Source organism: Legionella saoudiensis, from assembly GCF_001465875.1.
In the GTDB taxonomy this organism is placed as follows: domain Bacteria; phylum Pseudomonadota; class Gammaproteobacteria; order Legionellales; family Legionellaceae; genus Legionella; species Legionella saoudiensis.
On the sequence record NZ_LN901324.1, the window covers coordinates 173014 to 288356 of the forward strand.

A 115343-nucleotide genomic window follows, 5' to 3' on the forward strand; every position below is an offset into this window, starting at 1 on the left:
ATGAACGGACTAAAGCTATTCCAGTGATTATTCTTTCCGCATCCCCTAACATTAAGGAATTAGCGTTAGAATTTGGGGCTAATGATGTAATAGAAAAGCCCTTTAATATCCAGCACTTAAAGGAAAAGGTTTGTGCTGCGTTAAGTTTAAGACTAACCCATTAATTTTGCAAAAGTATGTCATCCTAAAGAGTATACGGCGAAGATTTCTTGAGGCTATACGTAGCTGCTTCCAAGCCTCTCAATAACATATCTACTTGCGCATTATTTGCCACATTTAAGCAAGTGACAGACTCATTCATCAGTTAACATTTTGCGGTAAAAAACTCAACAGCTATATTAATGCCTTTGGCCGCCAAGCCGATTAAATAATATTTAATAGGTGTATTTGCAATGCATTTTATAAAGGTAAATAATTAAGTTAAGAACGAAATGGGATTTTATTATGCAACTTACGCAATTTACCGACTACTCATTACGGGCATTAATCTACATCGCTCTTAAAAAAGGCTCGTGTACAATCAAAGACATTACCGATGCTTATAAAATCTCCAATAATCACATGGTGAAAATCATTCATAATTTAGGCAAGCTTGGATTAATTAAGACAATTCGTGGTAAAAATGGTGGCATCTTAATGGCTGCTCCACCGGATTCCATTAATTTAGGGCAATTAGTTGTTCAATTGGAGTCTAATTTTGATTTAGTACCTTGCTTTAATACAACAAAAGCTAATTGTTGTATCGCCCCAGCATGTAAATTAAAGAGTGTGCTGCATGAAGCTCGAGCGGCATTTATGGCAATATTAAGCAAGTATACTTTAGCAGATGTATTACATAACCCAAGTCAGTTGTCTGCTTTTTTGAATATCAAGCCCTAGAAACATTAGACTATTTTTTGTACAAAATACCAAGCATCCCAATCTGTTTCCTGATGAATTAGTAATTTTCTGCATTTGATGAGGAAGTTGGGAATGCGCTGCGGATTTAAAGATAAACGTTGGCGTAAAGTTAAGACTAAACTTATAGGATAGGTTTAAGTACAGGAGTACCCATGCCTACATCATTTACCTTACATCCTATTGCCCCATTTCGGCTGGATTATACGGCCATAGCATTACGTAGAAGAAGTAAAAATCTGGTCGATAGCTGGGATGGACACTATTACACACGCGTATTGAACCTAGAGAATCAACTCATTAGAATAAGGATTGAACAAGTTAAAAACTCTGATACTCCAGAGCTTTGTGTCACCCTCGATATATCAATTCCTGATTCGCTACAAGAAAAAATAACGCAAGTTATTAGTATGCTTTTAGGGTTAAAACGAGATGTAACAGGCTTTTACAAAATGGCCAGGCAGGATGGGAGATTGAGTTCTTTGGTAACTCAATTTATGGGGCTTAAACCACCTCGTTTTCCTTCTCTTTTTGAGGCTTTAATGAATGCGATTTCCTGTCAGCAAATATCGCTTGATGCTGGCCTCCAAATTCAAAATCGCTTAATTCAGCATATTGGCATGAGCGTGAATCATAATGACCAAGAGTTTTATGCATTTCCAGTTGCTGAGGAGGTAAGTAAGTGTTCTTTTACTGAGTTAAAAACGATTGGTTATAGCGCCCATAAGAGTGAAACGATTATCCGCCTGGCTTCTGCGCTAAAAGAGGCACCCTCTCTTTTTGCGTGTTTGGAAGATAAGCCGAGGGATGAGGTAGTTCAATTTCTTCGTCAGTTTAAAGGAATAGGGCGTTGGACCGCTGAATATGCTTTATTGCGAGGGTTAGGGCGAATTGAGGTATTTCCAGTAGATGACATTGGTGCGCAAAATAATCTCCGAAATTTGCTCCATCTAGAAGATAAGCTTGATTACAAACAAACTACAAAAATCACCGCATCTTGGTACCCTTATGCAGGATTTGTCTATTTTCATCTATTATTGCAAAAACTCTCTGAGAAAGGAGCGATTTAAAATGGCAACAATTGAAATGAAACAGATTTATGAAGCTGCAGAAAAAACAGATGGGTTAGAATTTTAATAGACAGACTATGGCCACGTGGGATTAAAAAAGCAGAAGCTGATATTGATTTATGGCTTATCGCTCACCTGATGAGAATTTCTTATGCTCCATCGATTTAATGGAGCACTATTTTTAAGAGCTAAAAGAGGATTTGTAGTCAATATTGTCTCTTAAAGCTACGCATGCTTAGGCATTCATTGCTAATGCAAAAGCCAATTCAGCTCCCAAGCGCACGTTATTTTTTATCAAAGAAATATTTGCTTTCTGGCTTAAGCCTGAGGTTGCTTTCGTTACCTCTTTTAATAGAAAGGGAGTTATCTCTTTACCAGAAATATTCAATGCCTCCGCTTTCTTAACGGCCGCGTCAATCACTGGCTCAATTATTTCCATAGGAATTGAATCGGCTTTAGGAATCGGATTCATAATCAGCAAGCCAGAGGCTAAATTGAGTTGCTGTTGTACTTCCACCAAAGTCTTTAGTGTGTTTACATTATCAGCACGCATAGTCAACTTATAAGCGGTTTTGTCGGAGTAAAATGCGGGCAGAGTGTCAGTCTTATACCCAATGACCGGTACGCTATAGGTTTCGAGAAACTCTAATGTTTTAGGCAAGTCTAAAATGGCTTTTGCCCCGGCGCAAATAACGGCAACAGGGGTCTGGGATAGTTCAATTAAATCAGCCGAAATATCCATATCTGTTCCACGATGAACACCACCAATGCCACCGGTTGCAAAAACTTTGATCCCTGCGGCATAGGCACAAAATAAAGTTGCTGCAACAGTAGTACCGGCAAAATGTTGTTCACTAAGAACAAAAGCTAAGTCACGCTTACTGGCTTTAAGAACATTTTTGCTTGCTGCTAAGCGTTCGAGTTCTTCAGAGCTTAAACCAATTTTTATTTTTCCATCCATAATCGCAATGGTTGCGGGAACTACTTGCTGGCTGCGGGCAATTTCTTCTAAAGCAAATCCTGTGTGTAGATTATCAGGGAAAGGCAGGCCATGAGTAATGACAGTGGACTCCAACGCAAGCACAGGTTTATTTGCACTAAGGGCGGTGCGGACTTCATCAGAATATTCAAGAAAATGGTGCATAATAAAAGCTCTCTATACAGTTAGTGAAAAACATTCTAAATCGGAAAAACTAAAATTACCTGCTACGGTTTTACTTGATTGCAGGGTGAAATAAGCGGCAGCAGCACCTAATTGACAGCATTCCTCAAGCGGCATTTGGCGTTGCAAGCCGGCTAGTAGCGCAGCAATAAAGGCATCACCAGCACCACTGACGTCGACAAGACGGGGTAATGGAGTAGCAGGAACATAATGAGTGCCAGACGGTCTGGCTAATAAATAACCTTCAGCACCAAGGGTAATAAGTAGATTTTTCATGCCTCGTTGCAGGAGTACCTGTGCTGCATGAACTCCCTCTGCAAGTGAATTGATGGGCATATTTGCTAAGGCACTGGCTTCCTGTCGATCAGTTTTAAGCAGATACACTCCATGTAAGTCATAAGGTAACTTGGCTGATTTACTAACGGAGACTGCATCGATACATAAATAAGGAGTTACGCCTAAGCTTATTGCGTGAGCAATGAGGTGCGCGGGAAGGTTGGTGTCGATAAAAACCAAATTATTTTTAAAATCCTCACTCCAATGCTTCACAAATAAATCTGTGGGGATGTGGTCAAAAATATGCATATCGGATAATGCTGTATACAATTCGCCATATACATCGAGCACTGCATAATAACGAGCAGTACTTTGCTGTTTGATAATCAGTGAACGCTCAGTATTAATGGCGCGAGAAGCTAAATTATTAAGTAAACTTTGACCTTCGAAGTCATCCCCTAAAACACATTGCAAATGGACGAGTTCCGGGATGGTTAAATAAGCCAGGTTACTGGCCACATTATGGGCTACTCCACCAAAAGATTGGAATGAGTCAATAGGATTTGATGAACCTAACTCAAGCGGTGCTAAGCTTTTTAATTTATAATCAACAGTCGCTCCACCGACACATATAATGCGCATCATCGTCTACGTCCTTAAATAAACTAGCGTCCTGTTTTATGCTTTAAATTTATTGATAAATCAATAATTATTTTTAATTAAGACTAAAGTACGCATAGGATAGGTTGATTAGCATAAAATATTGTTATGTACAGGAAAATCTTGTTGTGACTTACTCGGCTACAGCTAAAGCCCAACAAACTGAAAATTATCACTTTTAAAGATTCAGGCCATAGTACTAAGCATTGATTGTTTGATATTGTTTTGCTCTGCGTGTATAATGATTTATCAAGAAATGTCATTTTAATGGGTAAACATGGCTTTATTTATTCTCGATTTTGATGGAACAATCGCTTCTGGAAATACTCACAATGCCGTCGCTCATCTTACTAAAATGGATGATATGTGGGAAGTTATTAAAGAAATTCCGCCAATAGGAAGTTCAGACATTTGGCGAGACACCATTCGCTCTATTCTTGTCCAAGGTCATAGTCTTGCCATTGCATCGTTTAATGCCTATGGAAGTACAATTATTCCACGATATTTGCAAGAAGTAATCGGATTAACTGAGCAGGAAGTTCAAAATATACACATTGAATCCTGGCTGCCATTACATCCTAGCGAAGCAAATAAAAATGAGCATATTGCCTATTCTATAAAAGATATGAAGTACACGGGGTTACCCGTGAGCATAGTTTTAGTGGATGATGATGAAAAAAATATATTGGCCGCTAGTCAAAAAGGATATAAAACAATTCAGGCAACTGGTAATTACATAGAACATATTCAGCATCTCAGCGAGGACTGGAATTATTCAGCCCCTCCTAATAATTTTATCTATCAATTTTTTAAAGCGATCAGCATCAGTCAAAAAAAACCAAAAGATACGCCCACTCCAGATTCGGATTCAAATTGTATCATCATGTAAATCTCAAAAATTAATAATTTGTTAATCTTTACCCAATATAATTATCCAAAAAGCACTTGATGAGTGCGCTTAGAAATTATGTAATGTACCCCCTGGAGAGCTTAATGGCTAAGGTTAGTAATAAATTAGACCCTCATTCGAGAGAAAAAAAGAATAAGTTACCTACACAAGGAGCTATTCTGCAACTGTCACAAAAAGCTCTTCAGCAGTTTGCAGAGTCTGATTCAGTTAATATTGTTGAAGATGCTGAGCAGAAGTTAAAAATTGTAAGACTTCTTGATCAAGAGGAGAATTCTATTTATTTTCTGGTAACAGAAAAATTAGGTGCTGGTGCATTTGGAGAAGTGTCATGCGGAATTCAACTTGATATTCAAAGTGGCACAGTAATTCCTAATACAGAAGTCGCAATAAAAATCACCGATTATAGTGCTGGCGGTACGCTTGGAAAGCTCGATGTAGAAAGCGCACGCAAAGAAACTGAGCATGAATATAATATTCTTAGCCGAATTCAGCAGTCTAGGGGATTCTCTCTAGGAGAGCGTGTCAAAAATGTCAAACAAGAATTTGAAAACATTACCATAGAACGAGAAGTGAAGGTCCAAGAAGCTGTAGTTGCTATGCCTTTGCATCCTGGGAATGATATGAAGAACAAAGCCCATAATGATAAATACAGTTATGGTTCGCTTAGCTTTGTACAATTGGCATCGACCCTGTGTGCTAATTTAAAATTACTGCATGACAATAATATTATTCATTCTGATTTAAAACCTGCAAATATCATCTGGGATGCCGAAACTGCTCAGGCAAATATTGTTGATTTTAACCGCGCTAAATTAATTTCTAATAATGAAACTCATGTTTATACAAGCGCTTCTTCAGATAGGGCCTATATGGCAGCGGATTGTTTTACCGACCGTGGATATAGATTTTCTAAGGCGAGTGATGTTTATTCTTTAGGAAAAATCCTTGGTGAAAAATTCGATATAACCCTTAAAAATGGCCAAAAAGAAACATTAAATAATAAGCATTATTTAAGTTATGAGCAATTAATGACAAAACATTTTCTGGAGAAAATGACATCTGCCGATGAGTCTCAACGACCTACGATGCAAGAGTGCCTGCAGTTTTTTACCCAAATAGAAAATAAAATGCAGCTTGATTTAGAGCAACCAAACAATCGAATGCGTCTAGAATTAAGCAGAAAGATAATCAGTTTGGAGGTATACGCCAATCAACTAAAGGGGGAAATTGCAAATCAAAGTCAATTTGGCACCTTGTTGACAGCAACTGGTTTAACTGCTGATAAGCATAAGAAATATGAAGAAACAATCAAAGCCATGGAACTATTAACTCAGGCTTTATCTACGCCTCATATTGATAAAGAATTACTAAAGTCTTATCAGCAAGAATTAAAACGACTTGATGCAAACGCAAATGGCTTCTTTAGCTTTAAAGGTAGATTTAATAATATAATTGGTAGCATAGATAAATCTATAACTGATCAAAATGAGGAAGAAAGTAGTATTATTCCAGTTATGTGATACGTAGTTCATCTGCATTATCTAGAATCATAACCAGTGTAGCTTGGTTACCTGAAACCAGGCTTCATCAGTTTGAGCTTATAAAAATCGTAGCTCTTATCGTCTCCGAATAAACCCATAAACTTACTGCATACTTAATACCACTTTTTCTATTTCAGGAAGATTGCTCTCTACCTCCGTAACCTGTATCGGTTTATCCAGTAGTATTTGCAAGTTATGAGGAATAGGAATGGGGGTGTTCAGCAAGGGCTCAATAATTTGGTTAAATTTACTCGGATGGGCTGTAGCCGTAATAATCCAGGGTTTTGGGGAGAGTTGTTGCCGTACAAAATAAGCCGTAGCTGTGTGTGGGCAAATCATATATTGATATTGTTTATAAACAGATTGAATCATACGGCTAATCTCAATATCGCTAACGCTAAATGCGCTAATATTCTGCTTCATTAAATCAAAGGTATTAAATAAATAATGTAAGCGTTCAAAATTGCTAGGATTTCCTACATCCATAGCGTTAGCCAGTGTACTGATGCTGGTTCTTGGCTGGTATTCGCCGGAGTGTAAATAATCTTCGATTACTTTGTTGGCATTTGTGGCCAGCGCAATTTCTCTGATCGGAAATCCCATGAGTTTGGCAAAATATCCGGCGGTAGCATTACCCAGATTTCCTGTAGGAACAACATATCCCGGAGCTTTAGAATGGCGTTGATAAAATTGCATGCTGCTGTAAGCATAGTAAATGATTTGCGGAAGCAACCGGCCAATGTTGATGCTATTAGCACTGCTTAGCGCAAACTGTTTGTTCCAGGTGGGATTGGTAAACGCTGATTTTACCAGTTTTTGGCACTCATCAAAGGTACCATTAACGGCAAGAGCACGAATATTTTTATTGCCCCAACAGGTTATTTGCTGCTCTTGTCTTTGGGAAATCAATCCTTTGGGATATAAGATAATCACATTAACATTGGGTTTATCATAAAATGCGCTGGCTACAGCAGAACCTGTATCCCCGGACGTCGCCACCATTATCGTTGTTTTGCGTTCAGTAAAAATTTGATTAAGGCATGCTGCTAAAAAGCAGGCGCCAAAATCTTTAAACGACAAGGTAGGGCCATGAAATAATTCCAGTATGTAGGTATTTTCGTTTAATTGATTGAGAGGAGCGGGGAACGAAAAAGCATTGTGGCATATGTCTAATAAATTACGTTCAAGAATATCCCCTTTAAAAAATGCATGCAGTACTTTTTCTGCAAATAAGGGATAGGATAATTCGCCAGTAAACGAGGAGAGTTCAATTTTTGGTATTGATTGTGGAATAAATAAACCACCATCCTGAGCTAAACCACAACGTATGGCTTCTGTTAAGGAGCTTCGTAATTGCTTATTTCGGGTGCTAATAAAATCCATCATTTTCTTCTAGTTGAGTTATTTGTGCGGGATGTTTGCCGATTTGCGAAATCCAATAATCTGCAGCAATCTTTTGTTTTGCTAATTGTTCACTCATGGCACTTTTGATGCGTTCAGCATCCTGTTTTTCTCGCGCTAAGGCAAAAATGCTTGGGCCTGAACCGGAAAATGAAACTCCTAAAGCTCCAGCATTCATAGCGGCCGCTTTAATTTCATAAAAACCTGGTACGAATTGAGCACGCTGAGGCTCAATTAATACATCGCTTAGGGCTGCCTGCATCAGTGAGAAATTCTTTTCATAAAGTGCACTGATAAAGGCAGCCAAATTTGCTGATTGCTTCACATAATCTTTTAATGGAAGTTGCTCTTTCAGAATCTTTCGTGCTTGCAGGGTGGAAACATACAAATGAGGATGTACCAGCACACAACAAAGTTCAGGAACAGGTAATTGAACCACCTTAATTGGATTTAGCGAATGAATAAGCGTAAGACCGCCAAAAATACAAGGCACGACATTGTCGGCATGTTGTTGGCCGCTGGCTACTTGTTCTCCAAAAAGCGCATGATGTGCGAGCTCCTCGCGAGATAATGGGGTATTGAGAAAGGCATTAAACGCGGTAAGTGCTGCAACCGCTGAAGCTGCAGACCCACCCATTCCTGAGCTTAAGGGGATGCCTTTTTGAATATGAATGGAAAAACCAACATCTAAATCTAATTCCTGACATAATTTTTGGAGCACGGCAGAGGCTGTGTTTTCCTGAACATTTAATGGTAATGTTTCATGTGGGAGTGGATTAATCGCTTCAATAATAATTTTATTATCTTGCCGACGGGTTAAGCGAACGTAGTCTCCAACGTCTTCCAGAGCAAAGCCGAGAATATCAAATCCAATGGCGACATTTGCGCAAGTAGCTGGAGCAAATGCTGTGGCTGAGTGCATATGTGGGTTTAACACCATATCTTCTCCTTAAGATAAAAAAGATACTAAGCGCAGTAAGTCCGCAAATATACCCGCTGCAGTTACCTCAGCGCCTGCTCCGGGACCTTGTATCACCAAAGGTTGTTCTTGATATCTTTTGGTATAAAACACCAGCATGTTGTCAGAGCCTTGCAGTCGTGAAAAAGGGTGCTCCTGTGAGAATGAATCGATAGAAACATGCACCTTGCCATCATAACCAATAGAACCTACGTAGCATACCTTTTTCTTCTCAGAGATTGCTTGAGCTACCAAATGTTCCATACGAACGTCATAGGCTGGGAGTTTTTTTAGGAATTCATCGACAGAGCATGATTTTAATTCTTCGGGAACCAGATCATGAACTTTTACATCGCTAAGATTCACTGCAAAACCTGCTTCACGTGCCAGGCATACAAATTTTCGACATACGTCCATTCCTGATAAATCCTCACGAGGATCCGGTTCTGTATAGCCACGTTGTTTGGCTTCAATCACAATATCGGAAAACTTACGATTTTTAGTTAGCTCATTGAAAATATAGCTAAGTGTCCCGGATACAATACCTTCAATTCGCTCAATTTGGTCGCCTGTCTTGATTAAATCTTGGAGCGTATTAATGATGGGTAAGCCGGCGCAAACGGTTGCCTCATAAAGATAATGCAGATTTTTTTGCTGAGTTAATGTCTTTATTTCCTTGTAATAGTCCAAATCCCCGGCATTCGCATGTTTATTTGGTGTAATTACATGAATACCTTTTTTGAGGAATCGTACATACTCCTTAGCAATTTTTGCATTGGCAGTACAATCAATGATAACGGCATGCGGGATGTCATCGACAATAATATGATCCATGAATTCTTCTAGATTGGCTGATGTTTCAGAAGAAATAAGCTGTTCACGCCAATTCGATAAATTAATGGAGTTATGAGACAGCAACATTTTAGTACTGTTCATAATACCGCGAACGAGCAGATTTGCTTGGGAGCTGAGTTTTAGCTGCTCTAATGCATTATTAATTTGCCCTAATAAAGCGCTACCCACATGGCCAGGACCAATAATACCAATAGAAATTGTTTCACGAGAAAGATAAAAACCTGCATGAATTGCTTGCAGTGCTTTATTCATTTCATTGCTATTAATTACTACGGATATGTTGCGTTCAGAAGAGCCTTGAGAGATGGCTCGAATATTAATATTTGCTTTGGCAAGAGAATTAAATAATTTACCTGGCCCTTCAATATTACCAATCATATTATCGCCTACGACAGATAAAATACCGCAAGCTCTATTAAGTGAAATTTTTTGAATTTGTAAATGCTCTATTTCAAATTGCAAATTATCTTCCAAGGCTATTCTAGCATTTTCTGCATGCATGTCCGCAACCGCAAAGCAAATGGAATATTCGGAACTTGCTTGGGCAATTAAAATAACGGAAATATTTTGTTGATGGAGAATCTGAAAAACGCGAGAGGCAATTCCTGAAACTCCAATAATACCCGTCCCTTCGATATTAATCAGGGCCACGTTTTGAATCGACGTTAGCCCTTTAATGGAGTGTTGCGATTTTTCTAAAGCTTCAGTAATTAAGGTACCCTCAGCCTCTGGGTTCAAACTATTTTTTATAATTATAGGTATTTTATGCTCTAAGGCGGGTGCAATAGTCATGGGATGCAAAACCCTAGCACCAAAATATGCTAATTCTAATGCTTCATGATAAGAGATGGTGTCGATTACAAAAGCGGAGCGAACCTGATTGGGATCCGCGGTATAAATTCCATCCACATCCGTCCATATAGTGATGTCTTTCGCTTTGAATAATTTGGCAAAAATGGCCGCAGAAAAATCACTGCCATTTCGTCCTAAAGTAGTCCGTTTACCCTCTAAGCTGGAGGCAATAAAACCTGTGATCACCAATTGATCAAAAACTTGGCCTTGGAGGAACTCATCCAAAGCTGCTTGTGTCTTTACCCAATCAATACAGATCATCCCGTTTTTTTCAAATACAAATAAAACGGTTGATGCATCCAGATATAAGACTTGATTAAATTTTCCAAGATAGGCCGCTAAAATTCTGGCCGACCACAGCTCTCCATATCCAAGGATAATATTTTGTATTTCTTTCGAGTAGGAGCCTATTAATTGTATCGCATGTAAAATATCTTGTATTTCGATGAATTCTTTCGCTATAGGTTCTTTAATTTCAAGAGGATTATCTAAGGCTAAAGCATCGATAATATCTAAATGGAATTTTTCAAGCTCTTCCAACAGATGCAGATAAGGAGCTTTTACTTTGGCTGCGTCAAGCATAAATTGTAGGGAGGAGGTGGTTCCTTGAGTGGCTGAAACTACAATGAGTTCGTTCTTACCTGTAAGCAATTGCCTTAAATTTAGAAAGCGGCTTGCCTGGGCAAGACTAGTACCACCAAATTTATGTACGCAATAGTCATTATCAATATCTAGCATAAGCACGACCTTAACTGGGCCAAAGACAACTGCAACTCGATGTCCTTATGCAATGCATCGTATTTGACAAAAATCAACATTGTTTAATAATAGTACAGTGTCGCGGTTTTGCTTAGAAATGGGCTGTTTTTGGCCTGAGATAATTCATCTCATAAAGATAAGAAATAGAGAACAGTTTCATAAATAGAATTTTCTTTTATTTTTAAGGACAGGTTAATTTTCCTTAGAAAAGTGTTACTTTAGATGGGGTAAAAAATTATTACTAAGGACATTGAGTTTACCTATGGACAGGTTGTCTGGCAGAAATAAAATTAAATTAAAAAAGCGCCTCGTTCCAGTCATAGTGATGGAGTTATTCGTTTTCCAGATTTTTGCAGCCCCGGTTTCCTCAACTAACTCCATATCAAATGAGTTAAGTTCTTCTCCCGATGACGTGACACAATTGTTATCTACCTTGAAACAAGAAAATAACAGTTTAATCCCTACGACTCCATTAAGCTCGAGCTTAAAAAAGCTGGAGCAGGAAAAAAAACGACAAAAAGAAAAATATAATGTGGATTGGGGAGTGAATTATATTCCTTTATGGGAGTATTCTTCTTCGGGTTATCCTAGTGAAAATGCATCAGGAAGTACCTATCAGTTTTTTGGCACCTACAAACCGAAAGCATTTCAACAATTAAAAACTACCTTAGGGTTAAAAGTGGAAGGTAATCATCGTTATAGTGATGTTGCGCCTGGAAATTTTGCTGAGGAAATTAATTCGGCCATCTTAACTACCTCAGGTTACAGACCTTACCCTTTGGCAGTGACAGAACTATGGGTACAACAAAGCCTTATACCCAATGTTTTAGCCTATCGTTTAGGCAAAATTGATTTAACCTCAATTATGAATTCTTATGCTTTTGACAGTAGGCAATTTTATTTTTTAAGTAATGTATTTACGAAGCATCCAGCTACAGCAGTACCGTCTAAATCTCCGGGCGTGGTGCTTGGGGCGGCCTTAGGTACCCATTTTTACACTGCTTTAGGTGCTGTAGGCCTTGATGGAAAGGATACCACTTCGGGTTTTTCTTCCTTTGATCAGGGAAAGTTTTTTACGGCTTTGGAAGTAGGGTATAGGGATATTATTACTAATCCTCAGTCGGATAATTATCATATTTTTCTTTGGCATGTTCCGGATCAACCGGAAAAGCAACAATTAAGCGATCAGGGTATTTCGGTGGTTCTGCAAAAAAATCTATTTAATAAATTTATTCCTTTTGTAAAATTAGATTGGAGTCGAGGTAGGGTGGCGACGTTTAATAAATTATTTATTGCAGGCTTTGGCTTACAGCATCCTTTTTATGGTTCTATAGGCCTATGGGGTCTTGGGATGGGTTATGCGCAACTTGCTGAGGATGCAACCAATCAGACTATTTTAGAAAGTTTTTATCGCATGCAGCTTACGCGCCATTCTCAATTAACGCCTAATATTCAATTTATTAAAACATTACCAGTTAATGGGCATCAGCCAATTGCTACTGTTTGGAATTTAAGGTATAGGATTGCGGTCTGAGGGTTACAGGAGCATTATATCATTATGGTTGTAAAGCTCCCCGTTGAGCCACTGGGTTGTTTCGCTGCGCTCGCAAAAACATAACCACGAAGCAATTGATGATATGAGTTGCTTATAAATCACTTGTTATTTCCGGTTTTTTTATAATCGTGTATTATAAAAAACTTCCTTAAATTCATGTGGATGGATCCATAAATGAAAATAAAAAAATCTTCTTTACTAAGCTTATCGTTGTTGTCTGTAGCACTACAAGCTCAAGCAGAGCAAATGCCTAAAGACGCAAGTCCTGTGACTGCTCAGGCCAATAAAAATTTTATTCAGGCATTACCGGTTAATGATACACAAGATTTCACTGATGCAAGCCGGGGGCTTATTGAAACTGTCCCCAATTTAGTCATTAAAGATGCTCAAGGACATGTAGTTTGGGATATGACTTCTTATGGTTTTTTAAAAAACAAGCAAGCCCCAAATTCAGTAAATCCAAGCTTATGGCGCCAATCGCAACTGAATATGAATTATGGCTTGTTTAAGGTTATAGATAAGGTTTAGTTTTGATTTATCGAATATGACTATTATTGAAGGAAATACAGGGATTATTATTATCGATCCATTAGTGTCTCCTGAAACGGCAAAGGCGGGTTTAGATCTGTATTATAAAAACAGAGGTCAAAAACCTGTTAAATCAGTAATTTATACCCATAGTCATATTGATCACTTTGGAGGGGTAAAAGGGGTTGTTGATCCTAAAGATGTAGCTAGCGGACGGGTATCTATTTTAGCTCCAGATCATTTTCTTGAAGAGGCCGTGAGTGAAAATGTTTATGCGGGTACGGCAATGGGCCGTCGCGCGCTTTATCATACGGGAGCTATTTTAGCAAAAAATGAGCGTGGGCAAGTAGATAGTGGTTTAGGAAAAACAGCCTCCTTAGGTGCCTCTACCTTAATTCCTCCAACCGATATAATTAAACAAACAGGCGAGCAGCGCACAATCGATGGGGTCACTATGGAGTTTCAGATGGCGCCCGGCACGGAAGCTCCGGCTGAAATGTTAATTTATTTTCCTCAATTTCATTTATTAGACGCTGCAGAAGATGCAACGCATACAGTTCATAATCTTTATACTTTGCGCGGAGCTCAAGTTCGTGATGCTAAAACATGGTGGAAGGTACTCAATACAGCAATTAATCGTTATGGGGATAAAACTGATGTAGTCATTGCCCAACACCATTGGCCAATGTGGACAAAGGAACAAGTTATTCCATTTTTAGAAAATCAGCGCGACGTTTATAAATTCATCCATGACCACACCTTAAATTTAGCAAATAAGGGATTTACGCCTGTAGAAATTGCCGAACAAATGAAACTGCCGCAAAGCTTGGCGAGTAAATGGTACGATCGGGATTATTATGGTTCTATCAACCATGATTCGAAAGCAGTCTATCAACGTTACTTAGGATGGTATGATTCAAATCCTGCCCATCTTTATCCTTTACCCCCTACAGAATCTGCCAAACGCTATGTTGAATTTATGGGTGGGGCAGATGCAGTCATTAATAAGGCGAAACAATCCTTTGATAAGGGGGATTACCGCTGGGTAGCAGAAGTAATGAATCAAGTCGTTTTTGCTGAGCCAGAAAATCAAGCAGCTCGAAATTTAGAGGCGGATGCTTTAGAGCAACTAGGTTATCAAACAGAAAATGCAACTTGGCGTAACAATTTTCTCATGGGGGCGCAGGAATTAAGAAATGGGATACCTAAAATTAAAATAGCAGGTACGGCAACTCCTGACATAATCAATGCCATGTCTGCTGAAATGTTATTGGATTATTTAGGAATTCGAGTTAATAGTGAAAAATCAAAAGATAAAGAATTACTAATACGCTGGCTACAGCCTGATACGAAAGAAGCTTATCTCTTAAAATTAAAAAACTCGGTGTTGATTTATGACAAAGAAGCAAAGGCTTCTCCCATTAAACCCGATGTGGAGTTAATCGCCAATAAGGGGGATTTTGCAAACCTCAGTATGGGAATTAATTCATTAGATGATGAGTTGAAAAATGGCCGTGTGCAGGTACAGGGAGCAGAACCAAAGCTTAAAGAATTTTTCGCTATGCTTGATGAGTTTAACCTGATGTTTAATATTATTTCACCTAATGCAGTGAAACATGACCTATCCTAATTTAGGTAACCTGGTTGCGTGAAAATTTATGACACCGCTTAAGGCTCCAGCAATTGAATCTGGAGCAAAGCTGTTGGCGGTGTCTATAAATGGCTTGTTTGTGCTGCTGGGAACATCCAATTCGTTAGCATGGTATTTGATTAAAAAATACTGAAACTGTATTAGTATTGGTACCTGAAACCGAAGATTCAAACAGACCCCCTTGATTACCGGGAATATAGGTTAATGTGCAACTACCACCTGGAGCCAGGGGTAAATTACAATTATTGGTTATTGAGATTCCAGAGCCAGGGTCAATTGTTGCGGTAATACCCATAGCTGGATCACTGCCATTATTGGTAATGGTAATGTCTTGGGGGGAGCCTGCTGTATCCGCTGTGCAAATCGTGACATTTGTAAGATCTGCGCTGATGGATGTGGGAGGAATTGAACAAACAATAGCTTGCATGTCAAAATAAGTTGCCGTTGTATTTGATCCTTTAACCAAAATATTACTAATAGCAAAAGAGACAGGGCTACTAGTATTAAAAGAAATAACGCAACTATTATGTGGATATAAATTCGTAGGACACGAATTATTGGTTATGACATAGGTGTTAAAATTAACATCCTGGGAATATGGGCGAATATTTTTTGCGATAATTGCTGAGTTATTTTTAATTGTAATAGAGCCTGATTGTGGTAAGCAGGTGCTAGATGGTTGGCTAATTACAATGGAGCAATTTTGCAATAAATGATTGCATGGTTGTACTGCTATATTATTGGTGATTCCAATGGCTATATCTGCTTTTAGCGTAGAGATTTTTTCGGCGTATACGTAATTACTTGTCAATATTAATAAAATTAAATTTTTCCATAAATTATTTTTCACAATAATTAATTCCTATAAATGATAATTTCTTTTAATCTATTAGCAAGTTTATTTGGTTTTTTAAAACTTAGATAGCATTAAAAGAGATTTGAAAGCATTTCAATTGACAGGTGTGTTCTCACTTTTTATAAGGGATTAGAGTGGGTTGGCAAGATAAATTATTCGTACTTTTATTATGTGGTACTAGTTCCATTGCTGTTGGCGCTAATGATGACTCTTTAGCAAAAATTGCTCAAAATCCCTTAGCGGATGTAATTACTGTACCCTTTCAAAATAATACCAATTTTAATTATGGTTTATATGATCATGTACAGAATGTTCTTAATATTCAGCCCGTTATTCCCGTAACGATTAATCCTGAGCTAAATTTAATTACGCGTACAATTTTGCCGGTGATGCATCAACCAGAGCTGTTTCAACGATATGGTATTCACAATGGTATTGGTGATTTGAACCCTACTTTTTTATTTACGCCTTTAAAATCAAAAAAAGTAATTTGGGGGTTAGGACCTACATTTTTAATTCCTACTGCAAGTCAGCAAACATTAGGTACTGGAAAATGGGGTAGTGGTCCTGCTGGTGTGCTGGTAATCAATAGCGGTAAATGGGTAATTGGAGCAATTACGAATAACATTTGGTCATTTGCAGGACCTACTAGGCGAGCATCAGTGAACTTGTTAACCTTTCAATATTTTATAAATTATAATCTGCCCAATGGCTGGTATTTGGTTTCAGCCCCTATTATTAACGCGAATTGGCATGTTGCCTCTAATGAGCGTTGGACTATTCCATTCGGAGCAGGGGTAGGGCGTGCTTTTAAGCTGGGAAGTCAGCCGATGAATATTAATCTCCAGTATTTTTATAATGTAAAAAATCCGGAGCATATTGGTCCTGAATCAAGCTTGCGCTGTACGGTCCAATTTTTATTTACTAAAGATGCATGAGCAAGTGCTAGCAATAGGTTGCTGCATTACTGCTAGGCAGCTTAGCCTATGCAGTAAATACATTTTGTAATTTTTCTTTAATGACATCAAGCTTATATGGTTTAAGGATATACGCATTGATATGGTATTTTTTGGATTCAATCACCAAATCGGCATCGTCTTCGGCGGTCAGTAAAATAAAGGGGAGTTTTGATAAAGCGCTGTCTTTTCGTACTTGCGATAAGAGCTCCATGCCATTCATTCCCGGCATGTTATAATCACTAATAACCAAATCAAAATGCTCATTATGCAAGAGTTCCCATGCTTTTGGAGCACTTTCAGCTTCAGTGACATTAGTAAATCCCAATTTAGTTAACATGCCCATCAGTAGTTTTCTCATTGTCGCAAAATCATCAACAATTAAGATTTTTTTGTTAGTGTCCATATTTCCTCCTTGCATCTGATGGGATTACTTATTTAATTTAAATGCTGATGCTAATTCATCATAATTAAATTGTTTAAAAGTAATGTCTTCACCAAGTTTTAATTCGGTTTTATATTGTTGATGAATTTGCTCTAAGAGCCTTAGGGCTTGGTTTATTGTTTGACGCATGTCTTTCTTTTCTATACGAATTTGCTCAATTAAGTCTAAATATTGGGCTGACTCCTCTGCATGCGTTTTATTTTCCTCAAAAATGCTTTCTATTTTCTCTTTACATTCGCTAATCGTTTTTGTTATAGCTTCAGGATCTTCCAGTGTTTTTTCATCAACATCTAGGTTACATAAGTGTGCCATTTTTAAAATCATACTCTCTATTTCTTGTTCAATAGACTGATGGTGAACTGCTGATGCTGGCTGTTGTGGTTGAGTGGTTAGCGAGTGATGATGCTGTGCTGCTTCATAAAATGTATTAACGTAAGCTTGATCAAGCAGTTCTAAGGTGTTTGTTAATCGGTTCGCAATATTGGATTTACATTCCACGATTAATAAAATTAATTGGTTCAAAATAAGTTGGTTTTGTTTCTTAATGTTTTTTAAATAATGCTCACTTTGATCCCCATAAAAATTAATAAGTATCGGGGTAAGTTCCGACGCATTATTTTCTATGTATTCTTCAGCCTTAGTTTTCGCCTCAGATAATATTTTTATTTTGGCACGATGGGTTAATGTCTTATGAATAAAGAAGACGAGTAACGAAAAGGTTAATAACGTAAGGACCAGTACCGCAGGTAATAAAGTTTCAGATGTCATCATTGCCCCTTAGTTCATCTATTTTTTCTTTATACAGCCTTTGGTTTTTTTTGTAGAAATAGCCACTAATAATGGCTACTAAAATTAATACAAGTAGACCAATCATGGAAATGAGATTAACTGATAGTAGGGGGTGTCTTTTATTCATGTGCTTTGTTTTATTAACTGCTGGAGCAGGGGCACTTTGTTCTATTTTATTTAGAGCTACTGGGGCAATATAACTACTTACCTGTATTGGAGCGGCATTACAGATAATTTTTTCTTGAGGTAAGATTAATGACAATGGGCGTCCACTGGGCGATTTTGCTGTGATTTCTGCGTGTAATGATAATGTAGGTAATTTTTGCGTGTTACACAATGTTTCTATACTGGTTTGCCAAAAATCATTGCTCGGAGAAAGAGCTAATAAAATATTTCGCTCAGGGTTTACCAGTTTGATTTGTACTGAACTTCGCTCAATATGTGGATTTATTAATTCGATTTTAAATGCGTTAGCGGTCATGCTTTGTTGAAACGGTGTAGGCATTATTTTAAATAAAGATTGTTCTTCCCGCACAAAGGAATCATTTTTTGCCGTTATGATGCTTGTCGTCATTCCTGGGGGCATGTCCAAAAGAAATTCTTTTTCGTACACTTTATTTTGTGTTAACGGAATGGGGGTAGAAAATCTATCCTTTTCATTTTTTAGGCTGAGCGTTACGGTTGTATTCATGAGGAGCTGAGATAAATCTTTATTATTTTTTTCTAATTTCAACCTAGCGTTTATGGTAATTAATTCCCTATTAAAATACTCACCGTTTAACTTATTCGTTATTAATTCTAAATTAGTTAAGATAATAGCGCGTTCTTCTTGCTGTTCATCACCTTTGATTTTCCATGCGCCTGCGGCAGGATGTTTTACGTCAATGAAAATAAATTTATTGAGCTTGGGTATCTTTGACTCGTGTACATTACCGTCGGGTTGGTATAAAGCAATTGGCGTTGTTTGATCTTTTTTCTCAATAATTACGGATAATTGTTTCACATTGGCATCCACCGGGATGTTCCGTTCATTATTATTGGCTTTTTCCAGTGGAATACCTTGTGCGGGAATCGCTGAGGTAAAGGTGTTATATAAAGATTTTTCTGCATCAGCCATTGAGCTCATGAATTGATAAATTCCATTAGTTTGGCTGGCTAGGGATTTAAGTAATTCTTCATCGATATCAGAGCCTATACCTATGGTATAGAGTTTAATGTGATTTTTTTTCAATTCGGGAAGCAAAGTATTATTGATGATTTGCCTGTCTTCGCTATCTTGTTGTTTGGAGCCCCGATCGATTTTTCCATCTGTTAATAAGACGATAAATCGAGACTTGCTGTCTTTTATTGCGCTATTTGCTGCGTTTAGTGCTGCGAGTATATTGGTAAATTGGCCTGTAGAGTCAATTTGTTTTTCTTTATTGTGAAATTGTTTCACATAGTCGTCAGAGGCTTCTTTTGCAGGCAATAATAATTTGGTATGCGTAGAAAAAGTAAAAATAGTAAGCTTGGCCCTATCTTTAAGAAGGTTAATTAATAAATTCGTTGCTGGGATGCGTAAATTTTTAGGATCGTTTTGCTTCATGCTCCCGGAGTTATCAATTAAAAGAACCACTTCGGTATTTTCTTGCGCGAGTACAGGAGTTGATAAGCCGCAAGAAATACAAAAAATGAACAATAGGAAACGAATACTAGATAATTTCACCGACAAGTCCTTTGAATTTTTATTCTCTTCGCCAATAAAATATAGGTAGTATTTCGAGTTATTTCAAATTACTTAGGACAAAAGGAGCTGATTAAGCATCATGATATTATGAAGTTGTCCATTTTTTAGTGATTTTTAGTTACCTTAGATTACGGAATTATTGACAGGTAACAAAGCGCTGTATTTTTGGAAAACAAGTTTAAGAGATTAGAAAAAATTAAATTGTTCTGGGAAGGCACAAACATGTACTCTTCCCCAGTCAGTGTCTCTGTTTATGCGATCTCGGGAACAACTTCATCACATGGCTCAACAGCAAGAATATTGTGATTAACCATCGTTTGAATAAAGGTAAGTGCTTCATCTGCTGCTTTTAGCCATTCAACCGGATATTCGTGCCTTAAAAATTGAATCACCTCTTCCATTGACTTGCCTGGCTTATCGAAAAGCGGCCACAGCTTTGCCCCTACAGGGTTTAAGTTAAAATAAGATTGAGTGGTAGGTTCTAAGACTGTAATTTCATTATTTAATTCTGTATGCGTAACATTTTTCTTTTTCGAAATAAGGCACTTAGTAATTAATTGATTCATGAAAATTCCCTATTAAATTTATTCCAAAAAATACACATTATTTTGAGTATGTAGTGCACGCCATCCAGCCGTAACAAGCGATTTTCTAAATGGGGCATTGATGTGATGATTCAAGATTAATTTTAGATAATAGCCTGATTGCTTGCAACTGACGCTGCATCCTTCATCCTGCGAGGAGAGCGGGATGCGGGCAAGAATCTCTTACAACCAGGCAGCATTAATTTTGCCTAGTATTTTAATCTCTTTTCAACACGATCATTTTTTCCTGAGACATATCCCTCATTGTCCAGGGAATGCCACCGGTACTATATCCTGATTGTTTTAATCCAGCAAAGGGCATCCAATCAGTGCGAAAGGCCGTATGATCATTAATAAGAATTGCTGATGCGTTAAGGCATTCAGCAGCTCTTAAAGCTGGCGTTAGGCTTTCTGAAAAGATACTGGCTTGAAAGGCGAATGGTATTGAGTTTGCAATTTTTATCGCCTCCTCAAGATCGTCATAGGTGTAAACACAGGTTACAGGCCCAAAAATTTCCAACTGCGATACCTTAGCATCAGCAGGTGGATTCAATAATACTGCTGGAATTAATGTAGTTTCGGAAAGACGTCCTCCACCAAACAATTGGGCTCCTAGAGTTACTGCTTCATTAATCCAGGAAGTGATGCGATCTGCTTCACGTGGATGAATCAGAGGTCCTACTTCAGTTTCCTTATGCTCCGGGTCACCAACACGGAGTGATTTGACTTGTTCAACAAATTTCTCCATAAACAATTCAATAATTTCCTTGTGAACAAAAATTCGCTGTACAGAGACACAAACCTGGCCTGCATGGTAATACCCACCTTTAACTAGGGATGGAATGGTTTTTTCTAAATTAGCGCTACGATCTACAATTACAGGCGCCGCGCCTCCATGCTCCAAGGCGCAACGCGTTCCAGGGGCAAGCTTACTGCGCAAATACCAACCTACTTTAGCAGAACCAATAAAGCTTAAAAAGGCAATGCGTTCATTGGTTGCCAACTGTTCTGCTAAATTATTGTCATCCGTAATAAAAGTCTGGCACCATTGTTCAGCAAGACCTGCTTCGCGTAATAATTTCACCAGTTCTATACAGCATAAAGGAGTAGGCACTGCCGGCTTAATAATCACGGGGCATCCCACGGCAATTGCTGGAGCTACCTGATGGATAATAAGATTTAATGGATGGTTAAATGCTGAAATAGCCGCGACAACACCAATTGGTTCTTTAATCGTAAAGGCCCAACGATTATCGCTTGCGGGCGTGAGCCCCATAGGAATTTCTTTACCGGAAAAATGGCGTAATTCCTCAGCGGCATCATTTAGTCCATCAATTGCTCGAGTTACTTCAATAGCTGCATCGGTATAGGGTTTTCCTCCTTCTTGGGCGATTAATCGAGTAAATCGCTCTTGTTGGGAAGCCAATAATTGGGCGGTGCGTTTCAATATGGCCATTCGCTCGTGAGGCTTAAGCCAATTATTGCGATTATCCAAAGCAGATATTGCTGTGTTTAATTTTGCTTCCAAAGCTTCGGCCCCATCAGCAGGAATTTCCTTAATTAAGCTGCGATCAAATGCATGGACTACTTGAAGTGTTTTTTTCATGATTAGGTTCCCTTTTTAACTGGGGGAAGTCGTTGCTGTAATTCATCAACAAGAACGCGTTTATTTTCAGAATAATCAATTGGGAAAATGATAAGCTGAACACCACCAGTCGTAAACGCATCCTCCAGAATCGATTGAAAGGCTTCGATCGATTCCACCCGGGTACCACGTGCTCCATAAGCTTCAGCATATTTGACGAAGTCAGGATTGGTAAAGGTCATGCCAAAATCGGGGAACTGATCCACGGCTTGTTTCCAACGTATCATTCCAAAAGCATTATCCTCAATAATGAGTACTACCAGGTTTAATTTAAGTCGAACAGCCGTTTCTAATTCTTGGCAATTCATCATAAAACCACCGTCGCCGCAAACTGCCATTACGCGGCGATTTGGGTACAAAAGTGAAGCCATAATTGCCGAGGGCAGTCCTGCACCCATGGTGGCAAGTGCATTATCAAGTAGCAGAGTATTGGCCATTTGGGTTCGATAATTTCGTGCAAACCAAATTTTATACATGCCATTATCTAAAGCAAGAATTCCATCATGAGGCATTACTTGACGAATGTCATAAACCATTCGCTGTGGGGTGAAGCGGTCTTCTGTAGCCCGAGCAGTAATTTTACTCAAAATACCTTCGCGTAAGGGCAGTAGCGTATTTGCATGAGGGATTTTCCCTTCGATCTTATCCGCAAGCAGTTTTAAAGAAGGCCCCATATCCCCAATAACTTCTGCTTGTGGAAAATAGATTTGCTCCACAGTTGCTGACTGATATCCGACATGAATTACTTTAAGCTTTGTTCCTTCCATAATAAATGGAGGCTTTTCTACAGTACTATGACCAATAGTAATAATCAGATCTGCTTGCTCGATTGCTTCATGAACGTAATCTCGTGCGGAAAGAGCTGCGGTTCCCATGTAATACTCTGTAGCTCCAGAAACCGTCCCTTTACCCATTTGAGTCGTAAAGTAGGGAAGCTTAGTACGCAAAATAAAATCGGCAAGAGCATTAGTGGCTCTGGGTCTTGAGGCTGCAGCACCCAACATGACCAGAGGGCGTTTAGCCTGCATGATCATTTCTGCTGCGCGATTTAGAGCTTGTTCATTGGCAATAGGATATTCAATAGGATGCGGTGGGATGAGGCTAACTTTTTTACTTCGTTCCGCAGCGATGTCTTCAGGAAGTTCTAAATAAACAGGACCAGGGGTTTCTTCTTGAGCAAGATGAAATGCCTCGCGTACGAGCGTAGGTATCATCGAGGGAGAAACAATTTGCCGTGACATCTTAGTAAGTGGTTGCATTGTTGCCACAGTATTTACTATTTGAAAACGGCCCTGGTGCGAGGATAAAACGCCTTTTTGTCCTGTAATCATAATCATTGGCATCGCCCCAAGTAAGGCATAGGCTGCACCCGTAGTAAGATTCAGTGCCCCAGGTCCCAGAGTGGTAATACAAACGCCGGGTTTTCCAGTTAACCTGCCATAGGTGGCCGCCATAAATGCGGCAGCTTGTTCGTGTCGCGTTAATACCAATTTGATGGAGGAGGTACGTAATGCTTCAACTACATCAAGATTTTCTTCCCCAGGAATCCCAAAAATGTATTCAACACCTTCATTTTCCAATGCGGCCACTAAGAGCTCAGAACCTTTGATCATATTGTGTCCCTTAATATTATCTTTTACATCGATTTTTAATTACAACAGTCCGTTATCTTACATAGTATAACCAAATTCGATGCCTTGAGATTTTATTTTTTACAACAGGCTGAAAGTATTAAATTTATTTGCCTACTAAATAATCGCTATAGATAACAAAATTATTTTCTAAAGGCCAATCTAAATCCTAATATTTTAAAAGATTATAAAATAAAGCTAATATAAAAGTGGGATGTATAATTTTTAAGCTTTAAAAGGAGTTTTATTATGCACTTAATTCTACTCATTATATTAATTTTGCTCGTAGTTGGTGCGCTTCCTCATTGGCCTTATAGCAGAGATTGGGGCTATTATCCCAGTGGTGGATTGGGGCTACTTCTGCTTATTTTAATAATTTTATTGTTGGTATAATTTCTTTTATGAATTTGTAATAATAGGAGCTTATTAAAAGGGCTAAAAGCCCTTTTAATATTTCTAGTATTCTTAAGTTGAATATCTTAATCTAATATACATATAAAATTCTTAAATTTTCTAAAGATAACTTCATAATAAAATCAATAAATTTCATAATAAATAAGAATTATTAGTCTAGAAAATTCATAATTAAAATTGGATCTTTTTAATGATTTGCTCTACATTTTTAGATGAAAACAATTATGGAGAAGGAAAATGAACAAGGACATATTTGAAGGAAAGTGGGAAGAACTAAAAGGCAAAATGAAACAAACCTGGGGTAAATTAACAGATGATGACTTTAAAGTAATTGAAGGAAACCATCAGGAAATTTTTGGTAAACTTCAAAAACATTATGGTTATTCTAAAGACGAAGCTAAAAAAGCAGTTGAAGATTTTCAGGATCAAACAAGACACTAATAACTAACTATTTAATAAGGAAATATCATGAAAAAGTTAATTATAGGTTTTTTTATTTTAGGCTCATCTATTAGTTTTGCTGCAACTCAAACAAGTATGGACTCAAAATGGATTTGCACAACAAATGCGAGCAGTAGTGACAATCCCTCTGATAAATCTGCAGATGATAAAATGGCAAATACTCAAAACTCTGCAGCAAAAGCCTTCGCTTTTGCAGCTGAAAATTGCCGTGATTGCACTAAAATAACATGTGAAGTAAAAGATTAATTATCTTCTTATGAAGCTGGGGAAATTACCCCAGCTTCATAATCTAATTAAATCCCTATGTAATCTGAAAACATCATTAAAAAATGCCTTCAAAATTATCCATAACTTTTTGATAAAAATAAATTTTTATTTTTAATTTAGCTAAAACCAGTTTGCAAAACAAGGAAGCTGGGTTCTGCGTGTTTTATGCCCATATTAATAATTATTGTGCTACAATTGGTTTTTTAAAATCAGTTCAGTCCATAATACCATTAGATCTCACAAATTAACGATATAATTGGTTTTCGATGTCTTACCAGGAAGCTTATTTTATGAAATTAAAGTTCGCATGCTTAGGTTTTATATTCGCTTTTATTACAGAATGTTACGCAGTTGAACCCTTGCCAGATAATTTAATCGATATATCAAGTAAGCCTGGAATGGTGCTTTTTCGCAAAAATATAAATCAGAACTTACTAAAGCTTCTTGAGCATTTCACTACACAAAAAACAGTTACATATTGCGGAATTGCCAGTGCGGTTATGGTATTAAATTCATCAGGCCTGGCTGCACCAATTGATTTTCAGCATGCGCCTTATCATTATTTCACACAAGAAGATTTTTTTAATGAGCAAGTACGGCAAGTTATTACCCCTGAGGAAGTGCAAAAAGAAGGGATTAGTTTAAGTAGATTAAACATGGTAATTAAACGCTTTGGGTTAAATAGCGAGGTATTTTTTGCTAATGATCTCTCCAAGGACGAGTTTAGGTCCTTGTTGAAAAATGCCCTGTTAAATCAGCAATTTATTATTGTTAATTTTCTAAGATCCGCACTGCAACAGCAGGGAGATGGGCATCACTCCCCAATCGCTGCCTATGATGAAAAAACAGATCAATTCTTAATCCTTGATGTAGCACGATATAAATATCCTGCTTACTGGGTAACGGTAGACGATTTATGGAGTGCAGTAAATACCAAAGATAATGAAATATATCGAGGATTTATTATCATTAACGCCTAAGCACTTAATAACATATCATATCTTTTAGGCTCCTTTTAACCAGAATCAACTAAAGGAAAATACCGATAGTGATTCAATTGAGATCAATATACTCTCATTTTTGGATAAAAAGGAGATTTTATGATGATAAAAAAAAAGGCAACAAGGGCGTTAATTAGATTTATATGCACCCTACAGATCGGTTTGTTACTGCCAGGGTTAAGTGATGCTAAAGAGATAAATAACCTAAAAACTATATTTCTTCCTCCGCAGGTACATGTTATATCCACGATACCTGAAAATGGTGACTTAAATCCCTATGGCGTTGCTTTTGTTCCTGAAGGATTTCCGGAAGGAGCTATAAAACCAGGAGATATCTTAGTTTCTAATTTTAATGACAACCAAAATCTTCAAGGAAAAGGGAGTACCATTGTCAGTATTTCTGAAAATGATACTCGTTCATTATTTTTTCAAGGCAGTGGTTCTCCAGGGCTTACAACCGCTTTAAATGTATTAAAAAAAGGCTTTGTCTTAGTAGGGAGTTTCCCTACTTCTGATGGATCTTGTGCTACGGCAACAAATGGTTCAATAAGAGTAATCAATAATCAAGGACTTCAAGTTCAAAAAATAGAGGACCCTGAATTTATTAATGGCCCTTGGGATTCCGTGCTTGTTGATCAAGAAGATACCGGGAAACTATTTATTGCCAATGCGCTTACCGGAACGATAGTGCGCTTTGACTTCGTTGTGGGCCTAAATGGCATTACTATTTTCAGTAAAACGAAAATTGCATCAGGATACAAGCATGAGTGTGACGCTGTAACTTTTGTGAATGCTCCTACGGGCTTAGTTTATGATAGTAAAAAAGATATCTTATATGTTGCCTCCACTATGGATAACAAGATATTTGCACTATATCATGCGAGTACAGCAACGAATGATGAAGGTAAAGGAGTAGGAGTTTTTTCCAGTAAACGCTATCTTCATGGCCCACTTGCAATGACAATGGCTCCAAATGGGGACCTCATAGTCACGAATAATGATGTGATTAATCCGGACCCAAACCATTTCAGTGCATTAACTGAATTCACCCCTAGAGGTGAATTTGTTAAAGAAATTACCCTCGATGCAAATGCGGGTGCTGCATTCGGTTTAAATCTGGAAACAGTGGGTAATAAAACACGCTTTGCTGCAGTCAATGATAATGCAAATAGCTTATTTGTATGGAAGCTATTATCATGAGCTTAATTCAAATCTCTCGTAAAAGATTGATGAGAAGGTCGAGAGAGTTTGCAATAACATGTTGCTCTTGCTCAGTCAAAGCCTGAAGATTTTCATTTAATCGATTATGTAAAAGGTAAGGAGCTTCTTGCACAAACTCTTTACCTTTTGGTGTTATATTAATATAAATGCTGCGTCTGTCTTTAAGATCTCGAGTTCGGCTCACCAGGTTTTTCTCTTCTAAACGATCAATAACCCCCACTAGAGTACTCATTGAGCAATAGACCCGCTTAGAAAGCGAAGAGATGGTCATCATTCCATTCTCATAAATTTCATATAAACAAATAACTTGAGGCACTGTTAGGCCATAATGTTTATTCAATTTTCGTGAATGATAATCCATTTGCTGCATAATTTTGCGCACAGCAAGGATAATAGTTTTAGAACGTTGATCAGGCTGATTTGTAACCTTATCAACTCTTTGAGGAGTATCACTCATAAATTTGTAATTGCCTGGATGTTAAGGTCCTCCATTATATCTAAGTGGCTATGCAAACTATAGAAGCCTTAACAAAAATAGTTACTTCCAATTAGGTAAGTCAAACCCATCCAAATTTATCAAAGGTTGAAAAAAATTAACTTAGCCTTTACTATAAAAAATGGTTTGAATACGAATTATATCAACAGAAATAAAAATAAGAGTGTTATTTATAGTATTTAAGTATTCAATATCAACTATGAGAATATCCTCAAAAGTAGTAACTCAATTACTAGCACTCTCTAAAATAATAAAACAAAGGAGGGTTATCGATGGATAATCAAATTAATCACCTTTTTAACAAGAATGCTTCGCAATTGACGTACACCTCGGATCAGGAAGAAATTTATTTTAAAAGTAATGGTGTTTTAACGTTAGGAGTAGAAATAGAGCTGCAACTCATTAATGCTGAGGATTATAATTTATGCTCAAGAGCAGCTGAGGTTTTAGATGCTACAGCTCATCTTGAAAAAATTAAACCGGAGTTTTATTTAAGCACCATTGAAGTGAATACGGATAAATGTCATTCTGCGCAAGAGGTTGAAGATGATCTTTATAAAACACTTTTATCACTTCAAGATGCAACAAAAGATTTAGGAATTCTATTTTCAGCAACAGGTTCTCATCCATTTTCTAAATATGCTGATTGGGAGGTTTCTCCTACCACCCGTTATCAGGAGCTAATTGATCGTAATCAATGGCTTACACGCCGTATGAGTGTATATGGTTTACATGTACATCTGGGTATGTCTAGTGGGGAAGAATGTATTCGATTTAATAATTTCTTTATGTATTTTTTGCCTCATTTATTAGCTCTTTCTTCAAGCTCACCTTTTTGGCAAGGAATTGATACAGGGCTTGCCGCTTACAGGCCAACGACCTATGAGGCATTACCTACAGCAGGCCAGCCTTATCATGTTCGTACCTGGAACGATTTTGAAAGTTTATATCGGACATTAAAGTTATGTGGTTCAATCAACTCACTTAAAGACTTGTGGTGGGATTTAAGGCCAAGTCCTGGCTTTGGAACTTTAGAAATTCGTGTCTGCGATGGTGCGGCGACTCTCGCAGAAACACTTGCCCTCGTTGCTTTGATCCATACACTTGCTCATTGGTTTGCTGATAATGGAAGTTGGTTAGAATCAGTTGCGTATCCTCCTTATTGGCTTTCTCGCGAAAATAAGTGGAGAGCTATTCGTTATGGTTTAGATGCTGAATTATTAATGAATACAGAGGGAAAAACTAAGTTAATGCGCGAAGACATTCATGAATGGATTGACAAATTAGCTCCTTATATCAAGCGATTCAATTATCAAACATACTTTTCTACCTTGAAAATGATTATGGAGGCGGGAACTAGTTCAGAACGACAACGGAGAGTATTTGCCCATAATGGAAGTCTTAAAGATATTGTAAAACACAACATCAGTGAGTTTTTATTACAGACTCCTTTATATAGACGTGAAACGGTGTCATTAATTGAATAAAAATAAATTGAGGAAACAGGCATGAAAGAAGTAATTTATACATCAAAAAAACTGGGTAATGTTCTGGTTAAAAGTGAGTTGAATCAGCATACAATTTTTTCAAATCGGCTTGTAGCACGTTCTTTAAATCAGGAAGAAGAGTCCGATTTAATTGATAAATATACCGATCTTTTAGAAAACCCTGAAAATGTAAAGTTATTCGGCGCAGGAGAGGCATGGAAGCCTGCTGATGTAAAGAAATTCATACAAAAAGAAATAATGGAATGGAATTTGGGGAATAAGTTTTCCGTGTTTTCAATTTATGAGTCCAGTACTCAAAAATTTATGGGGTTTCTTCAAATAAGACATGCTTTTGATGATTTTACCCATATAGGCACTGGTCATACAAATGTCAGCGAAATCGCTTATATTATTGACCAAGACTTTTGGGGAAAAGGTTATGGAACTGAACTTGCCATTTTAGGGAAGAAATTTATTAAACATATTATTTCTGAAAGTAAGAACGATACTTTAGAAAAAAATATTAAAGAAATTGTTGCCACAGTTCATCCTGAAAATGAAGGATCTAAAAGAATCTTACAAAAGACCTTGAAACGTCAGGAGCAGGAAGAGTTTACAAAATTTGGTGGCCAACCTCGATTGTTATTTTTTAAGCCTTTAAAAAGTTATGTGGCTTTGCCTGATAAACCGACTGAGGTTTTAGCGGCGAAACTATAAAAAACATATTTAAGTATCAGTAATCAATGGAACTTATAAAAAATGGTAACTTAGCCTGGTTGCTTGCAATCAGGCTTTTATATTTTTCCGAAATTTTAAAAGAAGATTTTGTTATCCAAAATTGTTCTGGTTATTGATAATCCTAAGCCCTCACGCGTTTTGTCAAAATTAGATACTCTTAGCAAATCAGTCAATATAAGACTTTCTGCATTACTTTAAGAAATAATTCGGAATCTAAAAAAGAATGGAGCCAGGTTTGTAAATGTGTGTATTCGCTTTGTGCAAACCAGGCTTGATTCACCATACAAAATTGTCTAATGAAAGGGAATAGGGCCACGTCAGCTAAGCTTCGGTGTGTCGCAAGCAAATAAGGCCTGGAGATTAATAATGAATCTAATAGCTTAAGATAGCTATGGGCTTGTTGCCGGTAACTGTCGGCGACCATTGGATCAGGTGAATATTTATAACGGTCTAGAATAGGTTTAAATTGTGTATCGTTTTGCTGAATTAACTCATTCCCCGCTGTTTGTAACTCTGGATTTAACCAATTTTCGGGATCCGATTGCTTTAATGCCCACATCATAATATCAATGCTTTGGTCGATAATTTGGTTATTTTGTAAAACTAAGACCGGAACAGTACCTTTAGGCGATAACTGCAGTAATTCCAAGGGCTTATTTTTCAAATCCACTTCATACTGAGTTACGGTTATTTTCGCATAGGCAAGCGCCATCCTTGCTCTGATGGCATAGGGGCAACGCCTAAATGTATAGAGTATTGGGCGATTCATAATAGAAGCTCGTTAGACTGGTTGTTATCACATACGAGATGGATTTATAGCATAAATCGCTATATAAGCCCTAATTGTATATCTCATAGTAGGATAGTTAAGCTAAATCACTATAATCCTCATTAGAGTAAGATAACTTTTGTAAACGTTCCACCACCATCAGGGCACGCTGTTGTTCGCCATTCTCATAGCGTAATTTTGCCAAATAATTTAAATAAAGCTCAGCTTGGTCAGCGGGTATAGGATAGTTCAAACCCTGTTCTAAAATTTCCTGTGCTTCTTTAAGTTCTTGCTGAGCTACTAATAAGCGGCAAAAAGTCAGACGACTTAAACTATTATGAGGATCTTTACGCATTGCTTGGTAAAAAAAGACTTGAGCTTGCTGAGGATTATTTAGTAATAATTGCGCTAAAGCGCGCTGGGCATAAGGATGAGCATAAAAAGGGTTGATGGCCATAGCTTTGTCTATGGCTTGATTAGCCAGCTTAGTAAATTGATGGAGCTTAATTTCGCGTTTCGCATTTTGGCCTAATTGCAACAGAATATCTGCTCGCTGGCTGTAAAGCTCCGCTGTTTCTCTCAATGCTAATGCATGCTGATTTTCTTTTAAGGCAATCTGATATTCATTCTTTTGCATGGCTTCTTCTGTGCGAGCATTATAATAGCTCATAAGCACTAACTGCCCCCAATTAATACTTATAAAAAGAAAAGATAAGCCAAGTAGGCTATTGGCTATTTTTTTACTTCTGTTTGAAAAGTTAATTGGACGCGTAGTAATAAGCTGCGCTTGTTTTAGTAGGCGATGCAAGCAGCCTAAATAACATCCTAATAATAGATTCATGCTGGGAACATAAAAATTAAAATCCACCGCACTATGAAGGGTGAAACTCAGCAAAGCCGTAAAACAAACCACTAAGCGAATATGGCGCTCTGCATCTAATTGTTTTTGTTGTAAACCGTAGCGAATAAAAGGATAGTCGATGACGATTAAAATACTTAATAAAATCAAGGCTCCTGGCAGGCCTGTTTCGATTAGTAATTGTAAAAAATCATTATGAGCATATTGCAATAAAGAGCCGTCACCAGGAAGACTAAAGGCAGGATAAAAATGCATGAAATTAAATATCCCGATCCCATACCATGGACTACTCTGCCATAAAGACCAGGCGCCTTGCCAAATGATCCAGCGAGATTTTTCTCGGTGCAAAAGCACTAGACGATGTTGAATTTCCGGTTGGGCAAACAGAGCTAAAATGCCGAGCGCAAGCAACAATAAGCTGATAAAGCTTAAGAGTCGTTTTTTAATTATCAGTTTACGCAGCAGCCAGAATTGCAGCAGCAGTCCACTAACTAAACTGATTAGTACGCCGCGGCTGAAGGCTGCAAATAGAGCTACTAATAAAATAAAAATGCTGATACTTAAAAGAGAAAGGTAAAAAACATGATGTTTACTTGTTTCTTTCTTTACTGACTGAGTTAAAAATTGGCCGTTAATGGTTAATAGAGTAAGCATAAAAAATGCTGCTGCTGTATTTTTACTCATAAAAAGACCACAGGGCATTTGGTCTAAAATAAAAAATTGGAATAATGCATAACAAGCATTTATTACCCCAAGCACCCAAAGGGTATGAAAAAATACCTTCCATAGGGACGTTTTTGCTTGATCAAAAATAAAAAAAATAAAGATCCAAAAACTGCATTGAAAAATACCAAATAAACTACTGGGAGGTACCCATCCGAGTAGGGGAGGGATACAAATCCACGCGAACCATAAAATCAGTAGGATATGTACCGCAGTGATCTCGCCCTTAATTTGCTGGCGTTGTGCACCGAAATAAAGCATAACTGAGATTAAAATCAGTATATAGCTCATTCCTAAGATGAAATTGTCTTGGGTGCTTTGCCATAATACGGCAAGAACTAATAACAGACACAGCATGCCTGTTGGTAAATAAGCTTTAAGCTTTATTAAAACATCGGGCATGCTGTATAGTCCTTTAGGCTTTAGAAACCCATTTTCCTTGAATGAATGGACCATTTAAAGAAAATTCATGACTAGTTGGAGTGGTCTGAAGATTAAAAACATCACCCGGTAACTCTGTATACATATTGAAATAATGCAGTAACATCCAACCTGCCGTTAGATTGAGTTGTCCCGTATTCATATTTAATTTATAACTCGCGCCAACTTTCATATCGAGCCCCGGAACTATTCTCGTTGCATCACTAAAATTATTAATAGAATAAATCCTGGAGCTGCGAAACTCACCGGATAATTTAGTTCGTGCCTTTCCAATTAATAAAGAGGTAGCCCCCTCAGCAAATACAGATAAATTATAAGGTAATGCGCGGGTTAGCTTACCACCGATTCGTGGGCCTACACCATCATATTTAGCATTTAAGGAGGTGATTTGATATAAATATGCCGGCTCGTTATCTAATTGTTGAGAGGCTGCTACCTGACGAGTGATTTGACCATTCGCATATTGCAAACCACCATGAAGCCGGATACCTGTTTGACTTCCCAATGCAGCACTTTGTGCCATTTCTATATTAACAACATCAATTCTAGGTTTTAACCGGAACGCTTCCGTATTTGTGGATGCAGGAATGCCGTCAGAAGTGCCTGGGAAAAATGCTGTTTTGCTGGCTCGGTAGTTTTCCATGAAGCGTAGCCAGTTCACATTAATATCATTGCCGGTATTAAAATAATAACCTGCGGTCAGGGTAAACCCCCAGTCCCAAGGAGATGAAAGATTGCTATAGTGTTGACTGTCTGCGCTGATAAAACCGCTTATTATATAAGGGTTTAAGAGTGAATTTGAAAAAGGCTTAGCATACAAAGCCCCACCTCCAATCTCCCATCCTTGTTCTGCACAGGGAACGGTTACTGAATCTCTAGCACATCCCATAGTGCCAGCATAGCTGGTGCTCACTGCAAATAAAGATAATAAAAACTTTTTAAACATGATAATCCCTAATCTATTGTTTATTCACGGGTTAGTATAATGAAGCTAAGTGGAAATTAGAATACACTGGAAAAAAAGAGCTAACTTATATACGATTAGACTCTGTTATTTTCCAGTAATCAATTTTTTTGTACTTAAAAAGTTGGGGCTGGATTACAAATAAAATTTACGATTATGTATGAACGTATAATTGGGGTATTTTTATTGCTCCTATCGTTAGGTGGCTATTGGCCTATAAATTATCATTTACATTGCCAATATAGAGATAGCACCGATGCTCTAACTAATTGCCGGTTAACTGCTAGTTTTTATAGGTTTCCTTTACATACTTATCATCTTTCACGCATTACCCAGGCTGGTGTTCAAGAAGAGGATTCCCGAAGAAAAAGGTATGAGGTAATTTATCATCTCTATTTAAAAGGCAACTATGATAAGCTTTATTTTTTAAATTTGTATTCTACAAATTTAAATGAAATTAGTTTTCTGGCCTCGGAAATTAATAACTACATAACCTCCGGTACTCAGACAGATTTTGATATTCCACGATTTAAGCATTTTATTATCCTAGAAATATTAACCATAGCTCTTTTTATTTTCTCTCTTATATTGATAATTCTAGGAGATAAAATTGAACGACTCATTCGCAGAATACTTAACCTGATTGCTTGAAAGCAGGATTTTCTTGATCACCATACCTTAAAGTCCTTCAACAGAGGCAGTACAGTCCTCTTTGATTAATAAAAATTAATCAATTAGCCCTTAAATCCCTCATTATTTTTTGCCAAGGCATATACTTAATATATCAGGCGATAAAAAGAGAGGGTTGCTATGCTAGCAAGATTATTCGGAGCTGTGCGGGGACCTGAATTACCAGCTAAAAAACCAATGGCATTAATTGCTCCGTTTAATGCAGGTCGATTGCCGGCTAACGAGATGGTTCAATTTAGGGAAGCCGTCAATGCGCTAATAAATCAATACAATAAAGACATACCCGATCTTGAAAAAAAAGAAATTTTGAAGCAAATACAAGACAAGATGCAAGAGGTTGAGTATAAGTATAACCCCAGACATTTTGCCCGATCTCCTGGTTATCAAGAGATGCATGCAGCGCTTTTTAATGAAATAAAGTACCAATACGCCAGTTTAGGAACTCCTTCGTTAATTAAAGAGCCAAAGAATTCTTCTCCACTCTCAGAAGTTATTGCCAACATGGCTCCTGATAAAGCAGACAAACTGATGAGTATTTTGATAAAAGGTAAAAGTCCTTTTTTAACTGCCGAACTTAATGGTTTATACGATACGGAGGATTTTAGTACTGAGGCGATAAATTTTCGTAAGTTTTTACGTGATCATGAAGTTAGCTATTTGGGAGGCGGGAACTCTAAAAATTTTAAGGTAGTAAATCGAGATAATGGGAATGAGGCTGTATTAAAAATAGACTGCCGCCTTGATATGCCGCGAAATGTGGAAGCACATCTCCGTGAAAAAATACCTGGCAGTTTTGCGCCAATTGCTGCAGAAAGACAAGTATGTGGTTATGATGCGGAAGGTGAATTTGTATCGCGAACGATGTTGGTTACTGATTTTTGTAAAGGTGGTAGTGTTAATGAACACCGGAATACCCTGTTAACCGAACAAGAGTTACAAAAAAGTACGGGGAAAATTTTTGAGCAAATGACAAGCACGCTTCTAGATATTCAAGAGGCGAGATGTATGTTTCCTGATGCTAAAATTACAAACTGGTTAGTTGATGCCAATGGAAAAGTTCAGCTTGCGGACACTAAAAGTTTTCTTTTTACCGATGAGAAACAGCAATATAAAGAGGGTGCGTTGCCTGGAAATAAATATTGCTCAATGCTTCGAACTGGTGGTTTTATGCCTCCTGAACTTGATGATTCATCAGTGAGCGCCGATGCGGTACATGCTTATATCCTAGGTAAAAATTTATATTACTATGCCTCAGGTAGAATAGGGAAGGGGGATGATGCCGCAGATTTTCGGTTTGATGGACCTGGATTTTCAGGACCTATGGGTAAAGAATATAGAGAAATTGTTGAAGGCTTAGTAAAACCTGATCCCAGTGAACGTATGAAAGTAAGAGAGGCTCTGGATCGCCTTTTTATGGTAAATAATCCAGAGTTTAAATCAGTATTCACGGAGCTTAAAGCCTTGAAGTTCGGTGAAAATGATGAAAAAATGAACGAGTTCATTCGTAATAAACAACAGCAAATTAATAATGCCGCCCCAGAAGATCGTCCAGCGATTCTAGCAGAATTACAACAGACCGTAGCGGCATTAAAAGCAGATAAAGCAGCGCAAGGGGTAAGGAGTGCCATTGAAGATCTTAGAGACCGGGCAGGTATTTTTACTGTAGGGATGAATGCTAAAGCTGCGCGCATTGAATCTGCTATGTCGAAGTTATCTATTGAGGACCGTTGTCAATTTTTAACATCAGGCAAGTCAGAACCCGTCATGCAGGCTTTAGCATCTCATCGTCATTGGGGTAAAGGAGGACAAGTTAATTTAACCCAAGATGGCAAGGTGGACACAGAAAAAGCAGCACAAAGCTTTAAAGACTTCAAAGCCAAATTTGTAGATCAGGTTGGCGAGGCAAAAGCCCCTAAAGAGGAAGCGCCAGTCCAGGAAAAAGCACAGGGAATGAAACTTTAACGATAGGAAATAAAAAATGAATTTTAATACTTTATGTCAAGAGTTAGGTATTCATGATAATCAGCCCATAAATGAACGATTGGGATTATTAAAAACATGGTTTCAAAATACAGTATCAACTGATGTACAATTTTCAGGAGATGAGTATGAGCAATATCAACAATATGAAGAAGCAACAGAAATTTATTTAGCGCTCATTCTTCCTAAGCTTGGCTCTGATTTGGAAAAACCTAATCCCGATCTTGAGGGAGAGAACTTAATCTTTGCCTTAGTATTAATGGGTTTTGATCAAGTATTACGTTCGTTAACTCTTTCTCCCAAAATGCTCGATACTCCTAATAAAAACGGGTTAACTCCCCTGCATTGTGCAGCCAGCAATGGTTATCTAAATACGACACAAGCCTTACTTAGCTTAGGAGCAAACACATGTGTATTAAATAATCAAAAACAATACCCCATCTTCAGTGCACTATTCATGCCTATGCTTGATGATGATCTAGAAAATTTAAAATTGAATAAAGCAGCCATTTTTAAACTCTTACGCGATAAAGGAAATCAACAATTAGAACATCAAGACAGTAATGGTGAAACCGTGTTACATCGAATGGCATTAAATGGTTTTAATGACTTAATTGATGAACTATTAATTAGTAATTCACGACTTGCTTATATAAAAAATAATCACTCTCATTATCCAATACATACCGCTATTTTAAATAACCAAGAGGAGGCTGTTTCTTCTTTATTGAATGAAAACAGCGCTGATTTGGCTGATGGTAATGGTTGGAAGCCACTACACTTTGCAGCGCGTCAAGCAAATAATATGATTTTGGAAAAATGCTTGAAATACCCAGGGCATTTAAATGAAACCGATATCCAAGGCAGAACTCCATTAATGTTAGCCGCAGAACTTGGAAATCTTGACGCTGTTGCCATGCTTATCAACCATCAAGCCAAAACAGACCTAACTGATAATCAAGGGCTTACCGTCCTACACCATGCAGTGAAATCGGGTAATCCTGAGCTAGTACGATGGTTACTTGAAAATGCAAAGCTTGATGTTAATGCGAGAGATGATCACAACCATACTCCCTTATCGCTTAGTGAAACGGTCACCACGGAAACGGAGCATATGAAAGACATTTCTAACTTATTACTACAGCACGGGGCAACTCAAGCATCAATGAATTACCCCTAACTTGCCTTAAGCATGTCATCCAAAAAACCTAGAAATCACCTAAATTAGTTTAGGTGATTCTTTTCTATTTATCGCATCAGGAATAACTAGTTACATCTTATATGACATTCCACATGCTTCGAGCAGAATAGTTCAATAATAGGACTATATTCTTCTTTTTTCGAAAATAGGCGAAACTCCATATCATCATTGAGCTGCGCGAGGGTTTCCAGAGGAATATTTTCTCTGTTGATGGCATATAGTAATTGTTGGAATGTTAATTGCAAATAAGGAGGTTTCTCGTGGAAAAAGTTTATTTGAGTTGGTATTCGTTCGAGAATTTTTGTCGCTAAGAAATCGAAAATTTCAATAGCATGCTGTGCATGCATTTTTTGCATTTCGTCTGGATATGACGGCATGGTAGTAGATGGTATGTATCTGGGGGGAGCTAATATTAAATCCAGAAATTCTTTTGTTAATAAATGTATATTTTGAGACGTAACCAATGAAAGATTTTTAACAATAGATGTAAAATCATACCCTACTAGCTCTCCATAATTGATTATGTTTTGCCAGTTTTTCATAGAAAAACAGAAATTCAGTTTTTTAAAATGGACGAGAAACATAAAAAAGCTGGGGCTGTTTAAAAAGGGCTGAAATGGTTCTAAATAAGCTCGTACTGGTTGCGCTGTGGTACGCGTTAAATCAGCTCTACTTAAAAAGATGGGAACTAGTTCTTCAATAATGCTGTTAATGGTTTCTTGAGGTATTTGTTTTTTAACGGATTTACTAATAAGTGGAAGAGTTTGTTCAAGCAAGTACGCTGTTCGTATGTATTCAGGAATTGATGGTTCTTCCATATTCGGATAGCTATTTATTTTCTCTTTTATCAAGGTAATCGGTTGCTGAAAAAAAACAGGGCCGTATTGAGTAACTATATTTTTTAAAATCAATGTTAATTGACGATGACTGTGTTGAACGAGCAATAAAACCAGTTCTTCACTAACGGGGATTTGTTTACCCAATAAAAAATTAATGGCGGAAATAGATTCATGCAGCCCATCGTTAATAGAGTGTTCTGCCACTAAATTTAATAAGTCTGATAAGCTAATAACGGACTCAGGCCAAGGCTTAATGCTTAGCCGAGTCACTATTTGATTTAATAAAATATTTAGGTCTATTTGATAATGAGTTTTGATAAATACCTGTTTTGGCATAAGCGAATGAATCGCCATGACCAATAAATCAATAGTCCGATTATGTCGATAGTGTTCTTGTTCTGAATTTCCACGAGGATAGGCTATTCTACTATTGATATAAGACCATACACTTTCTTTTTCTGTACTATTGGGGGTTGTGGCAAAGTCATTTATTTTTTCAAAAAGAGCTGACAGTAGCGCGCTGCTATTAATAGCAAGTTTTTTAGTATCTGCTAAGTTTTTTAATGCAGGGCACAATTCTTTAGTGATGAAGTCCAGGCCTTGTGGCTCAAATCGGCATAAGGCCATATAGTGGTAATAGGCATCATGCATTGCGATGCTAAGTTTTGAGCCTTCTGTGTTATGTACTGATACTAAGTTACTCTTCACCCAGGTCGAATAGAGACTAATTGGATGGTAATTACATTGATGAAAATCTTTATAGAGTGTATCGATATTAATTTGACCAAAAATAGGTTCCATTATTACTTGGTGGCCAGGGTTACACTCTTGTGCTAACGCCTTGATAAAACTAATGGATGGCACTATTTGTGTATGATTAAATGGAGTTGCTGAACGCACATTGATATATCCGCCTGGTCTAATGGTACTATGAAGCAATGGATCATCGCCACGCGTAGCGGATACTTTAAAAAAAATACTATTAATACCCGTTAATGAGCCAATTATTTGCTTCAATCTATCTTTAGGGACCATAGGAAAATCTTTATGAAGCTGGTCAATATATTCTTGAAGCAGATTCTGGTTTTCAGAGAGATTCGCGTTAAAAAGTTTAATTTTTTCAGGGTAACTCTGGAAGGCTATGTGAATAAAATAACTTTGTAAAAAATCATCTTTATCAAGAAAGGGCAGGCTACTCCCATCTTGTTCCCGACTTTCTATGTTACTTAAAAATCCTGGTAAATTATCTTCCACCCCGGGGTAAGTTAATTGCTTATTCATATAGAGGTAGGAGAGATAGGCATAGGTTAAATACAGTTCATATTGATTGCATGGTTCGGTCGTGTGGTTTTCTGCTTGAAAAAACGGGTGATTCAGATCTGCTAGGTTTAACGAGTGGATCAAATCCATGATTTCATGAAGCTTAGAACCATCTAATTCATTAATTTTTTTGGTAAGGAGACTGTTTTTAATGTATCTAACTAGCATTTCACGCTCCGAATATTTCTGTATTAATGTCTGCGTTTAGGTATTAGCGTATGATATTTGGACAGTATCTACAAGAGTATTGCGTTGCTTTAGAGTATTTGGTTTTTGCTAATTGATTATCTAGGTTCAAATTTGTAGATGGTATTCGTAAATTGGCCAAGCTTATCGCAATTACCAATCGCTATGACAAAATCATCGGATAATAAAATATCCTTTTTTAAAATAGAATGTGCTTTCCCGATATAGTTAGGATCTTTAGTACTTAACAAAGTTAAATGAGGGTCGTATGGCCGAAATGATTGAACATTTACTATGGGATTCAATTTAGTATGTAATTTATTTAGCTCTTCTGTTTTTGTAGGTAATAGGGATATCCAAAAATTTATCTTATCAAATGTTATACAGCTAAAGGCCTTAAACGTTAAATTTAAAGAGAGCACATCCATTTCTATCACTGTTTCCCAAAGTTTTGCTAATTTATTTTCCGTTAATAAAAATTGAGAGATAGTGACATGAGGTAAGGAGTTTAAACCTAATTGATAGTCTTTTTCTAAGGGTATCTGTTGTGAAAGCGAAATAAATGCCTCAGTATTTCTTACAGGTAGTAAAGCTACGCAATATCGATTCATGGTATGCATAAACCTAATATCTTAGTTGGGTTACGTGAAATTAACAATGAGTAGGTAGCTGTTTGAAGAAAGGGAATTAATATTACCTTATTTGAAAAATAATTACTCATTAATCTATACTGTTTATTATCATAATTAATCAAGGAAGATATTATGAGAAGAATAATGAATATTTTCTTAATACTAGCAATTAGCTTTGTGACCTCAAGTGCGTTTGCTTGGGAGCAGCATAAACACAATTATAAGCACAAAACTCCTCCAGGTTGGCATCATGGAAAAAAGAAGGCTGGCATGGTAAATCAATGCCACCAGGGCATATTAAAAAGCATTATTAGGAAAGGCGGAATATCCTTATTAATAGGGGTTGTTGATTCGTAATCAGAAGGTCCGCAGTTCGATTCTGCGCAGCGGCATTGTAGAATCAAAGAGTTAGGTTTGTATGTTATTTTAGATTAATTTTTGTGTCGCACGTGTGTCGCAGTTTGAATATGATCTTTGAGAAAATTACTTTTTTATAAAGTTAAATTAAAATTTTAATGAGAGAGATTTATAGCGGCGGAGTAACCCTCAGAAGAATTTGATTGTATTGACTTGTAAAAGTTTTCTGTTTTCCAAATATTGAATAACTTATGTGAGTACGTGTAGATACGTATGTCTGAATCCTCGATACATCGTAGTGTTTTAAATTCTTTTGCTGCTTGCTCAGCAAAAGAATTGAGTTCGGAACTATCTTCAGCTCCAATGCCCAAATAAATTTTTTTTGCTCTTGAATTAATCACTCGTCTCCATAAATGTATATCGTTACCCAAATCGATGGAGTCATTTGTGTTATTTAGCAAATTGCAACCGTATATTATTATATCACCTGGGGTGGTTATAATTTTATCATATCCTTTTTCTAGATAGGCGTTCGCGTAAATATTCCTAATCTTATCATAGCTAGTTGCATCAAAAACTAATAAATTTTCGAATGTTGAGTAATCTTTTAACAATAAATTTCTTAACTGAAATAAATCTAAATATAAATCTTTATTTTTTCTTACAACTTTGTAAGCTTTTGCTTTATCGTGCAGAAGATGTAACGCACCGTGTAGCCAAAATAGGTTTGGCCTGTTATTGGTACCTGCATAGCCATATAAGCTATCGATAGGATGATTGTTAAAATCAATAGGCTTATATTCTTCCTTGGATGAAAATCCATCCCTAAATTTACCTTTAACTAGTTTGCCAGATTTATCGTACTCCCAAAGCAATTCTCTATTATTTAAAAGCCAATATAGTATTAAATCATAATTAATGGTGAATATTCTATTGAAGCATTCGAGATTCCTCTTGCATCTATTTAAAATACAATTATTTTCTTCATTAAATATTTCTAAATATTCAGGATGTAATTTTTTATCAGTCATAACTTCAATAACTATTTTTTTTAATAAATCGAAGTTTTGTTTAATCTTATTTTCGTAATTTGGCTTGCAATCACAATAGTTTTTTGAACAAAAAGTTAAGCATTGTGAGGAGTTTTTTAGAATGGCTAAAAGTACTTCTATATCATCGGTTTTTAAGTCTTCATTAACACCATTTTGTTCTAAAAAAACACTTAGTTCATGAGATGATTCTTTGGATTTAATTTTAACTTCATTGAGAATATCTTTGTATCCAAATTGAATATTTATAGATGAGCATTCTTTTAGAGCGAGATTAAATCCATTTCCTAAAATAATACTTGGTTCAAATGTACCCATCACATCAAATCCATTTAAAGAATAGGTATATTAATAGTAGTGCATGATGTAAAAAAATACATCAAATCTAATAATGAAAAAAATATTTAGATCAGAGCTATGCTTTTAATTTAGCAAGCGTAGGATTTAACCCTCATGTTAATAAAGAATACAATTCTTGAAGCAACTGGTTCTGTAATCGATTTACATTAGTTTAATATTCAGTGGTACAAATGGGACAAGTGGGAAACCCTTTTAATTACAGGGTTATGGAGGTTCCACCACCTAAATTAATGGTGGAACGGGTGGAACAACTATAAGTCGTCAGACCAGACTTTCTCAGTAAAAACGTAACATCTAGGAATTCCCACTCCTTTGATTCTTCGTTTTTGAGAGGCGTTACCGTCATTACCAGGAACGATCCAACCAGCATTAATAAGCACTTTGTTCACCATTTTAGGCTCAAATCCTTGACAGATCTCTTTCCTATACACTTCAGATAAAACCATAAAAATTCGAAAACCCGAGTTATCCGTGTGAAAAAAACCGGCTCTATTATATATGCGTTCGCTATTAGGATGATTTTCGCTTTCAAACCGACTCGCTCCTTCTTTCTCAAAGAATGCACGAACTTGCGATAGGATGGCTCTATCTTCTTTATTGCCATGCTCTCCAAAATTCTCTAACCAGACATTAAAACATTTTTCCGCTGCTTGACATGCTGTCCCTCGTTTCCACCCGGTTAGCTCATAATGAGTGGCTATTTCTCCAGCCATAGCGACCAAAGCAAAACGTCTAGCTACTCGTTGAATTTGACCTGAATGTTCCGGCTTAGTAACTTTTGCAACAAATTGCTGGATTTTATTTGTGAGTAGGGGGATTAAATCGGTGCGATGTTCAACAATCTTGTGAAGCCATACAATTCCAACTGCTCCGTAATATTGACTTGAAGCCTTTTTTAATGCGATAGACATCGATGCTGGGTTTATATAATCATGTAACTGTTCAAATATCCCCATCTGAGCACCAGCATCGGCTTCAATATCTGCCAGACGAATTTCTTGACCCGCATTGCATCGCTGCCCAGCTTTTGTCATTAACGAGGTTAACGATTCCTCGCCAGCGGATAAAAAGAGTAATGACCAACGCATAGATTGTTTTGCTGTACCACAACGAGAAGCGCGTGTTTTACCTTGACCATTCGCAAGGAGATAGGCGCATTCTCCTGCTTCCTTAGGATCCATCTGACTAAGCTCATCTAAGATTAGTAGCCCATCATTGTGGAGAGCAGCTAATCCCTCTAAGCCATTTGCAGTACTTCGCCATAATCGGATATAACTTTCCGGTTTACCCCAAACAGACGCAGCGACCTTTAAAGCGGTTGTTTTTCCTGAGGATGAGGCACCTCGAAAATGAAATCCTCCAGAGTCTTCGCCTGTAAGGTTTGCAAGGCTTGGTGCGAATGCAGTGGAGATTGCAAATATTAAACGAGAATTACCATTCGCTAGTCTTGCAATAGAATTTCGCCAATCTTCCACACTTCCCTCAGTTGCCAATGCTGGTTCCAAACTATTCGCATTTTGAAAAACAATTTTATCTTCAGATTGGCCGATTGCTTTATTAGCCGTAACGAATACTTCTTGATACCAACCCAACTTATCGACACAACGAGCGCGCTCTTCAACAGGAAAGACTTGAATATAGGATGCCAGGAGATCACGAGCTGTTTTACTAGGGGATATTGCCAATCCTAATCGAGCTAATTCTCTCCTTACATCACTGGAGTCACCTTGTAATAAAGCCAAGGGCATAGCCCATTGATGTTTAATACCGTCATCATCTAGCCATTCGAGCAATCTACCCCATTCGCCACTATGAGCGTCTCGTGTTTTAGCTACTACATACAAAGAAGAGCAAATCCATCGAGCTGGTAGCTCATTATTATCTTTGTCCTTACCAATAAAAATTACTCCGTCTAAGGTTAATTGAAAACATCCACCGGCGTAGGGAAAGGATTTGACGTGTTTAGACTGTTTAAAATCCACATGATATATTTGATTCGAATTCATTTCTTTATCTCCAACAACTTTACCGGAAGGTGTTGCACCACCTTCCAATTAATCAACAAGACCTAAGTTAAGAAAGTGCTAAACAGCTTCTTTAAGGACGTTATAAGTACATTGTTGCTGAAGATAATTGAGGATATCTGCTTTGCGGTATCGAACAGTACGACCAATTTTCATATAAGGCACACCCTGACCAGCCCAACGATTTCGTTCTAATAATTGAACTGAGCAATCTAAAACCGCGGCAAGTGTATTTTGATTAAATAGGGTGGATTCTGGAGCTGATTCGAATTCATTGATAAGTTGTAAGCGCGATACGTTATTTCTAGACATAGTAATACCTCGTCATTAATAGAATTTTCAATCGGCAATAAAAATGCCGCCAATGTGGCTTTTTCCGTAAATCCATCATTTGAAAATCCCAGTAGCACTGGTACTTTCTATCCAAAAGTCCATGTAGCTTTATAGCCATATTCATAAAGCTATTTCATACAACGGAGTGATTATTACGTGTTTTAAAAATTAAAGTCAACAACTGAAAACAAATTCAAAGAAATTGTAATTTGAGTGAACAGATTCGAGTAATTTGTCCCACACGTGCCATCTGCGATTTTTACGGTGGAACGCTTATAACTCAGTAATATCAGGGTGTTCCATTGGTTCCACTTGTACCACTGAAATTATTATTGCTCGCATTATGTGGATATGAAGTATAATTTAGGTATGAAAATATTATCAAATACTAATCCTGAGCTTAAGGATAAAGAAAATTCTGACAATCTAACTCTTGAGGCTATAGAAGAGCTAGAAAGTGGAGGTGGAAAGAAATATCCATCTTTTAAATCTATGATTGATGATTTGGAAGAAGAAGAGAAAATCTGATTTCATGGATCTTCTGACGAACAAAACAACTCTTAACCTTCAGTGCACGAAAGAACTCACTCGTTCTACAATATTCGATTATTTCGATTGTTTCGAATAATTCGAATCTTTGCTATACTTAGAATTAAGATAATCTCTAAGGTATTTATCATGACAAGGTTAACAACCGAAATTCGAAATCCAAGCAAGCATGATAGGGGTATTGCCAAACAATCTTTTCAGCAAATTCGCCAGCTTTCATTACCTGCTAAAAAAACAGCTTTCTTAGATTTTGAAGGTGTTCACGTGGAGTTACCTTCCTCAGCAGTTAAGTTAGTTGTTACCATTTTAAACGAAATAGCAGAGGGTAATTCCTTAACATTAATCCCACAGCATGCACATCTAACAACGCAAGAAGCCGCTGATATGCTAAACGTATCTCGACCATATTTTGTAAAATTACTGGAAGAAGGAAAAATTCCTTTTGAAAAAATTGGTAATCGCCGCCGCGTATTAGCTCGTGATGTGATGGAATTTAAGGATCAGGAACGAGTGAAGAGCGAGAAAGCATTGCAAGAACTAGTAGATCTAGCTCAGAAGTTAGATATGGGATATTAGTTCATGGTGAATTTTAAAGTTTTATATGATGCATGTGTGCTTTATCCTGCCCCGTTACGTGATTTATTAATGCAATTGGCTACATGTGACTTATACCGTGCAAAATGGTCTGAGCGAATTCATCAGGAATGGATTAGGAATGTTTTAAAGAATAGACCTGATTTAAACATCGATACTTTAGAAAAAATCCGAGTCATTATGAATAAATCGGTATTGGATTGTTTGGTTGAGAATTTTGAAGATATAGAGCAATCTCTTAAACTTCCTGATGCTAATGATAATCACGTTCTAGCCGCAGCAATTGTATCTGGATGTGATGTTATTGTTACATTTAACATTAAAGATTTTCCCAATAAAGAACTTGATAAGTATGGGATTGAAGCACAGCATCCAGATGATTTTTTAATGCATCTTACAGATCTAAATATAAATAAATTCTGTTCAGCTGTTAAAGCTGTACGTACTCGTCTTAAAAATCCGCCTAAAAGTATCGATGATTATTTATCAACCTTAGAAAAACAGGGCTTGCCTAAGACAGCTGAATTTTTAGTAAACCATTATTCACTTCTATAAAGTTATCGATAATCGGTTTGCTAAGATTCAATTTTCCCGAAGAAAAGAATTTTCCAAGGGCGCAATATACATTGCTTCGCAATGTTTGCTTTTTAACACATAAATTCGGGAAAAAGGATTAAGTACGTCATAATTTAATGATAAGCAAAAGAGGCTAAGGATTTATGATTGCTTTATAAATTTGGCACACACTGTGTACCAAATTCATTGTAAAAATTGATAGAAGACCTTCCGAACACGATAGCTGAAAACCATTAATTTGGCGGACACTGTCAGCCAAATGTGAAATATGGAACGCAATGCGTTCCGAATCTTAAAAACTTTGTTATGGATTTATTCTCAATTCGGATCGCAGTGCGATCCAAAATTAGAAAGTTCTTCTGTCTAATCTTTACTTGAATTTTGTATATTGATTATGTCCGCAGACTCAATCACTTCCATGCACTTTAAAATATAATCAGTAATGAGTTGCATTGGCTTTCTCAAGCGTTCAACATCTACAATAATGTATCCTGCAGTTACATCATTACTCATTTTATGATTCATTAAACGCTTCAACGCATAAGCAGGGATGTCCAAACTTTCCGCAATGGTGATAAAAGTTCTTCTCAAATCATGAACTGTGAATTGAACGCCGGAGTTTTTTATCACGTGTGCCATAGTCTTCCGGGGTTCAATAATATGACCTGCTGCACCCGTTCCCGGGAAAATATAGTCGTTAATTGCCTTTTCTTTTCTGACCATCAGTAAATCATAAAGAAAGTCTGAAAGGGGTAGAGTATGGGATTCATTATTTTTGGTTTTGTTGATAGTAAATGTCTTAGCCTTTAAGTCGAGATCAGACCACTTTATGGTCGCAGCTTCTTGTCTGCGTAGGCCAGTTAATAAGATTAATAGCAGATAGTCACGTAATGTTTCATTTTGACATTCCTGCAAACCTGAATACCATGCGGCTAGCTCATGCGATTTAATATAAGTCTTACGTCTTTCAATGCGATACCACGCGCGAGTTTGTGACAGACGTTTTACAGGGTTATCAATGAAAAGCGAGTGACCACTGCTGTCTTCATATTGGCCTGCTGCAAAATTGAATAATGCTCTTAGGATTCGCATGGCTAGATTAGCGTAGGCTTCTCCATGTTCATTGCCGAGCTTTTCGTGGTATTTAGCAATGCGATCTCTGGTTATTGATAACATTGGCTTGCTTTTCCAGCTGGTGAAGGCTTTATCTAAAATGTGTTTGTAATTATCTATAGTTCTTGGCTTTAGATTCTTTCTAGTTTTCAGGTAGTCTTTAAAGACTTGATTCAAAGTAATATCTCGAACCTCTGTTGCCTTCTTTTCAGCGATAGGGTCAATACCCATAGCAATTTGCCCTAAAAGGTGCAGGGCTTTGTTTTTTGCCATTTCGGCGGTTAGCTCTGGGTAATGTCCTAAAGTAATGCGACAGCGTTTTTTATTTATGAATTTTTCAACAAAAAAGGCTTTTGCTCCTCCAGAAGTCACTCGTATCCCGAAACCCTTCAAGTTGTCATCGTAATATCTTTTTTGTGCCGTTTTTCCTTCTTCGGTGATTGGCGGAAGAGGGAGGCTTTCTACGTTTGTTTTATTTATTTTCATAATTAATTTTTACGTATGCTTTTAATGTGTCGCACTTGTGTCGCACAATTGTTTAAAATCTATTAATAGAACTTATAACGTAATAATGCTGTAACATCAAGTAAATAAAGGGGTATTAAAAGAATTTAAAAAGATGTCTAATTGGCTAAAACCCATAATTAACTAATTCGTAATCAGGAGGTCGGAAGTTCGCCCTTCTCAGCGGGCTATCCTTTTGTTAGTGAAGAGCAGTTTGATAATCTTTTATTAGATATAGTTAATGACGATATTAAAGCTAAATTCACTGATTTGAAAAGATTATGTGGAGAAAATGACCTAAGTAAATTAAAGCTCATATTAGCCAAAGCAATCACATTGGACACAAAGGTAATGAGAATTAAAAGAGATAATATTTTCTTTATAATGTTTGTTGAGGTATTTGGAATTTTTAAGAAGTCGTGTTCGTTAAATAATAATTTGTACTATAAATATTAGGATTTATTAATCTTTTTTATAGTGCCGTCATTATTTAAAAGTTTTGCTAGCATTACATAGATAGTGAGACAGTTTTGAGTTAAGAATTTACCTGCCTATAAAATGACAAGAGAAATCAATATTGTCATGGCTGATTAGAAATCAAATTGCACATTCTGGAAAAGTTCCTATTGATAGGTCTTATGCTGAGCAATAGATGGCCCAATTAGTTTGGGACTCAAAAATAGAAGTGATGTAGATCTAAAATGTTATTTACATTTTTTTGATTTATTGACGCAAGTTGTTGTATTAAAAACCCTAGGTGTTGATGCAGACAATTTAATTCAAAGTAATCTTTCTTCTTTTCTCGCCAATGGAAAAATATAGGAATTTGTCCTTTCAAATATATTGCTTTAAAGAGGTGATTAATAAAGCCATATTTTATTAATCATTATTCTGCTATATTGTGATTAATAAAAAGCGAGGTTATTAATCATGAAATGGAACTGGCAGCTTAAAGGTTGGCCAAATTTTACTTGGGACTCCAATAAATTAGTTGCGGTTGAACAATCTTTTACTGAAAGTGCGGGTATTATTATTGGTTCTTCCCAACATATATCTCAAGAAGGTAAGCAAAATTTATTTATTGATTTAATGTGTACTGATGCTTTGGATAGCTCTGAAATTGAAGGGGAGCATTTAAACAGAGATAGCGTTCAATCCTCTATAAAAAAAGAGCTAGGCTTGTCTACACAAGCTCCTAGAGCTAGCCTGGCAGAGCGTGGAATTGCTAAAATGATGGTTAATTTATATCAAACGATTTCTAGCCCACTAACACATCAGGTTTTATTTGAATGGCATCAATTTTTAATGGGTAATAGCCATCGTTTAGAAAATATAGGTCAATATCGTAAACATGAAGAAGCAATGCAAATTGTTTCTGGTCCTGATTATGATCGAAAAATCCATTTTGAAGCGCCTCCCTCAACACGTGTTCCGGCCGAAATGGATCAATTTATTGATTGGTTTGAACGGAGTTCTCTCACCGGTTCAGCTTCTATACCTACATTAACCCGAGCAGGAATAGCCCATCTATGGTTTGAGAGTATCCATCCTTTTGAAGATGGGAATGGAAGAATAGGGCGAGCTATAGCAGAAAAAGCCTTATCTCAAGGATTTTCAAAACCGGTAATGACGGTATTGGCAAAAATTTTATTAAAAAAGCGAAAGGAATATTATCAACAGTTAGGTTTAGCAAGCAAAACCTTGGATATCACCTCTTGGTTGATATGGTTTGCTAATATCGCTTTAGAAGCCCAAAAAAGCACTTATTTATATATTGATTTTATTATTAAGAAATCAATTATTTTAAAGGAAGCGGAAGGCAAAATTAATCCAAGGCAAGAAAAGGTTTTATTAAGATTATTTAATGCGGGGCCTGATGGGTTTGTAGGCGGTTTAAGTGCAAAAAATTATATGAGCATAACAGGCGCACCTATCGCTACAACGACCAGAGATTTAAATGACTTGGTTAAAAAAAATATTCTTAAACGAACTGGCGGCCTTAAAGCTACTCGTTATTTTTTAAATCTCGATAGGGCTTAAATGGAGTTGTAGTATTCGCATGAAAAACTATTTAATTGAAGATTTTTACGTACTCATATGTGTTAGTTAATATTTCTTTAAAAGCACTCTTATCTATTTGATTCTTTTTGATAGCCTCATAGAAACAGTATATAATTACTAGCTTAAGAGATTGGATATTTACTATGCAGAAATCATGTTTCATTCTCTGCATATCTGCTTAAAATTTTCAGTTTGTGACTCACGAGATTTCCATATCTAGAGTTTTATGTATAAATTATAGACAAAAACATATTTTAATACTATATTGATGTGCTCGCATAGCTAGTGTTCTGCCATATTAATATGACTCCCGCCGTCAATAAATAGAATGTCACCTGTAATAAAATCAGCATCGGCCAGATACAAAACTGCTTTGGCAACATCTTCTGGTGTCCCCCAACGTTTTAACAAGGTACGTTCGGCTGATTTTTGCTGTTGTGCTATGGAATATTGTTCTGGGGGTAATACAGGACCAGGGGCAATGGCATTTACCCGAATATTAGGCCCTAACTCAACAGCCAGGTATTGCGTCATACTGGCTAAAGCCGCTTTAGAAACCCCATGAAACATCATATTTTTACGTGGATAAAAAGCAAAAAGATCAATTATATTGATAATACAACCACTTTCTTGTTCCAGCATCATTTTGGCTGCCTCATTAGCGCAATACAAGCTACCATAAACTGCAACCTCAAAAGAATCGTATAAGGGCTGAAAATCCTCACAGGGAAATGAATGGCTTTTATATAAAGATGCACTATTTACTAACAAATCAATACGCCCAAAATGCTCTTTAATTTGAGAAAACATTGCCTCTACTTCTTGCTGTGATTGGATATTGGCTTTGATGACCAAACACCGTTGCGAACTGTGTTCTACGATTTGTTTCACCTCAAGTGCTTCTTCATCAGAGGCATGATGGTTAATCACTACATCGAACCCATTTTGCGCTAATTTTTCCACAATACTGCGACCAACACGCTTGGCACCGCCAGTAACGAGCGCTACTTTAGTACTTGATTGCATAAGACTATCCCTGATTTATTATAACAATATTGATATGGTCTAAATTTTTTATCTGCATAGGATTTAGGTAGAAAATAGTAATTCAAATAAGCAACGTTTTTCGCGTTGGCGCTCATCTAAACCTAACTGCAGCTCAAATTGCTTTATATGCTTTAATGCTTGGGCTTTTGATTTTTTAACGCTTTCAATCTCTAATGCGAACAATTCGCGGTCTTGAGAAACCGCTTGGTATAAAATTACTTCCGCCTCAGGAAAAAGAAATACTTGAAGGTATTTCATAAGTTTGTACTCTTTATATTGATTAAACGCACATAAGAATTTTTCTACTGCTTGCAATTGATCTCCTTTTTCCTGAGCTAAAGGAATATCAATCTCAACACGTGCTTCCGCATCTTGCCCAGGATAATAAGATTTTAAGGTCAGGCTTTGTTTGTCTTTATCAACTTTATGACGAACAATAAAATTTTTTAATCCATCGATAAGAAAATAACGTTCCGCAACCTCAATTTTATAATCTTGCAAAGGATAAAGCTGCATTATTGCGGCTTCGGTCTTTTGAAAACTTTGTCGGTCATCGAAACAAAACTTATGCTCTACTTCAACAAACTTAACCATATTTGTCTCAACTCTTTGGCTAGTTATAACTAAGTATTAAAGGTTGGCAGCTATTTTTCAAGTTTAGCTTAAGGAAAACCAACTCCTTAAGAAACACCAATATGACAGCTTAACCCTCCATCAATGGTAAAGCTTGCCCCATTAATAAAAGCAGCTTCATCACTAATTAAATACTCTACCAATGCAGCAACTTCCAGGGGTTGTGCGATACGCTTTGCCGGTGTTAAATTAATCACTTTTTGCATGTGGTCTTTAACTGCTGCATCTTGAACTCCCATACGTGTATTTACATACCCAGGGCAAATAGCATTGCAATTAATCCCATATTCTCCCCATTCCGCGGCAATTGCCTTGGTGTAGCCAATAACCCCATGTTTGCTTGCCACATAAGTAGAGGATAAGGCTGCTCCCAATAATCCTTGAATGGACGCAATGTTCACAATTCTGCCGTAAGCCTGTTTTTTCATTTCCGGCAATAAAGTTCTGGCAAAGTAAAAAATACTTTTTAAATTAGTATTCATCACTTTATCCCATTCTTCGTCAGTTACCTCATTAAGAGGGTGAAAAGGTCCACCAAAACCAGCATTATTAATCAGAATATTAGGGGACTTTTCTTCTTCTTTTATCTGCATTAAAAGTTGCAGTACTCTGGCCCCATCGCCCACATCACACTGATAGGTTGAAACAATTGTTTGATGCTCGTGTTGTAATTTCTTCGCGAGTGCAACAATAGGTTCCAAGTGCAGGTCGAGTAAAATTAAGTGATCGGTAACTGCAACTAGTTTTTGGGCAATGGCGGCACCAATTCCGGCACCAGCACCCGTAATAAGCGCAATGCGAGAAGAGGGAGGTTGTCTCATTATAAAACTCCTTTTTCAGGCAATATCTCAATCTCATTGACGGCAATCTCTAAAGGCAGTAATGCCAAATAAGATAAATACTGAGCAACCATATTAGGATCTAACATATCCTCTTTAGCAAAACCGGGGCGATTTTTCCAAATTTCGGTATAAGTGGCACCTAAAGTGACGTGGCTAACCCGAATATGGTGAATTTTTCCCTCCTCACCCAAATTGGTAGATAAGCCTTTTAATCCCCATTTTGACGCACCATAAGCCAGGTTATTGGTTAATCCCACTTTATTGGCAATTGAACCAATATTAATAATGCGTCCTCCACCATATTCCTTCATAATCCGGTACGCTTCTCGAGAACATAAGAATGCACCGGTTAAATTGGTTTTAATGACTAATTCCCATTCAGCTGTTGTAAGATCTTCCACTGCTTGGAATACCCCTAATCCAGCATTGTTAATTAATACATCAAGAGGACGATTCAGAGCATGAATCCAGGAAAATAATTGTAAAATAGAACCTTCTTGAGTGACATCAAGGTGTTGTAGATGAATTTCACCAGGGTTAAGCTGTAAATCTTTATGAAAATTTGCCTGCCTTGAGGTTACAATAACCGTCGCCTTTTGTTGAATTAATTGCTCAGCCAGAGCTCTGCCCAGACCTGTTTTTCCACCCGTAATTAGAATTAGTTTATTTATATTTGCTTCCATGAGTTGTTTAAATCCCCCAAATGATGGGTTGCAATTATTTTAAATATTCTCATACATAACTATGTTTCTAGTTATGTATGAGAAAAACAAAGCAGTTGCATGGTTATTATCTACGTATCAAAATTTGTTCATTAAATTCTTTTCTACGGGTTAAATCTGATTCTAAAACGCCCATAAAATGTGACGTTACCATGTAAGGATTCTGTTTATTAACACCGCGTGCCACCATGCATAAATGTTGCGATTCAATAATGACGCCCACACCTTTGGGGTTTAAATGGTTATATATTGCTTCAGCAATTTGGACGGTCAACTGTTCTTGAATTTGCAATCGTCGAGAAAAACACTCAACTATGCGTGCTAGCTTAGATAAACCTACAACTTTAGTATCAGGAATATAGCCTATATGTACGCGGCCAAAAAAAGGGAGCATATGATGTTCGCACATCGAAAACATTTCTATATCACGAAGTAGCACCAATTGATTGTAATTTTTTTCATTGGTAAAACATGTGCCTAATACCTTTTCAGGATCAATAGAATATCCTTCATATAACTCGGTCCAGCTTTCAACAACTCTTCTTGGTGTATCAATTAAACCTTCTCTCTCAGTATTTTCGCCAATTAAACCTAGCACTTGCTTAATTGCCTCAATCGCCTTTTCTTTCTCTGATTCTTGCTTTTTTTGGGATAAGTTAATTAGATATTTCTCAGCTTGCATTACTAGAACTCCTTAAATGGTATACCTTTTAAGTGTAGTTGATAAAACAAAAATGCCTACATATTGACCGCTATGTTGCTTTATTTATTACTTATAGGGATTAAAAAGCCAGGTGATAACCCTCTTTGGAATACGCATTTTATTGCCAACGTCTATACTTGATAAGAAAAATGAGGGAAGAAATGATGTCTTTAGAATTAATTATAAATATTGGTTTTTCGGTCTGCTTAATTGCTAATGCAGCCTTATATATTCCTCAAATATTCGTGCTATTAAGAGCAAAAACAGCAGAAGGACTCTCATTATGCACTTTTTTAGGCTTTAATATAATTCAGTTATTCACACTCTTACATGGTTGGATAATTAACGATTTTATTTTGGTTTTCGGATGTGTGGTGAGTTTAATAACCTGTGGGACTGTATCCTGGTTAATTGCTTATTATAAGTTTTTTCAAAAAAAGCCACTTGAAATGAAAAATGAGCTTAGCTAAAGCTCATTTTTCATTTCTTAAGAGCTCAATTATTCTTGTTTTCTAAAAGGCAGCATTTTTTTCAATACATCGTCTTTTACAATAAAGTGGTGATGCAAAGCTGCTGCAACATGCAGACCAATCAAGATGACAAAAACATATCCTAAAATAGAATGAGTTTGAAAATATAAATCCGCCATTTTGGGGTTTGCAGAGATTAAATTAGGTAAGTCAAATAAGCCAAAAAAGCGAACTGCACGGCCATCAGCAACGGACATTAAGTAACCTAATATAGGCATAGCCAAAAGTAAGATAAACAAGGAGTAATGAACTATTTTGGCGATTATGTGTTTCCAATAGGGCTGAGAGGGATCAGAAGGCCTAATAGTGACCATTCGCCACAGGATAAATAAAATGGCTAGAGCCAAAATGCTTATCCCCAATGATTTATGCAATAACACATATTGAGTTTTAATTGCATCACTAAGGGTAATAAAATTAGGTGACCATACCCAATAAAATTGAGCACAAACTAATAAAGCAATAACCCAATGGAAGAACCTAGAGATACTGCCAAATGCATTTAGCGTATTTTTTAGCATAAAAATTCCCTAAAAACTAAATCCGTATTAATACGTGACTTGCTAATCACGTATTTGTTCGTCAGCTAAAATACCATAGTGGAATATGGTTGCAAGCAATTAATGGCACTTACTTAAGAGAAAATTGCAGCTTAGCGTAGCCCGTATTAGCACAAGCATAATACGGACTACAATTTCGATAAATACCTTCAAGTAAGGGCTATTAGTTTGGCATCTTATGATAAAGACAAGACTTCCTGTGTCCTGGCGTAAGAAGGCCTACGCTACATGAAAGTTAAATAATTAAAACCTTAGTTCCAGGATTAGCTTTTACCCATTTAGCGACATACTCAATGTAATTATTTTTACCAACTGCAATGCATCCACGCGTTGAGCCGGGTAAATTGCTTAACCAGCCCAACACATTACCTGATTGAGTTGGCCCATGAATTCCTACATCTCTACCGGTATATCCAGCGGCTCTTTGCTGTGATGTTGGATAAAGAATCGGAATAAAGACCTTAAATTGCTTGGATTTTCTTGGATAGGCTAAGCCATATAAACCAATTGGCGTTTTATTATCACCGGCTTTCTTTTTACCCACGCCTTTGTTCCCAAGCGCTACTTTAAATGACTTAACTACAGTACCATGTTTACATATATTCAAAGTCCGTTTTTTAGTATGGACATTGATTCCACTAGGTAAAGGACAGGTTCCACTACCAGCGAATAAAGCGAAAGGAAAAAGAAGAGAAACCATTAATAAAAATGCTTTAATTTTCATATAAATATACTAATATTATCGAAGTTGGGCAATAATTATCCCATAGTATTGATTTTATTCCTAGAGTTTAAGGTTAAATCTTGTTTATAATGGGTAAAAAAACGACTTATTCATTAATCTCTGATTAACCGGTTTGTGTTTTTGTGGAATTGAAATTAAAAATAAAATTTACGTTTAGAATTATTTAATGATTAATTAAAATTTATTCCTATGGTAAATTCCATCTCCATTATATTTGATTAACTCAATTAGGAGAAAACATTGAGGTTCAAATTAGCAGCCAATACTCTATGGAAATCTAAAAAGCGATTAAGAATTTTATCCATTTTAATGATGGTTTCATTTTTTTTAGCGATTAGCTTTTATTTATTTCATCGCCCAGCCTCTCTTCCCGAAAAGCAGCTTAAGGTAGTTGAAACAGAAATAATCACGCCCACATCGCTTAAAAAGACAATTAAACTTATCGGTACGATTCATCCTAAACATGCCACTTTATTGACAGCGAAAACATCGGGCTTGCTTGAGTCACATTGTTTATCAGGTCAAGCAGTCAAAAAGGGCGCTTTGATTGCGCAAATTATTAATCCTGAGGTAGAAAAAAATTATCAGTTATCAAAAGACGCAGTAGCGATTGCTGAAACTCATTATAATCGCTTTCTGCAATTAAAAAGCAAGGGGTTTGTCAGCATAAGAGAGCTTGAAGAGAAAAAGCAGCAATGGATCAATGCTCAAAAAGAAGTAGCTAAAACAAAGATCGAAGCAGAGAATCTGCGTTTTTACTCTCCATTTGATGGAATAATTGGTGCATTCAAAATTAGAGATGGTTCGCAAGTTAAAACAGGAGATGTAGTTGTTACTGTTTATGATCCCTTAAATATTACGGTTGACGTAGATATTCCTTGCCACTATCTCCATCAAATTAAAGAAAATCAAATCGTTTACATTAAAAACCAGAAGTATCATTTATCTCATTTGCAGCAAATGATGGATAGTGAAACCCATATGTGTCCCGCAGAAGTTGATATTCACTGCAATGATTGCATTATTGGCGACACCATTTATGTGCAGCTTCTCATAAAAGAAAAGAATAAAACATTAGTAGCACCAGCCCAAGCATTATTCCTCAAAGAAGGGAAGCTTTCCCTTTATAAGGTTGTTAATAATCATATTGAACTGGTGAACGTTAAAACGGGTATTAAAGAAAAAAATAGGATAGAAATTATTTCTGGATTAAAACCAAATGACGAAGTGATTATAAAAAGTCCCGAGCGATTATCTCCACAGATGGAAGTGTCGATTTATCACCCTAAAAATAAAATATCGGGATAATAACTTAAAATGAATGTGACAACCTATTTTTTAAAACATCCGGTTATTGCCATTATTCTTAACCTTATGATTGCTCTAGTTGGAATACTTTGCTATGACTCATTAGCCATTAGAGAATACCCCGAGATTAGTTTTCCTGTTATTTCTGTAAACACTAGTTATGCGAATGCAAGCCCCCAACTTATTGAGTCTGCGGTGACTAATCCATTAGAAGAGCAGCTTGCGGGAGTGGAGGGACTGGAGTTGATAACCTCAAGCTCCAATGCCGGTTTTTCTCATATCAAATTAGTATTTCGACCTGGAACGGTGATGGATAGGGCGCTCAATGCTACTCAAGAAGCAGTAAACCTAGCTCGTGCCTTTTTACCTGCAAATATAAAAGCACCGAAAATTGAACGCCAGACTCAGTCAGATGGGTTACCGTTTATTGGGCTCTCTATCGAGTCTCGCTCTTTAAGCTTTGGTGAATTGACCCATTATGCCCAGCTTAATTTGAAAAATGCCTTTCGCAGTGTGAGCGGTGTTGCCTCAGTTTCTGTATGGGGACGTCCTTATACTTATGAAATTAATTTAGATCCCAAGAAATTATACGCTTTTGGTATTAATGCGGATGAGGTGGCCAACGCGGTTGCCTCTAATCGCTTATCACTTCCGGCCGGAAAATATCAGAATAAAATACCAACAACGCTGGACTTTGATTTAAAAACGGCGGAGGATTATCGAAATTTATTAGTAAAAACAGTGAACCATAATCCCGTTTTTCTTAAATCATTAGCACAAATTCAATTAAAAACCGACAATAGTCAATTTCAAATTAAAGTTAATGGGCAATCCGGGGTAGTTCTATCAATTAATCGCGCAAATGATGCCAATCCACTCGAAGTATCGCAAGCGGTTCGCAAAGAACTTAAAGCATTAAAAAAAGCTTTACCTAATGATATGAAGATGAGGGTGATCATTGATCAATCCGAATTTATCCGGGCCTCGTTAAAGAATATTAAATCTTCCATAGTCGAATCCATTCTATTGGTTCTTGTTATTGTATTTTTATTCCTAAGGAACATACGTTCCATCCTGATTCCTGTGGTAACAATCCCTATTTCGCTATTAGGCTCACTACTCTTCTTAAAACTCTGTGGTTTTAGTATTAATCAGATGACACTGCTTGCTATGGTTCTTGCCGTAGGTTTAGTTGTGGATGATGCGATTATTGTTCTTGAAAATATATGGCGTTATGTTGAAGAGGGATTTTCTCCAATAGAAGCTGCTTTGAAAGGGGCGAAGCAGATAAGTTTTGCGATTGTTGCTATGACGTTTACGCTAGCTAGCGTCTATGCGCCTTTGGCGTTTATTCAAGGCATGATTGGGCAATTATTTATAGAGTTTGCGGTTGCCTTAGCAGGAAGTGTATTTATTTCTGGGATAGTCGCACTTACATTATCTCCCTTAATGTGCTCAAGCCTGCTTACTAAAAATACAAAACAATTTTGGCCAAAAATAGATGGAATACTTGATAGGTTTTCAGAATATTATATTAAGCTCTTATCATCAACGCTTAGTAAAACTAAGTTAACCATTTTCGTTGCTCTTATGACAATGGGAGTAAGCATATTTTTTTATCAAATACTTCCTCGGGAAACTGCACCTAAAGAAGATCGGGGGCTAATCGGTGTTTATACACCACGCTCCTTAGACGAAAATGTCAATGATCTGGACGTAAAGGGGAAACAAATGGAACAGGTTATTGGAATGCTTACTGAGGCTAAAAATCGCTTAACTTTCTCTGGAGAGTGGGGAAGTAACCTTGTTTTACCCTTAAAACCTCACGCGAAAAGAAAGCGCTCAGCCGCAGAAATTGTGGAATCACTTAGGGCTCCAATGGCTAAACTAAACTCAATTGATGCTTCAGTGTGGAGCTGGGATGATGGTTTGCCTGGGACGGATAACGAGATGAATGGAAATGAGTTAGAGCTTGTTTTATCGACAACGGATGATTATGCTCAATTGTATAATAAAGCAGAACAGCTTAAAGCTTTACTTGCTGACAATAAGTCATTTGAATCAATACGCCATGATCTACGTCTTGATTCCATGGGGTATGCTATTGAGGTCGATAACTCTAAATTAGCCTCACTAGGGCTTACCCCGGCTCAAGTCGCCAAAACAATCGAGATTTTCTTTAGCGGTGATAGGTCTATTAATTTTCAGAAAGACAACGTAATTTATAATTTAACTCTGCAAGGAACAATGAAACCTTGGGGGTTAGATGAGCTTTATCTAACAACGCCGTTAGGCCACAGAGTTTCTTTAGGTACACTGGCTAAAATGAAAAATCAGGCACAACCAGCCTTTTTAGATCATGTAAACCAAATGCGCTCAACAACATTACATGTGCAATTAGCCCCTCATCAGTCTTTTAAAAAAGGAATGGATTCTCTTTGGAGTTTTGCGAAAGAAAATTTGCCTAGCCAATACAAACTGAGCTGGTCTGGGGCTGCTAAAACATATAATGAATCATCGCGAACACTCTTGTTATTTTTATTATCAATTCTTTTTATTTATTCCATCCTATGTATTCAATTTGAAAATTTCATTTATCCTTTAATTATCTTAATTACAATTCCGTTGGCCTGCTCTGGAGCTTTAGTATTTGCTTATCTTTTTGGCCAATCCTTAAATATTTTCACCGAAGTAGGCCTTATCACCTTAATTGGACTAATTACGAAACATGGAATTCTTATTGTCGAATTTGCAAATCAATTGCAAAAAGAGGGGGTGTTTTTATTAGAGGCAATAAAGAAATCATGTGCTATGCGCTTACGTCCTATTTTAATGACAACAGGGGCAATGATATTCGGTGTTATCCCTCTAGTTTTATCACATGATGCAGGTGCTGAATCACGCCGGGCGATTGGCACGATTTTGTTAGGCGGTTTATCTTTAGGAACGCTATTTACTCTTTTTGTTTTACCAACTATCTATTATATGGTTTCAAAAGTTTTAAAATACAATCCTCAATAGGGATAGGTTTGGAAGGAGGCCGCTGCCTTTAATTACCAGGAAGTTTTTAAAAAGAAGTCATCTTGAGGGCTTACAGGGAGCTAAAAACCAGTTAGCCGCTCAAACCTAATCTTTGCTATGCTTAAAAGTATAAGTTTATATTTAAACTAAGAAGTCTACTCTTTAACGAAGGAACGAATGATGAAGAAAGGCGTACTTTATTTATTAGCGTCGATTGGCGTTTTGTTTTTAATATATTTTTCTTATTCTCAGTTATTTAGCATAACTGGGGCAACAATGTATGGTAGCGGTAGCATCACTTCTGTCCCAGGTCCGGCACCTTCTCCTTTAGTAGCCTATGCGCAGTTAAAAAATGCATCGATGACCTCACCGCCACAAGCAACACCATTATCGCCCTCTGCAGAAAATACAATAAGACGGATGATTATTCGTAACGCCAATATTACCTTACAAGTAAATGATATTAATCGTGCCCTAGATGCAATTATTAATTTGGCTAATGCTTCAGGAGGATATGTTGTCAGCTCTAATATCTACCAAAATGCAGGTAGTACCACGGGAGGAATTAGTATTCGCGTTCCTGCTGAAGGCTTAAATAATGTATTAAAGCAATTAAAATCATTAGCTACGCAAGTGACTCAAGAAAATATAAGTGGAGAGGATATTACTGAGCAATATGTTAATTTACAAAGTCAGCTGGATAATCTCCAGAAATCAAAAAGTCAGCTCGAAAAAATTATGTTAGGGGCAACAAAAACAGAAGATGTGCTCAAGGTACATCAGCAGTTGAGTAGTACTCAAGGACAAATAGATGTTCTTGAGGGACAAATAAAATATTATAAAGAGTCCGTCGCTTTATCTTTAGTAAATATCACCTTGAATATGAATCCAGCGGTACAAAATGAATATCAGTCTCATTGGCGAATAGGAGAAGCATTTAAAAGCGCTTATGTGGATTTAGTTAATGGATTACGGAACTTCACCTACACTTTGATTGAAATGATTGTGTATTTTTTACCATTAGCTTTGTTGTGGGGATGTGTTGGTTTTGTTATCTATTGGATAGGGAAAAAGATATATAAATTATTGTAGCTCTCAAATGGGGCAGGTTTGATTAATCATCGAACTGCTCCATAATCCAACCTAAAGCTATTATCTCAGATGGCGGTAGACTGCCTCACATATAGGATCATGCCCCCAGATTTTAATTAATTTTTCATGGAAGACCAGAATATTACTGGTCCCTGCCTTCTCTTATCATGTGCACAAAGCAATAAATGCTATCCATTGTTTGATATGGGTTATCAATTTAAGCGTTTTAGTCCTAACCAGCTTATTGCAGGTACGCTTGGTTGCCTACATTCAAATTTTAGTTAAGGAAATAGAATGAGTAAAAAACCAAGTTTAATTATCATGGTGCTTTTGAGCGTGTTTAGTGCTCAAGTTTTAGGAAAACCCTTGGTGAGTATTGAGGCCTCAGGACAAACAAGAGTTATTGTTCCTATAAATACCCTTGCTGCTATTTACTATACGATCACTAATAATTCCTCACAGCCCCTCACGTTAAATCTTGAACCGCTACAAGGAATTACCCAAAATATTGCAGGAGCTTCTATTATTTGTAAACAACCGATTCAGTTAGCTCCCCATGGTTCTTGTTTACTTACTCTAGTTGCAAATGGCAATAATTTGCCGACAGTACCGGTCACCGGATTACAATTATATCGGAAGACAAAAGAGGGTAAAGTATATAGCAAGCCACCTAAGGGGCAGGAAATTTATGCAGCCAGAGGCTCTAATCGCTATAAATTAATTGTCATTTCCGGGGATCCTCTTACCTTATTTGATGTTCCCAAAACGATTCCCCCTAAAACCCCAATTACTAAGGTTTTGACTGTACAAAATGCATCGACCAATCTCATCATAAAAAGTATCGCGGTTAGCTTGGCTTCAATGTCTGAAGCTAATCCTGCCAAAGTTATTATTGATGCAAGTGACTGTATGCGTGTAAATGGTCTTTTTCCAGGCCAAACATGTGCCATTAATTTTACTCCAGCTCGCTTATCCTCTCCTATCAAGATGGAAGAGAAGTTTAAAGTGATTATTAGTGCCAATGGCAGCTCAATGTATCAAACAACAGCCCACTTAACTTTAAGTCCTTTTATACCCATTACTTATGATCAACATCCACAGATTGTTCCTTTTCCTTCGTCTTCTGGCTTACAGTTAACATTGAATAATATCAGTGATGAATCACAACACTTAAATTTTACTACTCCTGAGTACTGGAGAGACGTTTCTTATACCGGTTGTCCGGATCTGATGTTACCTGGCTCATCATGCACACTGACTTTTACTTCAAAAAAAGCAAATAATGCTGGAATATTTACTATTAAAGCCCTCTCTGTACAAGGCCGATATAAGAGTAAAATCAATATTCCCATTGCATTTGCTGATGCAGATAATAATTTAGTTTATGCGGTAAGCTCCTCAACTTATTACGCAGTCAATATAGATAAGACCTTCACTATGAGTCCACTGAGTATGGGGTTTCAGTGGTGTCCTCCTGGGATTGCCTGCAATCAAATCACAACCAATGCGACTGACTTATATAATGGGATGTCAAATTCATTGAAGATAAGAACGGCATTTGCCGGAGCTGACCTAAACACCTATGCAGCAGGTTACTGCGCCACCATCCCTTCGGGTAATTTGAACTTACATTACTACTTACCCGCAGTATGCGAATTAGGTAATAGTTTGCAGGGGGCGGACTGCCATTCAAATAGAAGCAATATTTACAACAACCTAATTCAGTATGGATTTTTATCAAACCTTAATGGTCCTTTGTGGAGCTCTACAGAAATAAATGCCGGAGCTGCCTGGTTAGAATTTTATTACGGGCCCATTATCGCCTGGCAGTATGAATACCTTACAGATTTTTACGCCACTGTGGTGTGTGTAACAAGAGGTAGCTTATAAACATCCCCTATTAAAAGGAACTATTATGTGTGTTGTTGCTTTAAAAATTAAAAAAATTACAGGCCTTATTAGTATATTGGTAGCAATATCGTATTCCCTAACTAGCTATGCTTTGTTAACCCCATATAAGGGGACTCCACCATTGGTGTTTAAAAGTAATAAGCATCATTTAAATATTGCCATCGTAGCAAATCACCCTATGGATAATTTAAGTTTATTTAGTCCAACCTTTAATAATGTAGTGCCTTGGACATGGGATGTTTGTTATATGTCCGATTTTAATTTGGATACGTACACTTGTACTACTAATACTACAGCAAACGAGCAATATGCGGGGCCCTTAATACAACTTCAACAAGGGGATACCTTAAATATAACGCTTGTTAATAATCTACCCCTTATTGATCCAAATATTTATCCTATAGCCAATGTACAAAATATACCTAATTTAAATTTAAACCCAGTTAATTTGCATACTCACGGGTTAACCGTATCTCCTCATTATCCTATTCCTGAAAGCTCCAAATATAACAATTGGGGCGATAATATTTTCTTAGTTTTAACCAATAGAAATAATGGACCTTATATTCCTGGAAAACATGATCATGGAACAGTAATCGTTAATCCAACAAATTCAGTTGAGTATTCTATTTATATTCCTGAAGACCATCCAAGTGGGCTTTACTGGATTCATCCGCATATACATGGTCTAACCGAAGCGCATATTTCTATGGGGATGCGAGGAATTCTCACTATAGGGCAGGTTAGTGATTATGTATCAATTGAGGGCTTAACGAAAAGGCAGGTTAATCGCAGCACTTCTTATCTTGGTTTACAAGATTCTCAGGTACTTCCTACAGGGTATATTTATACGAGTCCTGATTCAGCATTTTGCTCTGCAATTCCTAATGCTTCTGAAGATAATACGTCGCGTCAAGGTGTTTGTCCTGGGACTGATTCAAGCGCGGTAGGAGGGAATAATTATATTGGGGGGAGCTGGTTTCATCCAGTTTCCGGATTAATTTATCCTCAGATTAAAGTTCAAAATCAAGAAATTTTGGCTATAGCTAATTTAAGCAGTTCCACTTCATACAATATTGAGCTACAAGACCGGTTTAAAAAATGTAACATCCTCATGCAGATTTTAGCTGTTGATGGGATTTCCATTAATACCACGGATGCTCAAGCGGTCATGCTTGCTGCAGGAGGCAAATTTATACCTGAACCATGCCCAGAAAGTACTATTTTGCACCCGGAAATTTGCGCTAGCTCCATTTTAATGATGCCGAGTGCGCGAGTAGAGGTTTTGGCTACTTATAGAAATTGTGCTGGTGGTAACAAAATAACTAAGGTACCTATGGACGGGGCTCAGGCAGTTCTGACTACTACTTCTCATAATACGGGACCAGTTGGTGATTATTGGCCGCAAGTTGATTTAGCACAAATTCAATTTGACTCAGGTAGTAAAGGGACTCCGGCTCATATAACACCTCATATATATGACCCAGTGCTTCTGGCAAGAGAAATAAGACCCATAGATCCCAATAGCACGCCACAAGCTTGTGAGCCCTTAGCTCCCGGTAATAAGCGAAGAATATTTTTTGGTAATCCTACTGCTTATCCTGATCAATTTGGTCTTGCTTATGAAACTATCGATCAAAAAGGGAATGTTGTGGGGCAGCCAGCAAAAGATTTGGTTGCATTCTCCGCGCACAATCCATTCATTTGCCTTCCCTTAGGGCCTGGCGATACGCCAGCAACAGAGCTATGGGAATTAGTCAATGTAGCGACTGAAGATCATACCTTTCATATGCATCAACAAAAATTTCAATTACTTTCTGAAACGGATATCATAACGGGCGAAGTTGTCCCTTCTTCAAGTGCTTATTTAATGGATAATGTGCCGATTCCCCATGCCATTGGAAATTGTGGACAATCAGATGGTTCTAATCCTATTACCAATTGGCGTAAAAAACGATGTAAAACGCTTCCACTAACGGTGCAACTTAATTTTTCCGCAGCAGGGGATTATATGTATCATTGTCACATTGCAGAACATGAAGATGGTGGAATGATGCAGAAAATTAAGGTAGTTCTTTCTTCTGAGCATAAGATTAAAAGCAAAAAGTTTTGATTAGAGACGACCCATTAGGGCCCTCTCTAAATTGTTCACACTAAAGCATTAGGGATTTTTTATGCCTTCTTCTATACGTCTCCCAATGTCTTGATCAATATTTTTCCAATATTGAAATGCTCTTTCTAGTATTGGCTGGGTAACGCCATTTTTCAGGTGGCCAACAACGTTGCTTATGAGCCTACTTCGCTCTTCATCATTCATTACTCTACGCACTAGTATATTAGCCTGACCATAATCATCATCATCTTTACGCAACGTATAGGCTTCACGTACCAAATTCCCATGAGCATTCCATGTGGCTACTTCTGGATTGAGTGAACTATCGGCTGTTGGACCACCGTAGGAGTTAGGCGTATAAACAGGATCAGCAACATTTTCTACCCGCATTGTCCCATCCTTGCTGTAACTATGGACTGGGCATTGTGGCTTATTGACTGGTATTTGTTTGTAGTTCACGCCCAATCTTGCTCGATGCGCGTCAGCATATGAAAAGACTCTCGCAAGAAGCATTTTATCAGGACTAATTCCCGTTCCTGGAACCATATTATTGATTTCAAAGGCCGCTTGTTCTATTTCCGTATGATTATCAGTTGGGTTACGATTCAAGGTAAGTTTGCCTACTTTAATTAGAGGATAATCTGCATGGGGCCAAACTTTGGTTAAATCAAATGGGTTATAGCGATACGTTTCTGCCTCATGAAATGGCATAATTTGCATGTGGAGCGTCCAACTTGGGTAATCTCCCCGTTTGATTGCTTCAAAGAGATCGCGCGTATGATAATCGCCATCTTTTCCAGCGAGATAATCTGCCTCATCCTGAGTTAGGCATGCAATGCCTTGGTTGGTTTTAAAATGATATTTTACCCAGAATTTCTCTCCCTCTGCATTGACCCACATGTAGGTATGACTGGAAAAACCATCCATATGACGCCAGGTTTTAGGAATACCGCGATCCCCCATTAACCAGGTTACTTGGTGAGCTGATTCAGGAGACAAAGTCCAAAAATCCCATTGCATGTCATGATCACGCAAATTATTATCTGCGCGTCGTTTTTGAGAACGGATAAAATGCTGGAATTTCATTGGATCCCGTAAGAAAAAAACAGGCGTATTGTTACCTACGAGATCGAAATTTCCTTCACTAGTATAAAATTTTACTGCAAACCCCCGCGGATCGCGCCAGGTATCCGGGCTGCCACGTTCACCTGCAACAGTTGAAAAACGCATGACAAGGTTAGTCTTTACTCCAGGCTGGAACAATGCCGCTTTAGTGTACTTACTTACATCTTCTGTTACTTCAAAATACCCAAATGCCCCACTTCCTTTTGCATGAGGCTGACGCTCTGGTATGCGCTCACGGTTAAAATTGGCGATTTGCTCAATGAGATAGTGATCATGCAGAACAATAGGACCATTCGGTCCAACAGTTAGTGAGTGTTCTGTACTAGGAACGGGTATTCCAGCATCGTTGGTAGTAAATTTTTGAGCTTTGTTGTTGTCCGTCATTAATACTTCCCTTATTAGTCATCCTTAAAAAGCCATACTTTGCAGCCTAAAAGTCCTACAAATTTCTAGGTGTAGCGGAAATCATAGTATATTAATAGCCCAGCAAGCAATGATTACAGTTTATCAGATTAGCGCTTACGTAACATTTTTTTTAAACTAGGCCACTCGTAGGTATTGATCACATCGCTTTTTTCCAACCATCCACGGCGCGCCTGATAAATACCCACCGGCATAAAGTTAAAATTGCGAATACTATGAGCATCTGTAGAAATTGCCACTTTAACGCCTATTTTTTTAGCCAATTGGCAATAGTCATCATTAATATCCATGCGATAAGGCTGAGCGTTGAGCTCAATGAAACAGCCTCGCTCTTTAGCCGCCCATAATATTTTTTCTATAGTAATGGGATAGGGGGGGCGAGATTTAATTAAGCGTCCAGTAGCGTGGCCTAGGATATCGAAATAAGGATTATCCATTGCTCGAATGATGCGCTCTGTTTGTTGGGATTCGGGCAAATTAAATTTAGAGTGAATCGAGCACAAAACAATATCTAACTCTTTTAAAACATCATTGGATAAATCCAATGAGCCATCCTCCAGGATATCCACCTCGATGGACTTCAGCACTATAAAGTCCGTTAATTGCTCATTTAGTTTGTCGATTTGTGCAATTTGTTGTAAAAGTCTTTTTTCATCGAGACCATGCGTAATTGCAAGGCGTTTGGAATGATCCGTGATCGCTAGATAGTGATAACCTTTACGTATGGCTGCATGGACCATATTTTCCAACGGCTCACTTCCATCCGTTTCATTAGTATGTGAATGCAAATCACCTATAATGTCTACTAATTGAATTAATTGAGGTAATGCATGGTTTAAAGCAGCAGTAATCTCTCCCTTATCCTCTCGTAATTCGGGCTCGATATAAGCCAAATCAAGAGCATGATAAATATCTTTTTCTGTAACATTTTCAAAAGTTTTTTGTCCTGCAAATAATCCATTTTTTTGTAATAAATATCCTTTATTGGCAGCGAGCTGAATTAAATGCTCCACATGCGCTTTATTTCCAGTATGAAACAATAAAGCACTCCCCAAAGATGCTTTAGGTAGAGAATATAAGTTCATTTTAACCCCTACCCGCAAATTTACCGAGATGCATTCATCGCTTTGCTGTACTAAATCTTTTACTGCACTGAGACTTGTAATGTGATTGATTAGGCTAGTAAAGTTTTGAGTACAAATAATAAAATCAATTTCATTAATTACATCTTTTTTTCGCCTAAATTCGCCGGCGCACTCCACCCATTGAACTCCTGGAAGCTCACGCAAATGACGTAGCAATGAGTCAACTACGGTAATTGCATAAAAAAGGCGAAGAAATTTATTTTTCTTACGTGGTTTGCGAATTTCTTTTTTAAGTTCCGATTTTAAATGCTCATTAAACTCAGAAATAGTATCTGCTTCTAAAGCCCGTAACAGGCTTCTTTTGGTATAAATATTATATTTTTGATTTAGTAGCTTAATTTTTTGAGGCCCTAAACCATGAATATCTTGCAACTCATTCAAAACCTTATTGGAGTCCTTTTTTAATACCAGCTCTTCATTTGAAGAAAGTAGATGATTGATAGTATCGGCAATTTTATCGCCAATCCAAGGAAGGGTAGTTAAATCAAACCCTTGGGCAAGTAGTAATTCAATATTCGTATCTAATTTTAAAATACTGCGCGCAGCCCGCCGATAGGCTCGGACACGGTATGGGTTATCGCCCGAAGCTTCTAGTAAGTCGGAAAATTTTTCTAGTGACTCCGCAATTTCCTTATTGTTTTTGCCCATAGAAAAAACTCATTGGAGATTTCCTATAAGTATAGAGTAGTACATATCATAAATTCTAATTGCTTGCTTATTATCACAAAATATTATGGTAGCATCTCTACTCATATCACATCATAAAAATAATTTAAGGATAAATGTCATGCGTTTAGGAATTTCCGCTCTTAGTATCGTTGGGGCTTGCTTGTACTCTTCATGTGTTTTAGCCGGTGAGTCAGGGATATCCAGTATTAATTGCGCGACTACGAGTTATCGTTCCGTGATCTCTGTTTTTGGGGGGTATGCCAATATTAATGCCGGGGATAGGGCGTCTTATTTGGGAAGCGAGGGTACAGTTTACTCCTATAGAAGTTCAAAAGATGGTGAAAGCGATGGTTTTATTGGGGGATTTATCGGAGTTGAACATCCCATATCCTGGTATAATTTATTGGTGCAAGCAGGTGTAGAGTACAGTTATTTTGGTCCTGTAGGGGTACAGGGTTCTAATAGGGTAGATATGCTTTCTGGAGCATCGACGTTATATCGTTATCGCTATGACTACCGAGCTCACCAATTTCTTGCCTCAGCGAAACTTTTAACGACTACTTATGGACGATTTCATCCGTATGCCTTAGCTGGAATAGGGGCAGCAGTTAATTATATGGGGCATTTCCGAGCAACAGCAGTTCAAACAGGAGGAATAGATGGATCTCCATTCTTCCGGGAAAATAATGCAATTCGATTTAGTTATGGTGTTGGTCTAGGTGTGGACCTTGATGTTAATCCCTATACTCGTTTCGGACTAGGCTATCGATTCAGTGGATTAGGGGATGGCACTTTAAAACGAGGGCGGATGCTTACAAATAATCAAATTATTTCAGTACCATTTGCTTTGGGTACTCATAATGCCCATGCCAATCAATTGGTTGCTCAACTTACATTTGTGGTGTAGCAGGATTTTTGGGTTGAGCATGGCCTAACCTTAAACGTCATCCTGAGGAGTTTACTGCAAAGGATGACGGGCGGCCCTAACGTTCTAAATACCCAACTAGATCATATTTAAATGGAGCAGTGGTTGAGTTTGTAGAAGTTGTGCAATCCCACACTAGCTTATTTCTTTTGCCTAGGCATTTGTGCTGCAACATTAGCATTTAGAGCATTGGCAAAGACTGAAGGCAAGACGCATTCTAATAAAACAAAGGGCGTTCTTTATTAATTCATTTACTCATAACGAGTTCCTTAGACGCGAGTTATCTAATTTCTAATAAAGCTAAATAACTAATTCTTGAATTATTCAGGATAGCAATAGATGTCTCCCTCACCGGGAATGTTTGAATGGTATACAACCGCATTCACACCTACGATATTTGTTTCTTCCCTTAAACATCGATATCCAGAATAAGTATAATAGAAGTTACTTTCAGGTGGGGTCCCTTGGATAATATAAATGTTTTTTTCTGTATCTACTGTTATGGGAACACTTTTCCACGTTTTGGTGTGTATCACGATGGTGCTATCGGCTAGAGCTGCAGTATTAAAGCCAATGAGTAAGGTAGCTATTATTAATTTTTTCATTTACCTCTCCCTTTATTGAGTATCTCTCTCAATTATAGAATAGATAATTAACACTATTTTTAAATAATAGTCAGATTCCCTGGCGTTAATGCCCTTGGCCTTTGTATACTTATGTAAGACACTACTTAAAGGTAAATAAAATAAAGTACACATCCTCTTTATTTTAATGTATTGTCATTTGATAAAACATTTACGTGGTAACAAACAATGACTATTTATTTTTTGTTTGGTAAAACCGGTTCTGGGAAAAGTTATATAGGGCAGCTACTCGAAAAATTAAACATCCTCCATATTGATGGTGATAAGCACATTACCCCAAGAATGCAAGATTGCTTAATTGAAAATGACCAAATGACCCCAGACATGATTGATGAATTTGTTCATGTTTTGATAGATGTGATTAAAACACAAAAAGAAAAAACCCCAGCTCAGAGTTTTGCTATTTCACAGGCAATGTATCTCGATAAACACCGACTTAAGTTATTAAATGCCATACCTGATCTTAAGTTTATAATGATTGATATTGATCCAACGCTTCGAGAAAGTTTTATTACTAGCCGATATCAAGATAAAAAAAGTAAAGTAAGTTTGCAATATGCCAATGAAATGGATAAATTTTTTGAGCGGCCCTCGCATGAAATCATATTATTTGAAAATTTTCCTAAGGCAGACGAAATTCTTATAAAACAAATACATGAAAAAATGCCAGCCCTTTTTAATATAAAAGAAAAAGAAGAATTAACCGTATATAGGCAACTAGAACTTAGCTAAATAAACTTATTAGGTTTTTTCTTAGATTGAAGCCGCTGTAGCGGCTTCTGCAATGCAAAATATAGGGTATTCTGACCTTAGAATTATAATTGGCTAGGGTGTGGTTAGGAGTCTTAACACATCGGGTTTATCAGTAAGTGCTGAGTGTTTTCGCTTATGTGAAAAAAATCCTGGACTACTTTTTTGTTCCGACGCCACCAGTTGCATAGGATTCTCTAGCTCCTCTAAATCAAGATCAATTAATTTACAAGTGCCATCGGTAAATAGATGATACTCAATCTCATGTGCTAAAAAGTCTATTGAAACCCTAGATTTTTTATGTTGGTTTTTAATCAGAGGAGCAAGATATGTATGATAAATATCTTGAAAAGTAATTATGAAGCCAATCTTATTTTTATAGGGGCGAATAACACGTCCTAGCATTTGCTCTATATCTTGTTCTGCTGCTTTTTGAGAAGGTTTCCGTGCAATAATTTCCCAAGCTAAATCACGGCAATCAAATCCAAAGCGAAGTTTTCTCACGGCAAGCAAAACGCCAGGGGAACTGTCTGCAACAAATTCTCTTACCTCTTCAGATGATTGCTGATTATTACTATGAATGGCATATGCTCTAATGCCCGCTTTGCTTAGCTCTAGTTGTGCCTGCTCACAAAGCTTAATGGATTCTAAATAAATAATTCCTTTACTTTCAGCCAGCGTAAGGGCATTTTCGTCTTCACCTCCTGGGTGATATTGATTTTGCAAAATTAAAGGAAGACACTTAATTAAATTCTGCACATTTTCTTTTGAATAGGAGACATTTAAAGGACAGGCAATAATTGAAGCATGATAGGGTCCATTTAAAGCATCCGTTAGACTGAAAGAATATAATGTATTTTGAATGATGTCATCTGCAGGAGGAGTGGCACTGCTTGCGATGGTTAATGGCCCACCTGGGGGAAGAATATCCACCAATTGTTTCACTGAAAGCGAATATTCATGGTATTCATCTAATAAAATTAAGCTGGACTCCATTACTACGGATAAATCTTCCTTCAATAACTTGTTAAAACTGTCTTCACAACAAATGACGATGGATTTTTGCTTTTTAAATAAATTATTTTTTCTAACCAAAGACACACTAAGGCTTTGGGTATGACTCGAAATAGTCACAATATCACTTGGGGAAATTGCCAGGGGATCATTTTGTTTATGAAGCAACTCATTGTATTCCCTCATGTCTTTGTACAACTGCCTAACTAAATCAATTTGAGGAGTGACAATAAAAATCCTTTGGTTTTTAGTGGAGGCATGATAGGCCATAAGTGCAAGCGTTAATTGGATAATACTTTTCCCACTTCCGGTAGCCAAAGTCAAACGGGCTGGATATATATCAACTTGAGGCACTGCTTTTATAGCTTGAGCCTGATAATCACGTAGCATGCTTTTCTCGAAGTCATACTCATTAATTAGCTTATAAAAATTTAATTTAAAATCATCATTAGTTGCCAAAGCATTCAGAAATGACGAAGATGTTCTTTCTTCTACAGCATTTGCCAAAGAATGAAAGCCTAATAAGTCTGTATCCTCTAAGAACTTATCAAGAGCAGCATGCTGCTTATAGTTGTCATTAATAATCTGGTTTAATTTTTTAACGGTACAATTTAAGATCTGGGCAAGTTCTTTTGGAATAGAATCTAACTGGTCATGCTCTGCAAATAGTTCAGCCTTTTTACCGCTCATTGCAAAAAAATTACGGTTTTTCTTAGAGCGTAGTAGGCCAATATCCTCCAACGGCATTATGCTATACCCGGGGATATTTATCTTTTCAAATAAATAATGGAGGAAAATTTGAAAATAATAATCCTCACCCCATTTGTCTGCTTGTAGTGCATGTGGGAAGAGGACGATTAATTGTTCTTCATCTTGAAGTAGCTCGCGAATCAGCTTCATGTTCACCATGAAAAATTTTGAGCCTAATTCACCTGGTTTTTTCCTACGGCCATTCATAGTAGCAACGCTTAAACTAGCATTTTGGCCAAGCTGCTCTTTTAGGTATCCAAAAACATCATCCCAGGACGAAATAGGTGAAATGTCGCTTTTTAATGATATTTTTTCGATATTATCATCCAGCATGATGAATTCATCTAGCGCAAAATGAAAGGCAAATAAGAATGCGGCGATCCGTCTTGCGGTAATGCTGTTAAGCTGTGTATAGAGCCCATTATAATTGCTATCGATCATGTCGATTACTAGTATGTCGTGATGCTCTGATAAATGAGGGATAATTTCATCAAGCTCTTCCTCGGTACAAATTAGGGCGCATCGCCCTTGGGAAGGCAGCGGAACCAATGCATTAGCTTTTCGACCTGCGCAGATGAATGTAGAGATTTGACGTGGATCTCTATTCGCATCGAGTGATATTAAACGTGCAACAAAAGTAATACCTAGAATATTTTGGCTATAAATATCGGAGCCAGGAGTAATATTGTTATGAATCGGAATAAATTGAATTTCTTGACGCTCTGCAGCATTCCTTCTAAAAAAGAAAGGTGCTCTTGGCAGTTGAGGATGAGGGATTCCAGTAATATATTTCGAGTGAATGCCTCCTCGTACTTCATTATGTAAGCTAATTGCTGGCTCTGGGTTCACACTCAAAGTCGTAGTCGTAGTCGTAGTCGTAGTGCTATCATCAGGGGTTTGCACTATCTCGTCTTGAACCGCAGTACCTAACTCCATGCCTTCAATGATAGGCTCCCTTAAATTCAAATATTGAGCTGCAATATGCTCACTAATGGAACTCTTAATGTATTCCTGAGGATTAAGATATATTAGGTATATTTTGTGCTGTAAGTAAGGAGATAATTTATGATACAAGTCTTGCCTTGTTAGTATTTCAGGTATTGAAGAAAAAAATACACTTGCGTGAGCGCTACCTATTCCAAAGGCTAAAGCCTCTAATAGGATCAGCTCTTTTCCATGCTCGCTTACATCTAATTTTCCTAATTCGTAATAAAAATCACGATAAGCTTTGTAATATTCATGGTATTGTGTTTTAACTTGTGGCAAAGCCGTTTTGTACTCTGATGCTTCTTTAAGTTTTTGTGGGTAATCAGAGCTTGGGTGAAGGTATGAGCGCGCCATGCGGCTTCCATAGTACATGGCTGTTTTTTTTATTTCATCTACATACCGCTCTCCAGAAGAAGAGTTATGCGCATAGGATGCTTTTTGATAAGCCAAGCTATAGATATAGATGTATTTTTCGGCTTCCTGTAGTGGTAAACTTTTAAAACGACTATCCGATTCAATGTCTGCAGGAATTTTTGTCCATTTCCCTATATTATCGGCTTTGCCAGCTCTTTTACCCATTAGTTCCCCGTATCGTTTACACATCAATTCGAGAGATTCTGGAGTTTTTTTCTTTCCCATAGTGAAATGCCTGCTTTTTGAACAAAAAGGGCATTATAGGGTCTTATGCTTTAATTAACAAGCATAGTGATTTCTTTTAAAGTGCTGTGTAAATTGCTGTAGCTCCTCAGGTAGTAAATCCTTATTGTGTTCATAAAACTCTTTATGATGAGCAAAAAAAGCAGCCACATTACTTTTAAGGCTAGGAGGCGTTTTGGTTAATCCCTGCTTACTGGCAAAATAGTGACGGGCTTCCAAATCATTGCCGCCCTTAATAGCTCCAGAATCATCTAATAAAATAATGGTTTTAATATTAGGAAAAATTGCTTTTAATGCAGCACGGTTAATTTGCTTCATTTGCCTAATCTCGCATTCACTTAGAGTAATCGTTTCTATCTTAGAAAGTGAATTGCTCAAATTATTCAATTCTTCTAAAGGTATTTGATTAAGAGAGTTGCCGCTCAAATCAAGAGAATGTACACCGTCTGGTAAGGCTGCAAAGGCTTGCGCTAACTCAACACCGCTTTTTTTTCCAAGAGAATTGCCACTCAAATTAAGAGAATGCACGCTGGCTGGTAGGGCAGCAAAAGCTTGTGCCAATTCAGCAGCACTTTTGTTACCAAAGTAATTGCTGCTCAAATCAAGAGAATGCACGCCATCTGGTAAGGCTGCAAAGACTTGCGCTAACTCAGCACCGCTTTTTTTGCCAAGGGAATTGCCACTCAAATTAAGAGAATTTATGCTGGCTGGTAGGGCAGCAAAGGCTTGTGCCAATTCAGCACCGCTTTTGTTACCAAGGTAATTGCCAATCAAATCAAGAGAGTGCACTCCATCTGGTAAGGCTGCAAAGGCTTGCGCTAACTCAGCACCGCTTTTTCTGTCCAGGGAATTGCCGCTCAAATTAAGAGAATGCACGCTGGTTGGTAGGGCAGTAAAGGCTTGTGCCAATTCAGCAGCGCTTTTGTTGCCAAGATAATTGCCGGTCAAATCAAGAGAATGCACGCCATCTGATAAGGCTGCAAAGACTTGCGCTAACTCAGCACCGCTTTTTTTATTAAGGGTATTAAAACTCAAGTTAAGAGAATGCACGCTGGTTGATAGGGCAGCAAAGGCTTGTGCTAATTCCGCAGCGCTTTTGTTGCCAAGGTAATTGCCGGTCAAATCAAGAGAAAGCACTCCATCTGGTAAGGCTGCAAAGGCTTGCGCTAACTCAGCACCGCTTTTTTTGTCAAGGGCATTGAAACTCAAATGCAGAGCATACACGCTGCCTGGTAGAGCTTTAAATGCTTGCGCTAATTCAGCACCGCTTTTGTTGCCAAGGAAGTTGTTCTTCAAATCCAGAGAATGCACGCTGGCAGGTAAGGCTGCAAAGGCTTGTGCTAATTCAGCACTGCTTTTGTTGCCAAAGGAATTGTAACTCAAATCAAGAAAATTCACGCCATCGGGTAGGGTTGCAAAGGCTTGCATTAACTCAAGGCCGCTTTTAAAGTGAAGGCCATGAAGTGTATATCGGTACTGCATTAAATGCTCCTAAGCTAATCATCAACGCTTGATGAATTGTCATTTGGATTAAAAATAAAGCAAATCAGTGCGCTCTTAGGGCTAATTTAGACAGTAGAAATTTATGTTAGCAAATCATAGATTTGCAGGTCTTGCATTAGTCGAGTTTTGGACTGATTTGCCTAAATGTTAGCAACATTGCTTTAAATAGAGAAAGCGCTCCTTTGGAAATTAATTGATTCTTAAATGGAAATTTTGATGAGGCATTAATTTAAAATCAGCGGTTTGGGAGCGGATACAGGTAGTGGGGCTTAGGTTTGAAGGATGTAGTAAAACATGTTACAAATTTGCTACCTCTACTTTTTTGGCTCTACCCCAACGAAGGGGGCACTTTAATTAAATTAGTCTAGACTAAGTCCTTGATTTAGCGATCAAAGGAAATTAAAGTGCCGAAATATAATCTTATCCTAAACTTACCTGGATTTACTATAGTAAAAGTGAGTGGTTATCAACCCTTACTCTTAGATGTTCGCTATAGTCGTTTAGCGCGTTGTGGTCATTGTCAAAGTAAACAAGTTCTAGAGCGGTTACCTGGAAAAGAACGAGTAAAAGTAGTGTGTATGGATTTAAGTAGCACGTATCGTTCGATAGTAAAAAAGTACTTCCCTAAGGCCCTGATTGTGGCGGATAGATTTCATGTAATTCGTTTAATTCAACATCAATGCATGATGACTTATCGAGAACTATCCAGTGAGATAAAAAGCAATAGGGGTATCTTGGCTCTGCTTAGAACCCGACCAGATAACTTAAGTGCAGAAAAGAAAGTTAAACGAGACGCGTTTTTAATTCAGAACCCCGCGATTGATGCCATCTATCAATTTCAGCAACAGCTTCATGCTCTATTAATGAAACGAGCATTAACTCAGCGTGCTTGTCGCCAAGTGATACCTACCTTCTTGGGCATGCTTGATGAATTAAAACAAAGTGGATTTAAGGCATTAGTTTCATTAGGAAGGACCTTAACCTCTTGGAAAGATGAGGTGGCTAGAATGTGGCGGTTTAGCAAATCTAATGGAATAACAGAAGGGTTTCATCGAAAGATGAAATTGATTCAAAGAAGGGCTTATGGGTTTCGAAATTTTGAAAATTATAGGGTACGTGTTAAGGTGCTCTGCGGGTGATTAAGGTGCCCCCGTAATTGGGAAAGACCCCGATTATATGGCGCGCTCGGAGGGACTCGAACCCCCGACACCTTGGTTCGAAGCCAAGTACTCTATCCAGCTGAGCTACGAGCGCATTGGGGTGTGAATTCTGATGTTGAATGTTCTTGGTCGGTTGATTGGTTTGATGACCAAGAATGGTGGGCCGTATAGGATTCGAACCTATGACACAGAGGTTAAAAGCCTCCTGCTCTACCAACTGAGCTAACGGCCCTTTAGGGCAAAACTTTTAAAACTACTACACTCTACTACAAAAACTGGTGGGCCGTATAGGATTCGAACCTATGACACAGAGGTTAAAAGCCTCCTGCTCTACCAACTGAGCTAACGGCCCTAAAGAGGCTGAAATAATACCGTATTGACGCAGAATTTCAAGTGTTTTTTGTGATCTTTGTCATTTTTTTTGTAATTTTATCGTTCAAGGGCTCATTTATTTTGTCATGTAGAGTATTGTTGGTACTAAACTAGATAAGTTGGTTTATTTTTGTATATCAATGATATTGCTAATTTATATTTTAGTTTAGCGGATGACTTACTGAAAGTAGGGGCTTGTTATACTAATTAATTGCCTTAATCATCCTGTTTGTATTAAGGCAATTGATTTTATTGCGGCTGGGGCTATCTGAGGAGGTTGACGTTACCTATATAACGTTAGAACTACTCGGCCTAAAGAAGCTTTGCCTAGATCCTGGCCTCAAGTTGGCTTGCTCTGCATAGCGCTTCGAGCATGCTCGCTAGTTCCTGCAGGCTTAATATCTGTGCCAGTTCAAGCACCGGGCTGGAGTGATAAGGTCTTCTAATTGTTGCCTGTAATGTATGGGGGTGCTTCGGATTTCCCAATTAGTGAATTGATAAAATTTGGAGTAGCGCAGGTTCCTCCAGTACAGCGTTGTTTGGCTAATAGGACCATCAACAGATTAAATTGCGTGCGTCTATCTTGCGCAAATTTAAGTCATGTTATTTATTTGTCAATTGGATTCTAGATGGGCATCTTCCCAGGCTTTTAGCATTTAGATGCATTTTCAGGGCAGTAAAGGCTATGCGGGGGCCACTTTTTTTGATGTTATTTTATCGCTAATAGCGGCTGGCTAAAATTTAATAAATTTTCAGTTGCTAGAAGGATGAGGTTTTCTTGTTGTAGCTTGCTCTTGAATGCTGGGGCTTCACTTCGAGAGGTTAGGATCAATATAACATCCGCCCCTAAAGCGCCACAGCCTTTTATTGCCAGCACTTCGGGATAGCTTTTTAATTGATTAATCAATTGCAGGCTATGCTCTGCTACCAAGCCTAATTCAGCCAATTTTATATGATAGTGGTTGATGCATGTTACCAACTGTTGGGAGTCGTGCTGTTCAAATGCATTTTTAGCAGTATCAACAAGATTTGATAGATAATCAATTTGGCTGGGTAAAGCGGTATCTTGTAAATGATGGTGTGTTGCCAGTTTTACCCCTGTATGAATGAGGAAAAAAGACAAATCCTGAAAAGGCCAGTCATAGCACAGAATCGCTTTGTTCTGTTTATTAATATAGACGCATCCTTGTTGGGACTGAGCAATCACATCATAGCCACTTGGCCTTAGGCCTTTACCTGTCCATGCGGATTGGTAGTATGCTTCGAGCATGTTGTTCATATCTGCTGGTTTTTCTTGAAGCATGCAACTGGCCATATAGCTTGCCAGAAATTGCGCACTGGAAGCGCCTAAGCCGCCACAGCCCTCGTAAGGGTCATGCCAGGATAAGCCAGTTTTTAAATCTTTTTGTTGGGACCACCACAAGCCTGCTGGCGATTGCGGATGAATCCCGACTAAATTAGGTTCGGCACTATGCGATAGCTCAAAGCATGGGGTAGTCGTTAACACAATTGCGGATGCTTCGGCTACCGCAGCGTATTCACCTAATAAAAAAGTCTTAGCAGGGATTAGCCACTTCATACAGCAATCGGCGTTTGTCTGATTTCTGCGAGCAAGTCATGCGCATTGTTGAGGCTAATACGCTTATGCATATGCAGCCAGTTTTGCAGGCGCTCTTTTAGCTCAGGCATTTCATTCTCATTAGCTCCTGCTGCTAAGAGAAGATTATCAATGTGTAGTTTCATATGGCCTTGGATAATGCCTTCGGTACATAAGGCTTTTATGGCGCCTAAATTTTGTACTAAGCCCACAGCGGCAATCACCTGAGAGAGCTCATTGGCTGAGCTGATATTCATCATGCGTAAACACATTTTTGCTGTAGGATGAAGTGCTGTAACACCGCCAATTGTGCCTACAACAATAGGTGCAGTTAATTGCCCAGTAAGCACGCCATTCTCATAACGCCAGCGCGTAATTGCCTGGTACTGGCCTTCTCGAGCAGCATAAGCATGTACCCCAGCTTCCACAGCGCGCCAGTCATTTCCCGTAGCAATTAGAACTGGATCAATACCATTCATCACACCTTTATTGTGAGTGGCGGCACGATAGGGATCCATCTCGGCAAACAGCGAGGCTTCTTGTAATTTTTGTCCAAGAACAGGATCAATAGTATTGATTGTTACTTGTGCTGTAGTTAGTTTTTGATCGTTAAGATTGGACAAAATGCACATGGTGACTTCTTCACCAGTTAATTCTTCAATAGGAGTTTTTAAATACTCTAAAACTTGGTTGATGATATTGGCTCCCATGGCATCACAACTATTCATCATCAAATGAATTACCGCCATGTCTTTACCATCTGCTCTTTGTAGATGACGTAAACTTAAATCGACAACGCCACCACCTCGTTTTACCATATTGGCCGCTACATCTTTATTGGCTTTTTCAATAAGGTATTGGCGGTTTTCCGCAAAAATGCGCGAGAATTTTTGAAAATCCTGGACTTGGGCTAATTGGATTTGCCCAAGAATACATTCCCCATGAACCCATGCTTTGATTTCACCACATTGCCTAATCCATTTAGCTGATTTGGATAAAGCGGCAATAATAGAGGTTTCCTCAACAGCCATAGGAATAACATAATCTAGGCCATTGATATTAAAATTAGTCGCTACGCCTAAAGGAAGTTGGAAATAGCCAATAACATTCTCGATTAATTTATCTGCCAGGTTTAAATCCTTTATCCCGCCATTTTTAAGAAAACTAATGTCTTCAGGAGTAATTGCCCCTAAAGCAAGTAATCTTTTAAAGCGTTCTTCCCGGGAAAGTTTTGAAAAGCCAGAAAATAATTCGTCAGTATTGGGCGCTAAAGGCATGCTTTCTCCTCTGTTTAGCCGGCGTTACGCAGTTTAATAAGGCAGCGTTTGCGTGAGTCAAATTGACTTTTATTGCCTTGCATACCTGATGTTTGTTTTGAAAAAATGAAGTGAATTGTATCATAAAATAGCAATACAAACTACCTGAAACAGGACGTTAACACAGGATTTTTTCAAGAAGAGTCAGCCAATGCAATGGTAATTGCTCCCATTTTAAAGCCTAAGACCCTAGATAAGCAGTAATATTTTTAATTTTTGCCGATTAATTTGCCTTTCTGACTAGTATTTTTGTTTCTTTTGGTTTATTTTATGCGCAACTTGTGAAATTAATATGATTGAGGTGACTAATGGGAAGAAATGCTCAAAAGAAATCAGCCGCATTTACTAAAGTGGTAGAAAGTAGAGAAAGCCTTGTAGATAAAATAAATAAGTGTGAATCTTTAACACGCCTTGAACAGCTGAAAAGCGAATATAGAAGTCAACCTAAATATTCTCTTTCAAGTAAGGCTTGTAAAGGTATATCTCTGGAGAAGCTGCAAACTCTTACAAATTTAGATGCTCGGATTAAAAAAGCATTCGCGGATCAAGAAAAGGCACTAACACCGGTGGTGATTAAACCTGAAGACGATTCATCTTCTAGTTTAGCGAACGAGGATTTGGCTGAAAATAATATTGTAGAACCAGAATTTATAATTAATGAATTGGTTCTCGATGAACCTAGAGAAGCGGTATTTGAGCCTCCTGTATTGGGATTAGAGCAAACACAAAGAAAAAAAGAAATTGCACGTATTGAAGATGAGCTGCTCAATGTTTATAAAAAATGTCGAAGAATGTCTACACAGGGACCTGCCTATAAGGATGTAACTGAGGCTACATATCGGATTCACGAGGCAATTACAGCCTTAGCTGAAAAATATGTTGAAGATGGCGATTTAGAACATTTCAAAGGTCAAACTAAAGCATTGCTTGATGAAAATACTGAGGACATGAAAATAATAAATAAGCATCGCGGTTGGGCAAAAAACTTTTTTGGTAACCTTGGAGCGTTTATTCTTGGACTCGGTGTAGGATATATTGCAGTCTGCGCGTATAGAGGTACTTTATTTGAATTTAATACGGCTACTGCAAATGCTGTTGGCGCAGTGGATGAAAAAGTTTCTAGCTTAAAAGTACGCTAATCTAAATTCTTGACTTCCTAAGCCTGAGCCTTATTAGAAAGAATTCTAATAAGGCTACAGCCCAAAATAAATTATTAGTTTTGCGCTTCATTAATATTCGTATTATTCTTGTGATAATTTTTTATTTAAATCAAACCTCATGGCACAACATAATAGTCCGCAAATAATATTTGATGAGCAACTCGGTCAGTTTAACTGTACGGGTGCTTGGTCTGTTATGGATGTTGGTAATGTAGTTAAACAATTTACGACAAGCGCATTACCTCAAGCACAAAAAGTATGCATCAATGGCAGGGATATTAGTCATTTTGATAGCGCTGGTGCGTTAACCCTAATTCAATGTATCGATGCATTAAAGCAACGCGATAATCAAGTTGAGTTAACAGACTTTTCTGAACGACAACGCCAGCTTCTTGATTTAATTACTGATAAACACGAGGCTTTATCTTATAAGATTCCTGCTCCTGAGAAAGAAAATTTTTTTTATAAGCTAGGTAAAGAATCAGAGAAAAAACTACGCCAGGTTGATGGCTTAGTTGTTTTAATCGGTGATCTAGCTACTCGTATTTTTGACGCATTCGGAAACTGGCGCCGTTTTCAATTTCCTAGCATTATGTCTAATCTTGATTCCACGGGTATTAAAGCATTACCTATTTTAGCATTGCTCTCATTCTTAATCGGTGTGGTTTTGGCTTATCAAATGGGGCTGCAATTAACTACTTATGGCGCTAATTCGTTTATTGCCTACCTATCAGGAATGGCAATTTTTCGGGAATTTGCTCCATTAATTACCGCAATTATTGTGGCTGGACGAACAAGTTCTGCGTTTACCGCGCAGTTAGGCAGTATGAAAATTAATGAGGAAATTGATGCCTTGTTAACTATGGGCTTATCGCCTACTGAGCATCTGGTATTACCTAAAGTTATCGGACTATTAATAACCTTTCCTTTATTAATTTTTTGGTCGAATATTTTTAGTATTTTAGGCTCCATGTTTATGGCCAAGAATATGTTAGGTATAGGGTTTATTGATTTTTTGGAGCGGTTAAGAGATTCTGTAGGGATTTCTCAATTTCGACTCGGCCTTTATAAAGCACCAGCATTTGCCCTGATTATCGCTTTAGTCGGTTGTTTTCAAGGATTTAGAGTTGAGGCGGGCACTGAAAATAATATTGGAAGCCAGACTACCAAAAGCGTAGTGCAGTCTTTATTTTTAATTATTATTGCCGATGCAATTTACTCAATTATTTACAGCTGGATGAAGTTATAGATGAGTGACCCCATTATTGAAATCAAAGGGATGAAGAATTTTCTTGGTGGTCAATGGGTACATCGGGACGTTAATTTGACGGTAAACCGAGGTGAAATTCTGGCGATTATTGGGGGTTCTGGTAGTGGAAAGACCACCATTTTACGTAGCTTATTGATGTTGTTGAAACCAACTGCGGGCGAGATTAAAATATTTGGCCAGGATATCAGTAACCTTGATGCGCATCAGTCATTTATGTTGAGACGCCGCTGGGGCATGCTCTTTCAGCACAGCGCTTTATTTGCTTCGATGAATGTTTTAGAAAACGTCATGTTTCCTATGCAGGAGTTTGCGGATCTCGATGCTGAGTTCATGCGCGAATTAGCTTTATTAAAAATAGCTTTAGTTGGTTTGCCTAAAGAGGCTGCGGGAAAATTGCCTTCGGAACTTAGTGGCGGGATGCAGCGAAGGGCTGCGGCAGCACGTGCAATTGCTATGGATCCTGAGTTATTATTTCTTGATGAGCCCACTACGGGTTTGGATCCGCGCAGCGCACGTCTTTTTGATGATTTAGTAGTTTTTTTGCGTGACTCGTTAAATCTTACGATTGTTATGGTAAGTCATGATATTGAATCTTTAAAACGTACTACTGATCGCGTGGCATTTGTTGGCGATGGGCAAATTTTAAGTGTAGAGCCCATTAATGAATTAATGAAAAATAAAAACGAATTAATCGCTGATTATTTCAGTAAGATATAGTCCTTAACTCAGATTATTGTTTCGGAGATAAATTTTTTGGAATCAAAAACCAACTACACCTTAATTGGTGTCTTCATCGTAGTTCTATTCGTAGGGCTTTTGTCTGCCATGCTATGGCTATCTGTTGGTTTTAATCAAAAATCATATAGTAATTTTACCGTGTATTTACATGAGGCAGCCTCGGGTTTAAGTAAAGACGCGCCGGTTAAATTTAACGGGGTACAAGTGGGTTATGTTAATGAAATTAAACTGAATAAGAATGATCCACGACAAGTGGAAATTATTTTAGCAATTGAAAACGGTACTCCCATTACAACAAGTACCTCTGCAACTTTAATTTCCCAAGGAATTACTGGAGTAACTTATATCGGTTTAAGTGCCAGCACCTCAGATTTGACGCCTTTACCAAAGCTTCCAGGCGAACCCTATCCAGTCATTCCCGCAAAACCCTCTTTGTTTAATCAATTAGATAACCTCTTAAAGGAGGTTTCGGAAAGCATTAATAATGTAAGCACCCAAGCTAAACATATTTTCAATGAGAAAAATGCCCGACATGTGGCTCGCATTTTACATAATGTAGAAAAGGTAACTCATGTGGTTGCAGAAAATAGCCCACATATCGATGACAGTTTAAAAAATGCGGATGTCTTTTTAACTAACCTTGCAAAATCCAGTAAAGAGTTCCCGCAATTGCTTAGAGAGTTACAAACAGGGGTTTCTAAATTTAAAACTATGGCGGATAGCTTAAGCCATGCAGGAACTAGTGTATCAAGTACTATGGGAGCAGGTAGAAACACCTTAGAAAAATTATCCCAAGAAACTTTGGCGCCTGCATCTACATTATTACGTCGATTAAATGCGATTTCAGTAAACCTGGAAAAGGTTAGTAATGAAATGCGTCAAAATCCTTCGGTAGTAATTCGTGGGAGTTCTGCTCCCAAACCAGGACCTGGAGAGTAAGTAATGAGAAGATTAACTAATTTAGGGTTATGCTTGGTTTGTTTAATGCTCGTTGCCTGTTCACCAGTTAAAATTCCTGCGACGAACCAATATCAATTAACAGCTTATAGCGGTAAACAACTCGCTAAACATCCTGAGCGCATTGCTTTATGGGTGACGCAACCTGATGCAGCTGCTGGCTACCAATCAGAACAAATGCTGTATGTGAATAAGCCTTTTCAACTTGAATCATTTGTAAAAAATGCTTGGAGTAACCCACCAGCGGATATGCTTTATCCATTAATGGTACAAAGCTTACAAAAAACAGGTGTTTTCTATGCGGTGCTTTCAAGCTCATACAGTCAGGGTGCTGATTATCGTTTAGACACACAATTACTTTCTTTGGAGCAAAGCTTCCTGCGCAAACCCAGCGTACTCCAGTTTTCAGCAAAGGTTGTATTGACTCGGGTTTCGGATAACAAAGTGATGGGCTCTAAAATTATTAGCTTGCAAATCCCATGTCCTGTAGATAACCCTTATGGTGGTGTGGTTGCTGCCAATCAGGCAACACGACAATTTACCGCGATAATGTCTGAGTTTGTAGTATCACATCTATAAAAACCTCGGTTCTTGATTTGCAATAACTCAAGGACCGCACGGGCTCAGATTATTCTTACTAGAAACAACTAACCCCATTTGCCCAGATGTTTTTTCCTTGTTATTAAAGACAAAAATATCTCAAATTTAAAAAGCATACATTGGTAGTTCTGTAGTGGCGCTGATGTAGGAAATTGCTGATCTATTTCTTACCGCTCTTATAGCAAAAAAAAAAAAAGAATTGTACAATGTCGCCCCAAGAGCCCATGTTGGGATTTCGTGAATTTTTACTAATAAGAAGAATAAAGGAGATTGAGGATGAAAGCCGGATCAATTTGTAAATTAGGTCTGCTTGCAGCGAGTGTTTTATTGGTGGCAGCTTGTTCTAAAGCCCCAGGTATGGCTGGAGCTGGTGTGAGCGATGCCGGTGCTAGTGCTCAAGGTCTAGGACAATTTACTCGTTTTGCTGGTCAAGAGCCAGGAGAGTCTTATACTACTCAAGCACCTCATAACCAATTATATTTATTCTCTTATGATGACAGTGCTTTAAATCCTAAGTATCTGCCATCTGTAAATGCTCAGGCTGAATACTTGAAGTCACATTCTGGTGCCCGTGTTTTAATCGCAGGTCATACTGACGAGCGTGGTAGCCGTGAATATAACGTAGCTTTAGGTGAGCGCCGTGCAAACACTGTAGCAGACATTTTACGTATGGCTGGTGTAAGCAGACACCAAATGCGTGTAGTGAGCTATGGTAAAGAGCGTCCAATTAACTTAGGACATGATGCTGAATCACATGCACAAAATCGACGTGTAGAATTTACTTATGAGGCAACAAGATGATTAATTGCAAAAGACACATTATCGCTGCTGGTTTTTCGTTAATTCTTCCTTTGACCTGCTGGTCAGAGGCACCTGTAGTAGATGATAGTGATAATTTTGCAATGATGGATGGGCGACAGGCGCATGATGCGGCTGTTGCCGATTCTCGCTATTACGATGACCCGCCAATGGATGTGGCTCAAAATGATTATCCTTCTGATGCCTATCAAGGGGATGATGGTCCAGCACTTGCTAAAGATGATCAAACGAGTGGCCCCAGCGGCTCTAATGTTGCTGACAGTGCCTCCTTAATTGAGAAGATCCAGGCTTTACAAAAAGAAGTGCAAGAGCTTCGTGGGCAATTAGAAATTCAGGCTCATGATTTAAAATTATTACAGCAACAACAAGTTGCTTTTTATAAAGATTTAGATTCTCGTTTAAGTGGCGGCGCCTCCACTTCTGCAAAGGCGGTTACAGATAAGCCTGCAATGGATCTTTCCGTAGGTTCCAAAGAACCTGCTCCACGTGCTAGTGCTCCTGCAAAATCAAATCCAGTAGCAAAAACTGCTTCTACTGCCGAACCAGTAGTTACCCAGGTTTCAAGAGCAAATCCAGCGGATGAGCAAATCAGCTATCTAGCAGCCTATGAATTAATTAAGAACAAACGTTATGATGATGCCTTAGCCTCAATGAATACATTTGTACAAAAATATCCTCGTGGTGGTTACACTGCTAATGCTCAATATTGGTTAGGGGAGTTGTACTTAGTTAAAAAAGATTATGCAAAAGCAATAGAGCATTTTGATACAGTATTAAAACAGTTTCCTACTTCGAGCAAATCAGCTGCAAGCATGTTGAAGGTGGGATATGCCTATGCTGAAATGGGTAATAAACCCGAAGCGCAAAAATACTTACAACAAGTAGTAAGAGCTTATCCTAATACTCCTACTGCTCAATTGGCTAATTCAAAATTACGAACTATATGAAGTCTTTTGGAAGCCAGTTAACGTGTTTAAAATTAGTTCCTTCATTGTTAAGACAACCTATGATTTATCATACAGGTTGTCTTTCTCATTTATTCTTATACAACAGTAGTAACTGGAGTTAATTCCAAGGAGATCCGTTATGCATTGGCTGGCTCATGCCCCTGCTAATATTGCGTTAATTAAATATATGGGGAAGAAAGATGAGAGTTCCAATAATCCAGATAACTCCTCTTTATCCTACACATTAAATAATCTATTGAGTACAGTAAAGCTTGAGCAAATTGACTCGGAGCAAGACGCATGGGAGCCTTTAGTGGTACCTGGGCAAGTTAAGTTCGCTCTATCAGAGCTAGGGGAAAAGAAGTTTTTAAATCATTTAGCTCGAATAAAAAAATATTTTAACTATGAGGGTAGTTTTTTAGTACAGTCGTGTAATAACTTTCCTCACAGCAGTGGCATGGCCAGTTCTGCTTCAAGTTTTGCCGCACTTACGCGATGTGCCGTTTTTGCCTTAGCTGAATTAACTCAGCGAGAGCTACCTACCGTAGAAGAGCAAGCATCGTTAAGTCGCTTAGGTTCTGGTTCATCTTGTCGCTCATTCCATAGCCCTTGGGTTTTATGGCAAAATGATAACACGGTAAAGCCAATTGAGTTGCCTTACCCCGAATTAATACATCAGGTCGTGGTTATTAGCGCTGAGCAAAAAGCTGTGTCTTCCAGCGAAGCACATAAACTTGTTAAAAGTAGTGAGCTTTATGAGACTCGTGCTGAGCGAGCAGAAGAGAATTTAACACGTTTACTTAATGCATTTATGGCAAAGGATTGGGGAGAGGCTTACCAGATTTGCTGGCGTGAGTTTCAAGACATGCATCAACTCTTCAATACCTGCGCACAACCTTTTTCTTATATATCATCAAATAGCTTAGGCGTACTGAATGACTTGCAGCAGTTATGGGATAAAAAAGGCGATGGCCCTATAGTTACTATGGATGCTGGACCAAATATTCATCTAATGTATCGACCTGATCAAATGGAAATGGCACGTGAGTTCAAGCGTGATTATCTGGTGGGTAATTATGAAGTTCTATGATTTTGAAACAACAACTTATGGTAAATGGATTTTGGTAGGAGAGCACGCTGTAGTTCGCGGGCATGCTGCCTTGGTTTTTCCGGTTAAAGAAAGAAAATTAATTTTTAGTTACACGGCTGATGCACCATCGTTGAGCGCTGATTATCTAGGCAGTAGTGGTCCAGATATGCATTTATTGTTTTGGAGTGTATTAGAACATGGACTGAAGTTGTTAGGTCATTCTTTAAATCAACTTAGTGGCCATTTTCTTTTAAACAGTACTATCCCAGTAGGCGGAGGGATGGGGGCTTCAGCTGCTCTTTGTGTCGCAATGAGTCGTTGGTTTTGCGCACAGCAAATGCTTGCTCAGGAAGAATGTAATGCCTTTGCTAAAGAGCTGGAGCATTTATTTCATGGTAAGAGCAGTGGCTTGGATGTTGCTGGTGTAGCTGCAGAAGGAGGGGTTTATTTTAAAGCGGGAGAGGCCACCCCTTTGCGTCAAACATCTCAACCTCTATTTTTCTTATCGTCCTGCAACCAAATTGGTATTACTTCTCATTGCATCCAGCAGGTGCAACACTTGTGGGCTAATGAGCCTCAATTAGCAAAACAGCTTGATTTGCAAATGGCTGAATCGGTTGAAGAAGCCAAAGTAGCATTAGAACAGGGTGGTGCAGAGATAACTACCAATTTAACTAAAGCAATTAATAAGGCCGCCGACTGCTTTATGCAGTGGGGCTTGGTGAGTGAGAGTTTGCAGCAGCATATGAACTGGTTAACTTCCGTTGGAGCTTTGGCTGTGAAGCCTACGGGGTCTGGTGGTGGTGGTTTTGTTTTGAGTCTTTGGGATAAGCAACCGCCAGAACATCTGGAGTTATTGGCCGTGTAATTTTAAAGGCCGCCTACATTTTCGCATGCTCTCATGGCCAGCGAAGTGAAGCAAATCCAGTAATTAGTCCTAACGGAACATCGCTCTGGGTTGCTTCACTTTGTTCGCAATGCCAGCAGTTTTTTATTTTAATTTAATAGAAGACATACAGCGTGAACGCTACGGTGCTTCACTTCACTCGTGATTGATAGCTCACTTCATGAATAAGGAAACAGGAATTTCCTCAAAGTTTAATCAACAAACTGATAATACACTTCGTTTTGTTTAATCATACCCAATTCATGACGAGCTTGTTCTTCTAAAGCTTGATCACCACTTTTAAGCTCTTTAATATCTGCTTCCAAAGCTCTATTGCGCGCAACTAACTTATCATTTTCCTGCTCATGCTCGGTTAATTTTTTTTGCAAAGCGACCCATTGGATTAAATTTCCATCTCCGAGCCAAAGCTTATGTTGAAGCACAACTAAGGCAATAATTAGTATAATAAATACAGGGCGCATAAATTTTTAGCTTGTTTAGTTAAGATATTCTTAAATTTTATTGTATTACTTTATTTCAAGAAGGAGCAATATCTGGAGTAATAATTTTAGGGTTAATTAATTGCAGTAGCCTAGTTCTTGGCAACCAGGCTAAGTTTAAAATAAAACGACTCGTTCTAATCAAAAATGTCGATGTAAGATATCTAATTCCTCATTTAATTTTTCTATTTTCTCTAAAAGCTCAATGGCCAGTACGACGCCAGGCAAGTTAATCCCTAAATCCCGATGCAAACGAAAAGCTGATTCAATTTTATGTAATTCTTTTTGATTGAGTCGAAGTTGCTCAAGTTCAGTGGAGGTATTAGAAAATAAACCATGCTCCATCATTTCACTTAATAATTGTTTCGGTATGTTGTATTTAAGGCATACCTCCGTGTAAGTATAGGTTTTGCCCTCTTCAATAATTACGCCAACTAAAATATCATTTTTGTCCATGTTTAAGCCCCCATCTTATCACGAGGATTATAAGGCATTACTTCCGCCATTTTTTTATAAAGCTCCGTTGCTGCTTCGGTAGTAGGTGGCGGAGTAATAATCTTTAATAGCACATATTGATTACCTGGAGTTGCTCCGGGAAGACCACGATTTTTTAGTCTTAATTTTTGTCCACCCTGTGAACTGGGAGGAATTTTTAAGTCAATTTTTCCGGCCAAGGTGGGTACTGTTACGGTTGCGCCTAAGGCTGCCTCCCAAGGGGTGATGGGTAGGGTAAGGTAAATATCATTATCCATGACATCAAAAAGAGGATGCTTGTCAATTTCAACGGTTAGATAAATATCTCCTGGTGGGCCGCCTTGAATTCCCGGAGCCCCTTGGCCTGCTACCCTGATTTGTTGGCCTGACTTAACTCCTTTGGGAATTTTAACTTTCAAAGTCTGCGTAGCATTAGAACCCTCTTGCCGGCTGGGAACTTCAATGGTTCGGGTCGTTCCATTAAAGGCTTCTTCTAAGCTAACATGAATTTTTCCTTGATAATCTTGCCCAGCCATCGGTTGTTGTTGATAGCGTGAATGACCAAATAAAGATTCAAAGAAATCATCATTAAATTGAGTGCCATGACTTTGAAAAGGGCCAGAGCGTTCACTTTGCCAACCTGATTGTTGTTGAGCATTTGCGTGAAATTCGCGGTTTTTTAGATAGTTATCATATTCAGCGCGCTTCACTGGATCTTTAAGGACCTCATAGGCTTCGCCCATTTCTTTAAAACGTTCCTCAGCATTCGCCTCTTTACTAATATCCGGATGATATTTACGCGCCAGCCTACGGTAGGCGAGCTTAATGTCTTTTTCTGTTGCATTGTGGCTTAATCCCATTATTTTATAATAGTCTTTATCCATTTTAGACCTCAATCGTGTTTTTATTTTTGTAACACATAGCTACCTGGGGCGTCAGGTAAGTTCTTATCAATAGTTGGTGCTTTAACTTTAGTCCCACTTGATTTATTTACAAGCCATTTATGCCAGGCGACCCACCATGAGCCGGATTTTTTTTCTGCTTCTTCTAACCACATGCTTGCACCAATATACGAGTCGTTTTTTTTATGCTCATGAATTAAGTAACTGCGACCTTCATGCCCCGGTTCGCTGATAATACCGGCATTATGTCCACCATTAGTGAGCACAAAAGTGATATCCGAATGAATCATTAAATGAGTTTTATAGACAGATCTCCAAGGGGCGACGTGGTCTCTTTCGGTACTGACCACAAAGGCGGGAATCTGAATATTTTCTGCAACAATGTGTTTTCCTTCAATGGTTAACCGTCCCTCAGCAAAATCATTATTGAGAAATAATTTTTCTAAATATTCACTATGCATTTTATAAGGCATACGTGTTGCATCAGCATTCCACGCCAGCAAAGCAATCATCCCTCTTTGGGTGCCATGCATGTAGTCTTGGACCATTTTAGACCAAATAAGATCATAAGAGCGTAACATTTGGAATGTACCGGACATTTGTTTGGTATCTAAGTATCCTTGGTCCCACATCATACTTTTTAAGAAAGATACTTCACTGCGTGTGATGAACAATAATAATTCGCCTGCTTCAGTGAAATCACCCTGTGCTGCCAGTAAGGATAATGATTTTAGACGGTGGTCATTATTTTTAGCCATTGCCGCGGCAGTAATCATGGCTAAAGTACCACCAAGGCAATAACCCATTAAATGAATTTTAGTCTTCGGTATGATTGTTGAAACAGCATCAATAGCAGCCATTGCTCCTAGGCTATAATAGTCTTCAAGGCCAAGATTGCGGTCTTTCGAGTCGGGATTTTTCCAAGAGACAATAAAAACAGTATGTCCTTTTTGAGTAAGCCAATTTACTAAAGAATTATTAGGCAATAAGTCTAGAATATAGTACTTCATGATCCAAGCCGGAAGCATCAAAATAGGTTCTTTATAGACTTGGCTAGTTTGGGCTTCATATTGGATCAATTCAATTAAATGATTTCTGAAAACTATTTTGCCTTTAGTGATGGCTACTTGCTTTCCGGGGATAAAATTTTCTACGCCAGCAGGAGGGGAGCCGGTCAGCTTTTCCATAAAGTCCTGCAGCGCCAATTCCGTTCCACGAATTAAGTTTTTGCCGTTGGAGCGTATTGTTTCCTGGAATAAGTCTGGATTACTTAATACAAAATTTGAGGGAGATGCGGCATCAAGGATCTGTCGGGTAATGAATGAAATAATCCGTTTTACAGGGATTGGAAGCCCTGGAATTTCTTTGGCTGCTTTTAATGCCCATTCTTCAATTTGCAAAAATTGTTCTGCCCACAGGCGCCAGGGATAATAACTCCAATTATCTGTGTGAAAGCGTACGTCTTTACCATCGGCAGGCTTTTCTTGATTTAGCAAGTTATTCACATGGTCAGAAAAATTCATTGCTGGATAAAGGCCTAGTTTCAGCATAGTACCAGGTGCTTGGATGAGTTGCGCCATCCAGGAAAAATACGAAACAGCAATAGACGCCGGACTAATTCCTGCAGTAATTTTGGCTAGATTTGCTTGATAAGTTTTATCGATAAAATCAAAAATATCATCGGTTTCTGGTGGATCACAGTCTTTACACTCTTTATCACTTAGTGTAGCTTGTTGCTTTTCTGTTGCAGGCGTTGATTGAGTTATTTTAGCAGGAACAGCCTTCGCCATTTTTTTCATGGTGTCTGTCTCAATGCAATTAGTTTAATAAAAAAAGTATAGCAGTTTCTTCTGCTTATACCTAAGAGACGCCACAGGTTAAGTTTTAGGTAGTGCACTTAATTTTACTGGAGATTTTTTATGCGAAACTATATGTTAAAAATTTTAATAGCTGGAGTTTTTGGATTACTGGCGGGATGTCAGTCTAATCCAGGTCAATCAGCCTCTCTATTTAGTGCACCATTTGCTAACCCTTCATTTGCTCCTGCTCCTCAAGGAAATTTGACTCAATCAGTACAAGAGGCGCTCATGCGTAATGATGAATTAGCTGTGGCACCAATCCGTGTTGAAACACGCCAAAATGTGGTGATTTTGTCAGGATATGTTAAAAAGATTCGCCAAAGTGATACTGCAGAATTAATTGCGCGTCAGGTTCCTGGAGTTCAATCTGTTGAAAACCGTATTATTGTCCGCCCATAATTAAAGTATCCTTGATGCGCATAGCTTAGCCATGGTTCATCTGCCTAAGGAAATCCTTGATTAGGTTGTGTTGCATCAAAGCATTAAATAAAAATCAGCTATAGTTAAGATCTCAAATACACGCCTCTGTACTATATTTATACAATAGAGGTGTGTTTTATATCTTATGGAGAAAAAAATGGCTGACTTAATTCACAGTGTCTTGCCTGTGCCTCGACGCGAAATTGCTTACATCCATCCTAATGAATCAATAAGAAAATGCGTTGATTTGATGAACTCTTTGGATATTGGTGCCTTAGTTGTGGTGGATGAGGATAAAAAGTTAATTGGCATTGTAAGTGAGCGTGACATCGTTCGCTCCTGTTTACATAAGTGTGTGAATATGGATACAGGGAAGGTAGCTGATGTTGTTTATAAAAATGTTACCATTCTAAGTCCTAACGATGTCGTTGAAAAGGCAATGCAAGCGATGACTACCACGAAGCGTAGGCACATTTTAATTCGTGATGATGAGGAAAATGATTTTATCGCCATCATTTCGATAGGTGATTTGCTCTACCATATCCTTGAAGATAAATCGCGAATTATAGAGCACTTAGAAAATTACATTCATACCTATTAACAGGATAATGATGAATGCTATAGTATTGTTTTCAATATAAGTTTGCATCTTATGAAAACAGCATTTAAATTATTTTGGGTAATTTTTTTATTGAGCTTTAATTTATGGGCAGGCGATGTGCCTTCATCCTGGTACACGCAGGATGCGAATAAGAAGGTAACGCTCAATGTAGAGTTATTTCTTTCCTCCACCTGCCCGCATTGCCATAAAGCAGATGAGTTTTTTAGCTCGCTTACTAAAACAACACCTTACTTGCATGTACAACGTAATATCATTAATGAAGATAAGAATGCATTAATTCATTTTAATCAATTACTAAGCGAACAGCATATGGACGATTTTGCTGTTCCATCGATTTATTTTTGTGGTTCCCGTTGGTTAGGTTTTGCTTCCGCTGAAACAACGGGTAAAGATTTATTGCATGCTATTAATTATTGTAAGCAGCAAATTGAAAAAGATGGAGCATTAACTCCTGCAACCATTGATACATTACGTCATTGGGCTAATGCTAATAAATTTGATTCAGGAATGGTAGAAAACCCTACAACATTTAGCTACATCGTTACTATTGCAATTACCGATGCCTTTTCGCCTTGTGCATTTTTCTGTTTTGCCGGCTTTTTGGCATTTTTATTTCTAAGCGAGAACCATAAAACACGTATTAGCGCCAGTTTATTATTTATTTGCGGGATGGTAATTACCCATTACTGGCAACAAGCACATACCAGTACTTTTTATGAGGTATTACCCTGGCTACGAGTACCGGCAATTATTTTAGGCGTTGCGGCAGTATACTTTGTAGTTCAGCATTATAAAAAACAATCCACTCGTTGTTGGCTATTATCCCTGGCATTTTTATTTGGCTTTATGGTCACTGCCTATCAACAAACATGCGTCATGAATTGGTCTTACATCTTTGAGCAATGGCTAAATAACCAGCATGTATCCTATATTCAAGCAGGGTTTTATCAATTGCTATACCAGGCTTTATATATACTGCCTTTAGTGATTATTCTGATTTTTTATTTAATGTTACTTAAAGTGAAGCGATTTGCCGCAATGCAACCACGGTTAGTTCCTATAGGATTGCTTTATATCTTAGCTATTGCTGCGTGTTTAATCGCCTATCCTTTTTTATTAGTTAATTTAACGGTATCGGTATTTACAATCCTTATCTTGGCTGTTTGTGGGCGTTTTGTAAATTTGACTTGATCTTGAACTTATGATTTGGGATCATCGTTATTCTTTGTTTTTCAGGTGCTAACATGAGTAAGCTCATTGATATTCCCGTAGTTGTTGAAAGCGGACATAAATACAAGACTTCTAATGGCATTACAGCAATTAAAGATGGGGTAAAATCAACCGGACATGTTCATGAGCGCATGCCAAAACCTAAATGGTTACGTATTGTCAACCAAACTACTCCTGCTTACAGCCAGGTAAAAGAACAGGTACAAAAGCATCGTTTGGCTACTGTCTGCGAAGAGGCCAAATGCCCTAATATTTCTGAATGTTGGTCGCATGGCACGGCAACGATTATGTTAATGGGGGCTGTATGTACCCGGGCTTGTCGTTTTTGTTCGGTGGATACTGGGAATCCTCACGGCTGGCTTGATGCGGAAGAGCCAGAAAATACTGCCAATACCGTAGTTTTAATGGATTTGGATTATGTCGTTTTAACTTCGGTAAACCGCGATGATTTAGCAGATGGTGGGGCAAATCATTATGCAAAAACAATTCAGGCAATTAAACGCCGTTCTCCGAAAACTAAGGTTGAGGCCTTAACTCCTGATTTTCAGGGGGTTGAGCGTGATGTTGCTATATTGCTTGATAGTGGAGTAGATGTGTTTGCACAAAACGTGGAAACAGTAGAGCGTTTAACTCATCCTGTGCGCGATAACCGTGCAGGTTATCTGCAAACTTTAAATGTATTATCTTTTGCTAAACGCTATCGCCCTGATGTTTTGACTAAAACGAGCTTAATGTTGGGGTTAGGTGAGACTGATGAAGAAATTATCCAAACGATGGATGATTTACGAGCTCATAATGTAGACATTTTGACTTTAGGTCAGTATTTACAGCCAACAAAAAATCATTTACCAATTCAGCGCTATGTAACACCGGAAACTTTTGCCGAATTAAGACAAATTGGCTTGCAAAAGGGGTTCTTTGAAGTTGCTTCTGGGCCATTGGTTCGCTCCAGTTATCGTGCGGATAGGGTATTTAAGCGAGATAATTTAGGATTGGAATTATAAATCTTCTGATTGTTTAAGCCTTAGGTTGGACTCACAGTCCAGCCCAAAATGGTTTATTAACATCAAAAAATAAATTCGGTTATTGCGAATGAAGTGAAGCAAGCCAGAGTTCTGTGCTCTGAACTCCTAGCTTGCTTCGCCACTACGTTTCCTGCAATGACAGTTTGCTCATTTTTAAGTTGGTGATAACCTGATTACACCAAAACAACACCACGTTTTTTCATTAACTTTTGTAAACAATAAGCAGCCAGATACATAAAAAAACCTAATATAATGGCGCTAACACCTAAACTAAGGTAATACTCCTTATAATAAGGCAGACTTTCCACTGGCGAATTAATCGTTACGGGGATTGCTACCCAACCTGCAAGCCGGCCAGATATAGCATGAGCAAGTGAGCTTGCTAGATACCAAACTCCCATAGCAAATGCGATGGATTTTTGATCACAATACAAACCAATCATACTTAAACCAATAGCACTCACCCATAATTCAGCGATAGAAATTAAAATATAGGTTAAGGCAATATAATTCCCGTTAACTATCCCATTTACTGCTTGATGCGTCGCAAAAGTCAATACCAGTAAGGCAAGTCCGGAGAGAAAAACACCAGCGGCGAACTGGTAGGGAATAGTAAATTTGGGTACCATCTGATAGAAGCGAGGAAGTTGGCTGCCAATTGCTAAAATTAGTAGAGGATTTAATATTTGATAATGAGCTGGTGATACGCTAATACCCCATAGATTATGATCTGAGTTATTTTGCGCAAAAAGAATGAGGGTACTATTCATTTGATTATAAATAACGAAAAATACAATGGCCTCAACCACCAATAAGATAGCAATCATCTGCTTATCACGAGTAGGACCAGAAAGGCTTATGGTTTTTTTCAAAAACCATAATATGCCCATGCTGCTACCCACTGCGATAAACGTACTGGCAATATAAACATGTGAAAAAGCATAGAGGGTTAATAAGTAGATAACTGCGATATAGGCAATAAGGCGAAATATTCCCGAGCGTGAAAATTTAGATAAGTCTTTTCCCCAAATCACATTGTCATAAATAAAATAGCGATTGGCAAAGTTTAAGGCGGCGATGGATTTTCCAATAAAGGCAATGGTTAAAATAGAAAGAGGGCCAAAACGACTTTCTAGTAATACAGGCGCAATTAAGGTAGCGAGAAGGGCGCCCACGTTAATGGCAATATAGTAGTAGGTCATGGCCGATTTGGCTTTAATGGCATCATCAGCATAAATATGGGAAACCATACTCGATGAGGTCCCCATTAATAAAGAGTTTGTTGCAGGAATGAATGCATAGGCAGCAATAAATAATTGATCCCCTAAGGTGTTTACTGTATAGCCACTAAGCATCATGAGTAAATACGCAAAGGCTAACATGACACTCCCAAGGAGTATCGAACGCCTTACACCGACAACGGTATCTGCCATATATCCGCCTAACATCGGCATTAAATAACCTGCAGCATGAGCAACCCCAATAAAGGCATATGCTTTAGCCTGGCTATAGCCTAGTCCTTTAGCCAGTAAAGGGCGTGTTAAAAATAAAATTAAAATGGTATTAAGTGCATAAACAGAAAATTGGCTCCAAAAGGTGATGAATACGATATTACTGGCTTGCTTTTGCCGAAGATCTAATTCAGGTAAGCAGTTTTTTACTTCTTGAGAAATCATTTCCCACCTCATCATTTGATAATTAATCATATATCGTAAAATACAGACAATAAGGTTACGTCATCCTTGCTAACTTAGTATCGTTCCTGCGTGTGAAATTAAAGCTGTCGTTCATTGCTTCGCAATAACTGAATGTACTTACGCGAACAGATACTAAATTCAGATTATCACTTCTTGGCAAGAACTACATCTATTATATGGGTATCATGATAGGGAAAGGTGAATATTTTACTAAAAAGCCGCTTAAGTCGCTGAAGTAGGAAGTTTTTAGGCAACATACGAATGGATAAACTATTTAAAAACCAAGTTCCTTCTATACCGAAAAGAGCCAGTTCATCAATATTATTCAAGGTAATAGGAATTTCTAAACGCTTATGATCAATAACTTCAAATTGATGCTCTTTAAAAGCCAACATTAATTCATCATTGTTTGCTGCAACAGTAGTGTTTTTTACAATGGATTTATAGTAGTGGCCAACCACACTACTTAAAATGGTATCTTGTGAAATAAACTCCGCTAATTGTTGTTGCGCTACGGGAAAAGAATCATAAGTTGTGGTGATCATGGAAAAATGACCATTGGCACGAGTCAGCATTTTAGCTTCATTAAACAAAATATTAATGGGAATATAGGCATTAATAAAATGAGCCAAAATCAGATCTTGGCTGTGTGCAGGCAAGAATTTACTTGCATGCGCTGCACTGCATTCAATGGTAACCAAGGGCAGTATTTCTTTGGCGCGCCGCAACATTTCTGAAGAAACATCAATGCCGGTAAACTCTGCCATAGGCATTGCATGTTGTAGTTTTTTTAAAAATGCGCCATCACCAACTCCCAGATCCAAAACTTTATAATGAGGTTTCATTCCCAAATAAAATTTTTGCATCTGCTCTATGGCTACTTGATGACTCTTGCTAATAGCTCCGAAGCGATTAGCAGTAGCATAATTTTCAGCGATTTCGTTATACATGGCCTTCAAGGACATGCAAAGTTCCAAGTTTAAAAATGAGTTTGGTAAGTATATCCCTAAATTGGGGAGTTTTGCGACTGCTGTGCGATGAAAAAATTATTGTTATTTTTCTTGTAATTATTTGTGAGAGTGGTATAGAGTGTGCGGTTGCGGTTAAGTCCATTATTTTATGGTAGGATAAATTATGTCTAAGATATTAGTTACTGGTGCCACTGGCTTTGTTGGAAAACGCTTAGTGCCAGCGCTTATTTCTGCTGGGCATGAAGTGCGTTGCGCTGTATCCAAAAAAGTTGATTGGTTAAGAACTGAACAAGTAGTTGTTAATAAATTAGAAAATAATCCTGACTGGAGTGAGGCTCTTGCCGGTATTGACGTAGTAATTCATCTTGCCGCTCGGGTGCATGTGATGAAAGAAACATCCGCTTCAGCCATGGATGATTATTGCAAAATTAATAGTATTGCTACAAGAGATCTGGCCAATCAGGCGGTGCAGCATCGAGTGCGGCGTTTTGTTTTTTTAAGCTCCATTAAAGTAAATGGAGAGTTTACCTTAAAAAATACACCATTCACTGAGGAGAGCATGGCTCAACCTGAAGATCCCTATGGACAAAGCAAGCTGCAGGCAGAACAATATTTGCAAGAGATTAGTCAAGGCACTGGTTTAGAAGTAGTTATTGTTAGACCTCCGCTAATTTATGGACCAGAAGTGAAGGCTAATTTTTTAAAAATGCTGCACCTGGTGCGCAAGGGACTTCCATTACCTTTTGGCCGGGTGAAAAATAGTCGTAGTTTGGTTTATATAGAGAATTTGGTGTCTGCATTATGTACTGTAGCTACTCATCCTAATGCTGCCAACCAAACTTATTTAGTAGCAGATGATGATGCCTTGTCGCTAACCCAAATGATGAGTACCTTAGGTAAGGAAATGGGTAAAGCATCAAGATTAATACCTGTCCCTGTAGGTTTAATGTCATTTACATTTGCCTTGCTTGGCAAGAAAAATATTAATACGCGCTTATTTGGCTCGTTAGAAGTAAGTAATAAAAAAATAAAATCGCAATTGAATTGGGTACCTCCAGTAGCTGCTACTGAAGGATTAAGAGAAACTGTAAAATGGTATCAATGTGAATTCGGCGCTTAGTATCTTTTTTTTAGTATGTTCTATAGTTTTAACGAAAGTATTCTGCCGTATGGCCCAGGGTACTCGGTTAATGGACAAGCCTAATAATCGCTCCATGCACTCCAAACCTACGGTTAGAGGCGGGGGGCTAATATTTATTGGGTTATCACTTATATCTATACCTGTTCTTTGTTATTTGACCCAGACTCCATTTCATGAGCAAGTGATTTTTATGCTGAGCATTTTTATGATTGCAGCAGTGAGTTTTGGCGATGATTTATTTAATTTATCAGTAAAGCCACGTTTTCTGGTTCAATGCGTTGCCGCAGGCCTTGTGGCATGGTTTATGAAACCGGAACAATTGGATTTTGGCTTTTTTACAATGTCCTATTCCTTACTCATTATTCCTTTGGTTTTTTTCTTCGTTCTTTGGTCAATTAATCATTTTAATTTTATGGATGGTCTTGATGGGTTTTGTGCCTCGCAAGCCTTATTCTTATGTGCTTCCTACGCTCTGTTATTTGCCTTACATGGTGCTTCATTCTATCAGGGATTCTGTTTAGTTTTAGCTGCAGGTCTTGTGGGATTTTTGATGTTTAATTTTCCTCCAGCCAAGTTATTTATGGGCGATGTTGGAAGTGCAACTTTAGGTTTAATCAGCTTTTGTATCGCGCTTATTGGGCAGCAAAAATTTCAAATTCCTATTTTGTTCTGGTTTATGCTTAACTGTCTCTTTCTTTTTGATGCTACATTGACGTTGATTCGACGCATGATTCGCAAAGAAAAATGGTCAGCGCCGCATAGAAAACATGCTTATCAACGATTACGACAATCAGGTATTACGGTTCCGGTTATTTTGTTAGGACAATTGGTTTTAAACAGTACCTTTTTTATTTTAGTTATTCTGCTTAATATGGACATATTTATGCCCTTTTATGTTATATTACTCCAGGTAGGTCTTGTTGTACTTGTTTATTGCTTAATTGAAAAAATTTTTCCTATGTTTTGTTCTGAGTTTAGCTCTTGAATTTATTGAAAAATTCCAATTTTCTATTTATAAAGTAAGATGGATTAAAGCTTTCCTTAATACTTTGTTAATAATAAAGGTGTACAATAATAGCCGTGAATTAAATATTGCTTTGTTTTAAGTTATCTTGTAGTTGCAGAGAACAACCATGGATGTACTATGGAGAAGCGAGCGACTACTTTGTTAGGGAGATTTTGTTATGTTGATTTTGACTCGTCGCATTGGCGAAACACTAATTATCGGTGATGACGTTAATATTACTGTTTTAGGTGTAAAAGGTAACCAAGTTCGTTTAGGTATCAATGCACCCAAAGATGTATCTGTACACCGCGAAGAAATTTATTTACGTATACAACAAGAAAAACAATCAGACGATTCTGAAACAACGGTATAAATTGATTTCCTCGCAGTCATCCAGTTCCGAGCGCCTAAAAATGCTCGGGACGAACCTTAAATATTCACTCCCTTCGTTGTAATGTAGTATCTCCTGATGAAAGCAGATGTTTTACACCAAACTTATCTTCTATTATGAGTTGTCCCATAGAATTAATTCCGCAGGCCTTGCCAGCTAATACACCGTGTGCTTGGGTAATTTGAATGTCTTTGTTTGCCAAGTAATCAGACTGGTTCCATTCATTCATAAAGGCATTTAAGTCAGTTTGAATGAATTTATTGAGATAGCATTCTAAATTCTTAATAAGAGAGGCGATTAGGATATTGCGATCAAAATAGCGCTGGGTCATTTCATAAAGAGAGCACCAGGGTTTATCAGGAAGATGATGTTTTTCTGTGTCAGTGTTTACATTCAAACCAATGCCAATAATGACCTGAGCACTTCCATTGGACTCAGCCAAAATTTCAATTAAACTACCACAAAGCTTCTTATCCGCCCAATAAAGATCATTAGGCCATTTAATTTTCACATCAGTAGCTAAGTTAAATTCATTTAAACTGTTTCGTATTGCTAAGCTGGTAATTAAGCTTAAACCTGAGAGCTTACTTAGGTCATAGTTCAAATTCCAACGGCTTGAGCAATAAATATTTTCGCCAAAAGGGGAATGCCATTGTCTCCCAAAACGTCCTCTACCCTGAGTCTGAATTTCTGCACAGCAAATTTCAGGTTGATTGCTCGGTGCTAAATCTTTTAGGAAACGATTTGTGGAATCAACAGAAGTAAATAAATGTATTTTAAACGGACTTGCACTATGTCTTGCTTGCAATTGTTGGGTAATGGATTGCTCGTTAAGTAAAATGAGTTGGTTTGAAAGCTGATAACCTTGTTGGGGAATACTCTTAATCGGAATACCAAAGTCAATCAGTTGCTTAATCTGTTTCCAAATAGCTGAGCGGGTAATACCTAATGCTTGCCCAAGAGCTGAACCACTGTGACAGGCGCCATCCCCTAAAATAGATAATAAGGTGTTCTGTGCCGAAGTAAATTGTATCATACAGCTAAAATCTCAGAGTTGTAGTATTAGGTTGGATCTGAATTATTCCGTGTCTGATTTCTCTAACTGTGGGATGGTAACATAGAGCGCCACTATAACCCACTTCAGGCATGAAGGAACGTAATTGCCAAGTCATATTATTTAAGGGGTCATCCACTAATTGCTGAGTGGGGATAGATGTAGGTACATTAAAATCTTTGGTTGGATAGGCAAGCCCCAATCCACAAGCTTTAATAAAGGCTTCTTTTTGTGACCAAATATGGAAAAATACTGCAGGCTTCAATGCTCGGGGAACCTTACTAAACTCAGCAAGTTCCTGATCAGAAAATGAATTTTTCGCGATTCCCTCATATGGGCGAGCTGAATATTTTTCAACATCAATACCCATAGGAAAGCCTTTTCCCACCGCGAGCATGGCTAAATCGGCAGTATGACTAAGATTAAATTGTAGGCGTGCCGAGTTAATGACTTTAGGTTTACCATGGAAATTATATGAGAACTCCAAGCGCTCAGGGCTAGTATTCAAATAGCGGGCTAAAATAATTCTTAATGTTACTCGTCCAGTAGAAAAACGCCGTTGATGCTTGCTGAAATAAAAGCGAGCAGCGCGTGCCTGTTCTTCTTCATTCAATATTTGCGCTGCATTAGGTAGGTCTTCGGCTAAAGAAAATTGCCAAAGGTCAATTCGGTTTTCATGTAATATGCAATTATCCGTATCTAAATCGGCAAATCCTGTAGTAATCATATTTTTGTTGAATCTGGCATCAATTAGTAATTATAGGTTATCATATACCATGATATTTTAATTTACCAAAGAGTATTGAATGAGCCGACAATTTTTGGACTTTGAACAACCAATTGAAGAGTTGAATCAGAAAATTGAAGCACTACGGATGGTAGGTAATGACAATGAAGTAAACTTAAGCGAGGAGATCGCCCGTCTTGAGGTAAAATGTTCTGAATTAACCGCGCAAGTTTTTTCTAATTTAGAGCCTTGGCAAGTTGCTCAGATGGCTCGCCATCCTTTGCGACCTCAAACTACGGATTACATTGAGCGTATTTTCACTGATTTCCAGGAATTACATGGTGATCGTAGCCATTCCGCAGCGCCTGCAATTATTGGTGGTTTAGCGCGTTTAAATGGCGAGCCTGTAATGGTGCTTGGGCATCAAAAAGGGAAGCGCACCAAGGAAAAAGTCTACCGTAATTTTGGTATGGCACGCCCTGAGGAGTATCGAAAGGCATTACGCTTAATGCACATGGCAGAAAAATTCCACTTGCCCGTGATTACTTTTATTGATACTGCCGGTGCATATCCAGGAATCGGCGCGGAAGAGCGCAACCAATCTGAAGCAATTGCACGTAATTTATTTGTAATGTCACGGTTAAAGACACCTATTATTTGCATCGTTACAGGTGAGGCGGGTTCAGGAGGTGCTTTGGCTATTGGCGTAGGTGATCGGGTTCTTATGCTGCAATTTGGTATTTATTCAGTAATTTCCCCAGAAGGTTGTGCCTCGATACTTTGGAAGGATGCAGCAAAAGCCCCTGATGCTGCTCGAGCAATGCGGATTACTGCTGATAAAATAAATGAAAACTTATTGGTTGATGGGGTAGTTCCTGAACCTTTAGGTGGCGCTCATCGCAATGTAGATGAAATGTCTGCGCGCTTAAAAGAAATCCTGGTAACTGAGTTGCAGGCATTAAAGAAGATGCCTGTAGATAAGCTTATTGAAAAGAGATATCAAAAATTTATGGCTATGGGGGCTGTGAGCTAGTTTTGTTCACTCCCGCCATTCATTTGTCATTGTGAGCGCTGCGAAGCAACCCAGTAACTATGTTCTACGGCATTGTTCTAGGTTCTGCGCTCACCATGAAGTATACAGCGGTTAGTAACTTTGAGTATCAAGTGACAAGAGCTCAGGCACTATAAACCCAACCAATATGAACGGTAGTGCAATGAATCAGACACTATTAAATGCGGAGTGGCTCTCGCGTTTTAAACAATTTGATAAATTAGTTCTAGGCTTCAGTGGTGGGCTTGATTCAACCGTACTGTTACATACCCTTGCCTCTCATCCTTCTTTGCATTCTAAGTTATTGGCAGTACACATTAATCATGGCATAAGTCCTAATGCCATATCCTGGCAACAGCACTGTGAGCAATTTTGTCGTCATTTAGACATTCACTTTATCACTAAGACAGTACAATTTGATCACAGCGCAAATCTTGAGGAACGAGCACGAATCGCTCGATATGCGGTATTTTCTGACCTACTGACAGAAAGAGATTGTTTGATTTTAGGTCATCATCAAGATGATCAGGCTGAAACAGTGCTTTTGCAATTATTACGTGGAGCTGGGGTTGATGGTTTGGCCGCAATGACGGAGCTGGGCGTTTGGAAGAAAGGAATAATCGCTAGACCATTTCTAAATAGCTCTCGTGCCCAGTTGGCGAATTATGCTAAGGCGCAGCAGCTGTCTTGGATTGAGGATGAAAGCAATCAGGACATAAGTTACTCGCGTAATTATTTACGTCAAGAAATTCTACCTTTACTTGCAGACAAATGGCCAGGGGCGTTGGGAAATATTGCCCGCACAGCCATGCATTGTCAGCAGGCCAAAAGTAATTTAGATGCATTAGCCTCACAGGATTGCCCAGAACTGTCTTTGGCAAGTGATTCCTTATGCATTACACCACTTCTTCAACTAGACTTTGCCCGCATTGTTAACGTACTCAGATCCTGGTTGAAAAAAAGACAAATACAAGTACCAACAACAGCGTTATTACATCGAATAATCGATGAGCTCATTTTCGCCCGCATTGATGCTGAACCCCAAGTTAACTGGAATGAGGTGGTGATTCGCCGCTACCAACAATATCTTTATGTGGATAAAAAAAATAAAGCTATTTTGCCACAACACAGTGAGTGGGATGAGTTTCCTTCCCCTTTAATGTTAGGAGTTACTGGTCTTTGTGTTATTGCTGAGCCAACCACCCAAGGCTTAGTTATACCTCCAAAAGCAAGAATAACGATACGATTTAGACAGGGAGGAGAAGTATTCTTCTTACATGGGCAAACCAAACAATTAAAGAAATTATTTCAAGAATGGCAAGTACCTCCTTGGCAGCGTGAGTGTATACCTTTGCTCTACATTAATGATGAACTTGCTGTGGTAATCAATTATGCCATTAGCGATGCATTTTTTAATCACAACTCCCCCCTTGCCTGGTCTTTCAAAACACAACAAGCTTAAGATGGGCATTATGGTTGACCCTTATACATCCGAGTGATATATTTTTTATTGTGCTTAGAGGTAGGTTAGGCCTTAGTGTCGTACCCACTACCATTAAGTTAAGTAAGAATCTTCCTTCTCCATGTAGAGGTAATCCATTCTTGCAAGGCTTAGAGCCACTATAATGGGGAATTCTTTACAAGGGAAATGATAAATGCTTAATTTAATGCAATAAGTGTTGTACTGACCCAATCTACAGTCCACTCAAGAGCTCGAATGTCAATGGACCTGGTATTTAAAAAACTCTGAGGGCTTATAAAATGAATGATTCATTGATTACAGCAATTTTGTTACAAGTAGAAAATCCCTGGGCAAAACCTGAAGACTTCCCCGAGCTTTACACCCGTTTAAAAAGCAATTGCTATAACAGCTATTTTAGTTATCTCAGCTACTTTAGTGGTACTCTAAATGGTGGATTGGAAGATGATTATAAAAATATTAGCAATTTCCTTACGTTAAATAGCAAAGAAGTAATTATTCATATTGATATAGAATCTTTATGGAAACATGCTGAAAGCTTAGTGCTCGAAGCAAATAATAAAACAGATAAAAAATTAGCGTACAAAGCGGGTATTTGCTTGGCTTTAGTTGCTGTATACGCTGAAGATATATCAAGGAAAAAAATAGCTTATGAGCAGTTAGCTAAGTTATTTGCTGAAAAAGGCTTATTAGCAGACCCTTCCTCATTAGAACACTGTAAGACATTTTTAGCTCCTCTAGCCGTAGATACAACATTTCATGCGACTCGAGCAATTATTTGGTCTTGGGAGCTTTGTGAACTAAATAAAGTAAGCGCTTTCGAGCTGAAACGACAAAAGCTACTACAGAAAGAATTTGCTAATCAACCAATAAAGAAAGCACTATTTTTACTTGGGCTGTCTGATGCCGATGTATTGGATAAAGATAAAATACAGGCAGCATGCGATGGATGTAAAAAAAGATTACAAGAGCTCAGTGGAATATCGTTTGAAGAAACTACTATTAATCCTTTATTTAAAGGTTTTAATGAAGCGCAAAATCTACTACTACATTATCAGCACCTTATCAGTTTTAATTACAAAGACAGGTTGCAAACATTAGATAATTTGTTCCAGCAATTTAAAACTTCGGAGATAACCCAAGAGATTGCTTGTACAAGCTTATACCAAGCAATTAATGAACTTGATGCAGTGCTCAATGAAATAGTCCCTATTATTCGTATAGAACCACCATACATAACGGAAGAAATTATTGCAGAGCATGTGGGCGTATATGTAGGTGATACAAAACGTTATAAAGCACAGGAAAAGCTTTACTTATTGATTGGAAAATTTTGGGATGAAATTAGTGCTAAGATAACTCCTTTACTTGCTTCGGTGAAAGGGTTATTAGCTAGCCATGATAATATATCGGTACGCATTGGTCCATTAATTGAATTCGTTACAAAAGCAGAAAAAATTAGTGGACTTATTACCCAAATTAGAGAGGTGCAACTTAATAAATTTAAGAATATACCGTCAGCTAATAATGTAGCTCAGCAATGGGATGAGCTGGGATTGGCTATGAAACAGGTCAAAGAACAAGTTGATTATTATAAGGCATGGGCACGCATGAATGTTCGTGATCTCATTTATCTAAATGAGTGTTTAACTATTAATGAAGTAGTGCGCTCGAAGGATACAGATGCACTTCATCAAATCAGCGAACAGAAGTCATTAAGTGAACATATTGATGGTAAGCTAGATTGGTTGAAGCAATTAAATGGCACCGCTAAAGTCATTGTTGAAAGCGAATTAAAAAGTCAGACATTTGGGGCTTCTGTTTATGAGTCTTTGGAAAGCATGAGACGAAATCTTGAAGGTCATAAGGCTAAACTGTTGCTTTTTAAACAACAGGGGGCTGGTAAACTTAATGACTTGCTACAAAAGAATATCAGTGCTCTTTTACTGTTATATAAGGACGCTGACCAAAAGCTAGAGCAGTGTTTTAAAGAAAGAAATAGCCTGAATTTTTCTTGGGAAAAAAAATGGAGTGAATTTTTAAAGCAGCAACAAGTATTAGATGAAACCTTTAGCGAATTAAATAAAAAAATTCCACCAGATTATGATTCTGCAGAATACATTATTCAGAGTACAGCCAAGCTTATTTTAAAGCTAAGGCAACAGAAAATTATCTTTGAGCAAAAAATAGCGGAAACAAAAAAGAAAATCGAACAAGACGCTATTGATACCTTCCATTATTTGTTCTTAAAAAAGCTTATGGCGCAAGAGGCGCAGTCCTATGGCACAGGAGAAAATGAAGCCTTAGCACAGTTTTTGCAAAAGATAGAACAAATTGGGGACAATGATGATGGACAGCGCTATAGCTCATTAGTGCACCTTATTAAAACCGAGCAGAGTGAGTTAGGGCGATCGCGTGAATTTAATTGCTTTGGATGGCATTGCTCCTCACGCTCTTACGCGCCATTTACCTCTATACTTCATGAGTCTAAAAAGTGGGCATCGCTCATTGCGAAAAAGGATTGGACTAATGCGCCATTAAGTTTAGATGCCTTGCAATACATGATTTTAAAAAACCAAATTGAGCAAGAAACTACGCGTTATTTGAGTTATGGAACGCATCACCAGGATCGTAAGGATTCAATAGCACGTCTTAAGCACCAGATTGAGCTATTAGATCAACAGGAAGGAACCCAGAACCAACGTTTTCAGGTTTTATATGAGAATTTGAAAAAAGAAGTAGAAGCAACAACACATTCTCATTTAAAAGTGGGCTTTTTCCCCAGTTGGCATAGCTGTCGTCTACAAAAAGTCTATGGAGAAATTCTGCAAAATGCCGAGAGTATTAGCGCTCTAGGCTCTGAAGCAGTTGATACATCCATATTAATTGCATAACTTTAAAAAAGTATAGCCAGGGTTGCTTTCGTAATTAGCCACATCATCTTGATGAGTTTGAATGAAATGTACCAGAGTATGTTAAAATGGTTGATTAATTTTATCTGATTCAAATTATGTGGTCTTATTGTGTAATAGCAACTCATGTTACACTCCGCTCATTTTCTTCATTCTAAGGAAAAAGCTCATAATGTTAAATGCCAGTGATACGAAAACTTTAATAAGTACGTTTGAATCCATGACTGAAAATGAGCGTTTAATCACATTAAATAAACCTGATGAAAATGGTAATACAGTATTGCATCTTTTGGCAAAAAATAAGGATATAGAAGGTTTGAAGAGCATTCTATTATTATTGCCTATTGATAAACGCGCAGCAGCAATGAATGCGAAAGATTTAACTGGTAATATTCCCTTACAACTTCTTGGCAAAGAAATTACCCATCTAAAAATACTTCTTGAGCTATTACCAATTAATGAGCGTGCTGGGCTGATAAAAAGTCTTAACAATAAGAAAGACTCTATAATTTGGAGTTATCTTAATAACAAAGAGTTAAAAATGCTTCTTGAGTTAGTGCCTGCTGACGAACTATTGGGGATTTTAAGTGTTGGTACCAGGAGAGGTTACCCGGCTATGTTTGGAGTTTCGAATACCAATCAATTACAGATGATTCTTGATTTGGTTCCAGAATATCACCGCCTGGCGCTGTTAAGTATGGAATTCGACGGCTCTATATATCTTCACGATAACTATACTGATAAAGACTTCCTCCTGGTTGCTCTGAGATCATTATCTGTCAATGAGCGTTTAGCTGTAATGCAAACTCCAAACTCTAATGGTGACTCATTATTAAATCTCATTAGTGACGATGCAGACCTTTTAAAAGATGTAGAGGCTTTATTGCCTCCAGAAGCGTTAAAGAATTATTTACTAGCTAATAATCATAGTAATAAAACGCCAGCCATCCCCATTACGAATTTGAATGATAAAAAAAATAAGTTTTTTGAGCTAAGCTCCCAGGAAATTCAACATTTTCCTAGTTACAAAAAAATTAATGGTGAACCTGTATCTCAACCTACGATGATTTATAATATCCGAGAACTGCAAACTATTAATGAAAACGAATTAGAAACTCATTTATTTGAAGAAGATGACTTTGTTATACCGCCTGCGGTGCAGGGGCGTTCTGTAGTAAAAGCTAAGATTGGGCGCTTATATTTAGAATTCCAACCCGGAGGAAAAGGAAGTTTTATATTAAACATTAAATTAATTGATACCCCAAATAGACAGCTACGCTCCTTTTTAAATTTGAGACAACCACGCTACAACGACTTGGAATTTGAAAATTTATTACCAATAGGGCTGGATGCATTTTATTCCAGCCGAAGTTTTTCTAAGCCATCGATGAGTGCTGAAAGACTTCGACAATATAAAGAAAATTTATGCCCTGCTTTCGAAGTAAAACAAATCCTAACTAAATTGTTATTTAACCAAAACCTTACTGACGAAGAGAAACAATTATTTCATGAGAATTATGGCAGGATATATTTAGGCGACCAATCCGTACCTGCAGAACAAGCTCCGGTTAAAACGCAAGAACCTATTAAAGACATACAACATTTCGGTCTTCATCCAAAAGATAAGCCCACTACTCTTTTTGAAGTTGCTGCTAAAATTGGAGCAACAGCCTTGCTTAGTTTAAGCCTTAGCCAAAATGAAATTGCAGAGATATTAAATGAATATGCAGAAATCAATGTCCTTAAACCTGCGTTTTTTAATAATACTAATGTGAAAAAGGAAATCCTGGACGTTTTTCTTGATAAAAATAGGTTTCAATTAAAAAGTATTATTGATGATATAGATGTACTGCTTCAAAATGCCATAGAACAATTGATCGTAGCGCAACAAGCTAAGACTGCAGCGCATCCAAATGTAGTAAGCCAATTTGGTTTCTTTACTTCCAGTGCTCCTGTTTCACAAGCAGCAGAGTCTAAAAATACTCAGCCATTGCCATAAACGCAGGGTTGAAAAAGCTGCCCCGTTTAGCCAAGGGGCAGTATCAAAGAGTTGTTCTGTTAGATATTTGCAGTTGATAAAAATGTAACAAATAAATTTAAATGCATGCTCTGGAGTAAAGTACCGCGATCAGCTTAGGGACATTGTTTCCTTAGCAAGAGCTACTTAACTCATATACCTCGGTGAAATTTAGCCCCGTGTCATTAAAAGCAAAAACATGCCCACCTTTTGATAAACATAGCTCAACATTCTGGTAAATTAACAGCCAGGCCACCCATAGATGTTTCTTTGTATATACTTTGCATATCCATCCCAGTTTGTTTCATTGTTTTAATAACTTTATCAAGGGAGATGTGATGTTGCCCATCCCCAATCAAAGCCATACGCGTGGCATTAACTGCTTTTACTGAGCCCATGGCATTCCGCTCAATACAGGGTATTTGCACCAATCCTAAAACTGGATCACAAGTCATACCCAGATGATGTTCCATGGCAATTTCCGCAGCATTTTCCACTTGGGCTACGGTTCCACCTAACACAGCAGTAAGTCCTGCTGCTGCCATCGAAGAGGCGACTCCTACCTCGCCTTGGCAACCAACTTCTGCACCAGAAATCGAGGCTCCTTTCTTATACAATATGCCAATAGCGGCGGCAGTAAGAAAATAAGTATAAACATCCTCATTGCTCATGCGATCATGCGCTTGCTGGCAATACTTTAAGACGGCAGGAATAATGCCGGCAGCACCATTAGTTGGTGCGGTAACGATACGTCCGCCAGAAGCATTTTCTTCATTAACGGCCATGGCGTATAAATTGAGTTGATTCATGATATCCGAATTTTCGTATACGCTTTTAACTCCTTGCTGATCCATTAATTTCTTATAGAGCGCTGGTGCGCGTCTTTTTAAATTAAGGCCACCGGGCAAAATTCCTTCATGTTTGCAACCATTTGCAATACACTCATCCATTACTTTGGCAATGGCCAGAATTCCTTTATGAATTTCTTCAGCGCTACGCCAGGTCAATTCATTTTGGAACATAAGCTCAGCAATAGTTAACTTATTGTCTTCACATAGTTTTAATAATTCAGCGGCGGTTGAGAAGGGGTAGGGAGGCGGATTGGCATCCTCTGTAGCTTTATGAAAATCTTCTTCTGTGGTAATAAACCCACCACCGATTGAATAATAGACTTGGGCAATTAATAAGTTATTTTGACTATCAAAGGCGGAAAAACGTAGGCCATTGGTGTGCAAGGGTAAAAGTTCTTTTTGCAGAAATGGAAAATCAGTTGTTTTATCAAATCGAATATTTTTTTTGCCCGCGAGATTTAATGTTTGTGTCCTAAGGATTTCTTCCATGCGTGGTACCATGGATTCAGGTATTACAGTTTCAGGGGCTTTATTTTCTAAACCATTTAAAATAGCTTTATCGGTGCCATGTCCTTTTCCAGTTAAGGCTAGCGAGCCATAGAGCTCGATTTTAACCCGTTCAGTCGTATTGATTAATTGTTTTTCTTCAAGTAAGGCTAAAAATGCATTCGCAGCAAGCATAGGGCCTACGGTATGAGAGCTTGAGGGGCCAATGCCAATAGAAAATAAATCAAATACACTAATGTTCATGAGTTTTCTATCTCTTGTTTTAAATAGAGGCAAGTGTAGAAGGATCTTACCTCTTTGTCTATTTCTAATTAAATTATATATTACTGGTAATTTAATGTATTTTTAGGCAGAATAAACGAGGATTTTTTCAAGGTTTTATATCTTTCAATTATTGGGAAAGATATCTACTATAAGCAAAAGACTAAAAGGGGATTCTTTATGAAGATGAGATTGGTCACTGCAGCCGTTTTAGGGCTTGCAATGTCTACTGCAATGGCTGCTGATGCATTAGTTACGGACAAAGATAAATTGTCTTACAGTATCGGTGCAGATTTAGGGAAAAATTTTAAAAGTCAAGGCATTGATATCAATCCTGAAGTATTAGCGAAAGGAATGCAAGATGGAATGTCTGGCGCTCAATTGATTTTAACTGAACAGCAAATGAAAGATGTTCTAAATAAATTTCAAAAAGATTTAATGGCTAAGCGCAGCGCAGAATTCAATAAAAAAGCTGAAGAAAACAAATCTAAAGGCGAAGCGTTTTTAAGCTCTAATAAAGCAAAAGCTGGTGTGGTAGTATTACCAAGTGGCTTACAATATAAAATTCTTGAAGCAGGCACAGGTGCTAAGCCAGGAAAAGAAGATACTGTAACTGTAGATTACACTGGTACTTTAATTGATGGTACTGTATTTGACAGCACTCAAAAAACTGGTAAACCTGCTACATTCCAAGTGTCACAAGTTATTCCAGGCTGGACTGAAGCATTACAATTAATGCCTGCTGGTTCTACTTGGGAAATTTTTGTTCCTGCCGATTTAGCTTATGGCCCACGAAGTGTTGGTGGTCCTATTGGTCCTAATGAGACTTTGATTTTCAAAATTCATTTGATCTCTGTTAAAAAAGCAGCAGCTTAATATTCCTTGTCCACCCTGGTGTTCTATCCCAGGGTGAGCTTCCACTTCTTTTATGCTTCAAGTGATTTGATAATGAACAAGCGTCTGTTGATCATTTTCATTCTAGGTTTTTCTTCTGGTTTGCCCATGGCATTAATCAGCAGTACGCTGCAAGCCTGGTATGCGTCCAATGGAATGTCTGTGTTCGTTACTGGCACCTTAAGTTTAATCAGTTTGCCCTATGCATATCGTATTTTTTGGGGACCGATTTTAGATCGCTATTCTCTATTTTCCTTAGGTAAGAGACGAAGTTGGATTTTGACTATGCAATGTTTATTGCTGGTGGGATTTAATTTAATGGCTTGGTTTACTCCTGAGCAGCATCCAAAACTTTTGTCTGTATTAGCCTTTGTTTTAGCTTGTTTTTCTGCAACTCAAGATGTTGCAATTGATGCTCACCGAGCTGAGTATTTACCAGTGCCTGAGCATGCATTAGGAGCATCTTTAGCCGTATTTGGTTATAGGCTGGCTTTATTAATTTCGGGTGGCTTTGCTTTGGTTATGGCACAAAAATTAGGTTGGGCTTTTACTTACCGCTTTATGGGGCTATTGATGAGTGTTGGTATGCTGGCGACATTATTCAGTAAAGAGCCAAGCACAGTACCAAGACAGAAAGCTCCTCTTGCCCAGTCATTTATAGCCCCTATTAAAGAATTATTAATACGTCCCGGTATTATTTATTTGTTAGGTTTTATTTTTTGCTACAAGTTGGGTGAAGCTTTTACCACAACGACTAGTGGCATTGTCATGCCATTTTTGATTCAGGGTTTAGGATTTTCTTTAGATACTATTGGATATGTCAATAAGATGTTAGGAGTTGGCTCTATCTTATTAGGTGGCTTGCTGGCAGGACTTATATTAACCCGTTGCTCATTGTATCGAGCTTTATTTGCGTTTGGTTTATTACAAGCCTTAACCAATGTTTTATTTGTGGCCTTAGCAATGATTGGCAAAAACGTAGTCTTATTATCGATTGCGGTCTTTTTTGATAATTTTGCTGCCGGCATGGGATCTACTGCATTAGTTGCTTTATTTATGCGTTTAGTGAATAAGCAATATACGGGAACCCAATTTTCCATGCTGGTAGCTTTATCTACGATCCCTCGTATTATTTCAGGCCCGGTGGCAGCCTCCATTCAAATGGCCATAGGCTGGATGGGGCTATATCAGCTTTCTATTGCCTTTGCTCTGGCATTTATTCCGTTTTTGGTTTTAATCAAGAGCCAAACCGAAGAGTCACAAAAACAAGAAGAAAGCTTACTTGAATTAAATCCAACACGTTAATTCTAATGTAACCTGGTTGTTAGCAACTAATGGCACTTACTTAAGCTCCAAGCATGAAGTGTAGGCTAGTGCTGAGCATCGCGAAGCCCAGCATGGATGTGGCATTGAGCCTCGGCGCTGGGCTTCGTTGCACTCAGCACCAGCCTACAAAATCCCTTAAGTTAGCAACCAGGTTTTCCCCGCAACGGCAATGCAGGAAATGCGGTTAAACGCTTCTAAACCATCCGCCATAGGAAACTGAGTTTTTCAATTCATTAATACGTATTTTAGTTTTTTCAAGAACACAAGCTTTATAAACCAAACGTGCACGTACTGCATCTTGAGCGGCGCGTGACATAAAACGGCAATCCGTTTCTTTAAATTTAATCCATAATAATTCTGATTGTTCTAGAGCCTTATTACCACCAAAGCTGGAATACAGACCATTTAATTTACCATCATAAAAGGCCAATTGCTTATCAAGACACTGTTCAAAAAGTCCGAGATGATCGAAGGTTCGGCAATTACTTTTATACATGTACTCGCCCGCATGTAGCTGCACGTTAAAGGCAATGAAACTAATAAAAAGACCAAGCTTGAAGAACTTCATAGGTGTTCCTTTTTTCCATTAAATGTTAGTTTGCTATATCAGCAAAAAGCTGATATTTCCATGGTTCCCAATTCCGTAGTTGGGGGAGTGATAGGCTATCAGTACTTTAAAAAAAAGCAATAGAGCCCCCATTTATTTTGTAAATAAAATCTTCGTAACGTCAAATATTCTACATTGTGCTTCTATTTTGGAATCTAAGCTTCTAATAATACAGCACTTTTCAAAAAAAATATTCGTATAGTTCCTTGCATACTCATAAATCGTAAACCATATTAAATCCAGGTGTTGTCTAATTTAATTTTATAAACCTGAGTTAGCCGTAAATCTGGATGCAGTTGGTCACTATGAGTGTTTGTACCTTATTCAGTGCGCTTGTATTACTCCACAATTAAGGAAAAATAATCATGAAAAAGATTTCGCATATTGTAATGATGGGAGATAGTTTAAGCGATCGAGGAACTGTAGATAAGGCTCAATTATTTGGATGTATCCCCATGGCATGGTTTGCCGGGCTCATAGGAACGTCTCCAAAAGGAAGATTTACCAATGGCTATGTTTGGGCAGATGTAATTAGCGCATTTTTTGCTAATGACTTTCTAATTAAAGAGCTTAAAGCAAAATATGGCTACAGTAATGATGATCTTGCTGACGCGATAATTGCCAAAGAAAAAGGGGTAACGGACAGCCTTAGTTATGATTACAACCTCGATAATGATCTTTATGTAACATTTGAAGGACGTGATTTTATTCGCTCTTATGACGAAGGTGGTCTAAGCGCCTATAATTATGCTTGGAAACCAAGCAGCAGT

102 protein-coding genes, 3 tRNA genes and 1 pseudogene (2 of these 106 only partly in view) are annotated in these 115343 nt (G+C 37.9%); 57 read left to right on the top strand and 49 right to left on the bottom strand.

Annotation, left to right across the window (positions count from 1 at the left end; genetic code table 11):
- The 4 genes from BN3124_RS09840 to BN3124_RS17570 form a co-directional block, all read left to right on the top strand.
- Positions 1 to 164 carry the 3' portion of a response regulator gene (locus BN3124_RS09840; protein ID WP_058534633.1) on the top strand. The gene continues 205 nt to the left of window position 1, outside the view, so 164 of the gene's 369 nt are visible here — the last part of the coding sequence; its start codon lies beyond the left edge, outside the window; the stop codon is at positions 162 to 164.
- A gap of 280 nt (positions 165 to 444) precedes the next feature.
- Positions 445 to 879: an Rrf2 family transcriptional regulator gene (locus BN3124_RS09845; RefSeq protein ID WP_058534634.1), complete on the top strand. Its 435-nt coding sequence runs from the start codon at positions 445 to 447 to the stop codon at positions 877 to 879.
- 173 nt (positions 880 to 1052) lie between these two features.
- A complete protein-coding gene (locus BN3124_RS09850; RefSeq protein WP_058534635.1) occupies positions 1053 to 1967 on the top strand; it encodes a DNA-3-methyladenine glycosylase family protein in 915 nt (304 codons plus the stop codon).
- 66 nt (positions 1968 to 2033) lie between these two features.
- A complete protein-coding gene (locus BN3124_RS17570) occupies positions 2034 to 2135 on the top strand; it encodes a hypothetical protein (RefSeq protein ID WP_407927394.1) in 102 nt (33 codons plus the stop codon).
- A 67-nt stretch (positions 2136 to 2202) separates the two neighbouring features.
- Here BN3124_RS17570 and BN3124_RS09855 read toward each other — a convergent pair whose 3' ends face one another.
- Both BN3124_RS09855 and BN3124_RS09860 read right to left on the bottom strand, forming a co-directional pair.
- Entirely contained in the window at positions 2203 to 3114 is a 912-nt protein-coding gene (locus BN3124_RS09855; RefSeq protein WP_330140024.1) for a pseudouridine-5'-phosphate glycosidase, read from the bottom strand.
- A gap of 9 nt (positions 3115 to 3123) precedes the next feature.
- Positions 3124 to 4050 (bottom strand): carbohydrate kinase family protein, encoded by a 927-nt coding sequence (locus BN3124_RS09860; RefSeq protein WP_058534637.1) that lies wholly within the window; start codon positions 4048 to 4050, stop codon positions 3124 to 3126.
- A gap of 292 nt (positions 4051 to 4342) precedes the next feature.
- Here BN3124_RS09860 and BN3124_RS09865 point away from each other — a divergent pair, with 292 nt between their 5' ends.
- Together BN3124_RS09865 and BN3124_RS09870 are read left to right on the top strand one after the other, a co-directional pair.
- A complete protein-coding gene (locus BN3124_RS09865) occupies positions 4343 to 4954 on the top strand; it encodes a hypothetical protein (RefSeq protein WP_058534638.1) in 612 nt (203 codons plus the stop codon).
- 104 nt (positions 4955 to 5058) lie between these two features.
- A complete protein-coding gene (locus BN3124_RS09870; protein ID WP_058534639.1) occupies positions 5059 to 6495 on the top strand; it encodes a protein kinase domain-containing protein in 1437 nt (478 codons plus the stop codon).
- A 123-nt stretch (positions 6496 to 6618) separates the two neighbouring features.
- Here the strand turns inward: BN3124_RS09870 and thrC are convergent, their stop codons facing one another.
- The 3 genes from thrC to thrA are packed head-to-tail and all read right to left on the bottom strand — an operon-like array spanning position 6619 to position 11320.
- Positions 6619 to 7902, bottom strand: a complete 1284-nt coding sequence (gene thrC, locus BN3124_RS09875) for a threonine synthase (RefSeq protein WP_230849127.1) — start codon at positions 7900 to 7902, stop codon at positions 6619 to 6621.
- A complete protein-coding gene (locus tag BN3124_RS09880; RefSeq protein WP_058534641.1) occupies positions 7886 to 8857 on the bottom strand; it encodes a homoserine kinase in 972 nt (323 codons plus the stop codon). Before BN3124_RS09880 ends, thrC begins: the two co-directional genes overlap by 17 nt.
- A 9-nt stretch (positions 8858 to 8866) precedes the next feature.
- Entirely contained in the window at positions 8867 to 11320 is a 2454-nt protein-coding gene (thrA, locus tag BN3124_RS09885; RefSeq protein ID WP_058534642.1) for a bifunctional aspartate kinase/homoserine dehydrogenase I, read from the bottom strand.
- A 283-nt stretch (positions 11321 to 11603) separates the two neighbouring features.
- Here thrA and BN3124_RS09890 point away from each other — a divergent pair, with 283 nt between their 5' ends.
- The 3 genes from BN3124_RS09890 to BN3124_RS09895 all read left to right on the top strand — a co-directional run bounded on the left by BN3124_RS09890 (position 11604) and on the right by BN3124_RS09895 (position 15054).
- Positions 11604 to 12875, top strand: a complete 1272-nt coding sequence (locus BN3124_RS09890; protein WP_058534643.1) for a carbohydrate porin — start codon at positions 11604 to 11606, stop codon at positions 12873 to 12875.
- 195 nt (positions 12876 to 13070) lie between these two features.
- Positions 13071 to 13424 (top strand): hypothetical protein, encoded by a 354-nt coding sequence (locus BN3124_RS17400; protein ID WP_230849128.1) that lies wholly within the window; start codon positions 13071 to 13073, stop codon positions 13422 to 13424.
- A 16-nt stretch (positions 13425 to 13440) separates the two neighbouring features.
- The gene (locus tag BN3124_RS09895; RefSeq protein ID WP_230849129.1) at positions 13441 to 15054 is read left to right on the top strand and encodes an alkyl/aryl-sulfatase; all 1614 of its coding nucleotides are present in this window, start codon (positions 13441 to 13443) and stop codon (positions 15052 to 15054) included.
- Positions 15055 to 15178: 124 nt separating this feature from the next.
- Here BN3124_RS09895 and BN3124_RS09900 read toward each other — a convergent pair whose 3' ends face one another.
- On the bottom strand, positions 15179 to 15925 hold the full coding sequence (locus tag BN3124_RS09900) for a hypothetical protein (RefSeq protein ID WP_058534644.1): 747 nt from the start codon (positions 15923 to 15925) through the stop codon (positions 15179 to 15181).
- A gap of 140 nt (positions 15926 to 16065) precedes the next feature.
- Between BN3124_RS09900 and BN3124_RS09905 the strand changes: the two genes are divergently transcribed.
- Complete coding sequence (locus BN3124_RS09905; protein ID WP_058534645.1) at positions 16066 to 16869, top strand: hypothetical protein; 804 nt, start codon at positions 16066 to 16068, stop codon at positions 16867 to 16869.
- Between the two features lie 46 nt (positions 16870 to 16915).
- Here BN3124_RS09905 and BN3124_RS09910 read toward each other — a convergent pair whose 3' ends face one another.
- The 6 genes from BN3124_RS09910 to BN3124_RS09935 all read right to left on the bottom strand — a co-directional run bounded on the left by BN3124_RS09910 (position 16916) and on the right by BN3124_RS09935 (position 23689).
- Positions 16916 to 17293: a response regulator gene (locus tag BN3124_RS09910; RefSeq protein ID WP_058534646.1), complete on the bottom strand. Its 378-nt coding sequence runs from the start codon at positions 17291 to 17293 to the stop codon at positions 16916 to 16918.
- Positions 17294 to 17317: 24 nt separating this feature from the next.
- Positions 17318 to 18103 (bottom strand): hypothetical protein, encoded by a 786-nt coding sequence (locus BN3124_RS09915; protein WP_149865243.1) that lies wholly within the window; start codon positions 18101 to 18103, stop codon positions 17318 to 17320.
- On the bottom strand, positions 18090 to 19826 hold the full coding sequence (locus BN3124_RS09920) for a VWA domain-containing protein (RefSeq protein WP_058534648.1): 1737 nt from the start codon (positions 19824 to 19826) through the stop codon (positions 18090 to 18092). Before BN3124_RS09920 ends, BN3124_RS09915 begins: the two co-directional genes overlap by 14 nt.
- 272 nt (positions 19827 to 20098) lie before the next feature.
- Positions 20099 to 20413 carry a PqqD family protein gene (locus BN3124_RS09925; protein ID WP_058534649.1) on the bottom strand — a complete coding sequence of 105 codons (315 nt, stop codon included), beginning with the start codon at positions 20411 to 20413 and terminating at the stop codon, positions 20099 to 20101.
- Between the two features lie 235 nt (positions 20414 to 20648).
- The gene (locus tag BN3124_RS09930) at positions 20649 to 22037 is read right to left on the bottom strand and encodes an aldehyde dehydrogenase family protein (RefSeq protein WP_058534650.1); all 1389 of its coding nucleotides are present in this window, start codon (positions 22035 to 22037) and stop codon (positions 20649 to 20651) included.
- Between the two features lie 2 nt (positions 22038 to 22039).
- Complete coding sequence (locus BN3124_RS09935) at positions 22040 to 23689, bottom strand: acetolactate synthase large subunit (RefSeq protein WP_058534651.1); 1650 nt, start codon at positions 23687 to 23689, stop codon at positions 22040 to 22042.
- Positions 23690 to 23956: 267 nt separating this feature from the next.
- On the opposite strand from BN3124_RS09935, the gene BN3124_RS16870 reads away from it, so the two are divergent.
- From BN3124_RS16870 to BN3124_RS09955, 5 genes are all read left to right on the top strand, one after another.
- A complete protein-coding gene (locus BN3124_RS16870; RefSeq protein ID WP_078061536.1) occupies positions 23957 to 24100 on the top strand; it encodes a DUF3309 family protein in 144 nt (47 codons plus the stop codon).
- A 258-nt stretch (positions 24101 to 24358) separates the two neighbouring features.
- Positions 24359 to 24562 (top strand): CsbD family protein, encoded by a 204-nt coding sequence (locus BN3124_RS09940; protein ID WP_058534652.1) that lies wholly within the window; start codon positions 24359 to 24361, stop codon positions 24560 to 24562.
- Positions 24563 to 24589: 27 nt separating this feature from the next.
- A complete protein-coding gene (locus tag BN3124_RS09945; RefSeq protein WP_058534653.1) occupies positions 24590 to 24829 on the top strand; it encodes a hypothetical protein in 240 nt (79 codons plus the stop codon).
- A 311-nt stretch (positions 24830 to 25140) separates the two neighbouring features.
- Positions 25141 to 25830, top strand: coding sequence for a phytochelatin synthase family protein (locus BN3124_RS09950; RefSeq protein WP_058534654.1), 690 nt, complete (start codon positions 25141 to 25143; stop codon positions 25828 to 25830).
- A gap of 120 nt (positions 25831 to 25950) precedes the next feature.
- Positions 25951 to 27051, top strand: coding sequence for an NHL repeat-containing protein (locus tag BN3124_RS09955; protein ID WP_058534655.1), 1101 nt, complete (start codon positions 25951 to 25953; stop codon positions 27049 to 27051).
- A gap of 7 nt (positions 27052 to 27058) precedes the next feature.
- Here BN3124_RS09955 and BN3124_RS09960 read toward each other — a convergent pair whose 3' ends face one another.
- Positions 27059 to 27529, bottom strand: coding sequence for a MarR family winged helix-turn-helix transcriptional regulator (locus tag BN3124_RS09960; protein WP_058534656.1), 471 nt, complete (start codon positions 27527 to 27529; stop codon positions 27059 to 27061).
- Positions 27530 to 27840: 311 nt separating this feature from the next.
- Here BN3124_RS09960 and BN3124_RS09965 point away from each other — a divergent pair, with 311 nt between their 5' ends.
- Both BN3124_RS09965 and BN3124_RS09970 read left to right on the top strand, forming a co-directional pair.
- Complete coding sequence (locus tag BN3124_RS09965) at positions 27841 to 29055, top strand: carboxylate-amine ligase (protein ID WP_058534657.1); 1215 nt, start codon at positions 27841 to 27843, stop codon at positions 29053 to 29055.
- A gap of 21 nt (positions 29056 to 29076) precedes the next feature.
- Positions 29077 to 29772 (top strand): GNAT family N-acetyltransferase, encoded by a 696-nt coding sequence (locus tag BN3124_RS09970; protein WP_058534658.1) that lies wholly within the window; start codon positions 29077 to 29079, stop codon positions 29770 to 29772.
- A gap of 190 nt (positions 29773 to 29962) precedes the next feature.
- On the opposite strand, the gene BN3124_RS09975 is transcribed toward BN3124_RS09970, so the two are convergent.
- The 3 genes from BN3124_RS09975 to BN3124_RS09985 all read right to left on the bottom strand — a co-directional run bounded on the left by BN3124_RS09975 (position 29963) and on the right by BN3124_RS09985 (position 33531).
- Positions 29963 to 30562 (bottom strand): glutathione S-transferase, encoded by a 600-nt coding sequence (locus tag BN3124_RS09975; protein WP_058534659.1) that lies wholly within the window; start codon positions 30560 to 30562, stop codon positions 29963 to 29965.
- A gap of 97 nt (positions 30563 to 30659) precedes the next feature.
- Positions 30660 to 32546 carry an O-antigen ligase family protein gene (locus tag BN3124_RS09980; RefSeq protein WP_058534660.1) on the bottom strand — a complete coding sequence of 629 codons (1887 nt, stop codon included), beginning with the start codon at positions 32544 to 32546 and terminating at the stop codon, positions 30660 to 30662.
- 13 nt (positions 32547 to 32559) lie between these two features.
- The gene (locus tag BN3124_RS09985) at positions 32560 to 33531 is read right to left on the bottom strand and encodes an Lpg1974 family pore-forming outer membrane protein (RefSeq protein WP_058534661.1); all 972 of its coding nucleotides are present in this window, start codon (positions 33529 to 33531) and stop codon (positions 32560 to 32562) included.
- Positions 33532 to 33705: 174 nt separating this feature from the next.
- Between BN3124_RS09985 and BN3124_RS09990 the strand changes: the two genes are divergently transcribed.
- The 3 genes from BN3124_RS09990 (at position 33706) to BN3124_RS10000 (ending at position 37399) form a co-directional block, all read left to right on the top strand.
- Positions 33706 to 34200, top strand: coding sequence for a DUF2970 domain-containing protein (locus tag BN3124_RS09990; RefSeq protein WP_058534662.1), 495 nt, complete (start codon positions 33706 to 33708; stop codon positions 34198 to 34200).
- 159 nt (positions 34201 to 34359) lie between these two features.
- Positions 34360 to 36201, top strand: a complete 1842-nt coding sequence (locus BN3124_RS09995) for a hypothetical protein (protein WP_058534663.1) — start codon at positions 34360 to 34362, stop codon at positions 36199 to 36201.
- 16 nt (positions 36202 to 36217) lie between these two features.
- Entirely contained in the window at positions 36218 to 37399 is a 1182-nt protein-coding gene (locus tag BN3124_RS10000) for an ankyrin repeat domain-containing protein (RefSeq protein WP_058534664.1), read from the top strand.
- A gap of 86 nt (positions 37400 to 37485) precedes the next feature.
- On the opposite strand, the gene BN3124_RS10005 is transcribed toward BN3124_RS10000, so the two are convergent.
- The gene (locus BN3124_RS10005; RefSeq protein WP_058534665.1) at positions 37486 to 39747 is read right to left on the bottom strand and encodes a hypothetical protein; all 2262 of its coding nucleotides are present in this window, start codon (positions 39745 to 39747) and stop codon (positions 37486 to 37488) included.
- Positions 39748 to 39863: 116 nt separating this feature from the next.
- Positions 39864 to 40385: a hypothetical protein gene (locus BN3124_RS10010; protein WP_058534666.1), complete on the bottom strand. Its 522-nt coding sequence runs from the start codon at positions 40383 to 40385 to the stop codon at positions 39864 to 39866.
- Between the two features lie 144 nt (positions 40386 to 40529).
- Here BN3124_RS10010 and BN3124_RS10015 point away from each other — a divergent pair, with 144 nt between their 5' ends.
- Positions 40530 to 40754 (top strand): hypothetical protein, encoded by a 225-nt coding sequence (locus BN3124_RS10015; protein ID WP_149865244.1) that lies wholly within the window; start codon positions 40530 to 40532, stop codon positions 40752 to 40754.
- 155 nt (positions 40755 to 40909) lie between these two features.
- Here BN3124_RS10015 and BN3124_RS10020 read toward each other — a convergent pair whose 3' ends face one another.
- The 3 genes from BN3124_RS10020 to BN3124_RS10030 all read right to left on the bottom strand — a co-directional run bounded on the left by BN3124_RS10020 (position 40910) and on the right by BN3124_RS10030 (position 44499).
- Positions 40910 to 42121: a DUF4917 family protein gene (locus BN3124_RS10020; RefSeq protein WP_058534668.1), complete on the bottom strand. Its 1212-nt coding sequence runs from the start codon at positions 42119 to 42121 to the stop codon at positions 40910 to 40912.
- Positions 42122 to 42414: 293 nt separating this feature from the next.
- Positions 42415 to 44169 (bottom strand): DUF927 domain-containing protein, encoded by a 1755-nt coding sequence (locus tag BN3124_RS10025; RefSeq protein WP_058534669.1) that lies wholly within the window; start codon positions 44167 to 44169, stop codon positions 42415 to 42417.
- 78 nt (positions 44170 to 44247) lie between these two features.
- Positions 44248 to 44499: a helix-turn-helix domain-containing protein gene (locus BN3124_RS10030; protein ID WP_058534670.1), complete on the bottom strand. Its 252-nt coding sequence runs from the start codon at positions 44497 to 44499 to the stop codon at positions 44248 to 44250.
- A gap of 372 nt (positions 44500 to 44871) precedes the next feature.
- On the opposite strand from BN3124_RS10030, the gene BN3124_RS17085 reads away from it, so the two are divergent.
- From BN3124_RS17085 to BN3124_RS10040, 3 genes are all read left to right on the top strand, one after another.
- On the top strand, positions 44872 to 45048 hold the full coding sequence (locus tag BN3124_RS17085; protein ID WP_154080637.1) for a hypothetical protein: 177 nt from the start codon (positions 44872 to 44874) through the stop codon (positions 45046 to 45048).
- Between the two features lie 150 nt (positions 45049 to 45198).
- Positions 45199 to 45645 (top strand): helix-turn-helix domain-containing protein, encoded by a 447-nt coding sequence (locus BN3124_RS10035; RefSeq protein ID WP_014843669.1) that lies wholly within the window; start codon positions 45199 to 45201, stop codon positions 45643 to 45645.
- A gap of 3 nt (positions 45646 to 45648) precedes the next feature.
- The gene (locus BN3124_RS10040) at positions 45649 to 46218 is read left to right on the top strand and encodes a PIN domain-containing protein (protein WP_058534671.1); all 570 of its coding nucleotides are present in this window, start codon (positions 45649 to 45651) and stop codon (positions 46216 to 46218) included.
- Between the two features lie 384 nt (positions 46219 to 46602).
- On the opposite strand, the gene BN3124_RS10045 is transcribed toward BN3124_RS10040, so the two are convergent.
- Complete coding sequence (locus BN3124_RS10045; RefSeq protein ID WP_058534672.1) at positions 46603 to 47838, bottom strand: tyrosine-type recombinase/integrase; 1236 nt, start codon at positions 47836 to 47838, stop codon at positions 46603 to 46605.
- Positions 47839 to 48786: 948 nt separating this feature from the next.
- On the opposite strand from BN3124_RS10045, the gene BN3124_RS10050 reads away from it, so the two are divergent.
- Positions 48787 to 49896 carry a Fic family protein gene (locus BN3124_RS10050; RefSeq protein ID WP_058534673.1) on the top strand — a complete coding sequence of 370 codons (1110 nt, stop codon included), beginning with the start codon at positions 48787 to 48789 and terminating at the stop codon, positions 49894 to 49896.
- A 303-nt stretch (positions 49897 to 50199) separates the two neighbouring features.
- On the opposite strand, the gene BN3124_RS10055 is transcribed toward BN3124_RS10050, so the two are convergent.
- The 5 genes from BN3124_RS10055 to folE form a co-directional block, all read right to left on the bottom strand.
- On the bottom strand, positions 50200 to 50943 hold the full coding sequence (locus BN3124_RS10055; protein ID WP_058534674.1) for an SDR family NAD(P)-dependent oxidoreductase: 744 nt from the start codon (positions 50941 to 50943) through the stop codon (positions 50200 to 50202).
- A gap of 63 nt (positions 50944 to 51006) precedes the next feature.
- The gene (locus BN3124_RS10060) at positions 51007 to 51558 is read right to left on the bottom strand and encodes a hypothetical protein (RefSeq protein ID WP_058534675.1); all 552 of its coding nucleotides are present in this window, start codon (positions 51556 to 51558) and stop codon (positions 51007 to 51009) included.
- An 86-nt stretch (positions 51559 to 51644) separates the two neighbouring features.
- The gene (locus BN3124_RS10065) at positions 51645 to 52418 is read right to left on the bottom strand and encodes an SDR family NAD(P)-dependent oxidoreductase (RefSeq protein ID WP_058534676.1); all 774 of its coding nucleotides are present in this window, start codon (positions 52416 to 52418) and stop codon (positions 51645 to 51647) included.
- Positions 52418 to 53122 (bottom strand): SDR family oxidoreductase, encoded by a 705-nt coding sequence (locus tag BN3124_RS10070; RefSeq protein WP_058534677.1) that lies wholly within the window; start codon positions 53120 to 53122, stop codon positions 52418 to 52420. Before BN3124_RS10070 ends, BN3124_RS10065 begins: the two co-directional genes overlap by 1 nt.
- Before the next feature lie 106 nt (positions 53123 to 53228).
- Entirely contained in the window at positions 53229 to 53843 is a 615-nt protein-coding gene (folE, locus tag BN3124_RS10075; RefSeq protein WP_078061539.1) for a GTP cyclohydrolase I FolE, read from the bottom strand.
- A gap of 182 nt (positions 53844 to 54025) precedes the next feature.
- Here folE and BN3124_RS10080 point away from each other — a divergent pair, with 182 nt between their 5' ends.
- The gene (locus BN3124_RS10080) at positions 54026 to 54334 is read left to right on the top strand and encodes a PQ-loop domain-containing transporter (protein WP_230849130.1); all 309 of its coding nucleotides are present in this window, start codon (positions 54026 to 54028) and stop codon (positions 54332 to 54334) included.
- 29 nt (positions 54335 to 54363) lie between these two features.
- On the opposite strand, the gene BN3124_RS10085 is transcribed toward BN3124_RS10080, so the two are convergent.
- Entirely contained in the window at positions 54364 to 54915 is a 552-nt protein-coding gene (locus BN3124_RS10085; RefSeq protein ID WP_058534679.1) for a cytochrome b, read from the bottom strand.
- A 274-nt stretch (positions 54916 to 55189) separates the two neighbouring features.
- Positions 55190 to 55678: a L,D-transpeptidase family protein gene (locus BN3124_RS10090; protein ID WP_058534680.1), complete on the bottom strand. Its 489-nt coding sequence runs from the start codon at positions 55676 to 55678 to the stop codon at positions 55190 to 55192.
- A 261-nt stretch (positions 55679 to 55939) separates the two neighbouring features.
- Here BN3124_RS10090 and BN3124_RS10095 point away from each other — a divergent pair, with 261 nt between their 5' ends.
- The 5 genes from BN3124_RS10095 to BN3124_RS10115 all read left to right on the top strand — a co-directional run bounded on the left by BN3124_RS10095 (position 55940) and on the right by BN3124_RS10115 (position 65144).
- The gene (locus tag BN3124_RS10095; RefSeq protein WP_058534681.1) at positions 55940 to 57007 is read left to right on the top strand and encodes an efflux RND transporter periplasmic adaptor subunit; all 1068 of its coding nucleotides are present in this window, start codon (positions 55940 to 55942) and stop codon (positions 57005 to 57007) included.
- A 9-nt stretch (positions 57008 to 57016) separates the two neighbouring features.
- On the top strand, positions 57017 to 60028 hold the full coding sequence (locus tag BN3124_RS10100) for an efflux RND transporter permease subunit (RefSeq protein WP_058534682.1): 3012 nt from the start codon (positions 57017 to 57019) through the stop codon (positions 60026 to 60028).
- A gap of 177 nt (positions 60029 to 60205) precedes the next feature.
- Positions 60206 to 61120, top strand: coding sequence for a DUF4349 domain-containing protein (locus BN3124_RS10105; RefSeq protein ID WP_230849131.1), 915 nt, complete (start codon positions 60206 to 60208; stop codon positions 61118 to 61120).
- Between the two features lie 294 nt (positions 61121 to 61414).
- Positions 61415 to 63010, top strand: coding sequence for a hypothetical protein (locus tag BN3124_RS10110; protein ID WP_058534684.1), 1596 nt, complete (start codon positions 61415 to 61417; stop codon positions 63008 to 63010).
- Between the two features lie 25 nt (positions 63011 to 63035).
- Entirely contained in the window at positions 63036 to 65144 is a 2109-nt protein-coding gene (locus BN3124_RS10115; protein ID WP_058534685.1) for a multicopper oxidase domain-containing protein, read from the top strand.
- A 48-nt stretch (positions 65145 to 65192) separates the two neighbouring features.
- On the opposite strand, the gene BN3124_RS10120 is transcribed toward BN3124_RS10115, so the two are convergent.
- Together BN3124_RS10120 and BN3124_RS10125 are read right to left on the bottom strand one after the other, a co-directional pair.
- Complete coding sequence (locus BN3124_RS10120) at positions 65193 to 66653, bottom strand: catalase (RefSeq protein WP_058534686.1); 1461 nt, start codon at positions 66651 to 66653, stop codon at positions 65193 to 65195.
- Between the two features lie 128 nt (positions 66654 to 66781).
- Positions 66782 to 68485, bottom strand: a complete 1704-nt coding sequence (locus BN3124_RS10125; RefSeq protein WP_058534687.1) for a DNA polymerase/3'-5' exonuclease PolX — start codon at positions 68483 to 68485, stop codon at positions 66782 to 66784.
- Positions 68486 to 68624: 139 nt separating this feature from the next.
- On the opposite strand from BN3124_RS10125, the gene BN3124_RS10130 reads away from it, so the two are divergent.
- Positions 68625 to 69413, top strand: coding sequence for an outer membrane protein (locus BN3124_RS10130; protein WP_058534688.1), 789 nt, complete (start codon positions 68625 to 68627; stop codon positions 69411 to 69413).
- Positions 69414 to 69751: 338 nt separating this feature from the next.
- Here BN3124_RS10130 and BN3124_RS10135 read toward each other — a convergent pair whose 3' ends face one another.
- Positions 69752 to 70036 carry a hypothetical protein gene (locus tag BN3124_RS10135; RefSeq protein WP_058534689.1) on the bottom strand — a complete coding sequence of 95 codons (285 nt, stop codon included), beginning with the start codon at positions 70034 to 70036 and terminating at the stop codon, positions 69752 to 69754.
- A gap of 207 nt (positions 70037 to 70243) precedes the next feature.
- Here BN3124_RS10135 and BN3124_RS10140 point away from each other — a divergent pair, with 207 nt between their 5' ends.
- Positions 70244 to 70807, top strand: a complete 564-nt coding sequence (locus BN3124_RS10140) for a hypothetical protein (RefSeq protein ID WP_058534690.1) — start codon at positions 70244 to 70246, stop codon at positions 70805 to 70807.
- Between the two features lie 93 nt (positions 70808 to 70900).
- On the opposite strand, the gene BN3124_RS10145 is transcribed toward BN3124_RS10140, so the two are convergent.
- A complete protein-coding gene (locus BN3124_RS10145) occupies positions 70901 to 74215 on the bottom strand; it encodes a DEAD/DEAH box helicase (RefSeq protein ID WP_078061540.1) in 3315 nt (1104 codons plus the stop codon).
- 54 nt (positions 74216 to 74269) lie between these two features.
- Positions 74270 to 75715, bottom strand: coding sequence for a leucine-rich repeat domain-containing protein (locus BN3124_RS10150; protein ID WP_058534692.1), 1446 nt, complete (start codon positions 75713 to 75715; stop codon positions 74270 to 74272).
- 548 nt (positions 75716 to 76263) lie between these two features.
- Between BN3124_RS10150 and BN3124_RS10155 the strand changes: the two are divergent.
- Positions 76264 to 76875 (top strand): annotated as a pseudogene (locus BN3124_RS10155) (transposase); the annotation flags it as partial.
- Positions 76876 to 76913: 38 nt separating this feature from the next.
- On the opposite strand, the gene BN3124_RS10160 reads toward BN3124_RS10155, so the two are convergent.
- The 5 genes from BN3124_RS10160 to BN3124_RS10180 form a co-directional block, all read right to left on the bottom strand.
- Positions 76914 to 76990: transfer RNA gene (locus BN3124_RS10160), tRNA-Arg, on the bottom strand.
- Between the two features lie 62 nt (positions 76991 to 77052).
- A tRNA-Lys gene (locus tag BN3124_RS10165) sits at positions 77053 to 77128 on the bottom strand.
- 44 nt (positions 77129 to 77172) lie between these two features.
- Positions 77173 to 77248 (bottom strand) — tRNA-Lys (locus BN3124_RS10170).
- Positions 77249 to 77977: 729 nt separating this feature from the next.
- On the bottom strand, positions 77978 to 78847 hold the full coding sequence (locus tag BN3124_RS10175) for a mevalonate kinase family protein (RefSeq protein ID WP_058534694.1): 870 nt from the start codon (positions 78845 to 78847) through the stop codon (positions 77978 to 77980).
- Positions 78844 to 80142 carry a hydroxymethylglutaryl-CoA reductase, degradative gene (locus BN3124_RS10180; protein WP_058534695.1) on the bottom strand — a complete coding sequence of 433 codons (1299 nt, stop codon included), beginning with the start codon at positions 80140 to 80142 and terminating at the stop codon, positions 78844 to 78846. The genes BN3124_RS10175 and BN3124_RS10180 overlap by 4 nt, the downstream gene beginning before the upstream one ends.
- 347 nt (positions 80143 to 80489) lie before the next feature.
- On the opposite strand from BN3124_RS10180, the gene BN3124_RS10185 reads away from it, so the two are divergent.
- The 9 genes from BN3124_RS10185 to BN3124_RS10225 all read left to right on the top strand — a co-directional run bounded on the left by BN3124_RS10185 (position 80490) and on the right by BN3124_RS10225 (position 88630).
- On the top strand, positions 80490 to 81320 hold the full coding sequence (locus BN3124_RS10185; protein WP_058534696.1) for a hypothetical protein: 831 nt from the start codon (positions 80490 to 80492) through the stop codon (positions 81318 to 81320).
- A gap of 139 nt (positions 81321 to 81459) precedes the next feature.
- Complete coding sequence (locus BN3124_RS10190) at positions 81460 to 82590, top strand: MlaE family ABC transporter permease (protein WP_058534697.1); 1131 nt, start codon at positions 81460 to 81462, stop codon at positions 82588 to 82590.
- A complete protein-coding gene (locus tag BN3124_RS10195) occupies positions 82591 to 83328 on the top strand; it encodes an ABC transporter ATP-binding protein (protein ID WP_058534698.1) in 738 nt (245 codons plus the stop codon).
- 36 nt (positions 83329 to 83364) lie between these two features.
- Positions 83365 to 84288 carry an MlaD family protein gene (locus BN3124_RS10200; RefSeq protein ID WP_149865245.1) on the top strand — a complete coding sequence of 308 codons (924 nt, stop codon included), beginning with the start codon at positions 83365 to 83367 and terminating at the stop codon, positions 84286 to 84288.
- 3 nt (positions 84289 to 84291) lie between these two features.
- A complete protein-coding gene (locus tag BN3124_RS10205; protein ID WP_058534700.1) occupies positions 84292 to 84885 on the top strand; it encodes an ABC-type transport auxiliary lipoprotein family protein in 594 nt (197 codons plus the stop codon).
- 297 nt (positions 84886 to 85182) lie between these two features.
- Positions 85183 to 85707: a peptidoglycan-associated lipoprotein Pal gene (gene pal, locus BN3124_RS10210; protein WP_058534701.1), complete on the top strand. Its 525-nt coding sequence runs from the start codon at positions 85183 to 85185 to the stop codon at positions 85705 to 85707.
- Positions 85704 to 86672 carry a tol-pal system protein YbgF gene (ybgF, locus tag BN3124_RS10215; protein WP_058534702.1) on the top strand — a complete coding sequence of 323 codons (969 nt, stop codon included), beginning with the start codon at positions 85704 to 85706 and terminating at the stop codon, positions 86670 to 86672. The genes pal and ybgF overlap by 4 nt, the downstream gene beginning before the upstream one ends.
- A 139-nt stretch (positions 86673 to 86811) precedes the next feature.
- Complete coding sequence (locus BN3124_RS10220; RefSeq protein ID WP_058534703.1) at positions 86812 to 87762, top strand: diphosphomevalonate/mevalonate 3,5-bisphosphate decarboxylase family protein; 951 nt, start codon at positions 86812 to 86814, stop codon at positions 87760 to 87762.
- Complete coding sequence (locus tag BN3124_RS10225; protein WP_058534704.1) at positions 87749 to 88630, top strand: mevalonate kinase family protein; 882 nt, start codon at positions 87749 to 87751, stop codon at positions 88628 to 88630. The genes BN3124_RS10220 and BN3124_RS10225 overlap by 14 nt, the downstream gene beginning before the upstream one ends.
- A gap of 230 nt (positions 88631 to 88860) precedes the next feature.
- Here the strand turns inward: BN3124_RS10225 and ftsB are convergent, their stop codons facing one another.
- From ftsB to BN3124_RS10245, 4 genes are all read right to left on the bottom strand, one after another.
- Positions 88861 to 89130, bottom strand: coding sequence for a cell division protein FtsB (gene ftsB / locus BN3124_RS10230; protein WP_058534705.1), 270 nt, complete (start codon positions 89128 to 89130; stop codon positions 88861 to 88863).
- 159 nt (positions 89131 to 89289) lie between these two features.
- Positions 89290 to 89604 carry a chaperone modulator CbpM gene (locus tag BN3124_RS10235; RefSeq protein WP_058534706.1) on the bottom strand — a complete coding sequence of 105 codons (315 nt, stop codon included), beginning with the start codon at positions 89602 to 89604 and terminating at the stop codon, positions 89290 to 89292.
- Between the two features lie 2 nt (positions 89605 to 89606).
- Positions 89607 to 90506, bottom strand: coding sequence for a DnaJ C-terminal domain-containing protein (locus BN3124_RS10240; protein ID WP_058534707.1), 900 nt, complete (start codon positions 90504 to 90506; stop codon positions 89607 to 89609).
- A 20-nt stretch (positions 90507 to 90526) separates the two neighbouring features.
- Positions 90527 to 92323: a PHA/PHB synthase family protein gene (locus BN3124_RS10245; protein WP_058534708.1), complete on the bottom strand. Its 1797-nt coding sequence runs from the start codon at positions 92321 to 92323 to the stop codon at positions 90527 to 90529.
- A 132-nt stretch (positions 92324 to 92455) separates the two neighbouring features.
- Here BN3124_RS10245 and BN3124_RS10250 point away from each other — a divergent pair, with 132 nt between their 5' ends.
- The 4 genes from BN3124_RS10250 to lipA all read left to right on the top strand — a co-directional run bounded on the left by BN3124_RS10250 (position 92456) and on the right by lipA (position 95659).
- Positions 92456 to 92782 (top strand): BON domain-containing protein, encoded by a 327-nt coding sequence (locus BN3124_RS10250; protein ID WP_196398937.1) that lies wholly within the window; start codon positions 92456 to 92458, stop codon positions 92780 to 92782.
- Between the two features lie 178 nt (positions 92783 to 92960).
- Positions 92961 to 93404 (top strand): CBS domain-containing protein, encoded by a 444-nt coding sequence (locus BN3124_RS10255; RefSeq protein WP_058534710.1) that lies wholly within the window; start codon positions 92961 to 92963, stop codon positions 93402 to 93404.
- A 51-nt stretch (positions 93405 to 93455) separates the two neighbouring features.
- Positions 93456 to 94616: a hypothetical protein gene (locus BN3124_RS10260; protein WP_058534711.1), complete on the top strand. Its 1161-nt coding sequence runs from the start codon at positions 93456 to 93458 to the stop codon at positions 94614 to 94616.
- 53 nt (positions 94617 to 94669) lie between these two features.
- Positions 94670 to 95659 carry a lipoyl synthase gene (lipA, locus tag BN3124_RS10265; protein WP_058534712.1) on the top strand — a complete coding sequence of 330 codons (990 nt, stop codon included), beginning with the start codon at positions 94670 to 94672 and terminating at the stop codon, positions 95657 to 95659.
- Between the two features lie 194 nt (positions 95660 to 95853).
- On the opposite strand, the gene BN3124_RS10270 is transcribed toward lipA, so the two are convergent.
- Together BN3124_RS10270 and BN3124_RS10275 are read right to left on the bottom strand one after the other, a co-directional pair.
- Positions 95854 to 97356, bottom strand: coding sequence for a peptide MFS transporter (locus BN3124_RS10270; RefSeq protein WP_058535869.1), 1503 nt, complete (start codon positions 97354 to 97356; stop codon positions 95854 to 95856).
- A gap of 167 nt (positions 97357 to 97523) precedes the next feature.
- The gene (locus tag BN3124_RS10275; RefSeq protein WP_058534713.1) at positions 97524 to 98342 is read right to left on the bottom strand and encodes a class I SAM-dependent methyltransferase; all 819 of its coding nucleotides are present in this window, start codon (positions 98340 to 98342) and stop codon (positions 97524 to 97526) included.
- Positions 98343 to 98511: 169 nt separating this feature from the next.
- On the opposite strand from BN3124_RS10275, the gene BN3124_RS10280 reads away from it, so the two are divergent.
- The 3 genes from BN3124_RS10280 to csrA all read left to right on the top strand — a co-directional run bounded on the left by BN3124_RS10280 (position 98512) and on the right by csrA (position 100868).
- Positions 98512 to 99468: a UDP-glucose 4-epimerase family protein gene (locus tag BN3124_RS10280; protein WP_058534714.1), complete on the top strand. Its 957-nt coding sequence runs from the start codon at positions 98512 to 98514 to the stop codon at positions 99466 to 99468.
- The gene (locus BN3124_RS10285; RefSeq protein WP_149865246.1) at positions 99452 to 100474 is read left to right on the top strand and encodes an MraY family glycosyltransferase; all 1023 of its coding nucleotides are present in this window, start codon (positions 99452 to 99454) and stop codon (positions 100472 to 100474) included. Before BN3124_RS10280 ends, BN3124_RS10285 begins: the two co-directional genes overlap by 17 nt.
- Positions 100475 to 100673: 199 nt before the next feature.
- Complete coding sequence (gene csrA, locus BN3124_RS10290; RefSeq protein WP_006869248.1) at positions 100674 to 100868, top strand: carbon storage regulator CsrA; 195 nt, start codon at positions 100674 to 100676, stop codon at positions 100866 to 100868.
- Positions 100869 to 100932: 64 nt separating this feature from the next.
- On the opposite strand, the gene BN3124_RS10295 is transcribed toward csrA, so the two are convergent.
- Both BN3124_RS10295 and BN3124_RS10300 read right to left on the bottom strand, forming a co-directional pair.
- Complete coding sequence (locus BN3124_RS10295; protein WP_149865247.1) at positions 100933 to 101922, bottom strand: biotin--[acetyl-CoA-carboxylase] ligase; 990 nt, start codon at positions 101920 to 101922, stop codon at positions 100933 to 100935.
- Between the two features lie 4 nt (positions 101923 to 101926).
- The gene (locus BN3124_RS10300; protein WP_058534716.1) at positions 101927 to 102667 is read right to left on the bottom strand and encodes a 4'-phosphopantetheinyl transferase family protein; all 741 of its coding nucleotides are present in this window, start codon (positions 102665 to 102667) and stop codon (positions 101927 to 101929) included.
- Positions 102668 to 102746: 79 nt separating this feature from the next.
- Between BN3124_RS10300 and BN3124_RS10305 the strand changes: the two genes are divergently transcribed.
- From BN3124_RS10305 to BN3124_RS10320, 4 genes are all read left to right on the top strand, one after another.
- Positions 102747 to 103700, top strand: coding sequence for an acetyl-CoA carboxylase carboxyltransferase subunit alpha (locus BN3124_RS10305; protein WP_058534717.1), 954 nt, complete (start codon positions 102747 to 102749; stop codon positions 103698 to 103700).
- Between the two features lie 181 nt (positions 103701 to 103881).
- Positions 103882 to 105180, top strand: coding sequence for a tRNA lysidine(34) synthetase TilS (gene tilS, locus BN3124_RS10310; RefSeq protein WP_058535871.1), 1299 nt, complete (start codon positions 103882 to 103884; stop codon positions 105178 to 105180).
- A 299-nt stretch (positions 105181 to 105479) separates the two neighbouring features.
- Positions 105480 to 108092: a hypothetical protein gene (locus BN3124_RS10315; RefSeq protein WP_058534718.1), complete on the top strand. Its 2613-nt coding sequence runs from the start codon at positions 105480 to 105482 to the stop codon at positions 108090 to 108092.
- A gap of 190 nt (positions 108093 to 108282) precedes the next feature.
- The gene (locus BN3124_RS10320; protein WP_058534719.1) at positions 108283 to 110109 is read left to right on the top strand and encodes an ankyrin repeat domain-containing protein; all 1827 of its coding nucleotides are present in this window, start codon (positions 108283 to 108285) and stop codon (positions 110107 to 110109) included.
- A gap of 242 nt (positions 110110 to 110351) precedes the next feature.
- Here the strand turns inward: BN3124_RS10320 and BN3124_RS10325 are convergent, their stop codons facing one another.
- The gene (locus tag BN3124_RS10325) at positions 110352 to 111728 is read right to left on the bottom strand and encodes an L-serine ammonia-lyase (protein ID WP_058534720.1); all 1377 of its coding nucleotides are present in this window, start codon (positions 111726 to 111728) and stop codon (positions 110352 to 110354) included.
- Between the two features lie 198 nt (positions 111729 to 111926).
- Here BN3124_RS10325 and BN3124_RS10330 point away from each other — a divergent pair, with 198 nt between their 5' ends.
- Positions 111927 to 112622, top strand: a complete 696-nt coding sequence (locus BN3124_RS10330) for a BamJ family beta-barrel-assembly machinery protein (protein WP_058534721.1) — start codon at positions 111927 to 111929, stop codon at positions 112620 to 112622.
- A 72-nt stretch (positions 112623 to 112694) separates the two neighbouring features.
- Positions 112695 to 113945 carry an AmpG family muropeptide MFS transporter gene (locus BN3124_RS10335; RefSeq protein ID WP_058534722.1) on the top strand — a complete coding sequence of 417 codons (1251 nt, stop codon included), beginning with the start codon at positions 112695 to 112697 and terminating at the stop codon, positions 113943 to 113945.
- A 205-nt stretch (positions 113946 to 114150) separates the two neighbouring features.
- Here the strand turns inward: BN3124_RS10335 and BN3124_RS10340 are convergent, their stop codons facing one another.
- Entirely contained in the window at positions 114151 to 114534 is a 384-nt protein-coding gene (locus tag BN3124_RS10340; RefSeq protein ID WP_058534723.1) for a lysozyme inhibitor LprI family protein, read from the bottom strand.
- Between the two features lie 404 nt (positions 114535 to 114938).
- Between BN3124_RS10340 and BN3124_RS10345 the strand changes: the two genes are divergently transcribed.
- A protein-coding gene (locus BN3124_RS10345; RefSeq protein ID WP_058534724.1) for an SGNH/GDSL hydrolase family protein crosses the window boundary here: on the top strand, positions 114939 to 115343 show its 5' end (the start). 981 nt of this gene lie beyond the right edge of the window; the window shows 405 of its 1386 coding nt (coding positions 1–405); its start codon is at positions 114939 to 114941; its stop codon lies beyond the right edge, outside the window.

Coding starts and splice junctions, on each gene's coding strand:
- BN3124_RS09845 (WP_058534634.1), top strand. CDS start 445: ATGCAACTTACGCAATTTACCGACTACTCATTACGGGCATTAATCTAC.
- BN3124_RS09850 (WP_058534635.1), top strand. CDS start 1,053: ATGCCTACATCATTTACCTTACATCCTATTGCCCCATTTCGGCTGGAT.
- BN3124_RS09860 (WP_058534637.1), bottom strand. CDS start 4,050: ATGATGCGCATTATATGTGTCGGTGGAGCGACTGTTGATTATAAATTA.
- BN3124_RS09865 (WP_058534638.1), top strand. CDS start 4,343: ATGGCTTTATTTATTCTCGATTTTGATGGAACAATCGCTTCTGGAAAT.
- BN3124_RS09870 (WP_058534639.1), top strand. CDS start 5,059: ATGGCTAAGGTTAGTAATAAATTAGACCCTCATTCGAGAGAAAAAAAG.
- thrC (WP_230849127.1), bottom strand. CDS start 7,902: ATGATGGATTTTATTAGCACCCGAAATAAGCAATTACGAAGCTCCTTA.
- BN3124_RS09880 (WP_058534641.1), bottom strand. CDS start 8,857: ATGGTGTTAAACCCACATATGCACTCAGCCACAGCATTTGCTCCAGCT.
- thrA (WP_058534642.1), bottom strand. CDS start 11,320: ATGCTAGATATTGATAATGACTATTGCGTACATAAATTTGGTGGTACT.
- BN3124_RS09890 (WP_058534643.1), top strand. CDS start 11,604: ATGGACAGGTTGTCTGGCAGAAATAAAATTAAATTAAAAAAGCGCCTC.
- BN3124_RS17400 (WP_230849128.1), top strand. CDS start 13,071: ATGAAAATAAAAAAATCTTCTTTACTAAGCTTATCGTTGTTGTCTGTA.
- BN3124_RS09895 (WP_230849129.1), top strand. CDS start 13,441: ATGACTATTATTGAAGGAAATACAGGGATTATTATTATCGATCCATTA.
- BN3124_RS09910 (WP_058534646.1), bottom strand. CDS start 17,293: ATGGACACTAACAAAAAAATCTTAATTGTTGATGATTTTGCGACAATG.
- BN3124_RS09915 (WP_149865243.1), bottom strand. CDS start 18,103: ATGATGACATCTGAAACTTTATTACCTGCGGTACTGGTCCTTACGTTA.
- BN3124_RS09925 (WP_058534649.1), bottom strand. CDS start 20,413: ATGAATCAATTAATTACTAAGTGCCTTATTTCGAAAAAGAAAAATGTT.
- BN3124_RS09930 (WP_058534650.1), bottom strand. CDS start 22,037: ATGAAAAAAACACTTCAAGTAGTCCATGCATTTGATCGCAGCTTAATT.
- BN3124_RS09935 (WP_058534651.1), bottom strand. CDS start 23,689: ATGATCAAAGGTTCTGAGCTCTTAGTGGCCGCATTGGAAAATGAAGGT.
- BN3124_RS16870 (WP_078061536.1), top strand. CDS start 23,957: ATGCACTTAATTCTACTCATTATATTAATTTTGCTCGTAGTTGGTGCG.
- BN3124_RS09940 (WP_058534652.1), top strand. CDS start 24,359: ATGAACAAGGACATATTTGAAGGAAAGTGGGAAGAACTAAAAGGCAAA.
- BN3124_RS09945 (WP_058534653.1), top strand. CDS start 24,590: ATGAAAAAGTTAATTATAGGTTTTTTTATTTTAGGCTCATCTATTAGT.
- BN3124_RS09950 (WP_058534654.1), top strand. CDS start 25,141: ATGAAATTAAAGTTCGCATGCTTAGGTTTTATATTCGCTTTTATTACA.
- BN3124_RS09955 (WP_058534655.1), top strand. CDS start 25,951: ATGATGATAAAAAAAAAGGCAACAAGGGCGTTAATTAGATTTATATGC.
- BN3124_RS09960 (WP_058534656.1), bottom strand. CDS start 27,529: ATGAGTGATACTCCTCAAAGAGTTGATAAGGTTACAAATCAGCCTGAT.
- BN3124_RS09965 (WP_058534657.1), top strand. CDS start 27,841: ATGGATAATCAAATTAATCACCTTTTTAACAAGAATGCTTCGCAATTG.
- BN3124_RS09970 (WP_058534658.1), top strand. CDS start 29,077: ATGAAAGAAGTAATTTATACATCAAAAAAACTGGGTAATGTTCTGGTT.
- BN3124_RS09975 (WP_058534659.1), bottom strand. CDS start 30,562: ATGAATCGCCCAATACTCTATACATTTAGGCGTTGCCCCTATGCCATC.
- BN3124_RS09980 (WP_058534660.1), bottom strand. CDS start 32,546: ATGCCCGATGTTTTAATAAAGCTTAAAGCTTATTTACCAACAGGCATG.
- BN3124_RS09985 (WP_058534661.1), bottom strand. CDS start 33,531: ATGTTTAAAAAGTTTTTATTATCTTTATTTGCAGTGAGCACCAGCTAT.
- BN3124_RS09990 (WP_058534662.1), top strand. CDS start 33,706: ATGTATGAACGTATAATTGGGGTATTTTTATTGCTCCTATCGTTAGGT.
- BN3124_RS09995 (WP_058534663.1), top strand. CDS start 34,360: ATGCTAGCAAGATTATTCGGAGCTGTGCGGGGACCTGAATTACCAGCT.
- BN3124_RS10000 (WP_058534664.1), top strand. CDS start 36,218: ATGAATTTTAATACTTTATGTCAAGAGTTAGGTATTCATGATAATCAG.
- BN3124_RS10005 (WP_058534665.1), bottom strand. CDS start 39,747: ATGCTAGTTAGATACATTAAAAACAGTCTCCTTACCAAAAAAATTAAT.
- BN3124_RS10010 (WP_058534666.1), bottom strand. CDS start 40,385: ATGCATACCATGAATCGATATTGCGTAGCTTTACTACCTGTAAGAAAT.
- BN3124_RS10015 (WP_149865244.1), top strand. CDS start 40,530: ATGAGAAGAATAATGAATATTTTCTTAATACTAGCAATTAGCTTTGTG.
- BN3124_RS10020 (WP_058534668.1), bottom strand. CDS start 42,121: ATGGGTACATTTGAACCAAGTATTATTTTAGGAAATGGATTTAATCTC.
- BN3124_RS10025 (WP_058534669.1), bottom strand. CDS start 44,169: ATGAATTCGAATCAAATATATCATGTGGATTTTAAACAGTCTAAACAC.
- BN3124_RS10030 (WP_058534670.1), bottom strand. CDS start 44,499: ATGTCTAGAAATAACGTATCGCGCTTACAACTTATCAATGAATTCGAA.
- BN3124_RS17085 (WP_154080637.1), top strand. CDS start 44,872: ATGAAGTATAATTTAGGTATGAAAATATTATCAAATACTAATCCTGAG.
- BN3124_RS10035 (WP_014843669.1), top strand. CDS start 45,199: ATGACAAGGTTAACAACCGAAATTCGAAATCCAAGCAAGCATGATAGG.
- BN3124_RS10040 (WP_058534671.1), top strand. CDS start 45,649: ATGGTGAATTTTAAAGTTTTATATGATGCATGTGTGCTTTATCCTGCC.
- BN3124_RS10045 (WP_058534672.1), bottom strand. CDS start 47,838: ATGAAAATAAATAAAACAAACGTAGAAAGCCTCCCTCTTCCGCCAATC.
- BN3124_RS10050 (WP_058534673.1), top strand. CDS start 48,787: ATGAAATGGAACTGGCAGCTTAAAGGTTGGCCAAATTTTACTTGGGAC.
- BN3124_RS10055 (WP_058534674.1), bottom strand. CDS start 50,943: ATGCAATCAAGTACTAAAGTAGCGCTCGTTACTGGCGGTGCCAAGCGT.
- BN3124_RS10060 (WP_058534675.1), bottom strand. CDS start 51,558: ATGGTTAAGTTTGTTGAAGTAGAGCATAAGTTTTGTTTCGATGACCGA.
- BN3124_RS10065 (WP_058534676.1), bottom strand. CDS start 52,418: ATGAGACAACCTCCCTCTTCTCGCATTGCGCTTATTACGGGTGCTGGT.
- BN3124_RS10070 (WP_058534677.1), bottom strand. CDS start 53,122: ATGGAAGCAAATATAAATAAACTAATTCTAATTACGGGTGGAAAAACA.
- folE (WP_078061539.1), bottom strand. CDS start 53,843: ATGCAAGCTGAGAAATATCTAATTAACTTATCCCAAAAAAAGCAAGAA.
- BN3124_RS10080 (WP_230849130.1), top strand. CDS start 54,026: ATGATGTCTTTAGAATTAATTATAAATATTGGTTTTTCGGTCTGCTTA.
- BN3124_RS10085 (WP_058534679.1), bottom strand. CDS start 54,915: ATGCTAAAAAATACGCTAAATGCATTTGGCAGTATCTCTAGGTTCTTC.
- BN3124_RS10090 (WP_058534680.1), bottom strand. CDS start 55,678: ATGAAAATTAAAGCATTTTTATTAATGGTTTCTCTTCTTTTTCCTTTC.
- BN3124_RS10100 (WP_058534682.1), top strand. CDS start 57,017: ATGAATGTGACAACCTATTTTTTAAAACATCCGGTTATTGCCATTATT.
- BN3124_RS10105 (WP_230849131.1), top strand. CDS start 60,206: ATGATGAAGAAAGGCGTACTTTATTTATTAGCGTCGATTGGCGTTTTG.
- BN3124_RS10110 (WP_058534684.1), top strand. CDS start 61,415: ATGAGTAAAAAACCAAGTTTAATTATCATGGTGCTTTTGAGCGTGTTT.
- BN3124_RS10115 (WP_058534685.1), top strand. CDS start 63,036: ATGTGTGTTGTTGCTTTAAAAATTAAAAAAATTACAGGCCTTATTAGT.
- BN3124_RS10120 (WP_058534686.1), bottom strand. CDS start 66,653: ATGACGGACAACAACAAAGCTCAAAAATTTACTACCAACGATGCTGGA.
- BN3124_RS10125 (WP_058534687.1), bottom strand. CDS start 68,485: ATGGGCAAAAACAATAAGGAAATTGCGGAGTCACTAGAAAAATTTTCC.
- BN3124_RS10130 (WP_058534688.1), top strand. CDS start 68,625: ATGCGTTTAGGAATTTCCGCTCTTAGTATCGTTGGGGCTTGCTTGTAC.
- BN3124_RS10135 (WP_058534689.1), bottom strand. CDS start 70,036: ATGAAAAAATTAATAATAGCTACCTTACTCATTGGCTTTAATACTGCA.
- BN3124_RS10140 (WP_058534690.1), top strand. CDS start 70,244: ATGACTATTTATTTTTTGTTTGGTAAAACCGGTTCTGGGAAAAGTTAT.
- BN3124_RS10145 (WP_078061540.1), bottom strand. CDS start 74,215: ATGGGAAAGAAAAAAACTCCAGAATCTCTCGAATTGATGTGTAAACGA.
- BN3124_RS10150 (WP_058534692.1), bottom strand. CDS start 75,715: ATGCAGTACCGATATACACTTCATGGCCTTCACTTTAAAAGCGGCCTT.
- BN3124_RS10175 (WP_058534694.1), bottom strand. CDS start 78,847: ATGAAGTGGCTAATCCCTGCTAAGACTTTTTTATTAGGTGAATACGCT.
- BN3124_RS10180 (WP_058534695.1), bottom strand. CDS start 80,142: ATGCCTTTAGCGCCCAATACTGACGAATTATTTTCTGGCTTTTCAAAA.
- BN3124_RS10185 (WP_058534696.1), top strand. CDS start 80,490: ATGGGAAGAAATGCTCAAAAGAAATCAGCCGCATTTACTAAAGTGGTA.
- BN3124_RS10190 (WP_058534697.1), top strand. CDS start 81,460: ATGGCACAACATAATAGTCCGCAAATAATATTTGATGAGCAACTCGGT.
- BN3124_RS10195 (WP_058534698.1), top strand. CDS start 82,591: ATGAGTGACCCCATTATTGAAATCAAAGGGATGAAGAATTTTCTTGGT.
- BN3124_RS10205 (WP_058534700.1), top strand. CDS start 84,292: ATGAGAAGATTAACTAATTTAGGGTTATGCTTGGTTTGTTTAATGCTC.
- pal (WP_058534701.1), top strand. CDS start 85,183: ATGAAAGCCGGATCAATTTGTAAATTAGGTCTGCTTGCAGCGAGTGTT.
- ybgF (WP_058534702.1), top strand. CDS start 85,704: ATGATTAATTGCAAAAGACACATTATCGCTGCTGGTTTTTCGTTAATT.
- BN3124_RS10220 (WP_058534703.1), top strand. CDS start 86,812: ATGCATTGGCTGGCTCATGCCCCTGCTAATATTGCGTTAATTAAATAT.
- BN3124_RS10225 (WP_058534704.1), top strand. CDS start 87,749: ATGAAGTTCTATGATTTTGAAACAACAACTTATGGTAAATGGATTTTG.
- ftsB (WP_058534705.1), bottom strand. CDS start 89,130: ATGCGCCCTGTATTTATTATACTAATTATTGCCTTAGTTGTGCTTCAA.
- BN3124_RS10235 (WP_058534706.1), bottom strand. CDS start 89,604: ATGGACAAAAATGATATTTTAGTTGGCGTAATTATTGAAGAGGGCAAA.
- BN3124_RS10240 (WP_058534707.1), bottom strand. CDS start 90,506: ATGGATAAAGACTATTATAAAATAATGGGATTAAGCCACAATGCAACA.
- BN3124_RS10245 (WP_058534708.1), bottom strand. CDS start 92,323: ATGAAAAAAATGGCGAAGGCTGTTCCTGCTAAAATAACTCAATCAACG.
- BN3124_RS10250 (WP_196398937.1), top strand. CDS start 92,456: ATGTTAAAAATTTTAATAGCTGGAGTTTTTGGATTACTGGCGGGATGT.
- BN3124_RS10255 (WP_058534710.1), top strand. CDS start 92,961: ATGGCTGACTTAATTCACAGTGTCTTGCCTGTGCCTCGACGCGAAATT.
- BN3124_RS10260 (WP_058534711.1), top strand. CDS start 93,456: ATGAAAACAGCATTTAAATTATTTTGGGTAATTTTTTTATTGAGCTTT.
- lipA (WP_058534712.1), top strand. CDS start 94,670: ATGAGTAAGCTCATTGATATTCCCGTAGTTGTTGAAAGCGGACATAAA.
- BN3124_RS10270 (WP_058535869.1), bottom strand. CDS start 97,356: ATGATTTCTCAAGAAGTAAAAAACTGCTTACCTGAATTAGATCTTCGG.
- BN3124_RS10275 (WP_058534713.1), bottom strand. CDS start 98,342: ATGTCCTTGAAGGCCATGTATAACGAAATCGCTGAAAATTATGCTACT.
- BN3124_RS10280 (WP_058534714.1), top strand. CDS start 98,512: ATGTCTAAGATATTAGTTACTGGTGCCACTGGCTTTGTTGGAAAACGC.
- csrA (WP_006869248.1), top strand. CDS start 100,674: ATGTTGATTTTGACTCGTCGCATTGGCGAAACACTAATTATCGGTGAT.
- BN3124_RS10295 (WP_149865247.1), bottom strand. CDS start 101,922: ATGATACAATTTACTTCGGCACAGAACACCTTATTATCTATTTTAGGG.
- BN3124_RS10300 (WP_058534716.1), bottom strand. CDS start 102,667: ATGATTACTACAGGATTTGCCGATTTAGATACGGATAATTGCATATTA.
- BN3124_RS10305 (WP_058534717.1), top strand. CDS start 102,747: ATGAGCCGACAATTTTTGGACTTTGAACAACCAATTGAAGAGTTGAAT.
- tilS (WP_058535871.1), top strand. CDS start 103,882: ATGAATCAGACACTATTAAATGCGGAGTGGCTCTCGCGTTTTAAACAA.
- BN3124_RS10315 (WP_058534718.1), top strand. CDS start 105,480: ATGAATGATTCATTGATTACAGCAATTTTGTTACAAGTAGAAAATCCC.
- BN3124_RS10320 (WP_058534719.1), top strand. CDS start 108,283: ATGTTAAATGCCAGTGATACGAAAACTTTAATAAGTACGTTTGAATCC.
- BN3124_RS10325 (WP_058534720.1), bottom strand. CDS start 111,728: ATGAACATTAGTGTATTTGATTTATTTTCTATTGGCATTGGCCCCTCA.
- BN3124_RS10330 (WP_058534721.1), top strand. CDS start 111,927: ATGAAGATGAGATTGGTCACTGCAGCCGTTTTAGGGCTTGCAATGTCT.
- BN3124_RS10335 (WP_058534722.1), top strand. CDS start 112,695: ATGAACAAGCGTCTGTTGATCATTTTCATTCTAGGTTTTTCTTCTGGT.
- BN3124_RS10340 (WP_058534723.1), bottom strand. CDS start 114,534: ATGAAGTTCTTCAAGCTTGGTCTTTTTATTAGTTTCATTGCCTTTAAC.